Genomic DNA, 115,343 nt, shown 5'->3' on the forward strand with positions numbered 1-115,343 from the left:
AGGAGGCCCGGGAGGTCTTCAGCGAACAACTGCCCCGCAACATCGGGCTGACCGCCAGGGACGCGAAGGCCCAGGTGGCCTTCGACCCCGGTACGGTCGCCGAGTTCCGCCTCGTCGGCTACGACAACCGCCGGGTCGCCGACGAGGACTTCCGCGACGACGACGTCGACGGCGGCGAGGTCGGCCCCGGCCACACCGTCACCGCCCTGTACGCGGTCCGCACCCGGTCCGACGCCCCCGACGGCCACCTCGCCACGGCCACCGTCCGCTGGCTCGACCCCGGCTCCCGCGCCCCGCACGAGGAGAGCGGCGACCTGGAGGCCGGCGATCTCGGCGACTCCGTCTGGACCGGCGAACGCGGCCTCACGGTCACCGCGACCGCCGCCTACTTCGCCGACGCCCTGTGCCTGGACGGCCGCCGCCACCGCGCCCTGCCCGGCGCCCCGCGCCTGGACGAACTCGCGGACCACGCGGCCCGCCTGGCCGGCCGCACCGAGGACAAGGACCTCCACGACCTGGCCGAGGCGATCCGCACCGCCGACCGCCTCCACTGACCGGAGCACAGCTCCTCAGGGCCCGCCCGGTCCGCCCGGGCGGGCCCACCCCGTTGACTCGTCATTGCGCACCGGTAAGTTGACTCTGTTGCTCCATTGCGGAGAGTGACGCCGGCCCGTGGACGGGGCGCAGGGAACGGGCCTCGCGAGGAGGCGGTCCGGCCCCGGCCGGCCCCTCCCGGATGCGGTGCGTGACCCTCCCCCGAATTGAGCAACGGAGTCTAAGTTCACTTCAAAGTAGGTAATCGGGCGGCACCAGCACGACCGCATCAGCCGCGACCGGGAGCCGTCAAGGGTGCACTCAGGGATCTGAAACGGGCGAAACGACGTACCGACCCGACCGCCCGCACCAGAACCGGTACCACCAGGGGCGAGCACGGCGTCGGGCGCGAGGTCCGTACGGAGCCCCTCGCTCCGCCGCCGGCCACCGCCGCCCTGCCCCAACCGCCGCGCACCTGGGAACTCGACGCGGACGCCCTCGCCGGCCTCACCGCCCTCGGCCGGGACGTCCCCGACGAGGAGATCACCGAGCGCCGTACAGCGCTCACCCCCGGCACCACCGGCCGCCCCGAGGGCTGCATCCTCACCCACGCCAACCTGCTCGCCGAGGCCGCCCACACCGTCGAACTCCTCCACCCCGTGTTCAAGGAGGTCAGCGACCAGGCCGCCCCGACCCCGCTCCTCCTGCCGCTCGCGCACTCCTCGGCCGCACCCTGCAGATCGCCTGCCGGATCGGCCGCATCGAGACCGGCCACTGGCCGAGCACCAAACCCGCCGAACTGCGTCCCGCCCTCGAGCAGTTCCGCCCGGCCTTCCTCGTCGGCGTCCCCTACCTCTTCGAGAAGATCCACGACACCGGCCGCGCCACCGCCGAGAAACTCGGCCGCGGCGCCTCCTTCGAACGTGCCCACCGCACCGCCGTCCGCTTCGGCGCGGCCCACCTCGACCGCTTCCCGGGCTGCGGCAAGGGCCCCGGCCCCGGCCTGTACGCCGCCTGGGCGCTGTACGGCCTGCTGGCCCACCGGCGCGTGCGCAAGGAACTCGGCGGCCGGGTGCGCTGCGCCATCAGCGGCGGCTCCCCGCTGGAACGCGACCTCAACCCTTCTTCTACACGGCCGGCATCCACGTCTACGAGGGCTACGGCCTGACCGAGACCACCTCCGCCGCCACCCTCGTCCCGCCGCTCGACCCCCGCCCCGGCACGGTCGGCCCGCCAATCCCCGGTACCGCGGTCCGTATCGCCGACGACGGCGAGGTCCTCGTCCGGGGCGGCATCGTCTTCGGGACCTGCCGGAACAACCCGGCCGCCACCGAGGGGGGTGCTCGACGACGGCTGGTTCGCCACCGGCGACCTCGGCTCCCTCGACGAGGACGGCTCTCCCACCATCACCGGCCGCAAGAAGGACATCCTTGTCACGTCCGGCGGCAAGAACGTCTCCCCGGCCGTTCTGGAGGACCGCCTGCGCAGCCGCCCGCCCGTCGGCCAGGGCCTGGTCGTCGGCGACAACCGCCCCTACGTCGCCGCACTCGTCACCCTCGACCCGGAAACGGTCGCGCACTGGCTGGCGGTACGCGGAATGCCCGCCGGCACCCCCTGGTCCGAGGTGATCGAGGACCCGCGGACGCGCGCCGACGTCCAGAAGGCCGTCGGCCACGCCAACGAGGCCGTCTCCCGTGCCGAGTCGATCCGCGCCTTCCCCCTCGTCGAGGGCGAGTTCACCGAGGAGAACGAGCTGCTGGCCCCGTCCTTCAAGGTCAAACGCCAGGTGGCACAGGCGGCGTACGCACAGGAGATCGAGAAGCTTGTACGTCTGAGGGGCGAGCGGGGCCGGGCCGGTCTGCATAAAGGGCCAACCGGGTGAATCTGCGCAACCGTTTCCCGTGAGTCGGGTTACTGAAGCAGTAGGGCACGCGACGCCACGAGAAAGGAACGCGCTGTGCTGCTCCGTCCGCGGTTGCACGGGCTTGTCCCGCAGGCACTCCCGCCTGTGAGTGGAGGGCCGGACACGGGAGCCGCTGCCGACGCCGGGTCCGCCGCCGTCGGACCTCCGGGTGTTCTTCTCGACGCATAGCACGCTGTGGCGTCCGATGCGCCGGCCTCCCGGCTCCGCCAAGGTCGGCTTCGGACGTCGATCTCCGTGCCCGGGCCGGCTTTCCACCTCTTCAAGCAGGAAGACCACGACATTGCGACAGACCCTGAGCAGGGGAGCGTTCGCGGCGGCCGCCGCCACGGGCATTCTCTCGCTGTACGGTGCCCCCGCCCTCGCTGACACCCACGCGGAGGGAGCCGCCACGAACTCTCCCGGCGTGCTGTCCGGGAACAACGTCCAGGCGCCGGTCCACGCGCCGGTGAACGCGTGCGGCAACACCATCGGTGCGGCCTCCGCACTCAACTCCGCCTACGACAACACGTGCGTCAACGGTTCGCACCAGGACGACAGGTCCGGTGGCCGGGCCTCCGGCACCTCGCGGGACCGTTCCGACGACGGCGCCTCCGCGGAGGGAGCCGCCACGAACTCTCCCGGCGTGCTGTCCGGGAACAACGTCCAGGCGCCGGTCCACGCGCCGGTGAACGCGTGCGGCAACACCATCGGTGCGGCCTCCGCACTCAACTCCGCCTACGACAACACGTGCGTCAACGGTTCGCACCAGGACGACAGGTCCGGTGGCCGGGCCTCCGGCACCTCGCGGGACCGTTCCGACGACGGCGCCTCCGCGGAGGGAGCCGCCACGAACTCTCCCGGCGTGCTGTCCGGGAACAACGTCCAGGCGCCGGTCCACGCGCCGGTGAACGCGTGCGGCAACTCCGTCAACGTGATCGGGGTGCTCAACTCCGCCTACGGCAACGACTGCGGCAACGGACACACACCGGACGAGCCCGGCGACGAGCCCGAGGCCGAGACGCCGCTGTCCCCGCCCGACCGCACGCACACCCCGCCCACGCACACCCCGCCCACGCACGAGACCCACACGCCGCCCCCGGCGACCGGCGAGGAGCCGCCCCACCTGGCCGAGACCGGCAGCGACAGCGTGCTGGCGGCCTCGGCCGCCGGTGCGAGCCTGCTCATGGGCGGGGCACTGCTGTACCGCCGCACGCGCGCCGCCCGCGGCTAGCGGTTCCAGGGGCCGGACCCCGTCCGACTCCGACGGCCCGTCGGCCGCACACGCCCCCGGGACCGATCCGCACCACCTCGAACGGTGGCTCGGACCGGTCCCGGGGGCCGCTCCGTCAGCCGCTCACCGGCGCCGGGGAATCGGCCCGGCTGCCGCCTCCGGGAACGGGGACCGTCGACCCGCGCAGCGGAGTCGCCCCGAGCCGACGGCGTACGCCCTGGACGAGGGCGGGTGCCGTGAACGTCGCGCCGTGGACGAAGCGCATGGCCGGGCCGAACCCGGAGGCGGTCACCAGGCCCGCGAGGAACAGGCCGGGGTGGGACGACTCGAAGCCGCGCCCGGTCGCCGGGGAGCCGTCGGGCAGGACCGCCAGCGCCCCGCGCAGTTCGGCGGAGAGCACGCCGAGCCTCTCGCGCTGCGCCCGGAACCCCGTGGCCGCGATGACGTGCTCGGTCTCCAGGGCACCCGCGGTGCCCGCGCCGTTCATCGTGTCCAGCCGTACACCACCCGACACCGCGCAGGCCGCGGTGACCCTGTGGCCCGGCAGTACCTCCACCGCGTGTTCCACCCGTTCCCGCACCCACCACGCGCCCGCCGGCCCCAGCGCCGTCGCAGCGATGCGGGCCCGGGTCGGCTGCGGCAGCCTCCGGAAGAGGCCGGGACGCTCCGCGTAGAACCAGTTCCGCCAGCCGGGGCCGATACCGCTGTGCGGGGAGCGGACCGACTGCCACCAGGGGCGCTCCAAGGGCGGCGGGACATCGTTCCACACCAGCCGCTCCGCCCGCGCCAGCACCCGTACGCGCGTGCCCTGTTCGGCGAGCAGCGCCGCCGTCTCCAGGGCCGCCTGGCCGCCGCCGATCACCGTGACGTCCTTGCCGCGGAACTGGTCGAGGCCGTTGTGGTGGCTGCTGTGCGTCACCAGCGAGGGGTGCAGTCCGCGCAGGGCGGACGGGACCTCGATGAACGGCATCACCCCGACCGCCAGCGCCACCGTCCGTGCCTGCAGCGCCTCCCCGTCCGCGGTCACCACCGTGAAGCCGTGGGGACCCGACGACACCCGGGTCGCCATGCGCTCGTCCACGTCCGGCACGGCGTGGCGCGCGAACCACAGGCCGTACGACGCGAACTCCGCCACCGGAATCGGCTCGGCGTGACGTGCCGTCAGTCCCCGCTCCTCGCAGTACGCGGCCAGGCCCCAGTGCCCGCCCGGATCCGAAAGGTTGGACGCCCAGGGCTCCGATTTCAGGAACATGCCCCCGGGCATGTGGTCCCGCCAGGACGCCATGGGCCGGCCGAACACACGCAGGCGCAGCCCGGCCGCCGCCGCGTGGGACGCGATCGACAGACCGTACGGACCGGCGCCGACCACCACAAGGTCGTACATCATCAACTGCTCGCTTTCTCGTTGTCGGTCGGGGAGGGGGAGGCCGCCCGGGGAGTCCCGGGGAACGCCGGTGCCGCCGTGCCGGAGCCCGGCCGCTCCCGCAGCCGGCCGGACACATGACGGGCCCACAGGGGCCACATGGCCCGTCCGGGACCGCGGTCGTCCGGGGCGTACCAGGCGAGTTCGCGTCCGCCCGGCGCCGCGCGCAGCACCGCGAGCGGCGCGTAGTTCTCCACCACGAACTCCCTCCCGGGTACCGGAACCCCTTCCGGCAGCGGACGGCCCGTCAGGTCCAGGTGCAGGGCGCGTACGACGTCCAGTCCCGCCCTGTCCTCGAAGAGCCGGAACTGGGCGCCGGGCCGCGGGTTGAAGTCGAGCAGGTGGTAGCGGCCCGTCGCGTGGCAGCGGCGGAAGTCGAGGTCGAAGACGCCGCGGTAGCCCAGCTCGCCGGTGAGACGCTCGGCCAGGGCACGCAGGTGCGGGTTGGGGGCCCAGCTGCCCACCGCGGTCAGTCCCGCGCCGCGCGGCCAGGCCAGCCGCTTGACGCCCGGTCCGCCGGCGCGCACGGCACCCGACCGGTCGACGTAGCCGTGGAAGAACCAGTCCCGGTCCGGGCCCGGCGGCAGATACGCCTGCAACAGGAGCGGGCTGCCCGCCTCCCGGGTACGCAGGTACAGCTCCCGGGCCTGCCGCGCGGAGCGCACCAGCAGCGTGCTGCGCAGCCCGCCGCCGGCCGGCAGCAGCCAGGGCCGGCTCCACTTCGCCACCACCGGCAGCCCGAGCCGCGTCGCGTCGTCGGCGGCCCGCTGGGGGCTGTCGGGGACGAGCGTCGTGGGATGAGGAAGGCCCGCCGACGCGCACACGGCCGCCAGCTCCGCCTTGTCGGCGACGCGTTCGGGCAGCGCGCCCGGCATGTCCGGCAGGAGGCAGGAGGGGGTGAGGGCGTCCCGCAGGCGTCCCGCGGCGATCGCGCTCGCGTCGTCCATCGGGACCAGGACCGCGGGACGCGCGACGTGGTCGGCGACGCGGCGCAGCACGGCGAGGACGTCGCCCGGGGACGCTCCGGGCGGCGGCGGGGGATGCAGCCGGCGGACGTAGCGCGAGCTGCGCACGGGGCTCCGGGACTCGTCGGCGACGACGTGCACCTCCACTCCCGCCCTGCCCAGCGAGCGCACGGCCCCGAGCGTCCCGTGGTGGAAGGGATTCCGGTCGACCCGCAGAAGCACGGCGGGGACACGTGTGTCGAGCAGCGACACGAACTCTCTCTTTCTTTTTGAATTCGCTCACCCGCACGGGCGAGCATGGCACTCGAAAGCCGCAGTGGCAGTGGCGCGGGGGAAATTCCTGTGACTGAATTTCGGATGACTGTTCGTCAAAAAAGAGTCCGGAGAAAGGAAGCCGGAAGGACGGAAGGACCGACGGACAGAAGGCCGAGGCCGGAAGACCGGAGACAAGAGCGAAGACAGGAGCAGGCATGGCCCCACAGCACGGGCGTGTCCGGGGCCGCGGGTTGGTCGTGGGCGTGGTGGCGGCAGCGGTGTCGGCCGCCCTGGTGTCCGGTCCCGCGGCAGGGGCGGCGAGCGTCGGCGATGCCCGCGTTCCGGCGCCGGGGCCGACGGTGGCCGCGGCTGCTTTCCCGGACCCCGCGCAGCGGCCCGTCCCCACGCCGTCGGTCCCCGCCCCGTTGATCCCGGCGCCACCGCTCCCCGCCCCGTCGGGCCCGGTCGTCAGGCCCCCGGCCGCCCAGGTGCCGGGCGTCCAGGGCCCGCCCTTCGGCGCCTTCCTCGGCTCCGACGAGCGGGGCGTGGCCCGGATTCGGGAGTTCAGCCGCTGGCTGGGCGGCGCCGAAATCCGTGTCGGCCACACCTACCTGCCCGGCAACGACTGGAGCGACATCGAGGGCGACGTCCGCTTCCTCGAGTCGTGGGCGCGCTGGCGCAACGAGAGGGCCGACCGGATGCTCGTCCTCAACGTGCCCCTGCAGGAGCGCAACGAGGCGGGTGTCCCGGACCACGAGGTGCGGGAGTTGTTGCGGCGGGGCGCGGCCGGGGAGTTCGACCGCCACTTCCGTGCGCTGGCCGAACGGCTGGTCCGGCTGAAGGTGCCGGACACGGTCCTCGTGCTCGGCTGGGAGATGAACGGCATCACGTACACCCACCGCTGCGGGCCGGACCCGGAGTCCTGGAAGACGTACTGGAACAGGATCGTCACCACCATGCGCGCGGTGCCGGGCCAGGAGTTCAGGTTCGACTTCACGCCGAGCCGCGGCCGGGACGACGTTCCCTGGACGCGGTGTTACCCGGGGGACGACACCGTCGACATCATCGGCATGGACTCCTACGACCAGCCGGCCGGAATGCCTTTCGACGAACAGGTCGAGGAGCCCTACGGACTGCAGGCGCACGTGGATTTCGCGAAAGCCCACGGAAAACCCATCTCCTATGCCGAATGGGGGCTTTTCCGCAACGGCGACAATCCCGAGTACATGCGGCGCATGCTCGCCTGGATGGACAAGCACAAGCCGCTGTACAACACGCTGTCCGACTACTGTCCGCACGGTGTGTGGCGGTGCGACAGGAACCCGGCCTCGTCCCACGTCTACCGGTCCCTCCTCTTCGGCCGCGGCACCGCGGTGCCTCCGGTGCTCGCCCCCGTGCCGCCGGTCCCACCCGCGCCGTCCGTCCCCGCCGCACCGCCGCCCGAGGAGGACTGCACGCCGCTGGATCCGGGCAGCAGGGTGAAGTTCTGGCTCGGCGGGAAGTTCTGCCTCCGCTTCGACCGGTGACCGCGCACCCGCCGACGCGCCCCCGAGCGCACCCGCCCAGGCTGTCGCCGGCCCGGCCGGGATCACCGTCGTCACCGTTGTCCGCGCGCATCGGCGGCGGGAGCGGGGCCGGGCACCGAGGCGGCGGGGGCGGGGGCGTCGTCCCCGCCGTTCCGCCGCGGCCGGGCCAGCAGGGCGAGCCAGCCCAGCAGGCCGCCCGCGCTCGCCCCCACCAGAGCGGTCAACGCCGGCGAGGCGGACGTCGGCCTGCTCGGCTTCACCGCACGCGAGAACTGCACCAGCCGGACCTGAGTGCTGCTCCTGGCGGCGTCCGCGTGCCGGGTCAGCGCGCGGGAGACCGCGTCGGCCATGTCGACGGCGAGGTCGGGGCGTGAGGAGGTGGCCGAGACGGCGACCATCGGCGCGTCCGGCGAGGTCGCCGTGCGCACGCTGTCCTGCAGGGTCCGCACCGGCACGCCCGCCCACACCTGCGCGTCCCCGAGCACCGCCAGCTGTGTGGCCACCCGTCCGTACGCCTGCGCGAACCCGCGGGCGGATTCCGGGGTGGACTGCGCGGTCGGCACGGCGACGACGTAGCTGGTGGCCGTGTACGTCGTGGAGGTGAACAGGCCGTACGCGCCGCCGGACAGGCAGCCGGCAAGGGTGCCGGCCACGATCACGGACCAGGCCGGCAGCCTCCTGGCACGGGCCAGGAACAGACGGAGCCGGAGAGTCGGAGTGTCGGTCATGAGGAGCTTGCTCCCGGAGAGGAAGAGGAGGGGGACGACGACGAACGGGCGACAGCCGCCGCGTACACGTCCATGAGCCGGTCCGCGCTGCGGGTGATGCTGTAGCGGTGTGCGACCTGCGGGGCGGTGCGCGGCAGCGGGCCCGCCGCCCGGACCTCGGCGATCGCCCGCGCGTACGCCTCGGGGCCGCCCCGCACGCGCCGGGCACCGGCCGCGGGCGGCGGCAGGTCCTCGATCGCCGGGCAGGAGGCGTAGGCCACGGGCAGGCCCGACGCCAGCGCCTCCACGACCGCCAGGCCGAAGGCCTCCTCCAGCGACGGGGACGCCAGCACGTCCATCGCCGAGGTGAGCGACGGCAGGTCGGGGCCCGGGGAGCCGTCCGGAACGTAGGGGCGTTCGCCGGCGAACAGGACCCGGTCGGCCACGCCGGCCGCACGGGCCGTGCGGCGCAGGGCGTGCTCCTCGGGGCCGCCGCCCACCAACAGCAGCCAGTGGTCCTCCGGGAGCCGGGCGAGCGCGTGGACGAGGACGTCGAACCGCTTCCCGGGGGCGAGCCGGCCGACGCCGCCCACGACGAAGGCACCCTCCGGCAGGCCGAGACGGCGGCGGGTGTGCGCGCGCCGCTCTGCCTCGAAGCGGAAGCGGTCCAGGTCGATGCCGTTCGGGACGACCTCGATACGGGGAGCGGGCACGCCCCAGCGCTTCAGGCGGTCGGCCACCGCCGGGGACACGGCGACCGTCGCCGAGCCGAGCCGCTCGCTGGAGACGTACAGTGCGCGCACTCCCGCCGTCAGCCTGCGGCCCTCCATCTGGGACTCGCCCAGGGAGTGTTCGGTGGCGACGACCGTGCGGACCCCGGCGATGCGCGCGGCGAGCCGGCCGTAGACGCAGGCCCGGTACAGATGCGTGTGCACCAGGTCGTAGCCGCCCGAGCGGATCAGCCGGACCAGCCGCGAGAGCGCGGTCACGTCACGGCTGCCGCCCATGCCGAGATGCGTGACGCGGACACCGTCGGCGGCGAGGCCCTCGGCGACCGCACCGGGGTTGGTGAGCGTCACGACGTCGCAGTCGACGGGCAGGTGACGCAGCAGCAGGCGCAGCTGCTGCTCGGCCCCGCCGACGCCGAGGCCGGTGATGATGTGCAGAGCCCTCATGTCACAGGCCCTCCACCGGGCGCCGGCGCAGCCGGTGCAGCCGGTACTTCAGACGCAGGCGCCAGGCCGTGTCGTTCTGGCCGATGTGTACGCGCGGCAGGGCGTGCGGGCCGGTCAGCGGGCCGGGGTCGATGGCGCAGGCGTAGGCGTAGCCCGACTCCCGCACAGCCCGTACGGCGCGGGAGTCGACCGCGCCGTACGGGTAGCAGAAGCCGTCGACCCGGGTGCCGGTCAACTCCGCCAGCCGCTCACGGCTTTCGGACACCTCGGTCGTGAGAACGAGGTCGTCCGCCCGGGTGAGATCGATGTGGGTCAGCCCGTGCGAGCCGATCTCCACTCCCTCGGCCGCCGCGTACCGGATGCCGTCCGCGGTCAGCAGCGGCTTGCGGGGGCCGAGCGGGTCCCACGCGTTGTCGCCGCAGAGCCGCCCGGGCAGGACGAAGAGTGTGGCACCACAGTCCCAGCGGCGCAGCAGCGGCAGTGCGTCGGTGACGAAGTCGGCGTACCCGTCGTCGAAGGTCAGCCCGACCAGGTGGCCTCCCCCGCCCCGGGCGCGGGCGGCGAGCAGACCGGCCACGGACACGCCCCGCAGCCCTCGCCGGCGCAGCCAGGCCAGCTGCCCCTCGAGCCGCTCGGGCGTGACCGTGATGCGGTACGGATCGTCCGAGCAGTCACCCACCGAGTGGTACATCGCCACCCACGGGACAGGGGGCGTGGCGGGGCGTCTGCCGGTGTCGAAGGAATCGACGGAGTCGACCGAGTTCGCGGGACCGGCGGAATCAACGGGAGCGGCCATGGGCGAGCCTTCGTGTGACGGTGCGTACGAAGCGCACGGCGGATACGGAGCCCTGGACACCCAGGGCCGGACAGAGCGCGGCGAAGACGCCGGCCACGCTCAGAACGCCGGCCGCGAGCCCCGCCGCCGGGGACGCGAACCGGCTCGCGGCGAACGCCCCGGTGGCAGTGGCGATGACCGCGGCGAGCACGGGCCTGCTCAGCTCGGCCAGGACCGGCCGGACCCGCAGGCGGACACCGCGGGGGCTGCCGCGCCGGGACGTTCGCAGACCTGCCAGCAGCAGGGCGGCCGTGAGGGTGATGCCGAACGCGTTGGCGGCGGCGATCCCCGCCACCTCCCAGGGGCGCACGGCTACGGCGCCGATCACCGACGTGGCGGCGATGCCCGCGCCCATCACCGTGAGGGGATACCAACTGGGCCGGCCCGCCGAGAAGTACGAGCGGACCAGTGTCCCCACCAGGGTCTGCCCCAGCAGCCCGAGGGTGTACACGCGCATGACGTCCGAGGTCGCCACGGTGTCGTCCGCGGTGAACGCGCCGCGCTGGAAAAGCAGTTCGATCATCTGCGGGGCGCAGGCGATCACCGCGCCCATGCCCGTCAGCACCACACAGGAGGACAGCACCAGATCCCGCTCCACACGGTCGCGGGCACGTTCGGTGTCCTCGTCCGCCAGAGCCCGCGCCACCACGGGGAAGGTGACGACGCACACCATCAGCGACAGTGTCATCGGGATCTGGGCGACCTTCTGCGCGTAGTTCAGGTGCGAGATGGCCCCGGAGGGCAGGGAGGAGGCGAGGAAGCGTTCGACCAGGACCTGCGACTGGCGGCACAGCGCGAAGAGGAGTACGGCGGCGATCAGGGCGAGCCGTACCGGCCGCTCCTGCGCCTCACCTGCCACCCCTTTCACGGCGGCCGGCGTGCGGGACACCAGCTGCCGCCACAGCGAGGGCAGTTGCACCAGCACCATCAGACAGCCGCCCACCGCGACCCCGGCCGCCGCGGCGCGCACGCCCCACGTGCGGCCGAGCAGGAACATCGCGGCGATGATGCCGGTGTTGTAGGCGATGTAGATGGCCCCGGGCGCGACGAAGCGGCGGTGTGCGCGCAGGACGGCGCTGCAGTAGCCGGCGATCCCGAAGGCCAGCAGGCTGATCGCCGTGAGCCGGGTGCAGTCGACGGCCAGTCGGGGGTCGGGCAGGCCCGGCGCGAGGACCTGGACCAGGAACGGGGCCACGGCGGCGACCAGGGCGGCCGTTGCGGCGAAGGCCAGGCACAGCCGGGGCAGCGTGGCGGCGACCAGGGCGCGGACCGGGTCGCCCGGTTCGCCCCGGGCACGTCGGGCCAGCGCCATGCTGAACGCCGGGATCAGGGCGATCGCCAGCCCGTCCTCGATCAGCAGCGTGGCGGCGATCTCCGGCACGGTCCACGCGACCAGGAAGGCGTCCGTGTCGCTGCCGGCACCGAAAAGACGCGCCAGCGACCGGTCGCGCACCAGGCCGAGCAGGGAGCCGGCGATGGACAGCGCCGCCGTGACGAGCGCGGCCCGGGCGAGGAAATTCCGGGAGGCCGGTGCCGAGCCCGGATCGGTGCCGTTCCCGGCGTGCGTGGTGGCCCGCGTCGCAGACACGGTCACCGCCCCCTCGGCGTCCGTGTCCGAGCCGGGTACGGGGCTCTGCGAGGGCACCACGGTCATCGTGCCGCGGCCCCCCCGACACGCTCCGGTACCGTGCCCAGCGACACGACGTCCTCCCGCTCGCCGGCGGCCAGAGCCCACCACGCCGCGAGCCCGAGGCCCAGGGCGACCAGCATCGTCGAGGGGCCGCCGATGTCGCCGTACACGAAGTCGGTCAGCAGCCAGAGCAGCAGCCCGCAGGCGACGAGTCCGCAGTCGAGTCCCGGGCCAGGGCCGGGCCACGGCCGACGGCTGCGGACGCGCAGCAGCCTCCGCAGCCCGCACACCAGCAGCGTCAGCCAGCCGACGGCGAGTGCGAGCAGCCCGATCAGTCCCTGCTCGCTCAGCACCAGCAGGTACATGCTGTGCGGCGAGAGCAGCGCCTGCTTTTGGTGCACCGTTCCCGCGCCCCCGATGTCACTGCCCGAGGACAGCGCCAGGGTGGCGTGCCCGTCGCGGTACTCGGGGAAGCCCTTGAGGCCCACGCCCGTCAGCGGCTGCTCGCGCCACATGCGGCCGGCGGCCGCCCACAGCGCGTACCGGTCCACGACGGACTGGTCGGGGGCGTCGCCGACCTGCGCGATGCTGTCGATCCGCTCCTGCAACCGGTCCGTGCCGATGCCGAACCCGCCGGTCAGGACCACGCCGACGGCGGCCACGGCCAGGGCCGCCTTCAGCGCGCGCCGCGGCCCCGCCAGGGCCAGCTGTACGGCGCACGTCAGGGCGGTCGCGATCCAGGCGCCCCTGCTGAAGGAGAGGGCGAGCGGCAGCAGCAGGGCCACCGCGCATCCGGTGGCCGTCACCCGCTGCCACACGGCTGCCCGGCCCAGCGCGATCCCGACCGCGCACACCAGGCCGAGGGAGACCGCCGTCGCCATGCCCATCACGTCGTGGGCGCCGAAGGTGCCGACCGCCCGGACATCTTCGCCCTGGTAGGAGGCGCCGGTCCCGGTGACGTACTGGTGCACGCCGACGGCTCCCTGCCCCAGCGCGAGGCCCACGAACGACCAGACCAGTACCCGGAAGCCGGTGCGGTCACGGACCAGGACCAGCACGGCCGCCGGGACGAGTACGAAGACCTGCAGATAGCGGCCCAGGCCGGTGAAGGCGGCCTCCGGTGAGGACGCCCCCATCGCGGCGAGCGCGAGCCCCACGACCGGCAGGCCCAGCACCACGGCCGCGGCGGGCGACAGCGGGCGCCGCCGCTCGCGCAGCAGGAGGATCACGCAGTACACCACCACCAGGGCGGAGCCCACGTCCGCGGGCCCCGCTCCGTCGTGGGCCAGAGGCAGGGCCAGCAGGGCGGGCAGAGCCGCCAGGGGCAGCACCGGCACCAGCCCGGCGGCCCGGCGCGGGAGTGCTGCGGGGGCGAAACTCACGTCGGTCAGCTCCTCGTCGGACGGACCAGCGTGACCGCGGTGCGCAGCAGGATGCAGATGTCCTGCCACAGCGACCAGTCGTCGATGTAGGCGTTGTCGAACCGGCAGCGGTCCTCGATCGAGGTGTCGCCGCGCAGACCCTGGACCTGGGCGAGGCCGGTGATACCGGTCCGCATCCGGTGGCGGGCCACGTAACCCGGATAGGTCTGGCTGAACTGCGAGACGAAGTAAGGGCGCTCGGGGCGCGGCCCGACCAGGCTCATGTCGCCGCGGAGCACGTTCCACAGCTGGAGCAGTTCGTCGAGCGAGGTGCGCCGCAGCATGCGGCAGAACCGGCCCATCTCGTTGTCGTCGGCCACGCTCCACCGGGTCGCCGACTCGTGTTCGTCGACCGGCCGGTGCGTACGGAACTTCAGCAGCGTGAACGGCTCGCCGTTCCTGCCGATGCGTTCCTGCCGGAACACCACGCCCGGCCCGTCGCTGAGCCGCAGCGTCAGCGCGCACACCAGCAGCAGCGGACCGGCCAGCAGCAGCAGCGTCCCCGACAGGAGGATGTCGAGCACGCGCTTGCCCGCACTGCCGCGGTGCGCCGGTGACAGGTCCAGGCGACGGCACGGGAACCCGGCCAGCCGTTCCCCCGTCGGATACGCGGGGGAGTCGGCGTCGACCTCCCAGACCACGCAGCCCGAGTCGGCCAGCGCGTGCAGCAGCGGTCCCGGCCCGGCGCGTACCGAGGGGTGGACGGCCAGCACGGCCCGCACCCCGTTCTGGATGACCGCCCGCTCGACCTCCTCACCGGGACGCAGTACCGGCAGGCCCTCGGTGCCGTCCGGCTGCTCGGCGACCACCCCCACCGGCCGCACGCCGCACCGCGGGTGCCGCAGTAAAGCGGCGGCCACGCGCTGCGCGGTCGCCGCCGGGCCGACGACGAGTGCCGCGTGCGGGTGGCGCCGCAGCGCTGCGCGCCGTCGCCCGTGCACGGCCGCGCGCAGCACACAGCCGGCCGCCGACTGCAGGACGAGGCCCGTCAGCACGGTGCCGGCGGACAACGCCTGCTCCGGCCGGTACGCCGCCCAGAGTGCCGAGGGCGCCAGCCAGGCCACCGCGGCACGGCCGCACACGGAGGGCAGTTCGTCCAGCAGCCCCGGCCCCGGCCACCGGCCGCCGCGAGGGCGCAGCAGCAGGGACGCGACGATCAGCAGGACGACGAGAGGGGAGTGCCGTTGGGCGCCGGACAGCGCCAGCGTGCCCAACAGGACGGCGGCAAAGTCCGCGAGGAGCAGAGGGACGGGCGAAGCCGGCCGGGCCACGGACCGGGGGGCGGGCAGCCGCGGTCCGTCGGCGGTGCCGCGCGGTGGCATGACGGAAACGGGTGAGGAGCCGTGGTCCCGCGGCGGTACGCCGGGAGAGGACATGGTGCGTTCGACGGTCACGAGCGGATGGACTCCCTGTACTTGGTGGGCTCGACGCGCTGCGTGACCCGGTTCGCCGTTCCGGTGCGGCAGCCAGCGTCGAGCGGCCGCGCCTGCTCGACGGCCCGGGACGGACGTGTCCTCCGGCTGGAGGGCCAGCTGTCGAGCAGGTCTCGGTAGACGTCGGTGACCTGCTCGGCGGTGTGCCGTACGTCGTGGACGGACCGCACGTGCCGACGGCCCAGGACACCGAGCGACTCACGCAGTGGCGGGTCGAGCAGCAGCCCGGACAGGGCCCCGGCCAGCGCCGCCGGGTTCTCCGGCGGTACCAGACAACGGGGGGAGAAGGACGGCGGCAGGCTCTCGCGGGCGCCGTCGACGTCCGTGACCACCACGGGACGCCCGCAGGCCATCGCCTCCAGCGGGGCGAGGGCCATACCCTCCCAACGGGACGGCAGGACCACGAGATCGGCGGCCTGGTACCAGGGAGAGGCGTCGGGGACGGCTCCCGCGAACAGTACGGACCCCGGCGCCCGTGCGCGCAGCCGGTCGTGGTCCGGTCCGTCACCGACCAGGACGAGCCGTGCGGCGGGCACCCGCCGCACGACGGCGTCCCACGCCCGCAGCAGGACGTCCTGTCCCTTCTGCCGGCAGAGCCGCCCCACACAGACCACGAGCGGCGTCGCGGGGTGGAGGGCGGCGAGCTGGGCGAGCCCGGCGCGCACGGTGTCGGTGCCGGCCGGGCAGAAGCGCTCGGGATCGATGCCGTTGGGGATGACGGTCCACCGTCCGGTGATCCCGGCACGCACGCCGGTCGCCCGTTCCGCCTCGCTCACGCACACCACCCGTGCGGCCCAGCGTGCCCCCCATCGCTCCCATGTGAGCGCGAGCGCCGCGGTGGCTCCGCCCACCGCCTCGAACGACCAGGCGTGCGGCTGGAAGACCGTCGGAATCCGTCCGCGCACCGCGAGCCGCCCGGCGAGCCCGGCCTTCGCGCTGTGCGCGTGCACCAGATCGGGGCGCACCTCGTCGATCAGCCGCGCGAGGTGCGTCACCTCCCGCACGAGCGACGGAGCGGGCGACCGTGTCGACCGCCAGTTCCGTACCTGCGCGCCGAGCCCCCGCAGGCGGAGGGCGAGTGGGCTGTCGGGGCAGACCGCGGTGACGTCCAGGCCGTCCGCCACCTGCGTACGGACCAGGTCGGTCAGCACGCGTGCGACTCCGCCGTCCACCGGCTGGGTGATGTGCAGCACCCGTGGCCGGCGGCCGGAGGGGGACGGGTCCATGCGCACGGATTCCTCGCGCGCGACGGCGTCCGGGACGGGCGGTGGCGTGTTCACGGCCGGGCGTCGACGGCGGTGAAGAGCACGCCGGCCCAGGCCGCGTCGGCCCGGGACGAGAGCAGGAAGCTCACCCGGTCGCCGGCGCGCAACAGGTCACTTCCGAGGGTGAACACGTCGGAGTCGTAGCCGAGGGTGTTGGAGTACGCCGGCACCCGCGCCGGGGCAGTCCCGGTGGGCCCGCTGATGGTGGAGTTCAGGACGTCGCCGACCGGGTTGGCGGAGTCGGCGAACGCCGTGGCGGAGGCGGGCGAGCCGCTGGTCACGGTGAGCGAGTCGCCGGTGGTGCCGCGGTCGCCGTTGTACGCCACCAGTCCCACCAGGCCCTTCGTGTCCCCGGCGAGGTCCAGACCGCTGAGCCGGACCTCGGGTCCCGTGCGGGACTTCAGCGGCGCGAAGCCGTCCCAGAGCGAGATGTGCCGCAGTGGCTCCGCCGGGTTCGCGTACGCCACCACCAGGGTCCAGCCGCCCCAGGCGCCGGCCGCCGACCGGCCGGCGGCCACGTTGACCTGCGCCACGGTGTACAGACCCGGCCCGCTGTCGCGCACCAGCCCGGTCACGTCCGCCGAGGCCTGGAAGGCGTCCGCGCCGTCCGCCACGTCGTGTCCGACGACGGTGTCCGCGAGGAGCTCCTTGTACGCCCCGCCGGGTTCGGCGATCAGCACCCGCTCGTTGTCCTGTGCCGGCTTCTGTTCGCCCACGCGCAGGTTGCCGCCCCAGTACAGGCGTGCGTACGTCACCCGGGAGCCGGAGGGCAGGCGGACCTCCGCGCGGGAGGAGTTGTAGGTGTTCGGGTCGCGGTCGACGTCGACGTAGAACATGTCGAAGTCGCCGTTCACCGCCTGCGCCCCCGCCTGCGCGTCCGTGCAGGCGGGGGGCCGGTTCGTGCGGCAGGTGGCGGAGGAGTTGGCCGCGCGCACGATGCCTCCGTGCTGGAGCGCGTGATACCGCTGGTCGAACGGGAGACTGCTCGCCTCCGGCGCGGGCGCCGCGGCAGGGGAGGTGGCCGGCGAGGCGGCCGGGGAGCCCCAGGGCGCCCACATCGCGACAAGTGCGAGGACGCCCACCGTGGCAGGGCGGAGCAACTGGCCCAGGGAATGGCGCATGACCGTCGGAGCCTTTCGGAACGGATGGCGGTGACCGGATGGATGAAGACGACGTCCGCGGCCGGCAGCGCCGCCGGTGCCGGAGCCGTGCCTGAGGACGGCGACGACGAGCAGGACCACCGGGATGAGCAGGCAGCACGACGAGTGCGATGCGTCCGCCTCCGGGGGCGCGTCGGCGCAATTCTAGCCATCAGTCGGACAAATTTGCCGAAACTCAATCAACACCGGCAAGTGTGTTGGAATCGTGAAGTAGGTTCTGTGCGGGGCGATGCACAGGCACTCCCCGCCCGCCCACTCGTCGGGCAGGACAGGGCCACACGGGTGAGAACGCGGCGCCGAAGACCCGCCGCGCCACTCCGGCGGGCCGGGAATCCCGGCGTCCGCGCCCACCATCGCGCCGACGCCGGTGGCGCTGCCTGCCGTTTGATCCCATATGACGACTCGCCAATCCGTGGTCGCCCGGTTTCCGTGCCGACCGGGGACCGTTGGGCGCGACGACACAAAACCCCTTCCGGCGAAGCGCGTTGCCGAAGAAAGGAACACGATGAAGTCCCTGAAGGCTGCTGCCGTCATTGCCGGGTCCCTGATCGCCGCCGGCATGGCCGCGCCCGCGTACGCGCAGGAGATCGACCTGGCGTCCACCGGCCTCGACACCGGCCTGAACACGCGCACCGCGGTCCCCTTCGAGCTCATGTCGCCGCAGGGCGGGTCGAGCGGCGACGAGACCCGGACCTCGGTGTTCGGCACCGCGGAGGAGGCGGCGGACGTGGTGAACCAGACCAAGCCGGTGCACGGCGATCTGGGGCTGCACGCCTGAGGCACCCCGTACGAAGTCGGCCCCCGGTCCGTACCGGGGGCCGACTTCGTACGGGGTGCCCAGCGTGGGCGATTGCCTGGGGGTGGACGGCTTGACCACGGCCGCACTCAGGCCGTGGGTTGCGGTGCACTGGCCCGAGGTCCGGGCTGAACTCGATGCGGGCATCTGCCGGCCGGCGCCGGTCCGTCAGGTGATCATCGGCAAGCCTGGCGGTGGTGAGCGGATGCGGGGGGTGCCGCGGGTGCTGGACCGCTTGATCCAGCAGGCCGTTGCGCAAGTGCTCGTGCCCCTCTTCGACCCGGGCTTCTCCGGGGCGTCCTTCGGGTTCCGTCCCGGCCGGTCCGCCCGTCAGGCGGTCCGGGTCGCGCGGCGGGCCATCGAGGACGGCAACCGGTGGGTCGTGGACCTTGATCCGGACCGGTTCTTCGACCGGGTTCAGCACAATGTCCTGAGGGCACGGGTGGCGCGCAAGGTCAGTGACCGCAGGGTTCTGAAGCTGATCCGGAGGTATCCGGAAGCCGGGATCATGGTGGACGGCGTGAAGATGCCGAGCGCGGAGGGGACCCCGCGGGGGCCGCCTCTGTCGCCCGTCCTGTCGAACATCGTGCTCGACGATCTGGACCGGGAACTGTTCAGGCGCGGTCATCGGTTCGCACGCTATGCCGACGATCTGCGGATCTTCGTGCGGAGCAGGCGGGCCGCTCAGAGAGTGCTCGGCTCGGTCACGGTCGTGGTCGGGCAGCGGTTGAAACTGAAGGTCAACCGGGACAGGTCGACGGTGGTCCCAGCTTCTCGTGCGGAGCAGGCGGGCCGCTCAGAGAGTGCTCGGCTCGGTCACGGTCGTGGTCGGGCAGCGGTTGAAACTGAAGGTCAACCGGGACAGGTCGACGGTGGTCCCAGCTTCTCGTGTGACGATGCTGGGGTTCGGCTTCTACTTCGTCCGGGGCGGGGAGGTCGGGATCCGGGTCGGCCCGAAGGCGCTCGCGCGCTGGAAGGTACGGATCAAGGAACGGACGTCTCGCCGGTGGAGTATCGCGGTGGAGGAACGCATCGCGAGGATCAACCGCTTCGCCACTGGCTGGATGGGCTGCTTCCAGCTCGCGGACACTCCCGGGGTGTTCCAGGGGCTGGACAAGTGGCTCCACCGCAGGATGCGGCAGATCCGCTGGAAGGAATGGAAACGGCACGCGACCAGACGTCGTGACCTGCGGGCGCTCGGGATCGGTGAGCGTTCCGCTCGGGAACGGGCGGTCGGCAGCAAGGGCTACTGGCGGACCGCGGGACCGGTGGTCCTCCAGCGGGCGCTGCCCAACTCTCACGGGGAGGATCCTGGTCTGCGCATGCTCAAGCCGACCTGGCAACGGGTGAGGTCAGCTTGACGAACCGCCGGATGCGTGGCCCGCATGTCCGGTGGTGTGAGAGGAGGGACGGGCGACCGTCCCTCCTACTCGATTGTGCACTCGTTCGCCGCGCGGCGGTGACCACGTGCCAGGTCCGGCGGTTAGAGCGGCGACAACCGTTCGAACAAGGAGTGGATCATGGTCGTCGCCGCTGGCTCGGCATCCGTGGGTGCCGAGGACACGACGCCGGGCCCGGCGCTGCCCGGGCCGGGGGGCAGAACACGGCGGGACGTGGCACGCGGTCTGCGGGCCGGCGTCCTCGCCGGAGCCCTGGCTCCGGTGCTTGCCGCCTTCCGGTCTCCGCGCCCCGGACCCGCGGCATTCGCGGCAACGGACGCGCCGGACCGTGCCGCCTTCGGGCAGACCCATCGCGGCCGTCGCATCCGAGGGGTGTGGGCGCCGGGGCGCACCGCGGCCGAGGACGGGCGGTGGCACGTCACGGTGGACGGTCACCCCCTGCACCTGATGCGCCGCGCCGACGGCGGCTGGCTGAGCACGGTCGACCACTACTGCTCCTACCGGACACCGCTCGAGGCCGCCCGCGCCGCCGTCGACGCGCTCGGTCCCGGCGAGCGGCTGCGTGCTGCGGCGTCGGCACCGGCGGGCGCGGGACACGCGCACGGGGAGGACCGGCATGACGTACGTGCGTAAAGACGCCGGCACGCTCACGGCGGCCGAGAGGCGACGGTTCGTCAAGGCGTTGCTGGAGGTCAAACGGCGGGGCGAGTACGACGAGTTCGTGCGGATGCACCTCGCGTACTACTCCTCCGACGGCGAACGCGGTCTGCGCACCGCCCATATGGCTCCCTCGTTCCTGCCCTGGCACCGCCGGTTCCTGCTCGACCTGGAGGACGCCCTGCGCCGGGTGGACCCGGCGGTGACCCTTCCGTACTGGGACTGGACCCGTGACCGTACGACCACGTCCGCACCGTGGACGGAGGACCTCCTCGGCGGCGACGGACGCCGCTCGGACCAGCAGGTGATGACGGGGCCGTTCGCGTACGGGCAGGGCAACTGGACCATTGAGGTGGGTGTGACCGAAGGGGCGTTCCTGACCCGGAACCTCGGCCGCCGGAGCGACCCGATCGCCCTGCCCACCGCGAGTGACCTGGAGCAGGCACTGACGGACCCTGTCTACGACGTGCGGCCCTGGGACTCGACGGCCACGCGGGGATTCCGCAACAGGCTGGAGGGCTGGAGCACCGGCCGGGGCAGTGGCTCCTGGCGCAACCACAACCGGGTGCACCGCTGGGTCGGCGGGGCCATGCTCGGTTCCGCCTCTGTCAACGACCCTGCCTTCTGGCTGCACCACGCCTTCGTCGACCTGCAGTGGTATCGCTGGCAGCGTCGACACGGGGGAGCCCGCTACCTCCCTGCCACGCCGCCGGGCCAGGGCGACGAGCAGCAGGGCCGGGTCGTGGCACGGCACGAGAAGCTGCCGCCGTGGGACGTGACGCCCGACGAACTGGAGGACGTCGGCCGGATCTACCGGTACGCCTGAAGGCGGTCACCGGTATACGGGAAGAGCCCCGGCGCTCGGGTGTGCCGGGGTTCTCGGGTCGCTGCGACGGACGTCAGCCGGCGTGGCCGCCGTTCAGGCAGGTGTTGCCGAACGCCGGGTTCAGCACGCCGATGACGTTGACGGTGCTGCCGCACACATTGACCGGCACGTGCACCGGAACCTGGACCACGTTGCCGGAGGCGCCCCCGGAGAGTGGGCCGCCACGGCGTCGGCGTCGGCGTCCGCCGCGGCCGTACCGGCCCTGCCGAGCACCACGGTCCCCGTGCCGAGAGCGACAGCGCCGACCTTCGCGATGCGGGACATCACGTTCTCCCCTGCTGATCCAGTGAGCGCGGCAGCATGACGCGTGGCCGCACGCCCCGCTCCACGCGAGGACCTCGCCGCGGTTGCGGTGCTCGTCCCGGGGTCACCCCTTGAAGGTGGCCGAACCGGACAGGCAGCCACCGGTTGAGCCATCCGGTGGACCCACCACAGGTCTCTGACCAGTGTCTTCGCAAGAAAATTACGCGGATGGGCGTTTTGACTGTCCAAAGTCGCAAACGTCACTTACGTTAACCACTGAAAGTGGCGGACCGGTAACGGTTCGTATTCACTCGGGAATCGGAGAAGTAATGCGTAAGCACCAGAAGGCCGCTGTCGTCATGGCCATGCTCGGTAGCGTCGGCTTCCTCGGCGCCGGCGTCAGCCACGCCGGTGACGGCCCGGAGTACGAGCTCAACAACAAGCAGGCCACGACCTGCGCCCAGGACAACTCCGTCCAGGGCCTCGTCAATATCGACGACATCAACGCGGGTGTCGGTGCCCTGGTGGGTCTCGGTGCCGCGGAGAACACCGAGACCAACTCGGTGGCCTGCGCCTCCAGCCTCACCCTCGACGGCTGATCACCGACAGGTGATCCAGGTGGGTCCCGGGGCTCAGGGTCGGTGTCCGAGCCCCGGGGTCGCTCGGCAGCGGGTGCGGTGGCACTCATTTCCGAAGACGCGGCGCGGCGTTTCATCTATCGACTGGCGTAAACGTCGTCTACATTAGCGACTGTAAGTGACTGATTCATCACGGATCGTGTCATTGTGAGAATGGAGCAGTAGTGCGCAAGTACCAGAAGGCCGCTGCCGTCATGGCCATGCTCGGAAGCGCCAGCTTCCTCGGCGCCGGCGTCGGCCACGCCAGCGATGGGGTGGAGGCCGAGCTCAACAACGAGCAGACCACCACTTGCGTCCAGGACAACTCGAAGCAGGGTCTCATCAACATCGACGACATCAACCTCGCGGTCGGCATCCTGGGCCTCGGCAACGCCGAGAACACCGAGACCAACTCGGTGGCCTGCGCCTCCAGCTCCGCCATCGGCGACGAGTGATCACTGCCAGGTGATCAGGGCAGGTCTCGGGGCTCGAACCAGGTGTTCGAGCCCCGGAGTCGTCCGGTCCGGGTGTCCGGAACGGCTCCGCCGCTCAGTAGCGGCAGGTCGACCGGCGAGGAAAAAGGCAGATGCTCAAGTCGAAGAAGACCGCAGCGGTGGCGGGAGTTCTCGGAGGGCTCACGCTGATCGGCGCCGGTGCTGTTCAGGGCTTCGGTGCCGATGCCCTGGGCAAGTGCGTCAAGGGCGAAGAAGGCACTGTTCGCTGCGTGCAGGTGAGTGAGCAGGAAATCATGACCGACCAGTACGGAAAGATCCACTTCGTCAACGAGTCGGAGCAGTCCTGCTCCGGTGAGAGCGCCGAGGTCTCCTGCGTCAACAGAGTTGTCCTCCCGGACGAGAAGTCCTGACGTCTCCCGTCGGCGGAGTACCGTCGTTCACGGCATCCCCCGCGTCGGCATCCCCCGCGTCGGCATCCCCCGCGTCGGACCACCTGTACAGCGGACAGTGGCCGGGACCCGGTACCGGGTCCCGGCCACTCGTCATATGTCCGTCACCGGCCTGCCGTCGTGCAGACGAGACCGGCACCCGGCGACTCCGCGGGGGCGCAGTACGGCAGGCCGTCGGTGGGGAGGCCGGTGCAGAAGCGGCCGACCAGGTCCGACGACTCCTGCCTGCGCTCGACCGTGACCAGATGGTCTGCCTCCTTGACCGTCGTGAACCACGCCGCCGGAATCGTCGCGGCGAGCTCCCGGCCCATCCGGGGGGTGCACGGGGTGTCGTATTCACCGGTGAACACGAGGGCCGGCACATCGGGGACGGGCAGGGGCTCGTAACAGCCGTGCGTCACCAGCCGTGTGTTGTGTTCGACCGCCTTCTCCAGCTCGTCCGGCGTCTGGCTCATGAACTGGTGACGCAGGAGACGTGCGACGGCCGCGTGCCTGCGGACCTGACCGGCGCCCGGGTTCGACATGAACAGCTCCACCAGACCGCCGGCCGCCGCTTCGATCTCACCTTGTTCCAGTGCCCGCGACAGACGCGGTACCGCGTCTGTGCAGACGGCGGGGAGACATATCGCGGCGCCGCAGAAGACGAGGCGACGGACGGAACCGGGATGCAGCCGCGCGAAGCGAAGGCCGACGACTTCACCGAAGCAGCCACCGAAGAGATTCACCGGCGGCACCCCGGTCTCCACCAGCATGTGCTGGACCGAGGCGGCGAGGAAATCGATCCCGTGGCGGGAGGGCGGGAAGTCCGCACTGCCGTATCCGGGAAGATCCACGGTGATCACTGTGCACAACGGTGCCAGCCATTTTTCGTGCGCCTGCCAGGAGTACCGGTCCTGGGGCGATCCGCCGGGCAACAGCAGCGGGGCCGTTCTCGGAGCACTTCGATGGACGATCCGGCACCCGTACGTGAAGCCCTCGAAAACCAGGTTCCGCTCCTCCACCTGCTCCGACGAAGGAGAAGAGGACCCGTGGCGCTGTGGTCAGTGAACCCTGGGCGGTGGTGAGGGCAGTGCGCATGGACAGCTCCGGGACAGGGAAATGATGGCGAACCAGTCCATGATTACCAGCGATGACGCCTTTACCCGTAATCACCCATCTGTGGGCGATCCAGGCAACAAGGCATATGCGACCCGCAAGGCGACAACCATCGGCGGATCCACCGCCGAGCCTGAGTGCCGGGGCTTCAGGGAGGGCGCCAGGAGCGGCGAGGGCCCCGGCGTGCGAGGCGCCGGGGCCCTGGACGTTACTGCTGATGACGCGTACGGGAGGTCAGTTCCCGTACGCGTTCTCGTGGTTCTCGCGGTGCCTGTGGCCCTGGCCGTCCTCGTTCACGCAGGTGTTGCCGAACGCCGGGTTCAGCGCACCGATGGCATTGACGGTGTTCCCGCACACGTTGACCGGCGCGTGGACCGGGGCCTGGACGAGGTTGCCCGACAGGACTCCCGGGGAGTGGGCGGCGACGCCCTGGGCGCCCGCGTCCGCCAGAGCCGTACCGGCCCCGCTCAGGGCCACAGCACCCGTGCCGAGTGCGACGCAGGCAACCTTCGCGATGCGCGACATCACGTTCTCCTTCTGATTCGATGAGCGCGGCCGCAGGGGGCGCGGCCGTGCTCCCCGTTCAACGTGAAGACGCACGACGGGTCACGGGGCCAGCCGCGGATCACCCTGGGCGAGGGTGATTTTTTTCTGGCCCCGGCCCTCGGCCATCGGCCCTTTCCGGGCAGGCGCCGGACCGGCGCGCCGTCGAGGAGGGCACGGATGCCCTCGATCGCCCGGCCGTAGTACGCGGCGTAGCCGGCGCGGGAGACATGGCCGAGGTGCGGGGTGGCCGGCAGACGCGGGGCGGTGCGCATCCGGTGGCCGGCGGGCAGCGGTTCGACGTCGAAGACGTCCCCGCCGGCACCGGCGATACGGCCTTCGCGCGGCGCGGCGAGCAGGGCGTCCTGGCCGACGATCGCCGCGCGGGAGGTGTTGACCAGGTAGGCGGTCGGCGCGCAGGTCGTTGCCCTCCTCGACGATGCCGCGCGCCAGGCCGAGGAGCAGGGCCCAGGTCGGTTCGACGGGCGGGGCGGAGGAACTGGCCGTACCGCACACGGTGACGCCGTGCGCCTCGGCGGCGGCGTAGTCGATGACCGAGTTGCGCATGCCGGAGGCGATGATCAGCCTCAGCCGCGGCAGCCGGGCGATCAGCGACCCGGGGAAGGACACCCGTTCCCGCAGTGTCACCACGGTGTCCGCGTCGGTGAAGTGACCGTCGCACGAGACCACTTCGACGTTCTTCGCGACCGGTCCCCAGCCGGCGGCCCCGGCGGCCCCGGCGGCCGCAGCCTGGCGGTCGTCCAGCACCGCACACCGCACCCGCATGCTCCTCCTCCTCCTCCTTCGCCTCCTCCTCCTCCTCCTTCGCCTCCTCCTCCTCCTCCTTCGCCGGTGGTCCGGGGTGATCAAGTTACTCCTCCTGCGGCCGGCGCCCGGTCCGGGAAGTCCTCCTCCAGGAGTGCTTTTCGGACGTTCCGCCGGGACGTGGTTCGCGAGCGGTGACCTGCCCCTATGCTTCTACATGCGTGTAGATGACGTGCGGGGTGGCCCGGATGTTTCCGGTTGCCCTGCGGGCGGCGGACAAGGGGGCGGGAGGGTGCGCGCCGGTCGGGCGGGAACGGCCCGCCGGTCGCACCCCCGGCGGTACGTCGCCCGGACCATCCAACCGTTTTCCCTGGGAGGGCTGTCGTGGCTTCGATCGACCTGGACAAAATGCTGGACAAGGCGTGGGCGGACAAGAGCCTGCCGGAGATTCTCGCCGCACCGGTCGCCGCGCTGAAGGGGGTCTCGGACCGGGACGGCGAACTCCTGCAGGAGGCGTTCGGAGTCAAGACGGTCGCCGATCTGGCCGAGCTGAAGTACGCGCGCTGGGCGCAGGCCCTGGCCGCACTCGACGCCACCGGGTAACCCTTCCGCCGGGCGGCGGGCTCCACTCCCTTCGGGGTCTGCCGCCCGGCGGAGTCGAGAACCGTACATACACATGATGGAGTGAACGCCACGACGGTGTTCAAGCGTCTGCTCGGCTCGCTCGGCGTGGGTGGGCCCACGGTGGACACGGTCCTCACCCCGGGCGCGGTGCTGCCCGGCGAGGCCCTGGCGGGCAGGTCCACCTGAGGGGCGGTGACGCCGACTGAGGGGCCACGCGTTTTCCGGACAGCTACCGTGAAGATGGCCAGGACAGTGGTGACCAGTCTTGGATGGGGGGTGCCCCTATCTGTTTCGTCAACCCCGGTGGGGTCGGCTTGTAGGGGTTGATCCTGGTTTTCGGGAACGTCCCGCGAAGCGGGATGTTCCCGGCGGATCGGGTGGCTGATAGGCAGCCCGGTGGCCGGCAAGGCCGCAGTGGCCGTGCCGGTGCGCGGGCGTGATGGGGCCTGGAGGGTAGGGGCGGTGGAGTCGTCAGGCTGCGAGGTCGACGTCGCTGGGGGTGCGTGGTTCGTAGAGGGCGCCGGTGCGGATCATCGCGTGGATGACGTTCACGCGTTGGCGGGCGAGGCGGAGGATCGCCTGGGTGTGGGTCTTGCCGCGTGCGCGCTGGCGGTCGTAGTAGGTCCGGGAGGACGGGTCGGCTTTGCAGCCGATCGCGACTCTGCTGCTCAATTCGAGGGATGGTCACGCACCGCATCTGAGAGGGGCCGGACCGCCTCCTCGCGAGGCCCGTTCCACGCGCCCCGTCGACGGGCCGGCGTCACTCTCCGCAATTGAGCAACAGAGTCGATCGCGGCGAACGCGGCCTGGAACAGGGCTCGTTTGAGGAGCCGGTTGCCGCGGTGGGGTGCGTGTTCGCCACGGATCGAGGTGCCCGAGGACTTCGTGGCCGGGGCGAGTCCGGCGTAGGAGGCGAGGTGTCCGGCGGTGGGGGAGCCGGTGCCGTCACCGATCGCGACGATCACGGCGGCCGTGGTCCTGACGCCCAGGCCGGGCAGGGACGTCAGGAGGTGGAAAAGAGGGAGGGCCTCCAGCAGGGCGGCGATCTCCTGCTCGGTGGCCCGGCGCTGGGTGTGGGCGGCGGCGAGCTGGGCGGCCAGGCCGGGCACGATCAGCGCGGATGCCTCGGTGCCGGGAACGACGAGGGTCTGCTCGGCGAGCGCGTCGAAGATCTCGGTGGTGAGGTGGTGTGCCTTGCGCGAGCCGTGCGCCCTGAGCAGGGCCTCGCAGCGGGCCCGGCCCAGTTTCCTCAGTCTCGCCGGGGAGCCGTGCCGTTGGAGGAGGGCCTGGATGTAGGGGTAGGCCAGGCGGGGGCCGAGCACGCGTTCGAGGGAGGGGTGGATCTGGGAGAGCAGACCGCGCAGCCGGTTGGTGGTGCGGTTGACCTCGCCGGCCAGGTCGTTGTCGTAGCCGGTGAGCATGGTCAGCTCGGCCAGTACCTCGTCGTCACGGTCCACCGCGCGCAGGGTGTGCGGCATGGTGCGGGCGGTCTCGGCGATCACGAACGCGTCGCGGGCGTCGGTCTTGGCCTCGCCCGGGTGCAGGTCGGCGGCCCGCCGCATCGACAGCCCGGGCAGGTAGGCCACCCGTGAAGCGGCCCGGCATTGCGCCGGACCAGGCGGTCGTCAGGCCCCTCATCAGCGGTCAAGCGGTGCCCCGAAGCCCGGCGGCAACACCCCCCAGGTCATCGACTTCGACAGGGGGCACACAGCCATACCGGACCCGGGGGCCAGGCGCCCCATTGCGGGGCCACGAAAAAGGTAACGGGGGCGGCCTCGGCGCCCTCGGGGGCGACGAGCAGGGTGGCACCGAAGCAGAGAGGGGCGAGCACCACCCAGAACGAGCAGTCGAAAACCAGTGATCCCCAGTGGACGACGGTGTCGTCGGAGCCGAGAGGGTAGAGCGACTGCCCCCACAAGAAACGATTCTGCACAGCGCTGTGCGGCACCTGCACCGGCTTCGGCCGTCCCGAGGAGCCGGAGGTGTGCAGCACGTACGCGAGGTCCGTCGGTCCCGGACCGGGCGGCGCCGCCCGGTCCGGAACCCGGTCCGCGGACAGTAGGTCGTCGAGGCGCAGTGCGTCGGGGAAGAGCGCCGCCCCCTCGTCGTCGGCGAGGACGGCGGCGGGCGCGAGCCGCGCCACGTTCTCGCGTACGGCCGTGGCAGCCTGGCGCACATCGAAGGGCGCTACGGCGGCTCCGGACGCGAGGACGCCGACCAGGGCCAGCACCTGCTCCACGGAACGGACGGAGCACAGCGCCACGGTGTCTCCCGGCCCGATGCCCGCGCCGCGCAGGACAAGTGCGGCGCGCGTGGCCGCTGCGGTCAGTTCCGCATAGGTGAACCGACGCAGTCCGTCGGTCAGGGCTACCGCATCGGGTCGACCTGCATTCGTCTCACAGATCGTGACTGTTTAGGACGGCTGCTGAGTTGCGGCGATGCCGTTCGGGGTGGCCGTTCCGGTCGGGTGGGTTGATCTTGTGTCCGTCAGCCCGCCGTCGCCGCCTTCCTACGAGGAGTTGGCCACGCTGGTCACGGAGTTGAAGCTCCTGGTGTCCGCGCAGGCGGAGCGGATCGTAAGCATTCAGTAGGAGTGGGCGCGGGCGGTGGCGCTGTGTGGTGCTGCCTGGTCAGGCGGTCTGCTCGATCGGGGGCATCCAGAGGTTGCCGGTGAAGGCGCGGTGGATGGCTTCGAAGGCGCTGATGCCGTGCTTGCGGGCGGAGTCCAGGTAGGAGCGCACGGTGAGCCAGGCCGTCGCGCCGTGTTCGGACTGGTGGCAGCCGGAGATCTTCAACTGGGTCTTCACCGGGCGCAGGGCGCGTTCGCCGCAGTTGTTGGTGAAGGGCACGTGGCGTGGGCCGTCGGCGTACCGGAGCACGTTGTGGGCTTGATCGCGCAGTCGTTCCAGGAGGTTGCGGGCGGTGGACTGTTTTCGCCCCTCGGTCCGCGGATGCTTGGACAGGCCGACCTTGATGCCCTGGTGGAAGGCTTCAAGGTGCGGGAGCAGGGCGTCCGGGGCGATCTCGGTGATCTCTCCGTTGCGGACGCGGACGGCCTGCTTGTTCAACCCGGCCAGGGCCCAGCGGATCTGCTGGTGCCACTTCTGGTCGGGGAAGTCCTCCTCGGCCGTGGTGAGTTCGCGGATCAGGTGGGCCCCGCACAGTTGGTGGGTGCAGGCAGCGTATCCGGCATACGGCGACAGCGAGTCGTGCACCAGCACACCGCGGTAGTGCGGCAGCACCCCGCCCGTATCGGCGTCGGCCCGCGAGCGCGGGGCGAGGTGGAGCAGGGTGGGGAACTCGGTGCAGGCCACGTGCAGCCACCGGCGGGTCGCACCGATCCGGGTGGTGGTCTCATCCGCGTGCAGGATGTGGCCCATGACCAGCAGAGCGCGGATCAGGTTCACGGAGTCGGCGACCGGGCTCTCGGCTTCGGGCAGCAGGGAGGCGACCCAGCCGGTGGACACCGCAGCCCCGGTCACGTCCGCGATCAGCTGCGCGGTCCGCTCGACGGGGATGTGCTGGAAGACCACCAGGTAGACGGCCAACGCCCGCAGGTTCGGGCCGTGGGACGACGGCGAGCCGGCCACCGTCCCGGCCACCGTCCCGGGCATCGGCTCGGCCGTGACCGTCCCGCACGCACAGTGGCAGCGATGCGCCCGGTGCTCGGTCACCACCACCGTGACCAGCGGAATGTCCCGCACCTGGCGCCGCTCGAAGCCGACACTGTCGCGCTCGCCCAGCTCACTCCCGCAGCCACTGCAGGCAGCCGGAAGGTGATCCTCGGTGCGATCCGGATCGGCGACCATACTCAGCCCGCCACCCGGGGCACCGGACTGACGGCCCCGCTTGCGCCCGCCGGACGCGGCGGCCTTCTTCACCGGACGGCCGAAGGTATCGGTCGAGGGCGGCATCGAGGAGTTGCCCGAGTCTCGGCCCAGGCGCCGCTCCAGCTCCGCGACCCAAGCAGTCAACCGCTCGTTGGCCTCGACCAGGCGCTCATTCGCAGCAGCCAGCTCCTCGTTCTGCCGCTGGAGCAGCCCGATCAACGCGAGGAGATCCTCACGCGACGCAGACCCCAACCCCGACGACATGACCACGGATCCTGCCCCACCCAACCCCGACCTGCCACATCGTCAGGACCGGGACGGACGACCGACCTGCTGAATGCTTACCGTTATCAAGCGCTGGCCAGAGTGGCCAGAGCCAGCAGAGAGCCCCGAACACTTGTGGGCAGTGCGAGCGCTCGGGGCTCTCGTCTAGGGGTGGCGCCTACTTGTCGGCGTCGTCGGGCTCGGCGTACGGCGGGATGCGCTGGCCCCTGCTCTCAGCGATGACCAGGAGTTCGGACAGGCTCTCGATGAGCCGCCGTGCGGCCCAACGGAGTTCAGGCACCGTGAGCTTCGCGCCGTCCTCGACCATCGGCTTGGTCAGTTTCAGGGCAATGGCGGCTGTCTCGATCTGCTGCTCTTCCACCCTGTCGGCGAGACGGGGCAGGTACGTCTCCGTACCGTCGGTCGACAGGAGAGCCGTCTTGCCGTCGTCATCGCTCCACGGCAGGAGACGGAGAAGCCTGCTGTCGGGCTCGGGCTGGGTCATGCCGCTACTCCGTGGAAGTCGATGCCGAGGGTTGCGAGGGTGAGCGCGGTTCGCCTGTCCCGCTGTCGTCGTCGCTCCTGCTCTCGCTCGTGGGCGATGAGGTAGGGCCGTACGAGCGGCAACCCGTCGACCTCGATGAATGCGGCGGGACGTCCCACACCCACCGCGTCGCGCGTGATGATCAGCCGCCGGGTAGGTGCCGTGTCATACGTCGAGACCATCGACGTCTGCTCGGCGGGACGGCGTCGCCTGCCGCTGGACGGCAAGAGCCACGAGAGGATCAGGGCCAGTAGAGTTCGCACGTCTGCACTCCTTGCTAGTGCGGGCCATGCCCCCGGACCGTTCGCGCGGTCGCGGGGGTCTTGCGTTGTGCTCGCAGTCACACTGGCGACCTCAGTTTATACCTGTCTATTCCTACCTATGGACCCGCCTGCACATGCCTGCCCGAGTACGCGTACGTAGCGTCCGAGTATGGGAGAGGTGCAGTGGGACCCGAAACGGCCGAGGTGGCAGCAGATTGCCGACGTCATCAGGCAGCGCATCCAGAACGGCACTTACCCGCCTGACACGCTGATCAGCGAATCGCGGATCCAGAGTGAATGGGGCGTAGCCAAGATGACCGCACGGAAAGTGGTGGCTGCTCTCCGCGCGGAAGGACTGCTCGTGACCACGCCAGGCATGGGCTCATTCGTGACGGGCGACGAGTAGAGGGCTGGTGTGGAACGTTCCACACCAGCCCTCGGCTGTGCTCGCCGGCCTGTGCTTAACCGCTGGTCAGTAGCGGTCGCCCATCCGCTTGACGGCGTTCACCGCTCGGGTTGCTGCCATGTCGGCCGCGTACCGCCGGAGCATCGTCGGGTCCTTCCATCCCGCGATGGTCATCACGTCGCCCTCGGAGACGCCAGCGGACAGTAGGTCGTCCACGGTCGTGTGACGGAACTGGTGGGGGTGAACGATGCTCTTGGAGTCGGGGTTGTCAGGGTTGCCGTACCCAGCGTCAGCAGCCCGACGGTTCAGCATCCGATACAGACCCGAGTACGTGAGCCGGTCTCGGTCTCGTGTCCCGAGCCAGAGCCATTCGGTGTAGTCGGGTGAGTTCGGGTTGGCTCGGCGGTGACTCTCTCGCGCCCGCAGGTACCGCGTGATCGCCACGACTGTCCGGGGCCGAAGCGGGATGATGCGGCCCTCACCACTGGCCCTCGCCTCCTTCAGTGGGGTCACTGGGCCGATGAGCCCTTGGTCCAGGTGCAAGTGGTCGAGTCGCAGGGACAGGAGTTCCTCAGCCCGCAGGCCCTCCGTTAGTACCCGGACGATGGCGTGGTCCCTGACCTTCTCGAATGCGAGGACCCGAGGATTGCCCCCGCCTGTGACCTGGAGCAGATCACGGATGAACTCGACGGAGAGCGTCTGTGGGCGTACGTCCTCCGGGTGCGCGTAGCTCTGGAGCCGTGCGTCGTTGTAGGGGTTCTCGTGGTCGTACTCGGCTTCCAGCCACTTAATAAAGAAGGGGCGCAAGTTCCGCTGGAGGGTGTGAGTGCCGCCCTGTCGGTCGCCCTTCCCGCCGTCGTAGTGCGCGCGGAAGAAGAGGTTCAGGGCTGGGGCGTCGCATTCCAGGAAGCTAGTGGGCTGTGCCACACCCGCCCTCTGCGCTGCGCTGATGTCCGCCTGTGCTGCGCTGACCTGCGGAGATGTGCTCAGCCAGCGGTCGAGGGTGCGCGCTGCCTTGGTGTACGCGGTGACTGTCTTCTCGGCGTAGGGCCTACCGCGCTTGTTGTTGCTGGCTCGCAGGTGCGTTGCGTAGTCGCTCAATACGTGTGCGCGCGTGCTAGCAGCGTCCTCACGCTCGTGTGTGCTCCGTACGGACGTGAGACGACGTGCGCTCTTGCTCGTGCTCTGCTGTGTGCGCAGAGGGCTCCGTGTCATGCCTGTGGCTCTCTCGTGAGAGCTGGGCAAAGTCGAGTCGGCGGCTCACCTTGCCCAACTATCGGACGGGTGAGTCACAGCGCTCCGGCTGGGGCGCTTGAGCCACGTTTCCGCAGCTCAGACAGCGTGTGCGCCCCCGGCAGGACTCGAACCTGCGGCCAAGCGCTTAGAAGGCGCCTGCTCTATCCACTGAGCTACGGGGGCCGGGTGTGGTGGCCTCTGTCGTGGTGCCCGGGTGGCCCCGGTCCCTGACGTGCCGGGGACAAGGATAGGGCTCCCACGTCCTTGCCCCTGGCGCCTCTCCTCCGTGGCTCGATGTGGAGGTTCGGTGAAGCGGTCCCGATAATCGCAGACAGGTACGAATCGTGCACCGCTTTTGGCTTCTCGTGCATCGGGTGTTGTGCACTCGTTATGCCTCGACTGCGCGCGCGCCCCCACGCGTCCCTTCCGTCCACTTGTGTTCGATCGGCGCGCAGGCATGGTCATATGCTTCAGAATTCCCATGAAGTTGGGCATTCTTCACATGTGGTGACCTTGGACGTACGGCCTCAGCTGCTCGACGCACTTTCCGCCCTGCGCGACCGTGTCGCCGCCGCGCGCTTCCCACTGCCTGTGGCGGGGGCCTCACGCGCGCGTGCCAACCGCGACGAACTGCTCGCGCAGCTCGACGACTACCTGGTGCCCCGCCTGAGAGAGCCCCAGTCGCCGCTGCTCGCCGTGGTGGGGGGGTCCACCGGGGCCGGCAAGTCCACCCTGGTGAACTCACTCGTGGGGCGGCGTGTCAGTGAGGCGGGCGTGCTGCGGCCGACGACGCGGACACCGGTACTCGTCTGCCACCCCGAGGACCACCACTGGTTCAGCGGCATGCGCGTGCTGCCCGACCTCACGCGTGTGTGGGGGCCCCGACGGGAGACCGACGACCTGCTGCTTCCGGGCGAGAACCCCGCGCGCGTCCTGCGCATCGAGACCGCCGAGACCGTCCCGCCCGGCCTCGCTCTGCTCGATGCCCCCGACATCGACTCCCTCGTCGCCGACAACCGCGTCCTCGCCGCCGAACTCATCTGCGCCGCGGACATCTGGGTCATGGTCACCACTGCCGCCCGCTACGCCGACGCCGTGCCCTGGCACATGCTGCGTGCCGCCAAGGAGTACGACGTCAGTCTGGTGACCGTCCTGGACCGGGTGCCCCACCAGGTCGTGTCCGAGGTGTCCCGGCAGTACGGCGCCCTCCTCACCAAGGCCGGACTCGGCCACGTACCGCGCTTCACCGTGCCCGAACTTCCCGAGTCGGCCTGGGGCGGCGGGCTTCTGCCGGCTTCCGCCGTGGCGTCGTTGCGGACCTGGCTCGTCCACCAGACGCAGGACCCCGCCGCCCGCGCGCACGTCATGGCGCGCACCGCCCACGGCATCCTCGACTCCCTCAACTCCCGCATGCCGGAACTCGCCGGTGCCGCCGCAGCGCAGCACGCCGCCGCACTGCGGCTCACCTCCGCAGTCGAGGGGGCGTACAACAGGGAGCACGCGCGCCTGCGCGGCCGGCTGCAGGCCGGAACCGTGCTCGCCGGTGACGCGCTCAAGCGGTGGCGCGCCTTCCCGCTCGACTGCACGCCCCGGGAGCTCCTCGACACCCTCGTGGAGGGCCTGGGCACCCTGCTGCTGTGCGCCGTCGCCGCCGCCGACGAGCGGGTCGACGCCGCCTGGAGACGCGAACCGGCCGCGAGGGCACCGGAGTTCACCGAACGCGAAGGGGCGGCGGAGGGCGCCGAGCACCGGATCGGGCTGGCCGTACGGCGATGGCGGCGCGAACTGGAGGAGTACGCCGAGGAAGAGGTCCGCGAGCTCGACCGCGGTGCCGCCGCCGATCCCGAGACGGTCGCCGCCCTGGTCGCCACGGCGCTGCTGAGCGGGCGCCGGGCGCGGACCGCGGGGGAGAAGCTCGCCCAACGGGCCGGCGCGCGCGGGGCGGTGCGGCTGCGTGACCGGGGCGGGCGGCTGCTCATCGAGCACGTGGACCGGATCATGCACACCGAACGTGAACGCCGGCTCGCACCGCTCGACGCGCTCGAGGTCCATCCGGAGCCCCAGGCCGAACTCATCGCCGCGTTGTCCGTACTGCAGAAGGAGAGGTGACCGGTGACCTCCGTCACTGACCAGGACCACACCGAGCACCCTGAGCGTCCCCAGTCCTCCTCCGAGAGGCCGGAGAGGCCGGAGAGGTGTGAGCGGCCCGAGAGGTCCGAGAGACCAGAGGGGTCCAAGAGGCCAGAGGGGCCAGAGGGGCCAGAGGGGCCAGAGGGGCCAGACCACCCCGAGGAGGGACGCGCGGAGGACGGGCGGGAGGAGAAGCAGCGCAGGCACGGGCAGCACCCGCACGGGGAGGACAAGTACGGGGACGACGTCTACGAGGACGACACGTACGAGGAGGACGAGGCGGACGAGGAGGACGACGGGGAGCCCGGGGCGGGACCGGCCGCGCAGGCCTCGTGGGCCGACGGGCTGATCGCGCGCCGGGTGAGTGAGACAGCCGGGTCCGGGACGAGGACCCGGATCCGGACCGGGGCAGGTACCGGGGCGGAGGGCAGAGCAGGTACCGGGGCGGAGGGCGGGGCCGGTTTCGGGTTCGGAGCCGAACCGTGCGCCCCCCCGGGGGCCCGCGCGCCCGCGCCACAGAGGGTGACCCCTCTGGTGTACGAGGCGCCCCTGGCGTCCCGGCTGGAGGCGTTGCGTGAGCTGGTGGGGTTGTCCCGGGCCCGGCTCGACAGCCGGACGCTGGCCGGGGCGGGCCGGGTCCTCGACGAGGCCGCCGCGCGGCGCGGGCTCTCCGGGCAGCACACCGTCGTCGCCATCGCGGGCGCGACCGGCAGCGGCAAGTCGCAGCTGTTCAACACGCTCGCCGGAGTCGTCATTTCGGAGACCGGTGTACGACGGCCGACCACCGCCGCGCCCATCGCGTGCAGTTGGAGTGACGGTGCTGCGGGCCTCATCGAACGGCTCGGCATCCCGCCCAGGTTGCGCCGGCGCCCGCTGCAGGCGACGGCGGACGCGGACGAGCGGCTGCGCGGACTCATCCTCGTCGACCTGCCGGACCACGACTCGGCGGCCGTGCAGCACCGCGAACAGGTCGACCGGGTGCTGGCCGTGGTTGACGCCGTCATCTGGGTCGTCGACCCGGAGAAGTACGCCGACGCGATGCTGCATGAGCGTTATCTGCGGCCCATGGCGGCCCACGCGGAGGTCATGTTCGTCGTCCTCAACCAGGTCGACCGGCTGCCCGGGGAGGCCGCCGAACAGGTCCTGGACGATCTGCGCCGCCTGCTCGACGAGGACGGCATCGCCCTGGGCGAGTACGGCGAACCCGGTACGACGGTCCTCGCGCTGTCCGCGCTCACCGGCGACGGGGTCGGCGAACTCCGCGAAGCGCTCGGCCGGTTCGTGGCCGAGCGGGGGGCGGCCGGCCGCCGTATCGCCGCGGACGTGGACATCGCCGCGGCCCGGCTGTGGCCCGTCTACGCCAACCGCCGCTGGGCCGGGCTCAGTGAGGAGGCACGGGAGGAGTTCACGGACCGGCTCGCGGACGCCGTGGGCGCCACCGCGGCGGGTGAGGCGGCGGAACGCGCATGGCTGCGCAACGCCAACCGCGCGTGCGGCACCCCGTGGCTGCGGCTGTGGCGCTGGTACGAGGACCGGGGCGGGCTGCCCACCGGAAAGCTTCCGCAGCGGACGCAGCCCGACGAGGAGACCGCCGCCAGGCAGCGGGTGGAGCAGGCGGTGCGCACGGTGTCCGACCGGGCCTCGGACGGGCTGCCGGAGCCGTGGGCCCTGGCGGTGCGCGAGGCGGCCGTACGGGGCTCCCAGGGGCTGCCGGAGGCACTGGACGCCCTCGCCGCGCGCGCCGCGCTGCCGCCGGGGCGGCCACCGCGGCCCGGATGGTGGCCGGCGGCCGTGCTCGCCCAGGCGTCCATGACGATCATCCAGTTCATCGGCGGGCTGTGGCTGGTGGGCCAGATCATCGGGTTCATGTCGCCGAACCTGGGGGTTCCGGTGCTGCTGATGGCGATCGGCATCGTCGGCGGTCCGATCGTCGAGTGGAGCTGCCGGATGGCGGCCCGCGGGCCGGCCCGGCGGCACGGGCTGGAGGCGGAGAGACGGCTGCGGGAGGCCGCCGCGGGGTGCGGCCGCGCCAGGGTCCTGGACCCGGTGGCCTCGGAGCTGCTGCGGTACCGGGAGGTACGGGAGGAGTACGGACGGGTGGCGGGGGCGGGCATCGGGGTGAGCTGAGGCGTACGGGCGGCCACTTCCGCAGGGCATGAAGAACCTGCTGGGCCACTCGTACGGGTGGCGGAGTTGTCCACAGTCCGGCGGTGGTCCACAGGCTTCGGCGGGCCCGGCCCGACGGCGGCAGTCTGAGGCCCAGCCGTACGGGGCGGGCCCGTACGCGTATCCGTCCGGCGGCCGGTGGCGGTGTCCGGGTGGGGGAGGCAGGCACGATGAACGAGACGATGATCTGCGCGGTGGGCAACGTGGCGACGCAGCCGGTGTTCCGGGAGACGGCGTCCGGACCGGTGGCGAGGTTCCGGCTGGCGGTCACGTCGCGGTACTGGAACCGGGACAAGGCCATGTGGGCGGACGGACACACCAACTTCTTCACGGTGTGGGCCAACCGCCGGCTCGCCACCAACACCACTGCCTCGCTGTCGGTGGGCGAACCCGTGATCGTGCAGGGGCGGCTGAAGGTGCGCACGGAGACACGCGAGGGTCAGCAGGGCCGTACCTCGGCGGACATCGACGCGGTCGCGATCGGCCACGACCTGGCCCGGGGCACGGCGGCCTTCCGCCGCGCGGGCCGCTCGGACCGGCAACAGGCCTCCCCGGACCGGCCGGAGCCCACGTGGGAGACCAGGCCACCGGACGAGCCGGGTGAGGCAGCCGAAGCAGCCGAGGAGGTTGAGGAGGTTGAGGCAGCCGAACGGGCGGAAGCAGCAGGTGTGTCCGACGCGTCCGGGCCGGTCGTCGCCCAGCAGGCTCCGGAACCAGCCATGGTGACGTGATGTCACCGATCGGCCCTCGACATCGGAGCTGGCCGAAGTGCGGCCTATTGGCCCATCCATGCTGAATGATCCCGAGTTGGTTTGTTGACAGATCCTGTTCGTACACGCCTCGGCGATAACGATTCCACGTCGGATCAGGCCTCCGACCTGATCACCGGCAGGCGCGGTTCGTGGCGTACTTAGGATGCCGGGCATGGCTCCCGGGGTTCTCGGGGCCGGTGATTCTGCTGGTGGGACCCGTTCCCCTCACGTCAACGGGTTCCGCTCGGAAGGGAAATCGGTGTTTGCTGCGTCCTCTGGGTTCTCGGCGTTGTCCGCACGCGGGTTCGGGCCGGTGAGACGTCTCACCGCCGGGACGCTGGTGGCCGGATTCGCCGCCGCCGGTGTACTGGCCGGCGCCGGGACGGCGGCCGCCGGCGACGGGACGACGCGGGGTGAGGGCGGGGCTGCCGCGACCGTGGACGGCCTGAAGACGTACGGCGAGGCCGTGATCCGCAGCGCCGCCGGGAACCAGCAGGTGTCGGCGGGGCTGTTCGAGATGTCCGTCGAGGGCGGCGGCATGCTGCAGACGTACTGCGTCGACATCCACACTCCCACGCAGACGGACGCCGAGTACGACGAGACCGCCTGGAGCGGCACCTCGCTGGGCGCCAACGAGGACGCCGGCAGGATCCACTGGATCCTGCGGAACTCCTACCCCCAGGTGAACGACCTCGCGGCGCTCGCCGACCGGGCGGGCGTCCGGGGCGAGCTGACCGAACAGGACGCGGCGGCCGGTACGCAGGTGGCGATCTGGCGCTACTCCGACGACGTGGACGTGGACGCCGTCGACCCGCAGGCGGAGCAGCTCGCGGACTACCTGGAGAAGAACGCGCGGAACCAGCCGGAGCCGAAGGCGTCACTGACCCTGGACCCGCCGGCCGTCTCCGGACGCCCCGGAGGGCTGCTCGGCCCGGTGACGGTACGTACGGACGCGGGCAGCGTGACGGTGTCGCCGCCGGCGGACGCCACCACGAGCGGGATCCGGATCCTGGACGCGGACGGCCTGCCGGTCACCACCGCGGTGGACGGCACCAGGGTGTTCTTCGAGATACCCGAGGACGCGCAGGCGGATACGGTCCAGCTGACCGCGCAGGCCTCGACCACGGTGCCGGTCGGCCGGGCGTTCGCCTCCGGGAGCCGCAGCCAGACGCAGATCCTGGCCGGCTCCAGCACCTCGACGGTCTCCGCGACGGCGAGCGCGACCTGGGCGGAGCAGGGCGCGATACCGGCGATGTCCGCCCGGAAGAACTGCGCCGAGGGCGGCGTCGATGTCATCACCGCCAACCAGGACGACGAGCCCTTCACCTTCGAACTCGCCGGGCGCGAGTACACCGTGGAGCCGGGCGGGACCCGCACGGTGACGGTCCCGGTGGCCGAGGACCGGACGTACGACTTCGCGGTCCAGGGCGCGGACGGCTTCGAGAAGCGGTTCACCGGCATGCTCGACTGCCGGACCAAGGCCGCCGGGACCGGCGGCGACGTCCACACCCTCAACGGCCCCACCCCCACCCCCGTGGTGGTCGGCCCCGGCGACGTCAACCTCGCCGAAACCGGCACCACCGGCGCGGCCCCCTGGATCGTCGGCACCGCCATCACCCTGGTCGTCCTCGGCGGAACAGCGTTGGTCGTCGCCCGCCAGCGCGATACGGGACGTGGCAACTGACGCGCCCGTCGGGCGGCCATCCCTGGATGGCAGGATCCGGACGAGCGGAGGGGAAGACCACGTAAAGGATCGCCGCTGTCGCCCCCGGCAGGGCCGGCGCACCGCCGACCACGTCGCGTGGCCTGCTCGTTCGACCGCGGGCCGATGCCCGGTGCTCGGCACCGGCCCGCACCGGCCCGGCGAGGGCCAGGGGTGACGCGAGGAAGCAGACGACCGTCCAGACCGGGCAACCGTCCGGAGCGGGCAGCAGAACCAGCACGCGACAAACGTCCCGCCGAACGGGACCGCGAGCGCCGGCAGCGATGCGACGGCGACCGGGATGGCTTGCCGGTTCGGCGGGTGCGGTGGTTGACGACGTCGGTGCGGTTGTCGCACAGGCCTGAGGTTCGGGAATCCGGGCGGCTTCCAGTGGCGTTCGGTCAGCAGCCGCTTCTACGGACCCGCCCCGTCCGGGAGACCTCTCGCAGGTCAGAGCCAGAGATCGACGCCCTCGTGTTCGACGGGCTCGGCACGCTCGTCGACGAACCCGCCGGTCTCCGTACCGGTATTCGTGAACTCGCCCCTCGCTCGACGATTCCGGGGTCGAGCAGTTTTTGTCGCTGTGGCAGCAGCACGTCGACCGCGCACAACGCCGCGTTCTCGACGGCGCCCGGCCCTATCTCACCAGCGACGCCCTCGATCTGGAAGCCGCCCGGCTCGTCACCCGCGCCGCCGGTGTCGACGACCCGGCCGCCGCAGCGGCGCTGGCCCTGTCAGTTCGCAGGCTTCCGCCGTGGCCCGACACCGTGACAGGACTCGCCCGGTTTGCCGAACGGTTCCCACTGACCGGACTCCCCCACGCGAGCCGGACGACGCTGCTGGGACTCAACGCCCACGCCGGACTGCGCTGGCACCAGGCCCTGTCCGCCGAGGACGCCCGGACCTACAAGCCGGACCCGGCGGTCTACCAGCTGGCCGTCACCGTCTCCGGACGACCGCCGGAGCGGCTCCTGATGGTCGCCGCCCATGCCTGGGACCTGCGCGGAGCACAGAGCCTCGGTCCGCGCACCGCCTACGTCGCCCGCCCGGTCAGTCACCCGCCCACCTCCTCGGACCGGTTCGACCTGTACGCCGACGATCTTTCCGGCCTGGCCGACCGACTCGACCATGCCTAGGGGGTGCCCGGCGTGTCATCGGCGAAGGCGGAGGCGGACTGTCGCCGCCGAGGCGGTCCGGCCGGGTGCGCGGGTGGCGTCCGCCCCCACCGGCGGGACCCAAAGGGGACGCCGGGCCGGCCCCGGGCCCAGGTCGCAGTGCCCGGCCGCCCTGCCGGAGCGCGGGATTCGGCGGTGACGACCGACCGTGACCGTCGGGCTGCCTCCGCGACCGACGAAGCCCCAGCTCAGAGGCTCCGGGCGGAACGCGTTTCCTCCAAGGGGTGGCGGTGCGGCAAGATGGGGTGTATCTGCCCACTGCCAGTTTCAAGCTGCCGGACGGTTTCTCTTGGCTGAGTTCATTTACACCATGCGCAAGGCGCGCAAAGCGCACGGCGACAAGGTGATCCTCGACGATGTCACCCTGAGCTTCTATCCGGGAGCGAAGATCGGTGTCGTCGGTCCGAACGGTGCCGGTAAGTCGACCGTTCTGAAGATCATGGCGGGGCTGGAGCAGCCGTCCAACGGCGATGCCTTCCTCACCCCCGGTTACACCGTGGGCATCCTGCTCCAGGAGCCTCCGCTGACCGAGGACAAGACCGTCCTGGAGAACGTCCAGGAGGGTGTTGCCGAGGTCAAGGGCAAGCTCGACCGGTTCAACGAGATCGCCGAGCAGATGGCGACCGAGTACACCGACGCGCTCATGGACGAGATGGGCAAGCTGCAGGAACAGCTCGACCACGCCAACGCCTGGGACCTCGACGCCCAGCTCGAGCAGGCCATGGACGCCCTGGGCTGCCCGCCCGGCGACTGGCCCGTCGCCAACCTCTCCGGTGGTGAGAAGCGCCGCGTCGCGCTCTGCAAGCTGCTGCTCGAGGCGCCCGACCTGCTGCTCCTCGACGAGCCCACCAACCACCTCGACGCCGAGTCGGTGAACTGGCTCGAGCAGCACCTCGCCAAGTACGAGGGCACCGTCGTCGCCGTCACCCACGACCGGTACTTCCTGGACAACGTCGCCGGGTGGATCTGCGAGGTCGACCGCGGCCGCCTGCACGGCTACGAGGGCAACTACTCCAAGTACCTCGAGACCAAGGCCGCCCGCCTCAAGGTCGAGGGCGCCAAGGACGTGAAGCGGCAGAAGCGCCTCAAGGACGAGCTCGAGTGGGTCCGCTCCAACGCCAAGGGACGCCAGGCCAAGTCCAAGGCCCGCCTCGCCCGGTACGAGGAGATGGCCGCCGAGGCCGACAAGATGCGGAAGCTGGACTTCGAGGAGATCCAGATCCCGCCGGGTCCGCGACTGGGCAGCATCGTCGTCGAGGTGAGCAACCTCAGCAAGGGCTTCGGCGAGAAGGTCCTCATCGACGACCTCTCCTTCACGCTGCCGCGCAACGGGATCGTCGGGGTCATCGGGCCCAACGGTGCGGGCAAGACCACGCTGTTCAAGATGATCCAGGGGTTCGAGGAGCCCGACTCCGGGTCGATCAAGGTCGGCGACACCGTCAAGATTTCCTACGTCGACCAGAGCCGCGCCAACATCGACCCCAAGAAGACGCTCTGGGCCGTCGTGTCCGACGAGCTCGACTACATCAACGTCGGCCAGGTCGAGATGCCCTCCCGGGCGTACGTCTCCGCCTTCGGCTTCAAGGGCCCGGACCAGCAGAAGCCCGCCGGTGTCCTCTCCGGCGGTGAGCGCAACCGGCTGAACCTCGCGCTCACCCTCAAGCAGGGCGGCAACCTGCTGCTCCTCGACGAGCCCACCAACGACCTCGACGTCGAGACCCTCGGCAGCCTCGAGAACGCGCTGCTCGAGTTCCCCGGGTGCGCCGTGGTCGTCTCCCACGACCGGTGGTTCCTGGACCGGGTCGCCACCCACATCCTCGCCTACGAGGGCGAGTCCAAGTGGTTCTGGTTCGAGGGCAACTTCGAGTCGTACGAGAAGAACAAGATCGAGCGGCTCGGTCCGGACGCAGCGCGCCCGCACCGCGCCACCTACAAGAAGCTGACCCGGGGCTGATCCCTTGCGGCACATCTACCACTGCCCGCTGCGCTGGGCGGACATGGACGCGTACGGCCACGTCAACAACGTGGTCTTCCTCCGGTATCTGGAGGAGGCCCGTATCGACTTCCTGTTCCGCCCGGACAAGGACTTCCAGCAGGGGTCCGTGGTGGCGCGCCACGAGATCGACTACAAGCGGCAGCTCGTCCACCGGCGCGCACCCGTGGACATCGAGCTGTGGGTCACGGAGATGCGGGCCGCGTCCTTCACCCTCACCTACGAGGTGAAGGACGGCGACCAGGTCTACGTCCGCGCGTCCACGGTGATCGTGCCGTTCGACTTCGAGGCGCAGCGTCCGCGCCGCATCACCCAGGAGGAGCGGGAGTTCCTCCAGGAGTACACGGACGACGGCGGCAGCGAGGGCGACGCCGCCGCCGGCACCGAACAGGACGAGGCCGTCGCGGCATGACGGCGCTCCACCTCGCCGACGAGAGGGAGGCGGCGGACCTCGCGGCCTTCCTCTCCCGGCTGCTCCACTACGACCGTGGGGCCGCGGTGCGCCTGCAGGCGTCGGGCACCGCCCTCGCGGTGTTCGGCCGGCCGCCCTCCTTCGAGGTGCTGGCCATCCGCGCGGTACGTCTGGCCAAGCCGTACGAGGACGGTCTCGAGGTCACCCTGGACGTGACCGTGTCCGCCGGTGAGCTGCTGGAATCGGTGGACGAGACCGCTGCCACCGCCGCCGTTCCGGGCGCGGTGACCGGGCCGCCGTGGGCCGGGGTGCTGCCCCCGCGCAAGGGCTGGCAGGCGGCCGAACCGGGGCTGCCCGCACCGGACGCCCTGCGGGCGCTCGTCGCCGCAGCGGTCGCCGAGTTCAGGGCGCGCACGGGAGAGCTGACGCCCGAGTCGCGTACCCGGGCCGAACTCGACCGGATCGGGCGGGAGATCTGGTCCCGCACGGTCGCCCGGACCGACCTCCCGGTGCGGGCCGTGCACGCGGCCCAGTCGCTGGGATTCCTGCGGGCGGCGGCAGCGGGCCCGTTTGCCGGTACGGCCGGCGATTCCGGCGAGCCGGTGCTGCTCGCCTCGGGGTCCTGGCTCCGGCTGCGGACCCCGTACGGGTCCATCGCCCTGCGGCGGGCGGGATCGGGCGGGGCGCTGGGGCTCAGCGTGCGCTGAACCCCGAGGGTGCCCGAGCCCCGGAGGGCGGCTCAGCCCGGGGAGTTGATCATCGAGGCCGCCGCGTACGTCAGGTACTTCCACAGCGTCTCGTCGTGCTCCTCGGACAGGCCCAGTTCGTCGAGGGCGTCGCGCATGTGCTTCAGCCAGGCGTCGTGCGCGGCCCGGTCGACCTTGAACGGCACGTGCCGCATCCGCAGCCGGGGATGACCCCGGTCCTGGCTGTACGTGGTCGGACCGCCCCAGTACTGGATCAGGAACAACGTGAACCGCTCCTCGGCCGGGCCGAGGTCCTCCTCCGGGTACATGGGACGCAGCAACGGGTCCTCGGCCACGCCCTCGTAGAAACGGTGGACGAGCCGACGGAAGGTCTCCTCCCCGCCGACCTGCTCGTAGAACGTCTGCTCCGGAAGCGTGCCGCGCCGAATCTCTGTCACCCCTCCATCGTCTCAGACAGGGCGGCATAGGCCTCAAGGCCTAGGTCCCGCCTTCCGGCCCCCGGCTCTCCCGCCCGCCCCCGGGCCGGTGCTCGTACTGTGGAGGTATGGGCGGGCACGCTGCTCAGCAGGATCCCGACGACCTCGCCGGTGCGGCGCGGGCGGCGCTGGTGCGTGAGATCGGCGCGGGTGGCGCGTTCGACGCCGACCCGGTGTGGCGGGAGGCGTTCGCGGCCGTCCCGCGCCATCTGTTCGTGCCGTCCTACTACGTGGGCGTCGTCGGGGGCTACGAGCGGCGGTGGGGCGGGAGCGCCGACCCCCGGGCGCGCGAGGCCTGGCTGCGTGGCGTGTACGAGGACGTCCCGCTGGCCATCCGGATGCGTGACGGAGAACTGCTCTCCTCCAGCAGTCAGCCGTCCCTCATGGCGGTGATGCTCGTCGAACTGGGCGTCCGCGACGGCGACCGGGTCCTGGAGATCGGCACCGGCAGCGGCTACAACGCCGCCCTGCTCGCGCACCGGCTCGGGGACGACGACCTGGTCACCACCGTCGACCTCGACCCGGAGATCGCCGAGTCGGCCCGCCGGCACCTGGACGCCGCCGGTCACCACCCGGTGGTCGTCACCGGCGACGGCGCCCACGGGGTGCCCGCACGTGCCCCCTACGACCGGATCATCGTGACCTGCGCGCTGCCGTCCGTGCCCGGAACCTGGCTCCCCCAGTGCCGGCCCGGCGCCCGTGTGCTCGCCCCGTTCGCCACCGGCCTGGTCGCCCTCACCGTGCACGGTCCGACGCACGCCGAGGGCCGGTTCCTGCGCACGCCCGCCTACTTCGTGCCGCTGCGCGGCGCGAACCGGTCGCGGGGGGTGCCGGCCGGTGCGAGCGACCTGGCCGACGTGCCGCGCCGGGCCAGGGAGCACGACCGGTTCCGGTTCCTGCTGACCCTGACCGCGGGCAGCGTCGGGGCCCGGGAGGCGTACGACGTGTGGCGGCACGAGGGGAGGCCGCAGCGTGAACGCTACGGACTCACGGTCGGCGAGAAGCACTGCTGGGCATGGCTGGACGACCCAGGAGGGCCGCACCGCTGGGTGCTGCCCTCCTGATACGCGCGTACGTGCCGTCCGCTCAGCCGCGGCGGATGGTGAGGGTCGTCCAGGCGCCCACGTGGACGCGGTCGCCGTCCTGGAGCGGGACCGGGACGAACGGCTGAATCGGTTCCTCCCCGCCGTTGACCGTCGTGCCGTTCGTCGAGTTCTGGTCCACGACCGCCCAACTGCCGTCCGGCTGCTGCACCAGCACCGCGTGCTGGTGCGAGACGCCCGGGTCCTCCGGCGGCGTCGACAGGTCGATGTCGGGGGTGTCACCGGTGGAGTGGCGCCGACGGCCGATCGTGAGCTGGTTACCGGTGAGGGTGCGCTGCTGCTCGGGCGAGTACGCGGGCAGGTGCAGGCCCGTGGCCTCGGGGCCGGAGCGGTGCATCATCGCCATGAAGTAGTCGCGGTCCGGACCGATCGTCGCGGTCCAGGTCACCGGACCCCGGGGCTGCTGCGGGAAGCCGCCGGGACCGGGCGGCGCCTGGGTCGCACCGGGCTGCGGGTAGCCGTAGCCACCGTGCTGTCCCTGCCCGTGCTGTCCCTGCCCGTGCTGTCCCTGCCCGTGCTGACCGGGGCCGCCCTGGCCGCCACCGGGGCCACCGGACGGCGGGGAGATGACCCAGTCGTCGTCACCGCCGAAGGCGGGACCGCCCTGCGGCGGCCGACCGGTCTCCTGCGGGAATCCCGGCGGGGCGGGCGGACCGGACCGGTACGCCTGCGGACCGCCGGGGCCGTTCGGACCACTGGGGCCTCCGGGGCCGTTCGGGCCACCGGGACCCCCATATCCGCCCTGGCCGCCCGGACCGCCCTGTCCACCGTGCGGACCGGGTCCACCGGGACCGTTCGGACCACCGGGTCCACCGGGTCCACCGGGACCTCCGTATCCGCCCGGACCGGGCGGCGGCGGTACCGGACGTGAGGGGGCGCCGCCGAAGCCGGGCGGGCCCTGTGGGATCGGCTCGGCCGGCCGGTTCACCTGGGACGGGCGGGAGCCCTGGTAGTCGTAGGAGTCATCGCCGTTGCCACCGCCGTACGACGGCGGGGGCGGCTGCTGGTACCCGCCGTGACCACCCGGGCCGCCGGGGCCGGGTCCGCCCGGTCCGGGACCGGCGGGGCGCGGGGCGGCCGGGGTGTACGAGGTCGCCGTGTTCGTCAGGAAGTTCCACCGGCACTCTTCGCAGAACGGCGCGGCGCCCTCACGCGGCGTGCGGCACTGCGGGCACGGCTCGGCTCTGCCACCGGGGCCGGGACCGCCGGGTGCCCCGTAGCCGCTCTGGCCGCCGGGAGGAGGGAATCCGTAGCCACCGCCGGGCGGCGGGGGAGGGGGCGGCGGCACGGGCCCCGCCATGCGGTGGCCGCACACCTCGCACCAGTCCTCGGAACCCGACTGGTGTCCGTTCGGGCAGGTCGGCATGTCGGCGCTTCCCCCTCTCCTTGTCCGGTCGCTTCCGACCGAAGTTCTCCGGCCCACAGGCCAGGCTCGTTCAGTTCAGTTTCACTTCTTTACACGAACAGTCTTGGTGGACCGGGTTTCGAGTGTCATCTCGTCGGCCTCCTCGACCCTCGCTTTCAGTCGCACAGTACCGGTCGCGGCGTCGACGACGTCCACCACCTTCGCAAGCAGTTTCGCAGTATCGGCGTTGCCGGAGGCACTCGCGAGCTGAACGGCCCGGCCCAGTTTGGACGTTGCTCCATCGAGATCGCCCGCTTTGCGAAGGTCGAGACCCTGTTGGATGACTTGCGCCAGTTCGGCCTGCCCGGTGTAGTGGGCGACCTGGGGGTTGATCGACGTCGAGGCGGCCGTGTCCTCCGTCCACACGGCGCGCACGAGACCCTGCGCGCCGAACTTCCGGACACCGTCCGCGCCGCTGCCGGCCGAGGCGCCGGCGGGTTGCGGGATGACCAGCGAGAGCCGGGCGGCGAGCATCTCCTGCCCCACGTCGGCGGCCGGGACCTCGACGCAGACGTGGTAGTCACGGGACTCGTCGCCCCAGGAACCCAGCGGGTAGTCGCCCGCGCGGGGGCCGGCCTCGGTACGCCGCCCGGTCATTTCCTCGACCGTCGGCGCGACCTGTTTGACGAACTTCACCGTCGCGCCCAGCGGGGTCCACAGCCGCAGAACGACGTCCGCGACCTCCTTGCCCATCGCCGTCTCCATCATCCGTGTGAAGTCGTCGGCGAGTCCGGCCGGATCGGCGACGATGTCGGCGCTGCCGAGGAGACCGGAAGCGATCGCTGTGACTTCTTTCACTTCCCAGTCGGTGCCCACGCCACGGGCGTCGCAGGTGAAGCGTCCGGCGCACGCCTGAAGGGTCGCCTCCAGATCCTCGGGCGACTCGTGCTCGTTGCGCCCGTCGGTGAGCAGGATGCCGTGCCGGATCGCCACGTCCGCCGACGCGAGCAGCCGGTCGGCCAGCTTCAGCCAGGTGCCGATGGCGGTGCCCCCGCCCGCGCTCAGCGTGCGCAGCGCCCGCTTGGCCTGCTCGCGGGTGGCGGCGTCGGCCGCCGCGAGCAGGCCGGCGCCGGGATAGACCTCCTTCGCCACATGCGTGCCGCCGACCACCGCGAAGTGCACGCCGTCGCGCAGGACGTCGACCGCGGCGGCCGTGGCGTCGCGGGCGTTGCGCATCTTGGCCGGCGGATAGTCCATCGAGCCGGAGCAGTCGACCATGAGCACCACGGCCGCCGACGGCCCCTCCCCGGGTGCGTAGAGGCGAGGGGCCGCCACCGCGCTGCCGATGGTGCCGCCGCCGGTCGCGGTCACCGTGACGATGGCGTTGACCTCGCGGCCGCCCTCCGGCAGGTACTCGTTCTGGTACACGTCCACCGAGAACCGCGGCACGTTCGACTTCGCGAAATTGGCCATGCCTGTTTCTCTCCCCCTGGAGAACCCCGACGAACGGGGCGACGACAGAAGGCGGACCGGTCCCCTCCGGTTCGCCTGTGCTTGTCCGCAGCTCTTCTGCGGTTTCCCTGTACTTTCCCCGTCAAGGGCCTGCCGTACGCGGCCTCAGGCCGATCCTGCCCCCTGCGGCACGGCCGGGAACGGGACGAGGGCCACTGTTACGTTGTCGTGGCCCCCGCCGTCGAGAGCGTGACCGACCAGGACCCGCGCGCCGTGCAGCGGGCGGACGGCCGCGTCGGCGGGGACGGTCCTGGCCATCTCCTCTGCCGACTCCGCGTAGTTCCACAGCCCGTCCGTGCAGACCACGACCACTCCGGGCCGGTCCGGTTTGAACGACGCGGTGTGCGGGTCGAGTTCGTACGCGTCGGCGCCGAGCCAGCCCGTGATCGCGTGGGCGCGCTGGTCGGCGTACGCCTCGGCCTCGCCCATCAGGCCCGCGGCGACCATCTGCGCGGCCCACGAGTCGTCCTCGGTGAGCCGGGCCGGGGGCGCGGAGCGGTCCACCGGGACCCAGTAGACACGGCTGTCGCCGACCCAGCCGACGACCAGCAGACCGTCCGTCACCACGGCGCCGACGAAGGTGCAGGCCGGGGAGTTCTGGTGCGGGGCACGCTCCCGTTCCGTCTCGGGCTCGTCGGCCAGCGCGTTGACCGCCTCCGACGCGGCGATGATCGCCTCGTGCATCGCCTGCTGCGGGTGCGTGCCGCGCGGCAGGGCCGCGAGCAGCGACTCGCTCGACGCCCGGGACGCGGCCAGCGAGGCATCGTCGGGCCGGGTCGCGGAGGAGACGCCGTCGCAGACGATCGCGACGCAGGCGGGGGAGCCGTCGGGCAGTGTGGTGGTGCCGATGCCGAAGGCGTCTTCGTTGCGGTGGTGGCGCAGGCCGCGGTCGCTGACCGCAGCCAGCGGGCCGCATTCCTGTTCCATGTGGTCCCGTTCGCGTGGCTGGGCGTGGCCACAGTTCTCGCAGTAGCCGTCGTCGTCCACCCTGCCCGCACGACAGGCCACGCACACGGTGCCCCCCGGAGCCGCCGAACTCTCTTCGGCACCCTGTTCGGAGGCCACGCGCGGGTCCGGGGCCTGGAGCGGGTACTCCTCGGGCTGCCCGGCCGTCGGCTCGGCGACCGGCTGGGCCGGGCGGTCGAAGCGCACACCGGAGGGGCGGGGAGCCCCGGCGGGGGGTGCCGGGGGTGCGGGCGGGGGCGGAGGAGCGGGGGCGGAGTGCTGGGGGTGGGGGTGAGGACGGGGACCGCCGGTCAGCGGCAGGCCGCTCGAGCCGGTGCCCGCCAGGTCCGCGGGCCGGTGCGTCGGAGCGGACACGCCGGAACCGTCCGGGCCGGCGGTGGGCCAGCCCGGCCCGTCCGGCGCCGGACGGGCCACCGGAGGCGCGGCCGGAGGCCGGGGCACCCCGCGCTCCGCCGGACTCGGCGACGGCACCGAGCCGCTCCCGCCGCTCCCGGCGTTCATGGTGATCGTCGGGTGATCCGTCGGCGGTGCCGGGACGGCTGACAGGTCGTATCCGCACGCACCGCAGAAACGGTCACCCGACTCGAGGGGTTCCTCGCAGCTCGGGCACTTCGACAGGGCGGCCTGCTGGGGCATCTGCGACATCAACTACACCCACGTCCGGGGGCGGTAACGGTTGGCACGTTCCACCAGGTCGATCCTTTCCTCACCGCTCCGCGCCAGCCGGGCCAGCGTGCGGTACGAGCGCTCGAGTCCGAAGCGCAGGTCCCGCTCGTCCAGTCCGTTGCCGAGCAGTGTCCGTCCCCCGGCGGCGGCCCGCTGCCCCCGTCCCGGCTGAGCCGGAAGCGGAAGCGGAACGGAACCCTGGCCCCCGGAGAGTACCCAGTCGAGCGCGCGGCCGAGGACCTCGACCGCCAACTGCTCCCGGCGCGCCGGGTCCAGACCGTACGAGTCCAGGGCCTCGACCTGGTCCGCCGCGGCACTCAGGTCGTCAAGGAACGGTACGTCACCCGTGGTCGTGGCCGGCCCCCGCAGCCGGGCGCGTACGGCTGCCACCCGCGCGGCCGTGTAGTGGATCGAGGACTCCGGCACCGACTCCAGCGTCCGTACGGCGCCCCGCCGGTCGCCTGTGGCGAGGCGTACCCGGGCCAGGCCGAACGCCGCGCTCACATGGCTCGGGTCGGTGGACCACACCAGGCGGTAGTACTCGGCCGCGTTGTCGAGCTGGCCCAGCACCTCGGCGCACAGGCCGAGCGCCAGCTTCGGCGCGATCTCGCCGGGGAAGGCGTCGTAGATCGCGTCGAAGGCGAGCGCGGCGCCCTCGTGGTCGCCGGTGACCAGGGCGGCGACCCCGCGGTACCAGACCACCCGCCAGTCGTCGGGGTCCTGCTCCTCCAGGGTCCGCAGCGCGGCCAGCGCGTGGTCCGGCTCGCCGGTCTCCAGCCAGGCGCGGACCTGCCGCAGCCGGGTCTCGGCAGACGGCGCGGGCGCCGCGGCCAGGGCGTTGACCAGCTCCGCGGGCGCGGAGGCCGGCAGGCCCGCGAGGAAACCGGCGTTGGGGTCGGCCGGGTCGACGTGCGGGACGGGCAGCGCGAGCGCCGCCGCGGCGGTGTCGACGGGTCTGACGAGACCTCCCGGGGCGGTGCCCGAAGAAGCACCCGGGGACACGGAGGCGCCCGGCTGTCCGCCCGCCGCGCCCCCGCCCGGCCCTCCGGGAAACCGCTCGGGTCGCGCGCCCCGCGTCAGCCGCTTCGGCCGGACGCGTCCCGGCCCTCCTCGGGGTACCGCCCGCGCCCCCAGCCGGGACACGTCGCCGTACGGCCGGGGGAACAGCTCGGTGTCCGTCGCCCGCAGTTCCGGGCCGAACAGGGTCGACAGGGCAGGACGGGCGTGGCCCGACTCAACCGAGACGACCTCGCGCAGGACGCCGGTGAGCTGCTCGGCCATCTCCCGCGCGGAGGCGAACCGGCGGGCCGGGTCGGGGTCGGTGGCGCGCACCAGCAGCCGGTAGAACGACTCGTACCTGCGGAAGACGTCGATGTGGTCCGGGTCGGGCAGAGAGTCCGCGTAGACGGTCGTGTAGCCCTGGAAGTCGAACGTGAGGACGGCGAGCGTACGGGCGACCGTGTACAGGTCGGAGGCGACCGAGGGGCCGGCCCCGGCGACCTCCGGGGCCTGGTAGCCGACCGTGCCGTAGATGGCCGACCGGTCGTCGTCCACCCGGCGCACCGCGCCCATGTCGATCAGCTTGAGCTCGTCCTCGGTCTGGATCGCGTTGTCGGCCTTGAAGTCGCAGTACAGCAGGTTGCGGGAGTGCAGATGACCCAGCGCCTCGAGCGCCTCGATGCCGTACGCGCACGCCTGCTCCACCGGCAGCGGGTCCCGCCTGCCGTCCGGTGTGCGGCGGCCGTTGGCGATGTCCTTGAGGGCCTTGCCGCCGACGTACTCCATGACGATGTAGCCGTCCAGCGAACCGGTGCGCTGGTCGAGATGCTCCACGAAGTTGTAGATCCGCACGATGTTGGCGTGCTCGATCTCCGCGAGGAAGCGCCGCTCGGAGATCGCCGCCTCCATCGCGTCCTGGTCGCCCGTGTCCAGCAGGCCCTTGAGGACCACCCAGCGTTCCGAGACCGCCCGGTCCACGGCGAGGTAGATCCAGCCCAGGCCGCCGTGCGCCAGGCAGCCGACCACCTCGTACTGGCCGTGCACCACGTCACCGGCCCGCAGCTTCGGGACGAACGAGTACGGGTGGCCGCACTTGGTGCAGAACCCCTCGGTGCGGCCCGGCCGGCCGGCCCGTGCACGGCCCACCCGGGCCCCGCAGTCCGAACGCGAGCAGAAGCGCTTGCGCTCCGGCACCTCGGGGGTGTCCAGGACCATCGCGCGCGGGTCGGGCCGCGGGATCGGCGGGACCTGGACCAGCCCCGCGCCCAGCCGGCCCCGGCCGGAGGAACCGCCGGCGGACCCGGAGCCGCGCACCGACACCGAGCGCTCGGCCCTCCCGCCCGCAACCGAGCGGGAGAGCCGCCCGGGCACCGAACGCCGTGACTTCGCCGACTGCGACGTCCTGTCCGACGACGTACGCGAACTGCGGCCGCCGGAACGGGAACGGCCGGCCGAGCCGTGTGAACCGCGCGACTCCCGGCCGCCCGCGGTGACGCCGGTCGGGACCGAGCCGACCGTGCCGACCGTGCCTTCCCCAAGCTCTCGGCTGCGCTCGAGCAGGGGGGACCCCAGTGAAGACACGACCGGGGCGAGCCCGCAGGTGTCGCAGTACAGCTCGCCGCCGCCGACGTCCTCGTAGGCGCCCTCGCAGCCGGGACGCTGACAGGCACGGGGCGCCGCAGCGGCGGCCTGCGACGACCGCGCCTGCTGCTCCCCGGTCCCGTTCCGTCCGCCGGTCCCGCTCCGCTCCCCCGAACCACCGTCGGGCCCCTGGGACCGGCCCTGACGGTGTGTCCGGTTCTCCGCCCGGCTCATGCGCCCGCCCTCCCCCTCGTCGCTCATGCGCCGGATCCCCCACGCTCCTCGGACGCGCCCCGGCCCGGCGGGCCGGGCACCCGGGGCTGCGTCGTGCCGAGGAGTTCGACGGCGGCGTGCTGGTAGCGCAGCACCGCCTCCGCGGCGGCCCGCAGGTCGCAGGGCGCGCTCCACAGCATGCGGCGCGCCTTCTCGTACCGCTCGGCCAGCACGGTGTCCTCCGCGCGGCCGTGCCGGGCCACCTTCGCCTTGTACGCGTCGAGCCGGCCGCGCAGCTCGGCGCGGATCGCCAGCGGCGCGGTGACCGCGGTCAACGACTCACGGGCGCGCACCAGTTCGTCCTCCGCCTTCTGCTCCAGGGAATCCAGGAGCGGGGACAGCCGGTGCCACTGGGCGTGCCTGCGGTACCCGGCGGCCGTCGCCAGCTGCTCCTGCAGCACGGTCGGCGGGCCGCTGACGACCGGCACCTCCGTCGCCGCGATCTTCGCGAGCACCTCGACGCGCGCCGTACGTGCCTCGGCGAGCGTGCGGTCGGCGCGCGAGAGGACGTCCCGCAGCCGCACGATCCGCTTCTCGGAGTCCTGGCGGACCGCGAGCACCGCGTCGATCTCGCGGCGCACCTCCTCCAGGGCGCGCGCCTCACGGTCGTACACCGTCGTGTCCGGCCGGCCGCCGCCCGGCGCCGAACTGCCCTCCAGGGGCTTCCAGAAGGCCAGCGGGTCACAGATCACCTGCTCGCGCAGCCGGGTCAGGGTGCGGGTGATCCGCTCCAGGTCGTCGCCCGCCGGGTGCTCTCCGGGGCGGACGCCGACGGGATGGGCGAGCCTGCGGGTGCGCTGGAGCTCGGCGGCCAGTAAGTCGATCCGCGCGGGCAGCGCCGACCACACCGCGTCCGCGGCAACGATCATGTCCAGCGAGGACGCGTACAGCTCGTTCATCAGCTCGACCAGCGTGGCCAGCGCGTAGCGCTCGCCGAGGCGGCCCGCGCGTCCGTGGAGCGCCGGCGCGTTCGCGGGGACGGTGGCCGGGCCCGGGAGCATGACGCACTCGCCGCGCAGCAGTTCCGTCAGCTCCACGAGGTCGTCGTGGCTGGACCAGCGGCGCCGGGCGCGGATCTCGCGGGCGGTGCGCAACGCGCCCGAGTACGCGTCGAAGTACGTCCACAGCAGCGTGATCGACGCCTCGGTGGCCTGCCAGCGCTCCTCGGTACGGCCGGTGAGGCGGGCGCCCTCCAGGAGTCTGCGGCCCGCGTGGTCCTGCAGGGCGAGGAGCGAGGTCTCGACCGCCTCGTGCTCCGCGCCGAGCCGCGCGAGCGCACGGTCCACCTCGTCCCGGTCCATTACCGGCCCGGTGGGATCCGTGTCGCCCATCGATCACCTCTCGCTGCGGGACGGTCGTTGACGTTCGTGAGGAGCTCTGCGTTCTGCGGGGCCCGTGGGCCGAAAAGCGACGGTCGGTCGGTCAGCTCGCGCGCAGGTACTGCGGTGCCGGTGGTTCGGAACTCCCCGGATCCTTGCCCAGAGTCTGGGAGAGCCAACGCTCGTACGAGGTCCGCCATCCGTCCGTGGTGTCCTCGCGGAAGTCCACCAGGATCCGGTTGACCCGGCGGACCAGGTCGTCCGCGTCGGCCTTCATCGCCACGCCGTAGTACTCGGTCGTGAAGGAGCCGCCCTTGAGCTCGACCGTCGGGTCCTGCGCGGCCTGGCTCGCGGCGAGCGCGGCGTCGGTGACGACCGCGTCGACCCTGCCGAGCTGCAGCCGTACCAGGCAGTCGAGCTGGTTGGGGACGGTGGTGCGGATGTCGACGGACTGCGGGAGGGCGCCTCTGGCCTTGTCCTCCTCCAGCGTCGTGAACGCGGTGGAGCCCGCCGCCGTGCAGACCTTCCGGTCCGCGAGCGTGGGGCCGTACCCCTCGACCGGGGACTCCTTCTGGGCCAGCACCTGCTGTCCGGTCCTGAAGTACGGGGCGGAGAACGCCACGTCCTTCAGGCGGTCGCAGGCGATCGTCATGGTGCGGACCACCATGTCGACCCGGCCGCTCTCGATCGCCGGGATGCGCTGGTCGGTGGGGATCGCCTTGAACTGGACCGCGTTCCGGTCGCCGAGTATGTCCTCGGCGATGCGGTGCGCCAGGTCGATGTCGAAGCCCTCGAGTCCGGAGCTCCCCCGGCTGTTGGGGTCGCGGTAGCCCCAGCGGTAGCTGTTCTGGTCCACGCCGACCATCAGCTTGCGCTTCTCGCCCTCGCGGGCCCTGATCCCGTCGATCGTCGGGCCGTCGTCCCCGGAGGGGGTCAGGGTCTGCTTCTCCGGATCGTCGCACTCCTCGGCCGCCTTCGCACCCGCGGCGTCCGTCACGGCCCGGCCGGCGCTCCCCGGCTCCTTGCCGCCGGCCTTGGAAGAGGATCCGGTCCTGGTCAGTACCAGCGCGAAGACCAGCACGAGCGCGCAGAGGGTGGCCATCGCGCCCACCCCGCCCCAGCCCCGCAGCCCGGTCCGCAGACGTCGTACGTTCCTCATCGCGCCCCCTTCCGCTCTCACCGGTACTCCGACAGCCTGCGCCCGACGCCCAGCACCGTGCCCGCCGCACCCAGCACGGCGAGGCCCGCGGAGCCCTGCGGGAGGCCCGTCAGGGCGTCCCGGCCACCGGTGGCCGCCTCCTCGAACTCGTGCCTCTCGTGCGTCAGCGCCGCGGCCAGGTTCTCGTCGACGCCGGCGAAGCACTCGCCGGTCGCGCCCTCGCCGCCGATCACCAGGTCCAGCGCCTGCTGGTAGTTGCCGCTCTCGTCCTGCTCCCGGGCGGCGTCGTGGCGCTTCCTCCATTCCGTCATGTTGCTCACGGCGGCGGCGACGGGCTTCCCGCCGGCGCTGTCGTCCGCGAGTTCACCGGCCCGGGCCAGACCCTTGTCGAGGGCGGCCATGTCACGCCGGAAGTCGTGGTCGTAGGCGTCGTACGTCTCGTCGCCGACCTTCTTCGTCTCGGCGCCGCGGGCCACCAGCGTCAGGTTCTCGTTGCCGCGGGCCTTCAGGGACGCGATCCGGGCGTCGTGCAGCACGCCGAGCGAGCGGACGCCGTGGTCGTAGGAGCCGTTCAGCCCCGAGCGGGCGAGGCTGTGACCGACGACCAGCCAGAGCAGCACGACCGTCGCCGCCGTCGTGGCCGCGACCAGGCCGTGGTTGAACACCCGGCGGGTCCGCAGGTACATACGGCGCTGCACCCGGGCGAGCGCGGCGAGGACGACGACACCGAGCGCGATCGCGGCCCACGGGTAGGGGGTCGCGTCCGCGTAGTCGGCGTCGAGACGCCGGGCCTCCTTCTCGTAGAGATCCTCCGCCGCCGGGAGCATCTCCTCCTGCATCTTCTCGTTCGCGTACCGCAGATAGGCGCCCCCCACGGGGTAGCCCTGCCGGTTGTACGTACGGGCCCGCTCCACCAGGCCCTTGTACTCGGGCAGCAGCCGGTTGAGCTCGGTGATCGTCGCCGCGGACGAGGAACCCGGCTCGGAATGGGCCGCGGCGCCCACGAGTTTGCCGGCGGCGGTGCGGATGCCCTTCTCGTAGCTGTCCCGGGAGGCGGCGGTCTCCTGACCGCCGGCCAGGAACCCGCTGGAGGCCGCGGTGTTGGCGTCCGCGAGGGAGCGGTAGATGTCCGCGGCGTCCGAGGCGAGCGGCTCGCTGCTGGTGAGGACGTCGTCGGCGGCCGTGGCCCGGTCGGACATCTGCCAGGCGGCGACCGCGCCGAAGGCGACGAGGAGGGCCGCCAGGACTGCGCCGATGATCCTGAGGCGGCCGGGTTCGGTGGCGGCGGCCCCGCGCAGACGGACGACACCCTCGGCGAACGCCGTGCGCCGTGGTGCCTCCGGCTGCCGCCGGGACGCGAGGGGCCGAGAGCCGCCGCCGGTTACCTGCCGCGGGGCCGGGGCACCGCCCGGCCCGGACTGCGGCGGTACGGCGGGCAGGGCGCCGGTCGAGGGCACGGCCGCACCCGGCGGCGCCGCGCCACCTCTCGGCGTGTGGGTCACTTGACCTCCCCCAGGGTCATTCGTCCCCGCAAGTATCGCCGCAGGAACCGACATATGCACCGACCTTGGCACGATCTTGATCCAAGGGGCCGGAGAGAACTGGCGATTCGGGCACACGCGAGCGATCCGGACCGCCCCCTCACACCACCCCCTGCCCACGGACACGCCGGGGGAACCCGGCTGGTTCCGGGCGGAGTCCGCGGGCGTTCGGAGAGCGGGGCGGGTCGGCGGGTCGCCGCAGGGTCTGTCCGGTGGGTCCGGCCCGTCCGGCGGAGCGTCGGAGCCGACCGGCCGCCTGGCCCGCTTCCCGGGGCCCGTCCGGTGGACGGGGCGCGGACAGCCGTCCGTGCCTGCCCCGTACGGGGTGGGGGACGGGGAACTGGAGCTACCGGCCCCGGTTCGGCGTGCCCCCTCCGGCACGTTTTCCCTGCCCCCGCTCGTAATGGGCCCGCAGCCGCCCCTGGGCGCCCGGTGGGGCCGTCAGGTGGTCCAGGCCCAGGAGGGCCGCACCCAGGACCGGGGCCGCGGTGACGACCCGGGGGACGGCCCGGGGGGCCTGCTCGGCGAGCAGGGCGCGGATCCGGTCGTCGAGCCGGGGGTGCCGGGCGGCCAGGACGCTGCCGCCCAGCAGGACGGGTGTCTCCTCGGCGAGCAACTCCAGGCGGGTCAGCGCCACGACGGCCATCGCCACCACCTCGTCGGCCTGCCGGTCGACGATCGCACCCGCGACCGGGTCGCCGCCCGCCGCCGTGGTGAAGAGCACCGGCGACAGCTCGTGGCGGCGCTCCGGCGCGAGGTGCCCCAGGTGCAGGGCCTCGACGAGGGCCGGCATGCCGGGGAGGCCGAAGTGCGCCGGGAGGGTGCCGGCCAGGGCGGTGGCGGCGCCGCGGCCGTCCTGGGCGCGTGCCGCGTGCCACAGGGCCTCCTCCGCCAGCGCCCAGCCGCCGCCCCAGTCGCCGGAGACGCGGCCGAGCGCCGGGAAGCGCGCGGTGCGGCCGTCCGGGCGCATGCCGACGCAGTTGATGCCCGCCCCGCACACGACGGCCACCCCGCGCGGCTCGGTGACCCCGGCGCGCAGGACGGCGAAGGTGTCGTTGCGGACCTCCACGGTGGCGCCCCAGCCCCGTGCCGCCAGAGCTGCCGCCAGCCGCTCCTCCTCGACGGGGAGGTCCGCGTTGGCCAGGCAGGCCGAGACGTGGGCGACGCCACCGGCACCGGCGGCGGCGAGCGCGGCGGCGACGGTCTCCGCCAGGGCGTCCACGGCCGCCTCCACGCCGACGGAGGGCGGCCGGAACCCCCCGCCCCGCGCGGTGGCCAGGACCTCGCCGTCGTGGGCGACCACGGCGACGTCCGTCTTGCTGTTGCCGGCGTCGACGGCGAGGACGCCCGCGGTCAGGCCCATGCGAGGTGCTCCCGGTTGTGTGCGACGAGCCGGTCGGTGAGCTTCTCGGCGTACGCGTACTGGCCGACCAGGGGGTGGGCGAGCAGGGCGCGGAACACCCGCTCGCGGCCGCCGCGCAGGGCCGCGTCGAGCGCCAGCTCCTCGTAGGCGGTGACGGTCGCCATCAGTCCCGAGAAGAGGGGGTCCACGTGCGGGACGGGCAGCGGGCTGGCGCCCTTCGGTCCCACGGCCGCCTGCACCTCGATCACGGCGCCCTCGGAGAGGAACGGCAGCGTGGAGCCGTTGCGTGTGTTCACCACCTGGTACGGGCTGCCGGCGCCGGCCAGCAGGGCCGCCGCCAGGTCCACGGCCGCCTCGGAGTAGTAGGCGCCGCCGCGCTCGGCCAGCAGCGCCGGTTTCCCGTCGAGGTCGGGGTCGGCGTAGAGGGCGAGCAGCCGGCGCTCCATGCCGGCCACCTCGGCGGCCCGGGACGGCTTGGTGCGCAGCTCCCGTACGACCTCGTCGTGCGCGTAGTAGTACCGCAGGTAGGACGAGGGGACCACGCCCAGCCGGTCCAGGACGGCCCGGGGCAGCCGGAGGTCGGCGGCGATCGCGTCGCCGTGCTCGTGCAGCAGCGCGGGCAGGACGTCCTCGCCCCCGGGGCCGCCCCGGCGCACCGCGGTCTCCCAGGTGAGATGGTTCAGGCCCACGTGGTCGAGGTGCAGGTCGGCGGGGCCGACGCCCAGACGCGCGGCGAACTTCCGCTGGAGTCCGATGGCGACGTTGCACAGCCCCACCGCCCGGTGCCCGGCCTCCAGCAGCGCCCGGGTGACGATGCCGACGGGGTTGGTGAAGTCGATGATCCAGGCGTCCGGGCTGGCGCGCCGGACCCGCTCGGCGATGTCCAGCACCACCGGGACGGTGCGCAGCGCCTTGGCGAGGCCGCCGGCCCCGGTGGTCTCCTGGCCGACGCAGCCGCACTCCAGCGGCCAGGTCTCGTCCTGCTGCCTGGCCGCCTGCCCGCCCACCCGCAGCTGGAGCAGTACCGCGTCGGCGCCGTCCACGGCCGCGTCCAGGTCCGACGTGGTGACGATCCGTCCGCCGTGCCCCTGGCGCGCGAAGATCCGGCGGGCCAGACCGCCCACCAGCTCCAGCCGGTCCGTGGCCGGATCGACCAGCACCAGCTCCTGGACCGGCAGGGTGTCCCGCAACCGGGCGAACCCGTCGACGAGTTCGGGCGTGTAGGTCGAACCGCCGCCGACCACGGTGAGTTTCATGCCGTCAGACCTCTCAGCCCTCTGTTCCGGTGAGCGCGGCACCCCGGACGGGCGCCTTCGGGGCCAAGAGGACCACGGGACGGGCGGTGCGCGGGAGGGCGGCGCCCGGAAGTTCCGGACGCCGCCCTCCGGGCCGGTCTCTCCCCGGGCCGCCGCCGGCTACTTCGTGATGTTCGGCGGGGTGATCGGCGACGCCGCGATGGACTGCGGCGAGATGCTGCTCGCGTAGGCGGACGGGGGCGCGACGGCCGCCGCCGGGTCGGGGCCCTCCATCTCCACCGGGGCCGTGGCGCCGCCGACGATGCGGATGCCGGCCGCGTCGAAGGCGCGCTTGATGCGCCAGCGCAACTCGCGCTCCACGGTCAGGGACTTGCCGGGCATCGTCTTCGCCGAGACGCGGACCACCATCGAGTCCAGCAGGACGGAGTCGAGGCCGAGGATCTCGATGGAGCTCCAGAGCAGCTCGTTCCAGGGCTCCTCCTTGGTCATCTTCTCGGCGACGGCGACGAGCGTGGACCTCACGTGGTCCAGGTCCTCGTCCGAGCGGACCGTGACGTCGACGTTGGCGGTCGCCCAGCCCTGGGAGAGGTTCCCGATGCGCTTGACCTCGCCGTTGCGGACGTACCAGATCTCGCCGTCGGCGCCGCGCAGCTTGGTCACCCGCAGGCCGACCTCGATGACCTCGCCGGTGGCGACACCCGCGTCGACGGTGTCACCCACGCCGTACTGGTCCTCGAGGATCATGAACACGCCGGAGAGGAAGTCCGTCACCAGGTTGCGGGCGCCGAAACCGATCGCGACACCGGCGACACCGGCCGAGGCCAGCAGCGGGGCCAGGTTGATCTGGAAGGTGCCCAGGACCATCAGCGCGGCCGTGCCCACGATCATGAAGGACGCGACCGAGCGCAGCACCGAACCGATCGCCTGCGAGCGCTGGCGCCGCCGCTCGGCGTTGACCAGCAGTCCGCCGAGCCCGGGGCCGTCCACGGCGTCGCCGGTCCGCGACATCCGGTCGATGAGCTTGGTGATCGCCCGCCGCACGACCACTCTCAGGACGGTCGCGATCACCACGATGAGCAGGACCCTGAGCCCGATCGCGAGCCAGGTGGACCAGTTCTCCTCCACCCAGCCGGCGGCGTTGGTGGCGCTCTCGTGGGCGTCCTCGAGTGTGGGCACCATCGGGGTCCCGGAATCCGAGGGGGGCGGGGACGGCTCCTCGGCCGGGAGGACGGCGGACAGGGACACGGCGGGTACCTCCAGGTGGCACGGTCTGCCCCCGGTGCGGCGGTCGGGGTGCCACGAACTTCGGGGCCTGCATGATTTCAAGGCCTGTTGGATTACGAAAAGGTCACCGGCCGGGCAGAATCACCACACTAACGGGGCATTGTGGGGGGGCCTGCCCGATGCGTGGGGAAGAGACGGCCCTCACGCGCGACCGGCCGTGATCCCGCGGGCCGGGGGGGCGGGGCGCCCGCGGGCCGGAGGGCTGTGTGGTCGAAAACACCTCCAGCCCGTTACCGGGACATGGTGGCGCTACGACCAGGGCTGAGGAGAGACTGACTTACGGATCGTCCCGGCGCGAGCCACGCGCCGCCGGCGTACAAGGAGGCATCCGTGCCGCACGTCCTGGTTCTCAACGCGTCGTACGAGCCGCTCGGCGTCGTACCGCTCCGCCGCGCGCTCGTCCTCGTCCTCGAGAACAAGGCCGTGTGCCTCGAGGAGTCCGGCGCCTACCTGCACAGCGCGACCGTCACAGTCCCCGCACCCAGCGTGGTCCGGCTCAAGCGATTCGTACGGGTCCCCTACCGGGGGCCCGTTCCCCTCACCCGCCGGGCGCTCTTCGCCCGCGACGGGGGCCGGTGCATGTACTGCGGTGGCGTCGCGACCAGTGTCGACCACGTCATCCCGCGCAGCCGCGGGGGCAAGCACGTCTGGGACAACGTGGTGGCGTCCTGCCGCCGCTGCAACCACGTGAAGGCCGACCGACACCTGTTCGAGCTGGGCTGGCGCCTGCGTCACAAACCGGCCCCGCCCACCGGCCTGGCCTGGCGCATCATCGGCACCGGCCACCGCGACCCGCGCTGGCTCCCGTACCTCCAGCCGTACGGCGCGGCCGACGCGATGGCCCGCATCGACGGTCTGTCCCGCGTGGACGGGATATCCGCCTGAGGGGCCGGGCCGGGCCGGGCTTCCGCGGGCGCGGTACGGGGGTACGGGGGTACAGGGGTACGGGGGTCGGTCCCGGTCCCGGTCCCGGTACTGCGGGCGGCCCGGGCCTGGCCGGGCTGCGACGTCCTGGGTGGCCGGTGTCCGGCGGGCGGGCCCGGGCGGGCCCGGGCGGGCGGAGCTGCTGGAGGACGGAGGCACGACGGGCGCTGTCGGCCTGGACCGGGGAGTGGCCGTCGCATTCGACTACGCGGACATGCGCCACGTGGTGGACTGGCTCACGCAGCCGTGCGGGGCGGATGCGCGCTGACCCGCGTTGACGGCCTGTTCCGCGTGGAGGGCTCCTTTCCCCGGCCGGCCGCAGCGGGCCTTTGCCTGCGTGGTGCCGGCACCAGAGGTGAGGGCGGCCGTGGTCAGGCTGTCGGCTGTTCGCCTGGAACGTTCCACCGGAGCGCCATGGAACCGCTTTCTCACCGAAACGCGATCAAGCTTCGCAGCGCACCCGTCAAACGTAATGATCATCACGTGTGCTAAGCGGAACTTGTCCTGCCATTGCCCGTTTACTGCCCCTTGACGTGACGCTCCGTAAGGCGATTGGTTACGTCAGGCAACTGTGTAAGCGCTGTGGGCGGGGTGTGTGACGAATATGTGGAGCCGAAGTCGGTTAGCTGCCAGGGCCGTTGGGGTCCTGCTGGGGGTGACGCTGGCCGTCGGGTCGGTTCCTGCGACGGCCACCGCGGCGGTGGCGGGCGTGCCGGCATCGCCGACGAGCGCGGACGGGCGGGCCGACCGTACCGAGGGGACGACGGAAGCGGAAGCGGAAGCGCTTGCCAAGGCCGAGCGGTCCGGTGAGCCGGTGGAGATCGCCTCGCTGCGCGGGGAGAGCAGCGAGGTCTTCGTGACTCCGGAGGGGGACCTGCAGGCACGGGAGTATCTGCGCCCGGTCTGGTCGCGGGTCGGGGGAGGGTGGAAGCGTGTCGACACCGATCTGGCGGCCACCGGTGAGGGAACCGTCGCTCCGAAGGTGTCGACGCTGGGCGTGGAGTTCTCCGGCGGCGGTGACAGCCCGCTGGTGAGCATGTGGCGTGCCGGACGGGAACTGAGCCTGTCGTGGCCCACGCCGCTGCCCGTGCCCGAACTGGCGGGCCCGGTCGCCACCTACCCGTCCGTCCTGCCGGACGTCGACCTGCGGATGACGGCTTCGGCGGACGGGTTCACGCAGTTGCTGGTGGTGAAGACGGCCGAGGCGGCGGCCGGTCCGGAACTGGCCGAGCTGCGGCTGGGGCTGGACGCGCGGGGCCTCTCGGTCCAGGAGACGGACGAGGGCGGTCTGGAGGCGCTCGACGAGGGTGCCGCGGGGACCGTGTTCGAGGTGCCGAAGCCGATGATGTGGGACTCCGGCACCGGCGGGCCCCCGGAGGGTGCCGCGGAGGCCCGGACGGCAGCGGTCGCCCCGAAGGCGGCATCTGCCGACGCCGATGCCGACGAGGAGCCGGGCGCGGGGGAGTCGGGCAAGCTCGCCCCGGTCGGGGTGGAGGTGTCCGCCGGGCAGGACGAACTGGTCCTGACCCCGGACGCCGACGTCCTCAAGGGCGAGGACACCACCTACCCGGTCTTCATCGACCCGCAGTGGTACACGCCGCGGGCGGCCGCGTGGACGATGGTCTCCAAGTACTGGGCGAACTCGCCGCAGTGGAAGTTCAACGGCGAGTCCGACGCCGGCATGGGCTACTGCAACTGGTCCTACTGCAAACCGCACGACACCAAGCGTCTCCTCTACCGCATTCCTATCTCCAGGTTCGCGGGCAAGTCCGTCCTGTCGGCGGAGTTCGTGGTGCGCAACACTTGGTCGGCGTCCTGTTCGGCCCGCACGGTGGCCCTGTACCAGACCAAGAACATCTCCTCGTCGACGACGTGGAGCGATCAGTACGACAACGGTTTCTGGACCAAGCAGCTGGCGTCGGATTCGTTCGCGTACGGCCACTCGGGCTGCGCCGCCAAGGACGCGGAGTTCAACGTGAAGTCGGCGGTGCAGGCGGCCGCCGACGACAAGGACCCGACGATGACGTTCGGCCTGAAGGCGGCGAGCGAATCGGACGCGTACGGGTGGAAGCGGTTCGCGGACAAGGCGTACCTGCGGGTGAGGTACAACCGCCCGCCGGCGCAGATCAAGATGTCGCAGCTCACCATGGAGTACGGCGGCGCCTGCAAGAAGCCGTCCGCCGCGGCCCGGGTGCGCACTCTGGGCAAGGTCTACGCCAACAACGTCACCGACCCCGACGGCGACAGCGTCGCGGTGCAGTTCCAGGCCAAGTGGGACGCCGGCGACGGCAAGGGGGTGATCGCCCGCTGGACGCCTGCACGGACCTCCCTCAAGAAGTCCGGCTCCGACTTCTCGGTCAGCCTTCCCTCCTCGGTGACGGAGAACAAGCAGGTCTACTGGTACGCCCGCAGTTACGACGGCGCGCAGTACTCACCGTGGTCGTCCGCCGGAGACCCGACGGCCTGCTACTTCGTCTACGACACCAAGGTGCCCAAGGCGCCCGCCCTCGCGTCCGACGAGTACCCGGCCTCGAACCCGGAGGACCCGGACGACCCCTGGTTCGACGGAGTGGGCAAGTACGGCTCGTTCGACCTCAAGGCCGCCGAGTCCGACGTGACCAGGTACTGGTTCGGCATCAACGGCGACCCCACCTCCAAGAACACGGTCACCACCTCGGCCGGGGCGGCGAGGACGATGAGGATGCTTCCCGCGAAGGCCGGGCTGAACTTCGTCACGGCCCAGGCGTTCGACCAGGCGGGCAACGGCAGTGAGATCCGCACCTACCAGTTCCGCGTCAAGGCCGGACAGCCCGAGCGGGCCATGTGGCAGCTCGACGACGCCGCCACCGCCACCTCCGCGAAGGGCACCGCGCCACAGCGCACCGCCGATCTCATAGGCGGTCCGACCTCCGGAGCGACCGGCGCCAAGGGCACCGCGGTCCGGTTCGACGGCGTCGACGACTACGCGGTCACCGACATCCCCACCGTCGACACCTCCACCGGTTTCTCCGTCTCGGCCTGGGCCAACCTGGCCGAGACGCCCGGCCATGCCGCCATCGTCGCCTCCCAGCCCGGCAACCACGCCCCCGGCTTCGAGCTGTACTACTCCCACGCCTACGACCGATGGGCGTTCAACCAGTACACCGCCGACACCGAGAACGCCGGCATCGCCCGCGCCATGCAGGCGTCCCCGGGCGGCGCGCAGGCGGGGCAGTGGACCCACCTGGTGGGCACCTACAGTGCCTCCTACGACGAACTGAAGCTGTACGTGAACGGGCAACTGGCCGGCACGACCACCTACGACTCGCCCTGGGACGCACGCCGGGGCCTGCAGATCGGCGCCGGCCGCTACGACGGCAAGCCGGGCTCCTTCTTCCCCGGCGCCATCGACGAACTGCAGATCTTCGACAAGCCGCTCTCGGCCGGCGAGGTCACCCGGCTCAACAGCAAGCAGTCCGTCATCTCCGGACGCGCCGCACGCGCCGTCTTCCCCCTGGACGAACCCGCCACCAGGCAGGACGGCACGCCCACCACGCAGATCACCGCCACCGCCGAGGTCCCGGCCGCGACCCTCCACGGAGGCGCCACCCCGGGGACGAGCGGGATCGCCGGCACCGCCCTCACCCTGGACGGCACCGACGACTACGCCACCACCGGCCGGCCCCTGCTGAACAACCAGCGCAGCTTCGCCGTCTCCGCCTGGGCGAAACTGCCGAAGACCAAACCCGGCCACGCGGCGATCGTCCTCACCCAGACCGGCGAGCACAGGCCGGGACTGGAGCTGTACTACTCCGCCGCCTACGACCGCTGGGCGGTCAACCAGTACTCCGCCGACGACCCCGACGCCACCCCGATCCGCGCCATGCAGGCCGAGGGCACCACCGCCCACGGTGACACCTGGACCCACCTGGCCGGCGTGCACGACACCGTCGCCAACAAACTCACCCTCTACGTCAACGGCATTGAGGCCGGATCCACCACCCTGCAGGCCGACTGGTACGCCGGCGGCGCCGTCCAGATAGGCGCCGGCTCCTACGACGGAAACCTCGGCTCGTTCTTCGACGGCCAGATCGACGACGTCCGCATGTTCGACCGGCCGGTCTCCGCCGAAGAGGTGCAGCAGCTCTTCAAGCAGCGGCCCCTGGTCAAGGGCCGCTGGACCTTCGAGACGGCATCCGGTTCCCCGCTGGTGACACCGGACGCGTCCGCGGCAGGCAACGCCATGACGCTCAACGGCGGCGCGACACTCGGCTCCGGCTGGGTCGACGGTGGCGTGCAACTGGACGGCGTCAACGACTACGGCGTCACGTCATCCGTACCGGTGGACACCAGTGCCAGCTTCACCGTCACGGCATGGGCGCAGGCAGCGGGTACCCCCGAACGGCGTGCGGCTCTGCTCAGCGTGCCCGGCACCACCGCCCAGAGCGCATTCACAGTGCGCTATGAGCCCAGCGCCACGCCAGGGGCAGGCCCTGGCCGCTGGCGGATCGCGATGACCTCGGCCGACACTGCTGACGCAGCCGTCACTCAGGTCGACAACGGATGGTTCTTCAGCCCCACGGACTGGACCCACCTGGCCCTCGTCTACGACGGCTTCGCCAAACACCTCTCCCTGTACGTGAACGGCGAACTGGAAGAGGTCGCCTGCACGGACGCGGACGGTGACGGTGAGGCGGACGACACCGCCTGCACGGACAGGCTCTCCTGGGCGGACGACGTGCTCGTCTTCAAGTCGGCACAGCCCCTGCACCTCGGCCGGGCCAAGACCGGAGCCGGAATGTGGGGCGACTACTGGCCCGGTGCCGTGTCCGACGTGTGGGCCTTCCAGGGCGCGCTGACGGGCGACCAGGTCAGGGCACTGTCAGTCGGTATGCCTGGCCTTCCGACCGACGTCCCTGGCAGCGGCTCCTGACAGAGGCGGGGCCGACCCCGCCTCACGGTAGGTCCGGCCCCGCCCTCCCCGCTCGACAGGCAACTTCCACCCCACCCCCGTGTCCGCCGGGCAGGCCGGCCCCCAGCGAAGTGAAGGACGAAGACAGGATGAACGGCAGATCCAGCAAGCGGATCCGTGCCCTGCGACGGCGTATCGCACTCACCTCGGCCGCGATCATGGTCGGCTCGCTCTTGCAGGCAGTGACACAGCCCGCCCTCGCCGCGGACCACGACGTGCAGGTCGCTCCGCCCGTATTCGAGAAGCCAGTCCCCACCACGACGGGCAAAGTCAAGCCGCGCACCGTGATGAAGGGTCCGCGTACACCCGCCACTCCACCCGAGAACACGTGGCCGAAGGCGGCGACCACGGTGGTGGACCTGCCTGATGCCAAGGCCGGTGCCGAAAAGTCCGCCCGCGTCCCAGGCCTGTCCCTGACCCTGGGTGCCGGCGTGAAGTCCGGAACGAAGACCGCCCGCGGCGGTGTCGAGACGCGCGTCCTGAGCCGCAAGGCAGCCCAGCAGGCCGGTGTCGAGGGGGTGCTGTTCACCCTGCGCGGCAGGGACAGCAAGAACGGCAGGACCAAGGCCCAGCCGGGACAGGTCCGCAGCACACTGGACTACTCCTCCTTCGCCGGGGCCTACGGCGGCGGTTACGCCTCCCGGCTGACCCTGGTCGAACTACCGGCCTGCGCGCTCACCACGCCCAGCAAGGAGGCGTGTCGCACGGCCGAGCCGGTCAAGGCGGTCAACGACCCCGAAGAGCAGACACTTACGGCGCAGAGCGTGGCGCTGAGCGCCGACGCTCCCACGGTGCTCGCCGCGGTGGCGGACACCGAAAGCGCGAACGGTGACTACAAGGCGACCTCCCTCTCTCCTTCCGCCACGTGGACCACCAATCTCAACACCGGTGACTTCGGCTGGTCGTACGCCATGCCCGTGCCCGATGTGCCCGGCGGGCTGACCCCCAATGTGGGGCTCTCGTACACATCCGGTGCCGTCGACGGCCGTACCGGCAACACCAACAACCAGGCGTCCTGGGCGGGTGACGGCTTCGACCTGTGGCCCGGCTACATCGAACGCCGGTACAAGGCGTGTGCCGACGACGGTGTGGAGAACTCGGACGGCAACAAGCCGGGTGACCTGTGCTGGGCCTACGACAACGCGTTCATCTCCTTCAACGGCAAGGCCGGGGAACTGGTGCCCGACGGCACCAACTCCTGGAAGCTGAAGAACGACGACGGCACGAAGATCGACCACCTGACCTCCAGCAACCGGGGCAACGGCGACAACAACGGTGAGTACTGGAGAGTGACCGCCCCGGACGGCACCCGCTACTACTTCGGCTACAACCGGCTGCCCGGCTGGGCGGACGGCAAGGAGACCACCGACTCCACCTGGACCGTCCCCGTCTACGGCGACGACTCGGGCGAACCGTGCCACGCCGACACGTTCGCGGGGTCATGGTGCCAGCAGGGCTGGCGCTGGAACCTCGACTACGTCGTCGACACCCACAGTAACGCGGTCACGTACTTCTACGACAAGGAGGACAACCACTACGGCCGCAACCTGGAGGCCGAGGACGGCACCCCCTACGTCCGCGGCGGCACCCTCGACCGCATCCAGTACGGTCTGAAGTCCTCCTCGCTCTACGGCACCAAGCCGCAGGCCAAGGTCACCTTCACCAACAGGGAGCGCTGCATCCGTGACTCCCACACGACCTGTTCCGACATCGACGCTGATGCCCCCTACTGGTACGACACCCCCTGGGACCTGAACTGCGACAGCGCGGAGGAGTGCGACCAGGGACGCCTGTCCCCGGCGTTCTTCACCCGCAAGCGGCTCACGCAGGTGACGACCCAGGTCTACGACGGCAGCGCCTACCAGGACGTCGACTCCTGGAAACTCGCTCACCGCTGGGGCATGGCCGACACCGACTACCAGCTGCTGCTCGACTCCGTCCAGCACACCGGCCACAGCGCCGAGCCGGCCGTCACGCTCCCGAAGACCACCTTCGCCTACACCCAGCTCGCCAACCGCCTTGACAAGACCGGCGACGGCTACGCGCCGTTCATCAAGAGCCGCCTGTCCGCCGTCGCCGACGAGTCCGGTGGCCAGATCGACGTCAACTATTCTGCCGAGTCCTGTTCCTGGGACGACCTGCCGACCCCGCACAGCAACACCACGCGCTGCTTCCCGCAGTACATCGGCGGCAGCGCCGACGACGACCCCGAACGCCAGTGGTTCAACAAGTACGTCGTCAACTCCGTGACCGCGACCGACCGCACCGGCGGAGCCCCCGACCAGGTGACCAGCTACGACTACCTGGACGGCGCCGCCTGGCACTACGACGATGACGACGGCCTGACCAAGGAGAAGTTCAAGACCTGGTCCCAGTGGCGTGGCTACGGCCACGTCCGTGTCCGGACCGGCGGCCAGGGCGGTGCCTCGGCCATGAAGTCCCAGCAGGACACCTATTTCCTGCGCGGTATGGACGGCGACCGCAAGGACACGTCCGGCGGGACCAGGACCGTTGCTGTCACCCTCGGTGAGGGCGAAGGCGACCCGATCACCGACCACGAAGCCGCCACCGGCTTCGCCTACAAGACCGTCAGCTACTCCGGGCCCGGCGGCAAGGTGCTCGGTAAGACGGTCAGCCGGCCGTGGCACCACCAGACGGCGAAAGAAGTCCGCGACTGGGGCACGGTGACCGCCAACTTCACCGGCACCGGCCGCGTACGCACCTGGACCTCCCTCGACGACGGCGCCGGTTCCAGCTGGCGGATCACCATGGTGGACACCGACTACGACACGATCGCTGGACGGGTCACCCAGGTCCACGACCGTGGCGACGTCGGTAAGTCCTCCGACAACACCTGCACCCGCACCACCTACGGCACCGTTGCCGTCGACAAGATCCTCACTCTGCCCTCACGCGTCGAGACCGTCGCCAAGGCCTGTGACGCCACACCCGGCCGCCCCGCCGACGTCATCTCCGACGTGCGTTCCGCCTACGACGGCGAGACCTACGGCAGCGCTCCCGTCAAGGGCGACGCCACGGCCACGGCCGTGCTGAAGAAGTACGACGGCACGACGGCCGTCTATCTGGAGTCGGGTTCCACCTACGACGCCTATGGCCGTGTCCTGACCAGCACCGACCTGACAGCCGACGTCAAGGTCACCACAGCCGGGGGCCTCACCCGTACCGCGCGAAGCGACGGACGCGCCACGACCACCGTCCGAACGCCCGCCACCGGCTTCCCCACCACGGTCGAGACCATCACGCCCCCGGCCACCGCGGGGGAGGCGGGCACGGCGCAGACCTCGACCACGACGCACGAACTCCTCCGCGGCCTGCCGCTGACCCAGACCGACACCAACGGCAAGGTCACCAACTTCGCTTACGACGCGCTGGGCCGCTCGACCAAGGTGTGGCTGCCCGACCGGCTCACCGGCCATACCCCCACCTACGAGTTCACCTACACCGTCGCCGAAGACGAACCGGTCGCGGTCGGCGCCAGGACCATCGGCAACAACGGGACGCAAAGCACCTCCTACGCCCTCTACGACGGCTTCCTGCGCCCGCGCCAGACCCAGGAACCGGGCCCGGACAACGGACGTCTCCTCGCCGACACCTTCTACGACGAACGCGGACTGATCAGTTCGGAGTTCGCCCCCTACTACACGGAGGGAGCACCTTCCGCCGACCTGCGCACGCCCGAAGAAGCCCTCAGCGTCGAAACACAGAACCGCTACACACACGACGGGCTGGGTCGTCAGACCGAGTCCAGGCAGATCGCAGGCAACGGCGACGGAGGCACCGTCCTCGGCGCGACGCAGACCATCTACGGCGGCGATCGCACCACGGTCGTCCCGCCCGTCGGCGGCACCGCCACCACCACCCTCAGCGACGCCCGGGGCCGGACCACCGAACTGCGCCAGCACCGGACCCGGAGCGCCACGGCCCCTTACGACACCACCCGTTACGACTACACCCCGCGCGGGGAACTGGCGGAAGTCACCGACCCGGCCGGCAATTCCTGGACCTACGAATACGATCTTCTCGGCCGCCAGACCAAGTCCGTCGACCCCGACAAGGGGACCAGCCTCAGCGCATACGACGACCGAGGCCAGCTCACGACCACCGACGACGCCCGGCCGGACACCCCCGCCCTGTGGCACGGTTACGACAACCTCGGCCGGCAGACGCAGCTGCGCGAAGGCTCCTCCAGCGGCACGCTGCGTGCCAAGTGGGTGTACGACACCCTCAGCGGTGCCAAGGGCCACCTCGCCGAAACCATCCGCTACGACGACGGCAACGCGTACAGCTCCAAGGTCGTCGCATACGACCGCCTCTACCGCCCGCTGCGTACCTCCGTCACCATCCCGTCGTCCGAGGGAGACCTTCGGGGCACCTACCTCAGCGCGACCACGTACAACGCCTCGGGCACGGTGCAGGGCATCGGCTATCCGAAGGCCGGCGCCCTGCCGGCTGCGACCGTGACCTACGGGTACGAAGACAAGACGCTGCGCCCCATCACAATGAGCAGCAGCCAGGGCCTCGTTGCCAAGACCGGTTACAGCCTCACGGGCAAGCCGTCGTACTACGAACTGTCCAAGAGCGGCAGCAAAACGATCAAGGCAACCAACACCTATGAGTGGGGCACCCAGCGCCTGGCCACGTCCCGGGTGGACCGCCAGGACATCGCCGGTGTCGACCAGCACAACACCTACCGCTACGACCAGGCGGGCAACGTGCTGTCCGTGTCGGACATGTCCCGCTCCGGCACCGACACCCAGTGCTTCACCTACGACGGCTTCCGCCGCCTGACCGAAGCATGGACCCAGAGCACGACCGCCTGCGCCACCGACCCCAGCGGCAGCGTCCTGGGCGGCCCGGCCCCCTACTGGCACTCGTACACCTACGACAAGGCCGGCAACCGCCAGACCGAGACACTCCACGACATCACCGGGAACACCGCCGACGACACCGAGCGGACCTACGACTACCCCGGCGCGGGAAACCCCCAGCCGCACACCCTGACCTCGGTCACCACGGCGGGGCCGACCGGGGAGGCGAGGGACACCTACACCTACGACGAATCCGGCAACACGCTCACGCGTCGGCTGGGTGGTGACACCCAGGAACTCACCTGGGACGCCGAGGGCCACCTCGCCAAGGTCACGGAACCGGTCGAGGGCGGCAGCGACAAGGTCACGGAGTACCTCTACGACACCGAGGGCAACCGCCTCATCGGCCGTACCCCCACCGAGACCACCCTCTACCTCGGCAGCACCGAGATCACTCTGGCCAAGGGCTCCAGCACCCCCGAGGCCACGCGCTACTACACACTCGGCGGCGGCCACCAGGCGGTCCAGGAGAACGACGGCAGCTTCTCCGTCACGCTCGCCGACCACCACGGCACCGCCCAGCTCGCCATCGACACGGCCACCGACAAACTCACCCAGCGCCGCACCCTCCCCTTCGGCGGCACCCGCGGCACCGAACCCACCGACTGGCCGGGCACCAAGGGCTTCGTAGGCGGCACCGACGACACCAGGACCACCGGCCTCACCCACCTCGGCGCCCGCGAATACGATCCGTCAACCGGCCGCTTCATCAGCGTCGACCCCCTCCTGGAAATCGACAAACCCCAAACCCTCAACGGATACACCTACGCAGCCCAAAACCCCCTGGCCTTCTCCGATCCCACCGGCCTGGGGCTCGCCTGCGGCGGAGCCGGCGGAGCACAAGAAGGCTGCGGAACAGGAGTGGTTACCCGCGCCGACGGCTCGCTGTCCCAAAACGGGCGACCCACGGGCGGTGGCACTATCTACAAGCGCCCGACTGGTCCCACCTTGGCAGGCGCGGAGACCTACGGACCGGTGACCGTCAAACCCTATGGCGCGTCGATCACCATCCAAGGTGTCTATATCCCCACGCAGGAAGAACTCGCCGTAACCTTCTCCAATTATCACGAGAACAGCAGCTACCAGCACAATCTGGAGAACTGGGGAAGAAGTCGGTGTACAGGGTCAGGAAGCGATTTCTGTCATACGATCGGTAAACTCGGATGGTTCGGTGGCGACCCTGAAATTGACGTTCTTGAAGTCATTGGCGTTCGCTCCTACATCAAATGTTATAAAGGTGAAGGCTGTAGCGAAGCTGCCGCAGATGTCGTAATATCTGCTGTCTCCGCTGGAGTCGGCAAGGGGATCAAGGCCCTGGCCAAAGTTATCAAGCAAGGCATGAAGCGCGGAGACAGTATCCCCGCCAGTTGCCTGGTCGGGGCCGCCCACAGCTTCACTGCCGGCACCGAAGTCCTCATGGCTGACGGCACCACCAAACCCATAGAGGACGTAAGGATCGGTGACAAGGTCACTGTCACCGATCCTGTAACAGGCGAAACCGCAGTCCGGGAAGTAACCGCGACCATCGTCACCGAGGACGACAAGCACTTCGTCGACCTCGCCATCGCCACAGAGACCGGTACCGCAACGCTCAAGAGCACCACCACGCATCCCTTCTGGTCCGACTCCGAAAAACGCTGGATGCGGGCCGGTCAACTTGAGCTAGGCATGACAATCCGCACCGCCGACGGAAGAGCTGTACCGGTCACGGGGGCTCACGCCACAATCGAACGCCAGCGCACATACGACCTCACGATTCACGACATCCACACGTACTATGTGCTGGCGGGGGCCACGCCGGTTCTGGTTCACAATTCGAATGGGTTGTGCGGAACTGCGGCGCTGGACAATGGAGACTGGCAGCACATCGTGGATCGACACCGCCCTGGCGGTGTGAAGGTCGATGATAAGGCTGGAATCTTTTCAGGCGAAGCCAAGCATGTTCGCGGGCGAATAGCGGAGACCATCAACCGAGGGACGCCAAGGGCGAACACTCCGGACCCTGAAACCGGTAGGCCGCGCGCCGGGCAGATATATGAGTGGGATTTCGGCGTCCCCGTGGGAAGGGCGGGTCCGGCGAATGGTGGGGGAGACTTGACTGGCATCCGTGTCGTCGTAAATGACGGCAAAGTCGTGACGGCATTCCCGTTCTAGGTGAGAAACGACGATCTGAGGAATTCGTGATTCACTTCTCTTTCGAGGTGCCGAAAGCCGGGTCGGCCTGGCGTGATACCTGGGACAGGGCTTTCCAGGTCAAGCCAGCGACCATCAGCGAGATGGACCTCTGCTACAAGTACTTCGGGGTAAGCGTCGAACTTGTGGTTGACGAGGTTGAGATCATCTCCAGCGAGGGGCATGTGACCCTCGTCGATCTAGCCCTGTCTCTTTGCCATGCGGTGAGCCGTCTCTCGGCAGGAGAAGATACGGCGATCGGCTTCACGGAGGATGACGAAGTCATCCGCTTGCGACGTGAGGAAGATCTAGTTGTAATGACGTCATCGAAGCATCAATGGCAGGTCTCCATGGAGCAGGAAGAGCTCGTAGGTGCTTTCGTTGACTTCCTGCGAGAGGCGCATGCTCGTCTGGCTGCGAACATCCCCGGACTGGCAGATAACCCAGTAATTCAGCGGTTCTCACCGGAGCGGCTGGACTCGACGCCAGGCGAATAGAGGTAGCTATTGAACCCTTCTCGGTAACGTCTCGTGACGGTTTGTGATCTTCGTTCAGGTGGTGCGGCCGTGTTCCATCTGGAGCAGGACGAGGGCGGCTCGGGCGATCCGGGTGATGCTGCCAGGGTCGAGGCTGACCCGGCGCAGAGCCTTGAACGTGACTTTGAGCAGGGCATTGACCTCGATTCTTCACTTGCGGTGTGACGTCGGCCGGTTCGGCGGTTTGCCCGTAATGTCCCCTGCCGTTCGAGGACGGGCCGTCGCGTGACGCTGCGGGGCGTCGGGTTCCACGGGCCCGAGGGTGCTGCGGGTCCTCTCCTCTCCGCTGTCGTCGGGGCGGGGCCGACCGTCAGGTGTGGGCCGGAAGCTGGGTGGCCCGCTGCCAGGCGGTGGCGAACGCCGGCGCCCAGGGCCAGGTGCGGTCGAGGTGGAGGGTGCGTCTGCGTGCGTGGGCGGTGAGCCGGGCGGGCAGGTGGTAGAGCCTCCTGCGGATCGTCTCCGGTTCGGCGGCGGCGAGTTCGGGCTCGTCATGCAGGAGAAGGAGCCTGGTCCATGCGTCGAGGTCCGCGGCGATAGTGGCAGCCAGCACCCAGGCGGCGTTCAGCTGCCAGGACTTCGAGGGCAGCAGCCCGAGGCCGATCCGCTTGATCGCCTTGACACGATCCTCGACCTCGGCATGATCACGGTAGAGAGCATCGACGAACCACACCTGCCCGGAGCCGGACACCCCGGAAAGCCCCTGGTGGGCGGGGATGTTCGTGGCGACGATCTGGTAACGCCAGCCGGTGCGCTGCTCGAACGCGGTCAGCTTCTTCAGATCGCGGCGCGAGGGCTTGACCCGGCGCACGATCAGCCGCATCCCCTCGGGCCAGCCGCTCAGGTCGCGCACCCCGGTCAGCTCGGCGACCTGGTAGGTGACCTTCTGTCCGTCCGGGCCCTTGATCTCGTGGACCTCGCCGTCCTGCCGCAGCGCGTCGTTCCACACGTCCGCGGGCAGCAGTGCGATCGCGGCCTCGTCGGCGGTATTGATGGCCCAGCCGGTCACCCAGCGCACTCGGCGGCGGCTGGTGGTCAGCGCCTGCAGATGCTCAAGGAGGCCGTGGCTGAAGGCCGCGCCGTCGATCCTCACCAGCAGCTTCGACCACAGCGGCAGCGGAGTTGCCGCAGCGCGGCGGCCAGCACCGTCTTGTGGTCGGCGACGTCGTTGGACGCCGCGTTGCCCGGCCGTAGCAGCATGGTCACGCACTCGCGGGTATTGGCCAGCCAGGCGCCCAGCGGGTGATGTCCGTAGCCGCCCTTGAACGTGCCGGCCGCGCCGTCCTTCTTGCTGGTGCAGGTCACCAAGGTGGCATCGAGATCCAGGACGTACCAGTTGGTGAGCGTGCGCCCGCATACCGAGATCCACGGGAACCCACCGGGCCGCAGGGCGAGCAGCGTCCACACCCCACGCCGTATCACGGCGCGCACGCGCTCCACCCGGGCTCCGACAGGGCCGTCGATGGCTTCCAGCGTGCGCCACAGGGTGCTGTCCGAGACCGGACGGGGAAGAACGGCCTCCAGTGCTGCTGCAGTTGCTCGGCCTGCAGGACATTCCTCGCGCCGAGGACGATCGCGCAGGCCAGCTGGACCAGGGCCATCCCGCGATCCCGCCACCCCGGCCCGACGCCGCGGGGCAGCGCGGCGGCCAGGGCGCGGGTCAGCCCGACCCGGTCCGCGATCCGGTGCAGCAGCACCACGCCCGCATGCCCGACCAGGTTCTTGCCGTCGGCCCGCACAACGAGCCGACGATCCCATTCGGTAGCCTGCACCTGTTGGGTGCCCCCACTCTGCGACGTTCTTGATCTAGGAAATTCAGATCATCGCAGGTCAGGGGCACCCTTCCGCTATCAGGGCGTCACATCACTGACGGACGGCCCTCGTAGCTGAATACACGAGGTTGACTCTGCTGCTCAATTCGAGGGATGGTCACGCACCGCATCCGAGAGGGGCCGGACCGCCTCCTCGCGAGGCCCGTTCCACGCGCCCCGTCGACGGGCCGGCGTCACTCTCCGCAATTGAGCAACAGAATCGGCATTCGCGCGCTCGGCGACGCCGTGGATGCCACGGATCACCTTGTTGAACGTCTGCTGTTCGAGGTCGAGTTCGCCGCCCTGCGGCTTCTTGGCCGGGTGGCGGAAGCCGTCGCCGGCGTTCTCGTAGCCGAGATCGGTCAGAGTCGGGATGTCCAGAGTGGCGGCGAGCCGGTTCAGCGCGCCGATCAGGCCGTGGGTGCGCGCGCAGGTGGTGTCGTGCTCGCGGCCGGGGCGGACCGGGGACACCCAGAGCGGCCAGCCGTCCGGGGCGGAGATGACCTGCACATTCCCGCCATGATGCTTGTGCTTCCCGGACCACCAGAGATCTGCCCCGTTGGGACCGGGGGCGGCGACGCGGTCGGTGCGGATGACAGTGCCGTCCAGGTTGAGGTGGGTGTACCCGGCGGCCGCCGCCCGCTCCAGTGCGGTGGCCAGGTCCGGGGCGTGGTCGGCGAGCACGGTCAGCCCCTCGTGGAGATAGCGGTAGGCGGTCGGCACCGAGATCCGGCTGTCCCGGGCGAGTTGGGCCAGCCGGGTTCCGTCGACGAACCACCGCAGGACGAGGATCCCCTGCTTGAAGACGCCCAGGGCGCGGGTGTTCTTGCGGGTGCCGAGCCGGTCGCGGTGCTCGCGCAGGAGCCGGGCCAGGGTCTCGGCGGTCTCCCTGCCGACATCGAGCACGGCGGTGTAGGTGATACTGGTCAACGTGTGAAGCCTCTGGCCGTACGGAACTTGATTTTCGCAGACCTGTTCCTACCAGGGGCTTCACCCATATCTGACAGCGGGGCACTCGACGCGGTCCGGCTCACCCCGCACGCGGTCACGCACCGCAACCGTCACGTTGCCGAGAAGACCTCAGTGACAGTGGCTCGTGTTCCGACGGAACCGAGCGATCCAAGCCTCGGCGGCACTGTCTGACGGCAACGTTGACGGCAACGCCAGCGGACGACGGAGCCCGGACTGTGGTGCCTCGGTCCGGGCTCCGGTTGCTCAATCCTGCGGAGTCAGCAGGAGGGTGGAATGTCGCCCGAGTCGCGGTCAAGGAGGGCGTCGCTGAGACGGCTGATGGCTTGGTGTTGGAGGCGGAGTCGGACATGAGCGTAGACGCCGGCGGTGACGCCGATGTGGGCGTGCCCGAGAAGTTCTTTGATGACGACGAGGTCGACGCCTTGCTCCAGGAGCAGGGTGGCCGTCGAGTGTCGTAGGTCATGGAAGCGGATGCGGCGGAGCCCGGCCCGATTGAGCAGTCGGCCGAAGCGCCGGGTCATGTTGGCCGGGTCGATCGGTCCGCCGGTCGGCGTAACGAATACGAGACCGCTGTCCTTCCAGCCCACCTCGGCCACCTTGCGTTCTGCTTCCTGGGGGCTTCACCCCGGATCGTAGACACCTTGGACACTGGACCTTGAGGGTCCAGAGGAAGAGATGTCACTGATGGTGATGAAGGTGTACTCGGCGGAGTTCAAGACGGATGCTGTCGCGCTGTACCTGTCGGACCCGAAGAACACGTTCGAGAGCGTGAGCAAGGACCTGGGCGTCAGCCGGGAGACGCTGCGGAATTGGGTGCGGGTCGAGCGCACCCGGCAGGGCCGTGCGGCGGCCGCGAGTCGCTCGCCGCGGGCGGTACAGGCCGTTGATGTACCCTCCGACGATGTGCTGAAAGAGGAGAACAAGCAGCTCAGGGCTCGGATCAGGGAGCTGGAGACCGAGCGGGAGATCCTGCGGAGGGCCGCGAAGTATTTCGCCGGCGAGACCAACTGGTGAGCCGTTTCCAGTTCGTTGATGATCATCGCGGCGCGTTCGGCGTCAAGCGGCTGTGCCGGGTCCTGGAGGTCTCCAGGTCCGGGTTCTACCGGTGGCTGAAGGCCGCCCCGGCCCGCCTGGCGCGAGCCCGGGACGATGCCCGCCTCGCGCGGCGGATCCGGGAGATCCACAAGGAGTCCGACGGCACCTACGGCATCCCGCGCATCACCGCCGAGCTGAAGGCCGCCGGGAGCGACGTCAACCACAAGCGCGTCGAGCGGGTGATGCGCCGCATCGGCCTCCAGGGCGTGCACCTGCGCAAGAAGGTCCGCACCACGATCCCCGAGCCGGAAGCGGCCCCGGTGCCGGACCTGCTGCGGCGCGACTTCACCGCCGACGAACCGAACACCAAGTACGTCGGCGACATCACGTATCTGCCCATCGGCGATGGTCAATTCCTCTATCTCGCAACGGTGTTGGACCTGCATTCCAGGCGGCTCGCGGGCTGGTCGATCGCCGACCACATGCGCACCGAGCTGGTCACCGACGCGCTCGAAGCCGCCGCCCGCACCCGGGGCGGCAGCCTCGACGGGGCGGTCTTCCACAGCGACAACGGCGCGCAATACGCATCGAAGGAGTTCGCGAAGGTGTGCCGCCGGCTCGGTGTGACCCGCTCGCGCGGCGCGGTCGGCACCAGCGCGGACAACGCCGCCGCGGAGAGCTTCAACGCAACCCTGAAAAGAGAGACCCTGCAAGGGAAGAGGCACTGGTCAGGAGCACGCGAGGCCCGCCTCGCGGTGTTCCGGTGGGTCACCCGCTACAACACGCGACGCAGGCACTCGGGGCTTGGCTACATCAGCCCGATCGCCTTCGAACAGCGATCAGCTACGCTGGCCTCTGCCGCATAGCAAACGGTGTCCACGCTTCAGGGGAAGCCCCCGAGGCCGACGACGGCCAAGGGCGCGAGCCCGAGAGAGGTCCCGGGCATCAGGCGCCCGCCTTGGCGGTAACGGCGTCGCCGCGCACGGAGATGCCGTGCCGGTCCTTGCCGTTGATCTCGTTCTCCCAGGCCGAGGCGACCAGGCCGGTGAAGGCGACGGGCATGCCGACCTTGAGGCCCTTGCCGAGGCCGGGCTCGGGCACGTTCACGGTGATCACTTCGGCGCGGCCGTTGAACGCGAACATCACGTCCACCTGGTGCAGGTGGGCGCCGGTCGTGCGGTCGATCGCGGGCTCCCGGCCGTCACGGTCCTTGAAACGCGGCCGGGGCTCGGAGGCCAGGATCACCAAGGCCTGGGACTGGTCGATGGGCATGGTCTTCACGGCAAACCTCCAGGTAGAAGGGTGCGAATCACCCACGCGGGTGATCGCTCAACCCGACCCTACCTGACTCAATCCAACTCTATCCATCCCTATTCGTTGTTGTTCTGCTCCCGCCCTGTCCATGGGGTCGCTAATCTGGCCGGTGCAGCGCGCTGTGCTGCGGGAACGGCGGCCGGCCCGTCCTTCCACCACCGACATACGCCGATCCGAGGGAAGACGATGGCTCCTGCTGACGAGGCACGCCTGGCGTTCGAGCGCATCGCGGACGATCTCAAGCAGCAGATCCGTGGTGAGAAGCTCCAGCCGGGGCAGTTGCTGCCGTCGCACAGCCAGCTGATGGAGGCGTACGGCGCATCGAGCCTGACCGTGCAGAAGGCGGTGCGGCTCCTGCGCAGCGAGGGCTGGGTCATGACCCGCCAGGGCAAGGGCACCTTCGTGAGCAGGTCTGCGGACTTCGAGCACGCCTTCGAGAAAGTCGTCAAGGATCTGGAACGCCGGATCCGCTCCGGCAGCCTCACGCCAGGGATCAAGCTGCCGGGCAGTGAAGCGCTCGCCGACCACTACGCGGTACCGGTCCGTGTCATCGACACGGCGGTCAGCCTGCTCGTACGCAACGAATGGCTCCGCTACGAGGACGAAGAGCACAGCCACGACGCCTACGTACGCGACGCGGACGATCCCGCCCTCGGGCGGCACCTCGCCCAGGCAGCCCTTGTGCAGAAGATCCGCAATGGCTCGTTGCCCAAGGGCACCCGGCTGACCGCAGTGGAGGCCGCCGAGGCCATCGGCCACAGCGAAGAGAACACCGAGCAGGCCCTGGCCACGCTGGCCCTGGAAGGACATGCCCGCAAGGTCTACAAGAACCCGCGCAAGGAAATCCCCTCCCGCACCCGCCCGAGCGAGCCGCAGCCGGAAGAACTGGCGTACGTCATCGGCGAAAGCCTCTTCTGGGAAGAACCGCCAGACGCGGGCGGCACTGACGACGGTTCCGCACAGTTGCCGCAGTCCGCGCCGCCCGGATCCTGGGACGTCGGCCTGGCGGGCAAGCTGGACCTGATCCTGGAGCAGATGGCCGACATGCGCGAGCGTCTTGAGCGCCTGGAGCAGGCAAGCCAGGGCCGAGGAGCCAAGCGCCCCAAGGGCGCCTGACTGCATGCAGTGAAAATCCCCGGAGAGCCATGGCTCTCCGGGGATTTCCGCTGCGGCCCTATCCGACCGGGTGCGACGGGCGCCGGCCGGAACAGGAGATCGTGATGGGCAGTCAGTCGAGCGGGACGGGGCGGCGGCTGTCCCGCTCCTCGTCTTCGGTCTCCAGGTCGTCCAGGGTGCCGAGGTCGTCGTAGGCGGGGGCGGGCAGACGTGCTCCCCGGCTCACCGCGATCCGGTGGACGTTCGTCAATGCCTCGGTCAACTGGACTGCCAGCAGGTGCAGTTCGCCAGGCGTCCACTGGCGTCCGTCCAGAGCGTGTTGTGCCTCCTGAACGAGTTCACCGGCCAGGCCGAGTTGGGCCGACTCCATGTTGTCAGCGAGGCGTGACAGGTATCCGGTCCCGTCGCCTGCGAGGTAGCAGGGTTTTCCTTCCGGCCCGGCCCAGGGGAGCAGGCGGACCTGATTCGTGAGGCTCATCAGGCCCCCACCTCCATGCTGCGGGTCAGCAGGGGACCGATGTCGACTCCGTGCACGGCCAGCCACAGTGCGCGCCGCGGTGCCCGTCGGCGCTGCTGCTCCCGCTGTTCGTGCGCGAGCAGGTACGGGCGGACCAGTCCGGTGTCCTCACCTTGCAGCACCGGGGCAGCGAGTGCGTGAGGCGGACATTCAGTGGATGCCTCCACAACGGGGAGGGTGGGGCGGGAATCCGGTGCGCGGTGGCGGCCTGGCGCGGGCCGTAGCAGCCGTAGCAGTGGTTCGAAGATGTGGGCGATACAGTGCGGCACGTCGGCGCTCCTTGTCAGCGTTGGCCACGCCCCCGGACCGTTCGCCCGGTCGCGGGGGTCCTGACTGAGCGTCAGCCTGCCGACTGGCGATGCACACCGGTTGCACCGAGCGGTGCAACTCCTCTCGCCGGGAACCTGCTATATCCCGACCCAGTCCGCGTACTGCGCCAGCAAGCTGTTGCGCGTCCGTTCCTGCCGTTTGAGGGCCAGCACGGTGTCCCTCACGGTCGGGTGGTAGCGGGTCTGCTGTGGCGCGATGCGCCGGGCCTGGTGCAGGCAGTCCAGCGCTTCCTCCGGGTGGCCGGCCCAGGCATGGGAGCGGCCGAGGTCCATCCAGTGGTGTCCGGCCCGGGAACGGGTCCAGCCTCGCGGGATGTGTACATCCTGGGCGAGCTCGATCGCGCGACCGAAGTCGTCCATCTCCGAGGCGATGGCCACCGCATGCACACCGACGTTCACCGGCCCCCAGGTAACGCCGAAATCGGGCAACTCGCCCGTGACCCGGGCCAGAGAACGGGCCTCGGCAAGGCGGGCATCCGCCTCATCCCGGTCCTGCATCCGCCCCGCGATCACCGCAGCCCGCAGATGCATCACACCCTGCATGGCCTCAACGCCTGCCGGGCGGCGCGCATCCAGGCCGTCGAGATCCCGCAGAGCCCGGTCAATCACCCGCAGACCCACGTCGTATCGGCCGGACGACATCGTGGTCTGTGCGCGAAGGTAGGCATACATGGCGGCCAGCCCCGGCTCGTCGGCGCGCGGCGCGATCCACGCCAGCCGGTCCAGCGCAACGGTGGCCAGGTCGATATAGCCGAAGTTCCACGCCACGGTGAACACACACCGGAACGTCCCCGCCAGACACTCGTAAGCCAGCCGCTGCTCTTCCCCGGTGCTGGTGTGCACCGCCTGCACCGACTCGTCGATCAACCCGGGCAGGTCGCGCACCATGTCCGTGTACTGCGCCTGCCGGCGTTGCACGAGGGCCCGTTGGACATCAGCTCGGATCAACGCGGCCGGGCGCGGAGCCGTCTCCCAGTCGAGCGCGACATCCCAGTTCTCCAGTCCCTCACGGATCGGCTGGATCAAGGCGTCCATGCGGTCCCGGCGCAACTCCTCGGCGTACGGCTGCCCCAGCAGATCGGACGTGGAGACGCCCAGCGAGCGGGCACAGGCAGCAACAAGAGCCGGGGAGGCAGCCTTCTGCCCACACTCCACCTTCGACAACAGCGACTTCGACACGTGAGCGCGCATCGCCAGCCCCTGCTGCGTCAGGCCGCGCTGCTTCCGGATGCGGGCGATCCGAGCGCCGGTGTGCTCCTCGATGCTCTGCGACACGGCGAACTCCGTTCTGCGGCAACACTCAGACGGTACCCCCGCAACACGGCCCCGGACCGGCCGAACAACGATCACCCCGGCTGTCCGCAGGAGCACACCCACCAGTCCGATGCTTCGGACCGCACTCCAGCCGAACGACCAGCCGACGGCCACGGCGTAGCACCAAGGCGGGATGCGTCCAAACTTTCTCTACGTCTTCAAGGCGACCCGCTGACGCGGGTCGCGCGCGGCACGGCCGCCGACCCGGCCCGCTCTCGGCTCCGCCACCGCGGGCCGGTCAGCGACCAGGCCGCGCAGAAGCGCGTAGCGGACGACCGGAAGCGAGCGAAGACCAGACGCTCCCGAACGGCGAGCGCCAGGCCGGCGGCGAGGCAGCGGCAGGGAGTTGGCCGGCGCGCAGGCCCGGCGGTGGGGTCGGTCGGCTCCATGGGCTTTACCCACCTCCCCGAGTCGGGGCCCGCGTCGGGCAAGGCCAGGGGGCCACTCGTTCACATTCCGGGCAGGGGCACAGCCTGCCCGAGTTGCCGGGCCAGCGTACGGCCCCCTGACCATGCCCGACCCCAACCCGGGCAGAACACCGGCCAAAGCCCACTCCACCGCCCTCACGCGCGTAGCCGTCTGACGGCAACGCCGACGGCAACACGGGCGCACAGCACGGCACTTCCACGCACCCCCACGGACCGGCGGGAATTCGCTGACCAGCGAATATGCAGGTGACGACCGAATGGCGAGCACACGTACTATGTACTCGCTGGTCAGACGCCAGTGCTCGTTCACAACAGCAACTGCCGGACCGCATCGAAATACGAGGACACCACAGAACCCAAGGCCCGCATGAAGAATGTGCGGACGGATGTCGGTCCCACGGAGTTCGGAGAGAACCTTGAGGCTAACGGATGGACTCGCCTCGAAAGGGGGCCGAACATTGAATATCAGAAGGATGGGGCACGGTACTTCCTGCGAAGCAAGGCCAAGACTGTCGAAGGTTGGACAGCGGACTACTACAGGCCGGGATCAAAGAAGGCCGACATCAAGATCAGACTGGGAGATGACTGATGCTGGGCGAGGGTTCGATCATGTCGGACCGTGATGGGTATCGCGCCATCAGCTCCCGTAGCGCGGTGACCTTCGATCTTGATGTTAGGTTCCCTGACCAGGTTTTCAGGGAGAGCGCGCGAGACTCGTTGTTCTGTGAGTTCGACGTGGTTCTCGCTCCGGAAATCTGGCCAGCGCTCTGCACGATGGCCCGTTGGCATGGAGACGACCATATCGAACTGCTAGTTCTCGAGCCTGACTGTGACGATTTCTATGTCCCCGAAGGGCTGGGATACCCAGCGGTGTCTCTGCCCGTCGAGGCTAGTGAGGACGATTATTGGGCTGCGATCGGCTTCGAGCCGGATGGCGACGCCCTGGGGTCGATCTCGATCTCGGCGAATGTCGTCGCGCTGACCGGAGCATCCGCAAAGTGGGGGTGCTGGGGTGAAAGGGATCCCGAGGTGGCGGTATTCCAGGGGTTCCCCGACGCAGCCGCGCGCAGTGAATGGTGCTCTCGGTTTGGGCCCTTCCTGGACGTGTCAGGTGCGCTGGAGTCGTATCTTCCGATGGCTTTCGGCGGGCGGCCTGTTCCGGACGCGTACGCCGCAGCCTTGACCGCCAACTATGGACCTCCGAGCGGTAGACGGCCGTAACGTTACGGAGCGGCCGCCGGAGTCGATCCGGCCCAGGCGCTGAGCCCCGTACGGCAGTACGCTTGCACAAATCTGAAGCCCCGTCAGGTGTGTCCTGGCGGGGTTTCTACGATGGGTGACGGCAGTAGTTGACGGCAACGTCAGCGGACGAGGGCGGCGCAGGGCGGCGGTTCGTCGCCGTCGGCACTGACCGTCTTGGCGACTGTCGGCCCGTCGAGCGCGCTGCTGAGGGTGTCGATGGCGTCGCGCTGGAGGCGGAGTCGGACGTGGGCGTAGACGGTGGCGGTGACGCCGATGTGGGCGTGGCCGAGGAGTTCCTTGATCACGACGAGTTCGACGCCCTGCTCCAGGAGGAGGGTGGCCGTCGAATGGCGGAGGTCGTGGAAGCGGATGCGGCGGAGGCCGGCCTTGCGGAGGAGCGTGTTGAAGGCGCGGGTGAGGTTGGTCGGGTCGATCGATCCGCCCTGCGCAGTGGTGAACACGTGCCCGCTGTGCTGCCACTCGGTACCTGCCGCGTCACGGTCGCGGTGCTGCTGCTCACGGTGGACCTTCAGCGACTGGAGGCAGCGGGCGGGGAGGGCGATGCGGCGCTCGGAGGCCCGGGTCTTGGTGGGCAAAGTGGTGAGTCCGCCGGTGCTGGTGCGCTGCAAGGTGCGGCGGACGGCAGCGGTGCCCCGATCGAGGTCGAGGTCTTCCCAGCGCAGGCCGAGGAGTTCGCCCTTGCGGAGTCCGGTGTGGAGAGCGAGTTCGAACAGCGCGTGCAGCCGATGACTCCGGGGCGTGGTGAGGAGTCGTCGGGCTTCGTCGTTGGTGAGGGGTTCGAAGCGTCGGGGCCGGGGCGAACCAGTGCGGACGTTGCGGGCGACGTTGCGCGGGATCTCTTCCTCACGTACGGCGTGCTCCAGGGCGGACTTGAGCACCGAGTGGATGTAGGTGAGCGTCAGCGGGGAGAGCAGCTTGTGGCAGCACTGGCCAGCGGCGCAGCAGCGGGGCTCATCACGCCGGGCATCGATGCCGCGCGTGCAGCACTGGCAGGTGGTGCGCAGGTGGTTGAGCCAGGTGCGGACGTCCTTGGCGGTGAGCTTGGTGAGCTTCCTTTTGCCGAGGCCGGGGATGAGGTAGCGGTTGACGCAGGTGGTGTAGCGGGTGTGGGTGTTCTCGCGCAGGTGGTGGATGGCGACGTTCTCCAGCCAGTACGTCAGGTATGCGGCCAGGCTGCCCTGCGCGGAGGGGATGGGGAGGCCGCGGTTGCTGGCGGCGATCTTCTCGGTGAGCTTGGCCAGGGCTTCCTTGCGGGTGGTGCCGTAGACGCGGACGCGCTTGTGGGTGTTGCCGGGGGCGAGGACGTATCCGGCGGCTTCCCAGCGGCCGTCTTTGCGCTGGTAGATGGTGCCGTCGCCGTTGGCTCGGGTACGGCGGGAGACGGGGTTGTCGCGGGGCGTGGTCATCAGGCGGCTTCCTGTTCGAGGCGGGTGCGGATGAAGTCGGTCAGCGCGTGGGCGGGGATGCGGCGGGCGCGGCCGAGGGTGATCGAGGCGAGCTGGCGGGTGCGGAGCAGGTCGTAGACGGCGGAGCGGCCGAGTTGGAGGCGGGCCATGACCTGGGGCACCGTCAGCAGGTCCAGTGCTGGCTCTGTCTCCGGGTGGAGGACAGTGGGCGGGGGCGAGGTCATCAGCAGCCCCCTTCGGCGATGAACCGGCGTTCCAGCTCCCTGCGATGCCAGACGGCGGCAGCCAGGAGCGCGGCGCCGGGGCTATAGCCCGAGCCGAGGTAGGCCCAGTGGCCGACGACGAGGGTGGTGTCCGGATCGGGCTCGGGCAGGCCGGCGTGGACGCGGGCCTGTTCGGTGCGCCAGGCGCGGCGGGCGGCGCGCAGCGCGCCCAGGGTGGTGGAGTAGCGGCGGGACTTGGTGGAGAAGTGGCCCCGGAAGCCGAGCATGTGTGCCCACTTCCAGAGCTTGAGGGCGGCGAACTCTGGCAGCTTGCCCAGCTCCCAGCAGGTGCGGATCATCTGCCGCACGTGCCGGGCGACTGCGAGCCGTGGCAGTGGGCGGGCCTGTCCGGTGCCGTCGCAGGCGGTGCACGGGAGCGGGGTTCCGTGGGGCAGAAGAGTGGCGCCGCGTCCCTGGCAGGGGCGGCAGAAGAGAGAGCGGTCGAGGGCGCCGGAGGCGTCGGCGGATTTGGTGGCGTACTTCGCCACGTAGGCGGCCACGGCCTGGTCGGTGAACTCGGCGTCAGCACCGAAGGCGGCGATCTCGCGTACGTCGAGCTGTTCGCCCCAGGCGAGTTCGCGTTCCCCGACCGCATCTGACTCGATTGCGACGCGGACCCGTGCGGCAGCGGCACGGACGGCGTCGGTGAGCACTGCGACGGTGGCGTACGGCGGTGGGGGCTGGCTGGTGCCGTCCGGGCCGTCGAGCCGGATGACGGCGTGGAAGTGGACCAGGCCGCGCTGCTGGTACTCGGCGACCTTGGCGAAGGAGACCCGCAGGACCGTGCGGGCGGTCTTCTGGGTCATGCCGAGTCGGGCGGCGATCTCGCGGCGCAGGTAGATCGCGAAGCGGGCCCACAGGGCGGAGGCGTGGGCGTTGAAGAGGACCGCGCCCGCGTAGTCGTACGTCGCCGGATTGAGAGGCGTACCGAGCAGGACGTCCGTGGGTTCGTGGAGCTTGCGGCAGCGGCAGGGGCGGATGTTGCCGCCGGGGGTGGTGGGGCGGTTGTGGACGGGGCCGTAGGACGGCGGGGTGAGGGTGACGAAGACGCGGGGGTGGGTGCGGACGGTTTCGGGGACGGTCTTGCCGCCGGACAGGCCGGCGCGGATGAGGTGGTAGGTGTCGGCGGCGTAGAGGCGGGAGCAGGCCGGGCAGCGAGAGGCGCGGCGGTTGCCGCACGCGGCGAGCAGACTGCCCGCAGGTTCGTCGGAGGAGGTGCAGGAGCGCAGTACCTCGCCGGTCGTGGTGTCGACGGTGGCGGTGTGGCCGGTCAGGCGGACGGGTTCGGTGCAGCCGCCGAGGCGTTCGATCTGCTGCTGTGCGCGGTCGAAGTCGGGGTGGTTGACGAGGTGGAGCAGGTCCCGCACGGCGGGGCTTGCCACGTGGCGCAGGTCCAGGGTGACCATTCGGGGCGTGTCCCTTCTGTTCGGGTGGGTGGCCCCGAGCAGCAACCAGCCAGGCAGGAAGGCGTGTCGGTGCTGCTCGGGGCATGACGAACCAGGCCCATGGCGGGCGTGGGGTCAGCGAGGGATGCGGCTGGTGAGGGCCGGTGCGGCTCAGAGCTGAGCGAGCGCGGCCGTGGCCACTGGCAGGGCGACACCCATGCGCGTTCCCAGATGGGCAGCGGTGATCGGGGTTCCGTGCTCGGCACGGTGGGTGTCCGCGATGCGCCGGGCCGCGTCCAGCAGGGCGGCAGGCAGGGCCGGGCCAGAGGAGGGCTGGGCCGTTTTGGCGACAGCGACGGGCGGAGTGGCGGCCGGGGCCGGAGTCGCAGCGGGCTGCGATTCCTCGGCCGGGGAGTCGACGACGACCGGGACGGGCGTCGCAGGTTTCGATTCCGGGGCGGGCGCTTCGGCGGGCACCGACACGGAGATGAGGGTGGGTGCGGCCTCCAGGTGCGGGATAGAGCGGGTGTGGGTGTGGAACTGGGCGAGGAAGGCGGGGCCGACGTGGCCCCAGCCAAGCAGCAGGAGCGGGGCGACGGTGTCCAGGCAGGCCCGGCCGTAGCGTCCGGTCAGCAGGGGTTCGGCGGTGTTCAGGGCGAGGGTGAGCAGGCCGCACAGGTGCAGTAGCCGGGTGCCGGCCTTCAGCTCCGCCTTGGGGACGCCGCGCAGGGCCAGGAACCGCAGCGCGACCAGGAGCCCGACGACGGACAGGTCCACCATGGGGGCGATCAACGGCGCGATCGGGGGCGGGACGCCGAGGCGCAGAGCGAGCGCCCAGACGTTGCCGAAGGACAAGATGAAGGCCAGGGCCGCGATGACCGCCATGACCACGGTCACGGTGCGCCGGGTGAACCGTTCCTCCGCCATGTACTCAACCTCCTTCCGGGTCCGGGGTGTTCGGGGCTACTTGGTGAGAGGAGCAGGGGTGTTCTCCGACTCGCCGGTGTCGGGCGTCGTCCGGCCGCCGGTGGTGTCAAGGAGGGCGTCCAGGAGGAGGTCGGGATCGGCGGTCAGGTGCGAGGTGTCCTCGGCGACGCGGGCCGCGTCGGCGTCCGAGACATAGGGGGTGCGGATGCGGGTGTAGCCGGGGCGGCCCTGCATCGCCATCACCGCGACGCCGACGTAGGCGGGGTCCTGCAAGGTGACCGGGCTGGCGTCGGGCCAGTTGCGGATGTCCTCGCCGAGTGCGGCCACCGCGGCTTCCACGGTCTTCTGTGCGAAGGACAGCCCGATCGGGCACACGTCGCGGATGAAGGTCGGAATCGCGTCGCCGGTGGTCTTCTGGCTGATCAGGATCACCAGGATGCCGACGCTGCGACCCTTCTTGACCAGGTCCTCCACCAGGCGGGCGTTCTCCGCCGTCAGCGCGGCCAAACGTTTCGTCTCGGCGTCGCTGCCCTTGTACTCACGGAAGAACGTGTGCGCCTCGTCGATGATCAGGACCGTGAGAGGCCACTGTGGCGAGGGGCCGACGTGCCACATGTTCTTCACGCCGAGCACGTCACGGATGGTCGACGAACGCCGCTTGCGCAGCTCCACCAGGCGCTTGAACAAGGCGTTCGCTTCGTTCAGGTCGTCACCGCAGAACGCGAACATCCGCTTGACGAGGTCGGCGTAATCGCCCTCCGAGGCCCGCGACACCTTCCCGTCCGCCGTCGCGATCTGCACGGCCGCCGACGGCGCGAAGTCGCACACGAACTTGTTGACCCCCGAGGTCTTGCCCGCGCCTGGGACGCCGGCCATGGTCACGCCGGGCACGTTGGCCAGGGACACGCACACCCGGGCGGCGTACTCGTCCACGCCCAGCTCCCAGCGCGTCAGATCCGTGGGCGGGCGGCCGCTGGGGCGGTGCTCGGTAGGTGTGGTCAGCGGGTCGGAGCGCACGCCCCGGATCACCACCTTGCCGGGGCCGTCCGGCAGAACGGAGACCCGCGTGCACCGCCAGGCGTCGGCCAGGAACCGCGCCGCCTTCTGGTACTCCTCCAGCCCGACCCGTGGCAGGGTGCGGGCTCGGACGATCACGCCGAACCGGTCCGGCGTGACCTTGATCTTCGGAGTCAGCACTCGCGGCGCGGGGGCGGGGCCGTCCTTCTGTGCGGTGATCTGCGCCAGCAGGCCCGGGGTCTTGTCGGTGACCGTCAGCCCGGCCATCCGCGCGAGCCGCACCCAGCCCCAGCGGACCCGGACGGCCTGCCGCATGCTGACCCGCGTGCCCCGGTCGGCCCGCACGTAGCGCACCACCGTCCACAGCAGCCACACGCTGACCAGCACGGCCGCGACCAGCAGCACCTGCAGCGCGTGACCGGTCAGGCTCCCCGCGTCGAGACCGGTCACTGGGCCGACTCCGCCGTGACCAGCTCCAGGCGGCTGGCACGGTAGGCGACGCCGTCGGAGAGCTGACCGTTGAAGATCCGCGCCCACGGGGTCGCAAACAGCTCCACCGGCTGCACCATCACGCCCGGCTTCAGCCCGGCCGCCAGGCCCGAGTCCGGAACCGTGATCTTCAGGACCTCGGCCCGGCCATCCTCCATGAGCATCACGGTCACCGTGTACAGCGACTCGCCGGTCTCCCGGTCGGTGGCGACCTCCCCGGTCTGCTGGTCCTTGATCTTCAGCACCGGCTCGGTGCCCGCGATGCACACCGCCGACGGCAGCAGGGCAACCCGGATTCGAGACATGGCCATGCCATCACATCCCTTGATCGATGGAGCCGCTTGATCGGCTCGCAAGGAGCATAAGGAGATGATCGCTCATCTTGCAAGGTCGATTAGATTGTGAACTCGATCAGGTCGGTAGGCGGTCAGGTGGGAAACGCGCGGATGTGCCTTTAGCGCTAAGGCTTGCCGGCGATACCGTGGGGCCATGACTCTGCCCTTGGACGAGGACTCCCGGCCGCCGTACCTCCAGGCCGCCGAGGCGCTGCGAGACGCGATCCTGAACGGCGAGTTTCGCCCCGGCGAGCGCCTGCCCTCGGCCAACGTGCTGCGGGAGCGGTTCGGCGTCTCCAGCTCCACCGTCCAGAACGCCCTGCGGGTGCTCAAGCAAGAAGGGCTCGTCTACTCCCAGCTCGGCCGAGGCAGCTACGTCAGCGCCTCCGTCGGCCAGAGCACCGGCCCAGATGACGACGACCACGGCGACGCCGAGTCCGAGGGCCCGGACTGGCCGCTCGACGTCATCCGCAACGAAGACGGTCGCCCTCCATACGCCCAGGTAGCGGACATCCTCCGCCGTGAGATCACGGAAGGGACCTACCCTCCGGGCTCCCAGCTCCCCCCGGCCCGTGAGATCCAGGAGCGTTTCAAGGTCGCCAACTCCACCGCCCAGAACGCCTACCGGCATCTCAAGCAGGCCGGACTCGTGTACGCGGTCAAGGGGCGCGGTGTCTTCGTGCGCCAGGCCCCGGAACCAGGCAAGCACCACGGGCCGATCACGAACTACCTGCTGCGAGACGAAATCGCCCGCGAGGCCCGCGCGGCTGCCGCCGAGTTCGCCGACCTCACCGATGACGAACTGCTGGAACGGGAAGCGGACCTGGACCGACGATGGGTCACGATCCGCGAGGAACACCAGCGAGTCTTCAACGAGCGCCGGAAGGTCAAACGCGAGAAGAGCCGACGCGGCCTGTTCCTGCCACCCCTTCACGACGACGACACCGAATCAGACGTGTCGCCGAGCCAGAAGCTGGAGACTGCACTGGCCGAGTCGAGGAAGCGCCGACAGCAGCGCCCCTGATCCAGAGTCTGACGGATCGACCAGTGGTGAGCTGTTCAGAGTTTCCTTACTTGATCAAGAAGGGCGTCCCGCTGGCGCGGGCCGCCGCGCGCCGGCGGCCGGTGACCGCCGCCCGCTCCTGTCTGCCGCCCCGCTGGCGACGCCCACCGGCCACTCGGCGCGCAGTGGCGCAAGCGAGCCCACCCCGGTGCCGGAAGCAACAGCATCGGCCCGTAGCTGCGCCGCCAGGCCGACTCTGCCGAACGCCGCACAGCACCACGTCAGGCCGCGGCAGCCGAAAGCCGCGATCGTCGTCGGCGTGCGGTCACAGGCGAGGCCACAGATCGAGCAGCCCAGCCCGCTGCCACAGGGCCACGCAGGAGCAGGGCGGATGCCGTAACGGAACGAAGAAGCGTGGTTGAGGCCGGTGCGGGGTTGCTGGAAGCACACGTGGCGGGTGATCTCTCGGCGCACCCGCCGTCGTGGCTGACTTTCTGTGACTGAGGTTGAAGGTGCGACGGGGATCAGGCGACCAGCGACGGCGGTGCGATCGTCCGTGCTCGGTCGTACAGGTCGAGCGCCGTCGCGTTCTTCAGATGAGGGCGCAGGAGACCGAACATCGCCTTCACGCGCTCGTCGGCGCGGCCGGACTGCACCTTGGGGTAGTCGTCGAGGGCCTGGTGCCAGGTGACGCAGGCCGCTTCCAGGTGGCCGAGTTCCAACTGCCGCTCTGCCAACAGGCCACGACGGTGTACTCGTGTGCGCTGGTACACGCTGGGGCGGAGCCGGTCCGCTTGCTGCATGGCTTCGACGGCTCCGGCCTTGTCACCGAGTTCGTAACGCACCTGGCTGACGTGGTAGTTGAGCGAAGAAGGGTCGTAGGAGCCGAACGCCTTGCCGCGTGACTCGGCGCGGTCCATGGCTGCCTCGGCCTCCCGGATGTAGCGCAGCGCGCCCGTACGGTCGCCGGTCTGCGCGGCGGCGTGTGCCTGCTGGCCGACGAGGAAGGCCAGCATCCGGGGCCCGGCTTTCGGGGAGGCGGCGGCAGCGGCGTCGGCCAGCTCCATGGCCTTCGCCCCGTGGCGGAGGTCGACTGCCTGGACGCTCATGCCCCGCAGGGTAGTGCAGTACGTCAGGTGGTCCTCGGCAGCGCCTGCCAGTTCCAGGGCTTTGACGTAGTAGCGCTGTGCGAGACCGTGCAGACCTTCGTCCACGGCCATGTAGCCGGTCAAGTAGAGCAGGTCCGAGGCGGCGGACAGCATCGCCTTGCGTACGTCCTCGGGTGCGTCTGCGCGCAGGTAGGAGGCCACGGTGTTGACCATGAACGAGGCCGCCATGGGGCGTGCGTGACGACCGCCGAACTCGTCGTCCAGATCCGAAACACGCTCGGTCATGGCGATGACCATGTCCACTTCGTTCATACCGATGCGACTCGTGCGGCCGGACTGGACGGCGTCGGCACGCCCGACCACATCAGGCCAGCCGGGAATGGTGACGGCCACGGAGAACAGGCCGGCACCCAGGACACTGCGGCGGGACGGGTCCATATCCAGCCTCCCCAGGTCGATCACCCCTTCCACGGTATCCGCAGCCGCGGAGGAGCGATCGCGTGGAACGGGCAGCCCGGCCTCGGCATGGGTGACGGGGCGGCCGAGGTGGCGGGAGAGGGCTTCGAGGATGCATGCGCGCACCGCACCGCGCGGGACGGTGCCGCCGAGCCAGTGGCTCACCGCCGACTCGTCGTAACGCAGAGGGATTCCGGTCTCCGTACCGACGCGGTTCACCGCCCGCGCGAACTGACGGTGAGTCCAACGGCTCTCGGCGAGCAGGCGTCCGAGCGCCACGTTCGGTTCACGCTTGGCCATGCCCTCAACTCCCCGTGACCTTGCGAACTTTCAAGGCTTTCAAGTCCTGACGCTGCGGCAACGGTACCGCTGAGCGTGGTCGTGCGGTTGCGTAGAGGCAGCAGGGAACGGCGAGACCTCGCCGCAGCCGTCGTCTGAAGGGCTGAGGGATGAGAAGCGAAGCACGGGCCCGTCTGGCCCGGATGACCGAGGAGCGGGGCATGGACGGGGTGTTGAGGATCGACACCTACGAGGGCGCGGACCTGCCGCCGGGTTCGAACCGGCTCTCGCCGTGTCTCTGCTCGCAGCATCGCAGTGCCACGCCCGAGTACGGCGCGGAGAAGCTGAGCGCCGCAGTACGCGAGGCCAACCAGCGCAGCCGCGGAGAGCGGCTGTGAACCGGCTGGCCGCAGCCGTCGGCCGCTACGCCGGACCACTCCTGATCATCACCATCTCGGGATCGGTCGGCTTCGTCCTGGGCGTCGCCGCCGCATCCACCCCCACCTGACTCCTCCCCGTCACGCATCCAGGCTCCCCACCTGTGACGAGGGAGGGCCCGCCGCCGGAAGCGGTGGGCACCCCGCCCGACTGCCTTCTTCGCAAGGGTCCGGCAGCCGGACGGGTCCAACTCCGCAGCATCCGCCGCGGAGTCCACTGAAAACCGTAAGGGAGAAAACGATGAACGTGGACGAACTGTTCACCGGCGACCTGATCACCGGCGTCCCGGCCGTCGAGGCCGCGCTGCTCGACAAGATGCCGGGCGGCGGCGACAACAACGGCGACCACTGCAGCAAGTGATCCAGGGCTGACGCCAGGCGGGGCGGGGCCGTTCGCGGCCCCGCCCCGCTGCACGACATCGGAAGGGGACTACATGCTGTCGATGCGTCTGCGCCTGGCCGATCTCCAGGAGCCCAAGTGGAGATCACAGGGCTGTCGTTGGATCAACGGCGAGAGCTGGATCGAGCCCGCGAACGTGTCCACTCTGGTCATGGAGGTCAACGACGACCAAGCGCCGCGCGTACGGGTCCGTGTGAAGGAGTGCAAGCGGGACGAGGCCGACTTCGTCGCACTCACCATGGAGCCCGGACAAGCCCGCCTGACGGCGGGTGTCTTCGGTACAGCCCCGCTCTATCTGACAGAGAAGGCCGGCGAACTGCACGCTTCGTGGGACCTGACACTGCTGCGACCGCATCTCCGAGCCGACCGTCTGGTGGCGCGCGTCGTCGCCCGCATGCTGACGAGGCAGCACCGCTACACGTTTGAGACGCTCTTCCAAGGCGTCTACCGCCTCACCGAACGGGCAGCGGCCACGTTCACCCCTTCGGGACTCAGCATCCACTACCCCGACCCCGCCGAACACGTACTTGAGCCACGTACGCTGCGTCCCGGCGTTGATCCACTCGCCGCTCTGGACGAGTTGCTGACCGACGTAATCCGCCAGACGCCGACGGCAACCGGATGCGCGGGCGTCGAACTGTCGGGCGGCGCGGACTCCGGGAACGTCGCTCTGGCCATCAAGGCGGCCCGCTTCCCCGAGGTGTACAGCTTCGGCCTGCTGGTGGGAGGAAGCACCGGCAGGCAACAGAGCGAGCGGCGTCAGGCCCTTGTGGAGCACTGCGGCTTCCGGGACACGGCCACCCCCGCCATGCAGCACCCACCCTTCTGCCCCGGAGGCGTGCGCGATTTGTGCAAGCCGCACGATCCGGCGGGAGCCTTCTACCAGGAGGCGTTCGACGTCGTGCGCGAGCAGGCAGCCGCCCGGCGGTGCGAGGTGATGTTCACGGGCAGCGGCGGCGACGAGATCAACACCCACCACTCCAGGACACAGGCCGAACTGCCGACACCCGAACCCGTACCGTGGCTCGGAATCAAGGCAGCCCGAGCACTCGCCGAGGTGAACGAGCATCTGGCGCCCATCCCGGCACTGCCCGTACCGACCCTGATGGCGTTCGGGATGCACAACCCCGGATTCCTCCGGGCCGGAATCTGGCCAGTGAGCCCGCTCGTGCACCCACGGATCGTGCGGTTTATGGAGCAACTACCGCGCGAGCACAAGCGCGGCAAGGCGCTGTTCCGCGACCGGATCAGAGGGGCCGGGGTACCCGAGTGGGTGGCCGCGCCGGCCGAACCGGAGAACTTCCTGGCCGTTCTGGAAAGGGGCCTGCGTTCCTACGGTTTGCCCGTACTGGATGACATGCTGAAAGAGTCCATCCTGGTGGACCTCGGCTACGTTGATGGGAAGGCTCTCGCCAAGGCGCGGAGGGACGCCGACGCTGCGCCGGTCGTCCCCAACCTGCTGTGCGATGTGCTCGCCCTGGAGGTCGGACTGCGAAGCCTCATGTGACCAGCCCCGACACGGAAGCCGAGCAAGTGGAAGCCACCAACCTCCTGTACCGCGATCCGGCACTCTACGACGTGGTCCAGTCCGACAGCACGAGCGTCGAAATGTGCCAGACCCTGATCGAGCTGCACAGGCCGGACGCCCGGACCCTGGTCGACTTCGGATGCGGTACCGGCCGCGACCTGGAGATCCTCGCCAAGCGCTTCAAGTGCATCGGCGTGGACCTCCAGCCCGGCATGGTCGACTACGCCCACCAAGCCCGGCCCGAGCTGGACATCCGCACCGGCGACATGCGCACCGCACGACTCGGCAGCCGCATGGACGTGGTGACCTGCATGGGCAACAGCCTCGCCTACGTGCACGACAACGAGGCGATCAGCCAGGTCTTCGCCACCTTCGCCGCCCACGCCCGGCCAGGAGCGCTGCTCGTGCTGTGTTCCCCCGTCGCCCCGATCACCCAGACCGAGCCGACCACCGCCACGGTCGACACCCCGACGGGATCCGCGACCGTCACCATCCGCCACACGTGGGACTTGCGGACCCAGATCAACACCATGCACCGGCACTGGATGCTCCCCTCGGGCGACGAGGCCCGAGACGAGATCCGCAGACGTGTCCTGTTCCCCCAGGAACTCGAACGCTATGCGGAGGCCGCCGGCTTCGAGGTCCTGGACATGCTCGACGGCACAGGGACAGGGCTTACTGGCCCCACCGCATACACGGTGGCCCGACCAACTCCGCGGTGACCGGCGGAGCGAGAAATGGCACCAGCACCGCCGCCCGACTCCTGACGGCAGTAGCGACGGCAACACCGACGGATCTCCCCGCACAACCACGGACACCAGCGGAACACAAAACCTGCGCTGACCTGCGAAGAAGCAGGTAGAGGGGTGCCGCGTAGCACACGTACTGAACCCTTCTCGGTAACGTCTCGTGACGGTTTGTGATCTTCGTTCAGGTGGTGCGGCCGTGTTCCATCTGGAGCAGGACGAGGGCGGCTCGGGCGATCCGGGTGATGCTGCCAGGGTCGAGGCTGACCCGGCGCAGAGCCTTGAACGTGACTTTGAGCAGGGCATTCGCGCGCTCGGCGACGCCGTGGATGCCACGGATCACCTTGTTGAACGTCTGCTGTTCGAGGTCGAGTTCGCCGCCCTGCGGCTTCTTGGCCGGGTGGCGGAAGCCGTCGCCGGCGTTCTCGTAGCCGAGATCGGTCAGAGTCGGGATGTCCAGAGTGGCGGCGAGCCGGTTCAGCGCGCCGATCAGGCCGTGGGTGCGCGCGCAGGTGGTGTCGTGCTCGCGGCCGGGGCGGACCGGGGACACCCAGAGCGGCCAGCCGTCCGGGGCGGAGATGACCTGCACATTCCCGCCATGATGCTTGTGCTTCCCGGACCACCAGAGATCTGCCCCGTTGGGACCGGGGGCGGCGACGCGGTCGGTGCGGATGGCAGTGCCGTCCAGGTTGAGGTGGGTGTACCCGGCGGCCGCCGCCCGCTCCAGTGCGGTGGCCAGGTCCGGGGCGTGGTCGGCGAGCACGGTCAGCCCCTCGTGGAGATAGCGGTAGGCGGTCGGCACCGAGATCCGGCTGTCCCGGGCGAGTTGGGCCAGCCGGGTTCCGTCGACGAACCACCGCAGGACGAGGATCCCCTGCTTGAAGACGCTCAGGGCGCGGGTGTTCTTGCGGGTGCCGAGCCGGTCGCGGTGCTCGCGCTGGAGCCGGGCCAGGGTCTCGGCGGTCTCCCTGCCGACATCGAGCACGGCGGTGTAGGTGATACTGGTCAACGTGTGAAGCCTCTGGCCGTACGGAACTTGATTTTCGCAGACCTGTTCCTACCAGGGGCTTCACCCATATCTGACAGCGGGGCACTCGACGCGGTCCGGCTCACCCCGCACGCGGTCACGCACCGCAACCGTCACGTTGCCGAGAAGACCTCACTATGTGCTGGCGGGTAAGACTCCGGTACTGGTCCACAATGCAAACTGCATTGTAGGAACCCGCCAGTTTGACCACGCTTGGGACCAGCATTCACCTGGAGGGGCCTACCATAAGGCCGGAAAGGTGGAGAATGTATTTGCCGATGGCATCGACAAGACCCGATTCCGAGGGATGGTGGATGAGGCGATCAAGAACGGGACGCAAGTTCCTAGGTCTAAGTCCGACCCTCGCGGCGGATATTACATCGACTACGATTTCGGCGATGTGGAAGTCGGTGCGATGGGCCAGAACGGCATGAGAATAGCCGTTGATGGTGCAGGGAACTTCGTCACCGCGATGCCGAAGTTTATGTACTAGGGGACGAAGTGATCTCGTTTACATTCCTACCTCGCACCGAAGATCCATCCTGGGATGCCGACGGCCTGTCGGGACTCTCAGCTCGCACGCTAACGGCCGATGACCTGACTTTTCACTACTTCAGTTCCGACGTAGTGATCGGCGATGGGTGCAACGAGGTTCAATTGAGGACGCCTGGCCTCCCTGTCGTGGACTTTGTCCTGATGCTTGTTCAGCTGTGCCGCGAAGTCGTATCTTCCGGTGCGTCAGTTGTGGAATCCTCGCAAACTCAGGATTCAATTACAGCTGTGATGGCAGGAGGCGCGGTGGAGCTCTCCTATAGCTTTTCCGATGTGGTTTCAACTGTCTCTCTGTGCGATTTGAAGGAAGCCCCGAATATGGCTCTTCAGTCGGCCTTTGAGGTGCTTTTTTCCGCTCATGGCGACTTGAGGTTTAACGAGTATCTAATCGAACTTGCTGACCTCGTCCGATCGAACTGATCGGATTTCTCGCCTTTCAGGAGAGCTGTAAACGGGAGCCCCACCGAGCACAGCTCGGTGGGGCTCCCGTGTCGTTTGACGGCAACGGTGACGGCAACGTCAGCGGACGACGGCCACGGCAGATGGATCGTCGTTGCCGTCGTCGGCTCGGCTGAGGGCGGTGCCGAGGGTGTCGATGGCTTGGCGTTGGAGTCGGAGGCGTACGTGGGCGTAGACGCCGGCGGTGACGCCGATGTGGGCGTGGCCCAACAGCTCCTTGATCACGACGAGGTCGACCCCCTGTTCCAGGAGCAGCGTCGCGGTCGAGTGGCGGAGGTCGTGGAACCGGATGCGGCGGAGCCTGGCCCGGCGGAGCAGGGTGTTGAAGTGCCGGGTGAGGGTGGATCCTTCGATCGGGGCGCCGTCGGGACGGGTGAAAACATAGCCGCTGTCCTTCCAGCCCGTACCCGCCGCCTCGCGTTCCTGGAGTTGCCGGTTGCGGTGCTGTTCGAGGGAGCGCAGGCATGGCGTAGGCAGGGCGATGCGCCGTTCGGAGCTCTTGGTCTTGGTCGGGAGGGCGGTCAGGCCAATGGAGTTGGTGCGTTGGAGGGTGCGGCGGATGCTGGCGGTTCCGCCGGCCAGGTCGAGGTCTTCCCAGCGCAGGCCGAGGAGTTCGCCCTTGCGGAGCCCGGTATGCAGAGCGAGTTGGGTGCGGATCCTTCTGGGGGAAGGTCGTTGATCAGGCTCCGAGTTGGTAATCCCGCTGTTCGGGGTAGGTGCGTTGGTGCTCGCGGGTGTGGTGGTAGGCGAGGTAGTCGTCGAGGTCTCCGTTGGCGTGGACGGCGCGGAGTTTGAGTACGGCTTCGGCGCTGTCGAGGCCCCAGCGGGCGCCGGTGATGTCGAGGCGGTCACCGATGAGGTGGCGGCAGGCTCCCTCGACGGAACCGGTCGCGATCGGCCACCCGTTCTTCAGCGCGATGTCGTAGCGGAGTCGGGCGAGGTGCCCGGTCAGGTAGCGGACACAGGTGCCGACGGCCTCGCGCTTGGAGCCGGTGAGCTGGTCTTTCTCGGCCTGCGTGGTCATCTCGCGGGTGACGCGGGCGGCGTGTCCGTGCAGGATCGCGGTGAGTTTCTCCGCGGCGAAGGTCTCCGCGGCCTCGCTGCCGGCCGGGTGGAAGGCGTGGGCGGCCGTCCAGAGGTATTCCGCGACATGCACGAAGTCGATCAGGACGTGGATCGTCGCCTTGCGCCGCCGTGCCTCGGCCTCGACCAGATCGAGTTGGTGGTGGGCGCCGTCGACGAGGACGAGCCAGGGCCGCAGGTGGCCCCGGTCGCGGTCGGCGGCCTGGGTGAACGCCTCGGCGATCACGTCGGCCGGGTCGTGGATGAGCGAGGCGGTGCACCACCGGTTGACCGCCTTCGGGCCGGGACTGGGCGTGCGCAGGCCGCTGCGGCCGCCCGGCGGGTGGACGATGTCGTGCGGACGACGCACGGCGGGGACGGTGTCGTGGACGCAGGCGATCGTCGCCATCCGTTTCCTGTCCGGTTTCTCACCCGGCGCGAGCCGGGCCTGTCGGCCGCGGCGCTTCTTGGCCTCGGCGGCCCGCCGGGTGGCCTCGCGCAATGCTTCGGGCCGCATCACCACACCCTTGCCGTCGACCTGGATGACCAGGGGCATGTCGGCCGTGCACGCGGGGGCGATCTTGTGGTGGTAGAAGGCGTCGATGTCGACGGCGGCCTCAACGACCAGGGATTCGGCCCGTCGCTTGCCCAGGACCTTCCCGCACCGGTCGGTGATCGCCGAGACGGCCTGGTCGTAGGAGGAGCGGACCGCTTCGCGGACAGCGAGGCGTTTGATGCCGTGACTGTGCCGGCCGTGCGGCAGCGACAACCGCGCGTCCGCCGGGTGCGCATTGGCCCGCCCCGGCTCCGCCAGGCGCACCGGGTCACGGTCACCTTTCCGAACAGACAGGTCAGCTGCCGTTCGTGTCCCCGCTCGCGGTACGGTCGCCTCTCTCCGTCCGCACCGAGGACCGGCTCCGGCGGCGGGTGCTGTTCTTCGCGGACCGCGCGCAGATCGAGGTGGTCCTGGAAGAAGCGGCGCAGGATCTCCCTGCCGTCGACCTCGATCAGACGCTCCACCGCGGCGTGGTCCAGCTCGGCGGTCTCACGCGCCGACAGCCGTGCTGCCAGCGACTTCACCGCCTCCATCGAGCAGGCAAACGGGTCGGGGACATCGCTGGTGCCGTAGCGTTCCATCCGGGCTCTTCTTCCTGATGTTCGTTTCGGTTCGCACCTACGAATGTAGGGAGAAGAGCTCCTTGAACACCGGGAGTTGACCTACCTCACCGAGCCGGCTGCCGCCCGGTGGGCCGAGATGGTGAACTGCCCCGGCGCCTGTTCGGCCAGCCAGCCCCGCTCAACCAGCCTCTTCAGCTTCGACCGTGTCGCCTCGATCTTCGAGGTCTGGGCGGGCAGCCCGATCCTGGGCACGATCTGCTTCGCCTGCACCGCCCCCGGCGCGTCGTCGATCACGTCCACGATGTCGCGGTAGACCGGCGGGAGATCCACGCTGGTCATCCCCTCCCGCCAGAAGGTCACGGTCTGCACCCCCACCACCCGGCCCCCGCCCACCGGCAAGGTCTCCGCCGGCGGCCGGGCCACTTCGAGGGCCACTCCCTCGGCCGCGAGTTCCTCCAGAGTCTCCCGCGTCACCGTCAGCCGATCCAGCCGGCCCCGCTCGGCCTCCAGCCGAACGGTCAACGCGGCCACCTCCCGCTCGAGTTCCTCCACCCGCAACCGCACCGCCGCCTGGCGTTCCTCCAGCTCACCGATCAACGAGCCCATCCGGCACCGCCTCCTCTACCGCCACGGTAGACAAGCCGCCACCCCACCCACACCCGGATCAGCGAAACCCCAGCTCAACCATCCCTGGAAAGGATCCGCACCCGGCCGACATCGCATACGCCGCTGTGCGCGGCGCCATCATGGATGCCCGTCAGGCCGGGGACCTGCTTGCGGCGGGCTCCGGTGTCGGCTGCATGTGCTGGCTGCTGGTGAGGCAGGGACGGTTGGACGAGGCGGAACAGGTCGCCGCCCGGAGCATGGACGCGGTGGAGCCGAAGATCACCGGGGCCGAGCCGGACCACTACGCGGTGTGGGGCGGGCTGGCGATGGAGGCCGCCGCCGCAGCCGCGAGGAACAACCGTCCCGATGAGGCGAAGGAGTACCGTCAAGCCGCCCGGGTCGCGGCAACCGCCATTGGGACGGCGCATCGCAACGTCTCCCGGCACTGGTCCGTCTTCGGGCCGGTCACCGTCGCGGTCAAGGCGCTCGAAGACTCCCTGGTCATCGGCGACGCCCGCGCGGTAGTGCGCAAAGCAGGCGAGCAGGAGGAGCTGTCGCCCAAGGCGTGGAAGCGCCTGGGCAGGCCCAGCACCAACGACGGGAACCGCTTCACCCTCGATGTGGCGCGCGCCCACACTCGAACGGGAGACCTGTCCGCCGCCATGGACGAGTTGACCCGTGCCAAGGAAGCCGCCCCGCAGTGGCTGCGGCACCAGAACAGTGCCGCCGAGACCATGCAGGAGATCCTGGGCAAGCGCAAGCGCACCCTTACGACGGAGATGCACGAAATGGCCGACTACCTGGGCGTTATTGGGTAGCTGCCACGCAGCGTGGCAGTTCGTGAACCGATAGTCGCGAACTGTCATGGCTCCCAACTGGGGTGACGATCAGTCAGTACCTACGGTCGGTGCGTCCACTATCAGTGACCCAGGCCGGGGGTGCCCAGTGAGCCAGCCCAGGAGCGATGCCGACCGCATGCGTCGCAGAGAGCTGTACGACGCCGCGTCGGGCGGGGGAGGTCCCCGCTTACTGCCGTGGACCAGCCCGGAGGGGAAGCCCTGCTACCTGAGCACCGATGGTCGGGGCTACCTCTCCACCCTCGCCGACAGCATCGAGACGGTGCAGCTCGGCATGGGCCAGGAACTGCTGGAGTACGCCCGAGAGGCCACGGCTCCCGGAGCGTCAAGTTCGTCGGCCACCGAATACCGGTGGCTGGCCTGCCGGTTGACCGAGGCCCTGGCGGACGCGCTCCGAGTAGCCGACTCGCGCGGGCAGCGCCTCCCGGACCCGGAAGAGGAAGAGGTGGACGAGGGTGCCTGACTCTGCGCACACCGACGCACCGGTCCGCGACTTCGCACGGGGGCGCTACCGATTTCGCGAGTACCACGTGACCACCGTCCCCGATCCTCTGGCTCTGCCGGCCTTCACGGCGCTATGCGTCACCGGAGAGGAACACAACTGCGGTGCCACATCCGGCACCCTGCACACCCAGGACGAACTGACCCGCTGGATCGCCGAACACTGCGCCCGGACCGGCCACGAGCACTACGAGCAGACCGTCCGCGCCATACTCCGTGCCGAGCCCGGAACGTGGCAGTAAAGTCCCCCTGCGCCGATACCGAGCCAGCGGCAGCACCATCGTGCGCCCCACGCTCCTGACGGCAGTAGCGACGGCAACACCCACGGATTCCCCCGCACAACCACGGACACCAGCGGAACCCGAAACCGTCGCTGATCTGCGAATACGCAGATAGAGAGGGGTCGCATAGCACACGTACTATGTGCTGGCGGGCGAGACTCCGGTACTCGTTCATAATTCTGGCGGCTGCCCTCCCGAAACCCTGATTCATTACACCGATGAAGCGGGCATGAACGGGATCGTGGGGAGTAAGAAGTTGAATGCCTCTACCAAGGAGGCGAGTCCGAAGGATGTGCGCTATGGCGATGGGCAATATCTCTCCGACGTTGCTCCTGGCGCCAAGACGTGTGCGCAGCTGTCGCGATGCTTCCTCGGGCACCCATTCTCTGGGCGACGATTCACTAATTACGTCGAGATTGACGTCAGAGGGCTGAATGTCGTCAAGGGGAGAGATAATGAACCCTTCTCGGTAACGTCTCGTGACGGTTTGTGATCTTCGTTCAGGTGGTGCGGCCGTGTTCCATCTGGAGCAGGACGAGGGCGGCTCGGGCGATCCGGGTGATGCTGCCAGGGTCGAGGCTGACCCGGCGCAGAGCCTTGAACGTGACTTTGAGCAGGGCATTCGCGCGCTCGGCGACGCCGTGGATGCCACGGATCACCTTGTTGAACGTCTGCTGTTCGAGGTCGAGTTCGCCGCCCTGCGGCTTCTTGGCCGGGTGGCGGAAGCCGTCGCCGGCGTTCTCGTAGCCGAGATCGGTCAGAGTCGGGATGTCCAGAGTGGCGGCGAGCCGGTTCAGCGCGCCGATCAGGCCGTGGGTGCGCGCGCAGGTGGTGTCGTGCTCGCGGCCGGGGCGGACCGGGGACACCCAGAGCGGCCAGCCGTCCGGGGCGGAGATGACCTGCACATTCCCGCCATGATGCTTGTGCTTCCCGGACCACCAGAGATCTGCCCCGTTGGGACCGGGGGCGGCGACGCGGTCGGTGCGGATGACAGTGCCGTCCAGGTTGAGGTGGGTGTACCCGGCGGCCGCCGCCCGCTCCAGTGCGGTGGCCAGGTCCGGGGCGTGGTCGGCGAGCACGGTCAGCCCCTCGTGGAGATAGCGGTAGGCGGTCGGCACCGAGATCCGGCTGTCCCGGGCGAGTTGGGCCAGCCGGGTTCCGTCGACGAACCACCGCAGGACGAGGATCCCCTGCTTGAAGACGCCCAGGGCGCGGGTGTTCTTGCGGGTGCCGAGCCGGTCGCGGTGCTCGCGCAGGAGCCGGGCCAGGGTCTCGGCGGTCTCCCTGCCGACATCGAGCACGGCGGTGTAGGTGATACTGGTCAACGTGTGAAGCCTCTGGCCGTACGGAACTTGATTTTCGCAGACCTGTTCCTACCAGGGGCTTCACCCATATCTGACAGCGGGGCACTCGACGCGGTCCGGCTCACCCCGCACGCGGTCACGCACCGCAACCGTCACGTTGCCGAGAAGACCTCAGTGCCGCCGAGGCTTGGATCGCTCGGTTCCGTCGGAACACGAGCCACTGTCACTAGGCCCGAAAAGGAGTGTTCCATTATCAGCCTGTCCTGTGACGAGTAGATCCAGAATTCCGGTATCGAATCAACGATTTCCGCCACATGCGACACCATCGCTTCCTGCGATACATCCACGCTGGGAATCGCCAGACTCCCCCACTGAATCACAAGCCCCGAACACCCCCTCGCGAAGTCCCGGATAGCATTTTCTAGGTCGATGGAATCTTCTTCCTTCGACCAAACCACAAGGCTGTCATCCGCGTCCCTCCAGACAATTGAGCCATCAGAATCACGCGGGAAGCGCCCCAGGCTTTGGCGCTCGAACAGGAGATGTTCACTCAGATCCAGAAGGCGAACGCCCTCACACCCCACCCAGACTGTCCGCCGCGAACCCTGCTGGCCTGCTCGAATAAGACGGATCATAGATCGAGGCAGGAGATCTGGCTTCGATCCATAAACTTCCTCAAGTGTCATGAATTGCCACCTAGAATCTTCATGAAGTCACCCTCAGTGAGCCTTTCCCAGTAATGGATCATGACGTTGTGTGATCGTTCAGATGGTGCGGTCGTATTCGAGTTGGAGCAGGACGAGGGCTGCGGCGGCGATCTTCGTGATACGGCTGGGGTCGAGGCTGACCCTGCGCAGGGCCTTGAAGGTGGTCTTGAGCAGGGAGTTGGCGCGCTCGCAGACGCCGTGGATGCCGCGGATGACCTTGTTGTACGTCTGTTGCTCCTCGGTCAGCTCGCCTCCGGCGGGCTTCTTGAAGGGATGGCGGAAGCCGTCGCCGGCGTTCTCGTAGCCGAGGTCGACCAGGGTCGGCATGTCCAGTTCGGCCGCGATGCGGTTGAGTGCCTCGACCAGCCCGTGGTGGCGGGCGCAGGTGGTGTCGTGTTCCCGGCCCGGCCGTACGGGTGAGACCCAGATCGGCCAGCCGTCCGGGGTGGCGATGACCTGCACGTTCCCTCCATGGTGCTTGTGTTTTCCGGACCACCAGAGGTCTGCGCCGTTGGGGCCCGGGGCGGCGACGCGGTCCGTGCGGATGACCGTACCGTCGAGGTTCAGATGCGTCAGCCCGGCTGCCTTCGCACGCTCCAGCGCGGTGGACAGGTCCGGTGCGCCGGCGGCCAGGACGGCCAGTCCTTCGTGGAGGTAGCGGTAGGAGGTGGAGACCGACAGGCCGTTGTCGCGGGCGAGTTGGGCCAGTCGGGTGCCGTCGAGGAACCAACGCAGCACGAGCACGGCCTGCTTGAAGCAGCCCAGCGCGCGTCGCCCCTTGCGGGTCCTGGCCACGATTCGGTGGTCGCGCAGGAGACCGGCCAGGTGCTCGGCGGTGGACCGCCTCACATCGAGCACGGCGGTGTATGTGACACTGGTCGGCACGTGAGGCCCCTCGGTCGGATCTTTCTGTCGCAAGATGTTCCTACCAGGGGCCTTACGCCTGCCCGGACTTGGGGGATACCGCGGACCGCGCGACGCGCCTCCCGCTCACGGACGGTGGCCGACGGTTACTGGGAACAGCTCATTGTGCGAGGCAGAGCATGAAGCCGCCGCCGAGCACGACCTCTACAGCCGCAACCTCAAGGAGAACCGATGAACCACAGCGAATGGAGGACCCGTCGCCACCGCCAGTTGCTGGGCGAGCACCTGGACGCTGACCCCGAGTACGACCGGGTCTACGAAGAGGCCGGCCTGGCCATGACGTTGGGCAAGGCCGTCTACGACCGGCGTAAGCAGCTGGGCCTGAGCGAGGCCGATCTCGCCGAGCGCATGCACGTCGACGTCGATGACATCGAAGGCATCGAGACGGCCACCGAGCTGCCGCCCATCGCGGTCATCATGCGCCTGTCCCGCGCACTGGACCTCACAGTGGACGTGCACCTCGCCGGCGGAGACGAGCCCACCGTCACCATCGTCGCCCCAGCGGCCTGAGGCGGGGAGGAATCATGCAGGACCCGCCTTCCGCGCTCGGACGTGAGCTCGGGCAACTCGTCCACGACCGGCGCATCCAGCTCGGGCTGTCCCAGGCCGAGCTGGCCGAGCGGTGCGGGATGAAGCAGCCGCAGATCTCCCGCTTCGAAGGCGGTGGGACCGTGCCCACGCTTCCCCTCCTGCGCCGCCTGGCTCAGGCTCTCGGCGCCGACCTGACCATCAGCCTCACCCCGCACGACAAAGCCGCTTGACACGCATTCGGAATTCCTGGAATTCCCCAGGCGGTGTAGACCGCTCACGGCAGTAGTGACGGCAACACCAGCAGAATCCAGCGCACGAGCACGAATATCCGGCGACTGTCAAATCTCCCGCTGACCCGCAAACTTGCAGGTAGGAGCGGCCTGGCCTGAATACGTACTGAGCCCTTCCCAGTAATGGATCATGACGTTGCGTGATCGTTCAGATGGTGCGGTCGTATTCGAGTTGGAGCAGGACGAGGGCTGCTGCGGCGATCTTCGTGATACGGCTGGGGTCGAGGCTGACCCTGCGCAGGGCCTTGAAGGTCGTCTTGAGCAGGGAGTTGGCGCGCTCGCAGACGCCGTGGATGCCGCGGATGACCTTGTTGTACGTCTGTTGCTCCTCGGTCAGCTCGCCTCCGGCGGGCTTCTTGAAGGGATGGCGGAAGCCGTCGCCGGCGTTCTCGTAGCCGAGGTCGACCAGGGTCGGCATGTCCAGTTCGGCCGCGATGCGGTTGAGTGCCTCGACCAGCCCGTGGTGGCGGGCGCAGGTGGTGTCGTGTTCCCGGCCCGGCCGTACGGGCGAGACCCAGATCGGCCAGCCGTCCGGGGTGGCGATGACCTGCACGTTCCCGCCATGGTGCTTGTGTTTTCCGGACCACCAGAGGTCTGCGCCGTTGGGGCCCGGGGCGGCGACGCGGTCCGTGCGGATGACCGTACCGTCGAGGTTCAGATGCGTCAGCCCGGCTGCCTTCGCACGCTCCAGCGCGGTGGACAGGTCCGGTGCGCCGGCGGCCAGGACGGCCAGTCCTTCGTGGAGGTAGCGGTAGGAGGTGGAGACCGACACGCCGTTGTCGCGGGCGAGTTGGGCCAGTCGGGTGCCGTCGAGGAACCAACGCAGCACGAGCACGGCCTGCTTGAAGCAGCCCAGCGCGCGTCGCCCCTTGCGGGTCCTGGCCACGATTCGGTGGTCGCGCAGGAGACCGGCCAGGTGCTCGGCGGTGGACCGCCTCACATCGAGCACGGCGGTGTATGTGACACTGGTCGGCACGTGAGGCCCCTCGGTCGGATCTTTCTGTCGCAAGATGTTCCTACCAGGGGCCTTACGCCTGCCCGGACTTGGGGGATACCGCGGACCGCGCGACGCGCCTCCCGCTCACGGACGGTGGCCGACGGTTACTGGGAACAGCTCACTATGTACTCGCTGGTCAGACGCCGGTGCTCGTTCACAACAGCAACTGTGATCTTCCTGAGGGGTACACCTCTTCCCCGGCGCTCAAGGGCGATCCGTATCATCCGGACTCGGTAGCCGCGCGAAGTGCGCAGAACCGGGAGTTGTACGCCGGAACCGTAGGGGACAGAGCGGGGGCCCTTGGGTACAGGACGAGAATTCCTGCGCAAAAGGCTCCGTTTAATTCACACGGCCAGGTGGTCTTCTCGAATGGGAAGAACTACATCACGCCGGATGTTGACGGGCATAATGTGTCGGACGGATGGAAGATGTTCAACCGCAAGGGCCAACGGATCGGTACTTATGACCCAGACCTCAACTATCTCAAGGAATAACCGATTCGCGATCGAAGTGATCGGTGATCCCGCCTCGGAGGGTGGCGTCTCGTCGCCTTCCGAGGCCGCCGGTAGGGTCACAGTCGGGGATTTCTCAGAATCATTCCCGATGGACCTGAGCTTCTGGACGGTGGGTGACTACTCTCGAAGTTGGGAGAGAGCCCTGAGGGAGCTTGAGGTGAGCAAGAATTCGACCTCATGCCTCATCTCTTCGATCACGGACCCGGAGACCGCTAACTTCATCTTCTGCTGGCCTACTTACCGGGAAGGGGAAGATGTCTACGTGCAAAACTCGATCATCTTCCTGGATGGCCTCGAAGAAAAGTTCAATCCGCAAGAGCCTTGGCGATATGTGGAGGCTCGGAGTTTGGTTGACGAGGACGGGAACCAAATTTCTGAGTGGTCGACGACCATCTCTCAGGTGCGGCGGTTCCGCGAGTCCATCGGGAGCCAGTAGCTCACGTACGCACGCAAATCTGAAGCCCCGTCAGGACACACCTGGCGGGGCTTCGATTTACTTGCGCGAACCTTCAATGACTATTTGAATAGCTCCACCTCAAGGCGATATTCGCGCCTCAAGTCCTCCACTAGGCACCTACGCGCAAATTTCACCACGCCGCGCGCCCACCAGGATTCCTCAGGAATCCTTGGAAACGCATCCGGAATTAGGAGTGCACGGAATCTTGAGTCTACCGCTTCCACTTCTGCGCGAAGTGGCACAATCTCGGGAAAGCTTTGCAGTTCCGCAGAATCCATGGCCCTCGCCAGAGAATCCCTCGATGTTAGATCATTGAAGTAGTCTTCGGTGTCACCCCGATAGCCCTGTTCGCACTCTTCGATGAACGTCCTCCAGCGAGACAGGAGCGCCTCCGGTTCGACGTCACGCCACCGACCAGACTCTCTGACAAAGCTAGAGAACGCGTTGCGGAAGTTCTCAGTACCGGGAGTCATCGGGCCGCCTCCCGCTGGAAGTACGCGAGCGGATCATCTGGCCGAAAATAGGTAGTGATGGTATTTCCGTTCCTCATTCCTATTCTTCCCTGGGAATCCATTCGAATGACGACGCCATCACTTCTAACAGCTTCACGAGCGGCGGCAGGGCAACTACCAGGACACGTCAGCGCCTGCGCGTCCGCGACGTACCTTTCAAACCCATCATCCGTGTCATATTCCGGCATATCAGGCCTACGGGTGGGGTTTCCGGAATCATCGAGGGGTCTATCATGATTTAGGTGTTTTTAGGCCCTTTGGCCTAGTGGTTTTTTGTTGGGCTGTTCGGCCTGTACCCGTCCGGCGGTAAGGCGGGTCTTCGAATTTAGTCGGGGAGGGCCGCCCGTGACCTGTACCGCCGGTTGCCGAGAGTGACCGTCGTGGGTGCGTGAGGGGTGAACGCAGACCGCCCGCGCTGCTTGTGGATCATGACTGGTGTCTAGACAGCCGATCTTCAAACAGACACGGGCGGCATGGGCCACGATACCGGCGCGACGGCGCTGTTCGATCTGGAGGGGGTCGCGGTGGCCGAGGTCGTCCGCGACGAGGACGGGATACGTACGGTGCGTCTGGTGACCACGGACCCGGCGGCGCGGGCCTGCCCGGCGTGCGGGACCTTCGCCACCCGGGTCAAGGAACGGGCCGTGACGCGGCCTCGTGACCTCGCCCATGGCGGTGGCGCGGTACGGATCCGCTGGCACAAACGGCGCTGGCAGTGTCGTGAAGATGCCTGTGAGCGGGGCTCGTTCACCGAACAGATTCCCCAGATACCCGCACGGATGCGGCTCACCGAGCGGCTGCGGACCGCGTGCGGGCAGGCCGTGGCCGACGGCGGACGCACCGTGGTGCAGACCGGCCGCGACCTGGGGCCGTCCTGGCCGGTCGTCATGCGCGCCACCCGCACCTACGCCGAGCGCCACCTGCCCGCCGCACTGCCGACGACCGAGGCGATCGGGATCGACGAGACGAGGCGGGGCAAGCCGGTATGGAAGCAGAACCCGGACACGGAGAAGTGGGAGCTGGTCGCGGATGCCTGGCACATCGGCTTCGTCGACGCGATCGGCGGACGCGGCCTGTTCGGCCAGGTCGAGGGCCGCAACGCGGACTCGGTCGCCGACTGGCTCAGCGCCCAGCCCGCCGCCTGGCGCGAACACGTGCGCTACGTCGCCATCGACCTGTGCGCCACCTTCCGCGCCGCAATCCACCGCGCCCTGCCCCACGCCACCGTCGTCATCGACTGCTTCCACATCGTGCAACTCGCCCAGCGCCACCTCGCCGACCTGCGCCGACGCCTCACCTGGAAACAGCACGGCCGCCGGGCCCGCAAGGGAGACAGCGTCTACACCGTCCGCAAACTCCTGCGCCGCAACAAGGAAGACCTCACCGGAGAACAACTCGCCCTGCTCAAGGTCGAGTTGGAGTACATGGGCACCTACGGCCGTCAGATCTACGCGGCCTGGCAGGCCAAGGAACTCCTGCGTGACCTCCTCGGCCTGGCCGTCCACCGCACCCACGTCACCCCCGACCGCTCCGCGATCTCCGCAGCCCGCCACCGCTTCAACGCCCACGTCGCCGACCACGCCCACCTGCCCGAACTCGTCACCCTCGCCGAAACCGTCGATCAGTGGTGGAACGGCATCGAGGCATACGTCCTGACCGGGATCACGAACGCCGCCAGCGAGGGCAACAACCGCGTCATCAAGCTCGACGCGCGATGCGCCTTCGGCTATCGCAACCGCGCCAACCAACGCCTACGGTCACTCTGCGCGACCACGAGACGAGCCCGCCGCGCCTCACCAATTCACCGTGCCTGCCGGTGCTGGTGACGGAGTGTGAGATCAGCGAAGAAGGATGCCTCGACCTGCGATGATTCAGCTTCTCTAGGACTGGATCACGTTGGGGAGGAGGCACCCTCCGGGTGTCGAAGCTTACCGAGTGGGCGGATGGCCTGTCACTGTCGACGGGCGGCAGGAAACTGGTGGGCAAGGCGGGGATCGTGCCCGTGCGCCGGTTGGCGGACAAGGTCGGGCTGACAGACTTCCTCGGCGGGGCGCTGGTGCGCCGGGACTTCCATCCGGTCCACGACCGGGGGCAGGTGCTGATATCCGCGGCGTGCGCGGTGCTGCTGGGGTCACGCTCGATGAGCGGGATCGCGGTGATGCGGCAGGCCGCCCTGGTCCTGGGCAACCCGGCGTCCGCGTCGACGCTGTACCGGACTCTGGACGCGATCGGCCCGGTCGAACTCGTGAAGATCGCCTCGGCCCGCGCGAAGGCCCGCTCCGCGGTGCATGACCTCATCGACCTTCGGCCCGGCGGCTTCCCCTGGATCCGGGTGGACGGCCGGCCGCTGACCGGGTGGACGGTGCTGGACATCGACGCCTCGCTGGTGCCAGCGCACTCGGACAAGGAGGGCGCCGAGCCCAACCGTAAGGGCTTCGGACTGCATCCGATCCTGATGTTCCTGGACAATACGGACGAGCATCTGGTGTGCAGGCTGCGGCCGGGAAGCGCCGGAGCCAACACCGCGAGCGACCACATCGAGGTCTCCACCGAGGCGATCCGCCAGCTGCCCACCCGCCGACGGCGCAAGGTCCTCTTCCGCGCCGACGGCGCCGGGGCCACCCACGAGTACCTGCGGTGGATCACCGACGGCGGCGGCAACAAGGCCAACACCTGGCAGTACTCGGTCGGCTGGACCCGCGACGAGGATTTCTGGACGAACCTGGCCAAGGTCCCCAAGGACACCTGGACCGCCGCCCTGGACGCGAAGGGCGCCCCGCGCGAGGACGCCGCCCTGGTCGAGATCACCGGCATGCTCGACCTGACCGGCTGGCCGCCCGGCCTGCGGATCATCGTGCGCCGTGAACCGGTGCACCCCAAGTACGCGAAGGATCTCAAACCGTACGAGCTGGCCACCGGCTTCCGCTACCAGGCCATCGCGACCAACACCCCGGGGCGCCAACTGCAGTGGCTGGACGCCTGCCACCGTGTTCATGCTCATGTCGAGTCCGGGATCCGCCGCTCGAAGGCCCTCACCCTGACCAGACTGCCGTCCTCGAAGTTCGCCCTCAACCAGGCCTGGTGCACCCTGCTCGCACTCGCGATGGACCTCCTCGCCTGGCTCCAGCTCCTCGCCCTGGACGGCAGACTCGCCAGAGCCGAACCCGCCACCATCCGCACCCAACTCTTCGACGTCCCCGCCAAACTGACCAACCACGCCCGACACCGCGAGCTGAAGTTCGACCCGGCGTGGCCGGCCGGCCACGCCGCCGTCAAAGCATGGGACCGCGTCCAGGCCCTGCCCAACCCCGGCTGACCTCACCACCACCGCCCCGACACCCCGGAAGGAGGAGACCCGCAACACCACGGCAAGTGGAGGCCGACGCCCGCCCGAGCGATACCGGGATCAACCACCCTGCCCACGCCCCGAACCATCGAAGCTCAAACCAGCTTTAAGCGGACACCCCACCGAACCCCATCAGGCCGGCGCGCGCACGTGAATGATCGAGGCGCGAGGGGGTCCCCGACTAACTTCGAAGACCCGCCAATGTACGTCGAACCTAATCTACCGAATCACAAGCCTCACCAATTCACCGTGCCTGCCGGTGCTGGTGACGGAGTGTGAGATCAGCGAAGAAGGATGCCTCGACCTGCGATGATTCAGCTTCTCTAGGACTGGATCACGTTGGGGAGGAGGCACCCTCCGGGTGTCGAAGCTTACCGAGTGGGCGGATGGCCTGTCACTGTCGACGGGCGGCAGGAAACTGGTGGGCAAGGCGGGGATCGTGCCCGTGCGCCGGTTGGCGGACAAGGTCGGGCTGACAGACTTCCTCGGCGGGGCGCTGGTGCGCCGGGACTTCCATCCGGTCCACGACCGGGGGCAGGTGCTGATATCCGCGGCGTGCGCGGTGCTGCTGGGGTCACGCTCGATGAGCGGGATCGCGGTGATGCGGCAGGCCGCCCTGGTCCTGGGCAACCCGGCGTCCGCGTCGACGCTGTACCGGACTCTGGACGCGATCGGCCCGGTCGAACTCGTGAAGATCGCCTCGGCCCGCGCGAAGGCCCGCTCCGCGGTGCATGACCTCATCGACCTTCGGCCCGGCGGCTTCCCTGGATCCGGGTGGACGGCCGGCCGCTGACCGGGTGGACGGTGCTGGACATCGACGCCTCGCTGGTGCCAGCGCACTCGGACAAGGAGGGCGCCGAGCCCAACCGTAAGGGCTTCGGACTGCATCCGATCCTGATGTTCCTGGACAATACGGACGAGCATCTGGTGTGCAGGCTGCGGCCGGGAAGCGCCGGAGCCAACACCGCGAGCGACCACATCGAGGTCTCCACCGAGGCGATCCGCCAGCTGCCCACCCGCCGACGGCGCAAGGTCCTCTTCCGCGCCGACGGCGCCGGGGCCACCCACGAGTACCTGCGGTGGATCACCGACGGCGGCGGCAACAAGGCCAACACCTGGCAGTACTCGGTCGGCTGGACCCGCGACGAGGATTTCTGGACGAACCTGGCCAAGGTCCCCAAGGACACCTGGACCGCCGCCCTGGACGCGAAGGGCGCCCCGCGCGAGGACGCCGCCCTGGTCGAGATCACCGGCATGCTCGACCTGACCGGCTGGCCGCCCGGCCTGCGGATCATCGTGCGCCGTGAACCGGTGCACCCCAAGTACGCGAAGGATCTCAAACCGTACGAGCTGGCCACCGGCTTCCGCTACCAGGCCATCGCGACCAACACCCCGGGGCGCCAACTGCAGTGGCTGGACGCCTGCCACCGTGTTCATGCTCATGTCGAGTCCGGGATCCGCCGCTCGAAGGCCCTCACCCTGACCAGACTGCCGTCCTCGAAGTTCGCCCTCAACCAGGCCTGGTGCACCCTGCTCGCACTCGCGATGGACCTCCTCGCCTGGCTCCAGCTCCTCGCCCTGGACGGCAGACTCGCCAGAGCCGAACCCGCCACCATCCGCACCCAACTCTTCGACGTCCCCGCCAAACTGACCAACCACGCCCGACACCGCGAGCTGAAGTTCGACCCGGCGTGGCCGGCCGGCCACGCCGCCGTCAAAGCATGGGACCGCGTCCAGGCCCTGCCCAACCCCGGCTGACCTCACCACCACCGCCCCGACACCCCGGAAGGAGGAGACCCGCAACACCACGGCAAGTGGAGGCCGACGCCCGCCCGAGCGATACCGGGATCAACCACCCTGCCCACGCCCCGAACCATCGAAGCTCAAACCAGCTTTAAGCGGACACCCCACCGAACCCCATCAGGCCGGCGCGCGCACGTGAATGATCGAGGCAAGGAACTAGTCGCGCGAGGAACTCGTCAAACGAAAGCGCTACCCGCCGAGGGATGCGATCTTCATCGATGTACGCGATGGAAGGTTCCCCCTCCGAGCCACACTCGGAATAGTCGAGCATTACCGTGTCATGACCACCAGAAGGCGTATCACAAATCACTACGCCGATTTCCGGATAATCCCACTCGGAGATCAGGTATGAGCTTCCACGACCGGACGTGGAGTCGATTCCCCAGGATCCACCGATTCCTCGAATCCCGCTGATCTCGAAATGATCGTCAGCCCATGAAGTCGGAAACGACGTGGGATAGCAACGACGCCGCGGGGTACCTCCGTTCCGGAGGAGTAGCACCTCGACGTAGCTGCGAGGCAGGCGCACCCCGAGGTCCTCCTCAGCTCGAAGGATCATGTCTCTGTCGAGCTGAGGCCCGGTGTAGTAGTCGCTGTCCTCGAATAGCTCCGTCATCTGAAACCTCCGGTGTGCCCGGTGTCGGCATGAATCCGCCTATCGATGAGCTGCATAAGACCGCGATCTTGGTGATGATGCCACGTGTAGCCTGCCGGGGTCGAAGGTAGCCCGGCTGCCTCGTTGGCTAGCCTGAAGTCCTTCGACCGGCTACCAGTGAGCTGAATTCGAACGTCGGGCACCTGAGGGTGACGCCATGCAGAGAAATCAGGGAATCCGTTGGCATCGAACGGAACACCCGTATTCGGATGAATACCTCCAGCAAGCTTTCCGTTGCGCACCTTCGGCGTGGCGCCATTAGCGCAATCGCATGTTGTGGGGTGACCCTGAACAGCGCCACCGCAATTGTGAACGAGCACCGGCGTCTTGCCCGCCAGCACATAGTACGTGTGCTCGCCGGGCGGCCGTCACCTGCATTTTCGCTGGTCAGCGAAATTCCGGCAGCTCCGTAGGTGTGCGTGGAAGTGCCGTGCTGTGCGCCCCTGTTGCCGTCGGCGTTGCCGTCAGACGGCTGCGCGCTTGAGGGCGGTGGAGTGGGCTTTGGCCGGTGTCCTGACCGGGTTGGGGTCGGGCATGGTCAGGGGGCCGTACGCTGGCCCGGCAACTCGGGCAGGTCGTGATCCTGCCCGGAATTTGAACGAGTGGCCCCCTGGCCTTGCCCGACGCGGGCCCCGGCCCGGGGAGGTGGGTAAAGCCCACGGAGCCGACCGACCCCACATCCGGGCCTCCGCCCCGGCCAACTCCCCTCCGCCGCTTCGCCGCCGGCCTGGCGCTCGCCGTGTGGGCGCGTCCGGCTTCCCTTCGCTTCCGGCGCAACGCTGTGCTGTTTCTGCGCAGCCTGGTCGCTGGCCGGCCCGCGGTGGCGGAGCCGAGAGCGGGCCGGGTGGGCGGCCGTGCCGCGCGCGACCCGCGTCGGCGGGTCGCCTTGAAGACGTAGAGAAAGTTTGGACGCATGCCGCTTCGGCGGTAGGCCGTGGCCGTTGGCCGAGCGTCCGGCTGGGCTGCTGGCCTTGTGCGATGGTCTGCGGGTTGAGGGTCCTGTTCCGGCTGGCGGTGGTGGCTCTACTCGGCTCGGGTGACCTTGGCGTGGTCGGTGACGACGCGTCTGAAGAG

The 115,343-nt window shown here is 70.0% G+C and carries 98 protein-coding genes, 1 tRNA gene and 12 pseudogenes (2 of these 111 cut by a window edge); 51 read left to right on the forward strand and 60 right to left on the reverse strand.

Annotated features, from left to right (window positions below; translation table 11 throughout):
* The 3 genes and pseudogenes from HUV60_RS21945 to HUV60_RS21955 all read left to right on the forward strand — a co-directional run.
* A protein-coding gene (locus HUV60_RS21945) for a vWA domain-containing protein (RefSeq protein ID WP_257848943.1) crosses the window boundary here: on the forward strand, positions 1 to 554 show its end. Its footprint begins 1,108 nt before the window's first position; only the last 554 of its 1,662 coding nucleotides appear in the window; its start codon lies off the left edge, out of view; its stop codon occupies positions 552 to 554.
* A 426-nt stretch (positions 555 to 980) separates the two neighbouring features.
* Positions 981 to 2,416, forward strand: a pseudogene (locus tag HUV60_RS21950) (AMP-dependent synthetase/ligase); the annotation flags it as partial.
* A 322-nt stretch (positions 2,417 to 2,738) separates the two neighbouring features.
* Positions 2,739 to 3,668 (forward strand): chaplin, encoded by a 930-nt coding sequence (locus HUV60_RS21955; RefSeq protein ID WP_269441220.1) that lies wholly within the window; start codon positions 2,739 to 2,741, stop codon positions 3,666 to 3,668.
* A gap of 115 nt (positions 3,669 to 3,783) precedes the next feature.
* Here HUV60_RS21955 and HUV60_RS21960 read toward each other — a convergent pair whose 3' ends face one another.
* Together HUV60_RS21960 and HUV60_RS21965 are read right to left on the reverse strand one after the other, a co-directional pair.
* Positions 3,784 to 5,052 (reverse strand): lysine N(6)-hydroxylase/L-ornithine N(5)-oxygenase family protein, encoded by a 1,269-nt coding sequence (locus tag HUV60_RS21960; RefSeq protein ID WP_257850202.1) that lies wholly within the window; start codon positions 5,050 to 5,052, stop codon positions 3,784 to 3,786.
* Positions 5,053 to 5,054: 2 nt separating this feature from the next.
* The gene (locus HUV60_RS21965) at positions 5,055 to 6,308 is read right to left on the reverse strand and encodes a carboxylate--amine ligase (protein ID WP_257848944.1); all 1,254 of its coding nucleotides are present in this window, start codon (positions 6,306 to 6,308) and stop codon (positions 5,055 to 5,057) included.
* Between the two features lie 218 nt (positions 6,309 to 6,526).
* On the opposite strand from HUV60_RS21965, the gene HUV60_RS21970 reads away from it, so the two are divergent.
* Positions 6,527 to 7,837, forward strand: a complete 1,311-nt coding sequence (locus tag HUV60_RS21970; RefSeq protein ID WP_257848945.1) for a glycoside hydrolase family 26 protein — start codon at positions 6,527 to 6,529, stop codon at positions 7,835 to 7,837.
* Positions 7,838 to 7,908: 71 nt separating this feature from the next.
* On the opposite strand, the gene HUV60_RS21975 is transcribed toward HUV60_RS21970, so the two are convergent.
* The 8 genes from HUV60_RS21975 to HUV60_RS22010 are packed head-to-tail and all read right to left on the reverse strand — an operon-like array spanning position 7,909 to position 17,424.
* Positions 7,909 to 8,565, reverse strand: coding sequence for a lipopolysaccharide biosynthesis protein (locus HUV60_RS21975; protein WP_257848947.1), 657 nt, complete (start codon positions 8,563 to 8,565; stop codon positions 7,909 to 7,911).
* Entirely contained in the window at positions 8,562 to 9,719 is a 1,158-nt protein-coding gene (locus tag HUV60_RS21980) for a glycosyltransferase (protein WP_257848948.1), read from the reverse strand. The genes HUV60_RS21975 and HUV60_RS21980 overlap by 4 nt, the downstream gene beginning before the upstream one ends.
* A 1-nt stretch (position 9,720) precedes the next feature.
* Entirely contained in the window at positions 9,721 to 10,515 is a 795-nt protein-coding gene (locus HUV60_RS21985) for a polysaccharide deacetylase family protein (RefSeq protein ID WP_443047375.1), read from the reverse strand.
* Positions 10,499 to 12,208 carry a murein biosynthesis integral membrane protein MurJ gene (murJ, locus tag HUV60_RS21990; RefSeq protein WP_257848949.1) on the reverse strand — a complete coding sequence of 570 codons (1,710 nt, stop codon included), beginning with the start codon at positions 12,206 to 12,208 and terminating at the stop codon, positions 10,499 to 10,501. Before murJ ends, HUV60_RS21985 begins: the two co-directional genes overlap by 17 nt.
* Positions 12,205 to 13,566 carry an O-antigen ligase family protein gene (locus HUV60_RS21995; protein ID WP_257848950.1) on the reverse strand — a complete coding sequence of 454 codons (1,362 nt, stop codon included), beginning with the start codon at positions 13,564 to 13,566 and terminating at the stop codon, positions 12,205 to 12,207. The genes murJ and HUV60_RS21995 overlap by 4 nt, the downstream gene beginning before the upstream one ends.
* 5 nt (positions 13,567 to 13,571) lie before the next feature.
* Positions 13,572 to 14,999: an exopolysaccharide biosynthesis polyprenyl glycosylphosphotransferase gene (locus HUV60_RS22000; protein WP_257848951.1), complete on the reverse strand. Its 1,428-nt coding sequence runs from the start codon at positions 14,997 to 14,999 to the stop codon at positions 13,572 to 13,574.
* Positions 14,996 to 16,264, reverse strand: coding sequence for a glycosyltransferase (locus HUV60_RS22005; RefSeq protein WP_257848952.1), 1,269 nt, complete (start codon positions 16,262 to 16,264; stop codon positions 14,996 to 14,998). The genes HUV60_RS22000 and HUV60_RS22005 overlap by 4 nt, the downstream gene beginning before the upstream one ends.
* A 50-nt stretch (positions 16,265 to 16,314) precedes the next feature.
* On the reverse strand, positions 16,315 to 17,424 hold the full coding sequence (locus tag HUV60_RS22010) for a DUF3344 domain-containing protein (RefSeq protein ID WP_257848953.1): 1,110 nt from the start codon (positions 17,422 to 17,424) through the stop codon (positions 16,315 to 16,317).
* 544 nt (positions 17,425 to 17,968) lie between these two features.
* Between HUV60_RS22010 and HUV60_RS22015 the strand changes: the two genes are divergently transcribed.
* The 5 genes and pseudogenes from HUV60_RS22015 to HUV60_RS22030 all read left to right on the forward strand — a co-directional run bounded on the left by HUV60_RS22015 (position 17,969) and on the right by HUV60_RS22030 (position 21,142).
* The gene (locus HUV60_RS22015) at positions 17,969 to 18,241 is read left to right on the forward strand and encodes a hypothetical protein (RefSeq protein WP_257848954.1); all 273 of its coding nucleotides are present in this window, start codon (positions 17,969 to 17,971) and stop codon (positions 18,239 to 18,241) included.
* 190 nt (positions 18,242 to 18,431) lie between these two features.
* A pseudogene (locus HUV60_RS34020) lies at positions 18,432 to 19,013 on the forward strand (reverse transcriptase domain-containing protein); the annotation flags it as partial.
* 49 nt (positions 19,014 to 19,062) lie between these two features.
* Positions 19,063 to 19,620: a group II intron maturase-specific domain-containing protein gene (locus tag HUV60_RS22020; RefSeq protein WP_257848955.1), complete on the forward strand. Its 558-nt coding sequence runs from the start codon at positions 19,063 to 19,065 to the stop codon at positions 19,618 to 19,620.
* A 159-nt stretch (positions 19,621 to 19,779) separates the two neighbouring features.
* Complete coding sequence (locus HUV60_RS22025) at positions 19,780 to 20,292, forward strand: tyrosinase cofactor (protein ID WP_257848956.1); 513 nt, start codon at positions 19,780 to 19,782, stop codon at positions 20,290 to 20,292.
* On the forward strand, positions 20,276 to 21,142 hold the full coding sequence (locus tag HUV60_RS22030) for a tyrosinase family protein (RefSeq protein ID WP_257848957.1): 867 nt from the start codon (positions 20,276 to 20,278) through the stop codon (positions 21,140 to 21,142). Before HUV60_RS22025 ends, HUV60_RS22030 begins: the two co-directional genes overlap by 17 nt.
* A gap of 73 nt (positions 21,143 to 21,215) precedes the next feature.
* Here HUV60_RS22030 and HUV60_RS22035 read toward each other — a convergent pair.
* Positions 21,216 to 21,466: pseudogene (locus HUV60_RS22035) on the reverse strand (chaplin family protein).
* 308 nt (positions 21,467 to 21,774) lie between these two features.
* Between HUV60_RS22035 and HUV60_RS22040 the strand changes: the two are divergent.
* From HUV60_RS22040 to HUV60_RS22050, 3 genes are all read left to right on the forward strand, one after another.
* Entirely contained in the window at positions 21,775 to 22,044 is a 270-nt protein-coding gene (locus HUV60_RS22040) for a hypothetical protein (RefSeq protein ID WP_257848958.1), read from the forward strand.
* Positions 22,045 to 22,247: 203 nt separating this feature from the next.
* Positions 22,248 to 22,517 (forward strand): hypothetical protein, encoded by a 270-nt coding sequence (locus HUV60_RS22045; RefSeq protein ID WP_257848959.1) that lies wholly within the window; start codon positions 22,248 to 22,250, stop codon positions 22,515 to 22,517.
* 131 nt (positions 22,518 to 22,648) lie between these two features.
* The gene (locus HUV60_RS22050) at positions 22,649 to 22,927 is read left to right on the forward strand and encodes a hypothetical protein (protein ID WP_257848960.1); all 279 of its coding nucleotides are present in this window, start codon (positions 22,649 to 22,651) and stop codon (positions 22,925 to 22,927) included.
* A 143-nt stretch (positions 22,928 to 23,070) separates the two neighbouring features.
* Here HUV60_RS22050 and HUV60_RS22055 read toward each other — a convergent pair whose 3' ends face one another.
* From HUV60_RS22055 to HUV60_RS22065, 3 genes and pseudogenes are all read right to left on the reverse strand, one after another.
* Positions 23,071 to 23,967 (reverse strand): alpha/beta fold hydrolase, encoded by an 897-nt coding sequence (locus HUV60_RS22055; protein WP_257848961.1) that lies wholly within the window; start codon positions 23,965 to 23,967, stop codon positions 23,071 to 23,073.
* Between the two features lie 328 nt (positions 23,968 to 24,295).
* A complete protein-coding gene (locus HUV60_RS22060; RefSeq protein WP_257848962.1) occupies positions 24,296 to 24,586 on the reverse strand; it encodes a chaplin in 291 nt (96 codons plus the stop codon).
* A 158-nt stretch (positions 24,587 to 24,744) separates the two neighbouring features.
* A pseudogene (locus tag HUV60_RS22065) lies at positions 24,745 to 25,390 on the reverse strand (NAD(P)-dependent oxidoreductase); the annotation flags it as partial.
* A gap of 363 nt (positions 25,391 to 25,753) precedes the next feature.
* Here HUV60_RS22065 and HUV60_RS22070 point away from each other — a divergent pair.
* Entirely contained in the window at positions 25,754 to 25,972 is a 219-nt protein-coding gene (locus tag HUV60_RS22070; RefSeq protein ID WP_257848963.1) for a hypothetical protein, read from the forward strand.
* Positions 25,973 to 26,053: 81 nt separating this feature from the next.
* Positions 26,054 to 26,196: pseudogene (locus HUV60_RS22075) on the forward strand (sporulation protein); the annotation flags it as partial.
* Positions 26,197 to 26,464: 268 nt separating this feature from the next.
* Here HUV60_RS22075 and HUV60_RS22080 read toward each other — a convergent pair.
* The 5 genes and pseudogenes from HUV60_RS22080 to HUV60_RS22100 form a co-directional block, all read right to left on the reverse strand.
* Positions 26,465 to 27,582, reverse strand: a pseudogene (locus HUV60_RS22080) (IS110 family transposase); the annotation flags it as partial.
* A gap of 95 nt (positions 27,583 to 27,677) precedes the next feature.
* Entirely contained in the window at positions 27,678 to 28,397 is a 720-nt protein-coding gene (locus tag HUV60_RS22085) for an AMP-binding protein (protein ID WP_257850204.1), read from the reverse strand.
* 226 nt (positions 28,398 to 28,623) lie between these two features.
* Positions 28,624 to 30,087, reverse strand: coding sequence for an IS66 family transposase (gene tnpC, locus HUV60_RS22090; RefSeq protein ID WP_257848964.1), 1,464 nt, complete (start codon positions 30,085 to 30,087; stop codon positions 28,624 to 28,626).
* A gap of 178 nt (positions 30,088 to 30,265) precedes the next feature.
* Positions 30,266 to 30,592, reverse strand: coding sequence for a hypothetical protein (locus HUV60_RS22095; protein WP_257848965.1), 327 nt, complete (start codon positions 30,590 to 30,592; stop codon positions 30,266 to 30,268).
* Positions 30,589 to 30,894 carry a hypothetical protein gene (locus tag HUV60_RS22100; RefSeq protein ID WP_257848966.1) on the reverse strand — a complete coding sequence of 102 codons (306 nt, stop codon included), beginning with the start codon at positions 30,892 to 30,894 and terminating at the stop codon, positions 30,589 to 30,591. Before HUV60_RS22100 ends, HUV60_RS22095 begins: the two co-directional genes overlap by 4 nt.
* A gap of 169 nt (positions 30,895 to 31,063) precedes the next feature.
* On the opposite strand from HUV60_RS22100, the gene HUV60_RS22105 reads away from it, so the two are divergent.
* Positions 31,064 to 31,300 (forward strand): GntR family transcriptional regulator, encoded by a 237-nt coding sequence (locus tag HUV60_RS22105; protein ID WP_257848967.1) that lies wholly within the window; start codon positions 31,064 to 31,066, stop codon positions 31,298 to 31,300.
* A 66-nt stretch (positions 31,301 to 31,366) separates the two neighbouring features.
* Here HUV60_RS22105 and HUV60_RS22110 read toward each other — a convergent pair whose 3' ends face one another.
* Complete coding sequence (locus tag HUV60_RS22110; RefSeq protein WP_257848968.1) at positions 31,367 to 32,401, reverse strand: tyrosine-type recombinase/integrase; 1,035 nt, start codon at positions 32,399 to 32,401, stop codon at positions 31,367 to 31,369.
* 245 nt (positions 32,402 to 32,646) lie between these two features.
* Positions 32,647 to 32,719: transfer RNA gene (locus HUV60_RS22115), tRNA-Arg, on the reverse strand.
* Positions 32,720 to 33,040: 321 nt separating this feature from the next.
* On the opposite strand from HUV60_RS22115, the gene HUV60_RS22120 reads away from it, so the two are divergent.
* The 8 genes and pseudogenes from HUV60_RS22120 (at position 33,041) to HUV60_RS22155 (ending at position 43,573) form a co-directional block, all read left to right on the forward strand.
* Entirely contained in the window at positions 33,041 to 34,645 is a 1,605-nt protein-coding gene (locus tag HUV60_RS22120) for a dynamin family protein (protein ID WP_257848969.1), read from the forward strand.
* Between the two features lie 381 nt (positions 34,646 to 35,026).
* Positions 35,027 to 36,793, forward strand: a complete 1,767-nt coding sequence (locus HUV60_RS22125) for a YfjP family GTPase (RefSeq protein WP_443047539.1) — start codon at positions 35,027 to 35,029, stop codon at positions 36,791 to 36,793.
* Positions 36,794 to 37,002: 209 nt separating this feature from the next.
* Complete coding sequence (locus HUV60_RS22130) at positions 37,003 to 37,563, forward strand: single-stranded DNA-binding protein (RefSeq protein ID WP_257848971.1); 561 nt, start codon at positions 37,003 to 37,005, stop codon at positions 37,561 to 37,563.
* 334 nt (positions 37,564 to 37,897) lie between these two features.
* Entirely contained in the window at positions 37,898 to 39,268 is a 1,371-nt protein-coding gene (locus HUV60_RS22135; RefSeq protein ID WP_257848972.1) for a Cys-Gln thioester bond-forming surface protein, read from the forward strand.
* 408 nt (positions 39,269 to 39,676) lie between these two features.
* Positions 39,677 to 40,422: pseudogene (locus HUV60_RS22140) on the forward strand (haloacid dehalogenase type II).
* A gap of 328 nt (positions 40,423 to 40,750) precedes the next feature.
* Positions 40,751 to 42,415: an energy-dependent translational throttle protein EttA gene (gene ettA / locus HUV60_RS22145; protein WP_257848973.1), complete on the forward strand. Its 1,665-nt coding sequence runs from the start codon at positions 40,751 to 40,753 to the stop codon at positions 42,413 to 42,415.
* A gap of 4 nt (positions 42,416 to 42,419) precedes the next feature.
* A complete protein-coding gene (locus HUV60_RS22150) occupies positions 42,420 to 42,866 on the forward strand; it encodes an acyl-CoA thioesterase (protein ID WP_257848974.1) in 447 nt (148 codons plus the stop codon).
* Positions 42,863 to 43,573: a hypothetical protein gene (locus HUV60_RS22155; RefSeq protein ID WP_257848975.1), complete on the forward strand. Its 711-nt coding sequence runs from the start codon at positions 42,863 to 42,865 to the stop codon at positions 43,571 to 43,573. The genes HUV60_RS22150 and HUV60_RS22155 overlap by 4 nt, the downstream gene beginning before the upstream one ends.
* A gap of 32 nt (positions 43,574 to 43,605) precedes the next feature.
* Here the strand turns inward: HUV60_RS22155 and HUV60_RS22160 are convergent, their stop codons facing one another.
* Positions 43,606 to 44,010 carry a globin gene (locus tag HUV60_RS22160; RefSeq protein WP_257848977.1) on the reverse strand — a complete coding sequence of 135 codons (405 nt, stop codon included), beginning with the start codon at positions 44,008 to 44,010 and terminating at the stop codon, positions 43,606 to 43,608.
* Positions 44,011 to 44,117: 107 nt separating this feature from the next.
* Between HUV60_RS22160 and HUV60_RS22165 the strand changes: the two genes are divergently transcribed.
* Positions 44,118 to 45,113, forward strand: coding sequence for a methyltransferase domain-containing protein (locus HUV60_RS22165; protein ID WP_257848978.1), 996 nt, complete (start codon positions 44,118 to 44,120; stop codon positions 45,111 to 45,113).
* 22 nt (positions 45,114 to 45,135) lie between these two features.
* Here HUV60_RS22165 and HUV60_RS22170 read toward each other — a convergent pair whose 3' ends face one another.
* The 10 genes from HUV60_RS22170 to HUV60_RS22220 all read right to left on the reverse strand — a co-directional run bounded on the left by HUV60_RS22170 (position 45,136) and on the right by HUV60_RS22220 (position 60,377).
* Positions 45,136 to 46,518: an FHA domain-containing protein gene (locus HUV60_RS22170; RefSeq protein WP_257848979.1), complete on the reverse strand. Its 1,383-nt coding sequence runs from the start codon at positions 46,516 to 46,518 to the stop codon at positions 45,136 to 45,138.
* A gap of 81 nt (positions 46,519 to 46,599) precedes the next feature.
* Complete coding sequence (locus tag HUV60_RS22175; protein WP_257848980.1) at positions 46,600 to 47,970, reverse strand: vWA domain-containing protein; 1,371 nt, start codon at positions 47,968 to 47,970, stop codon at positions 46,600 to 46,602.
* 144 nt (positions 47,971 to 48,114) lie between these two features.
* Positions 48,115 to 49,620 (reverse strand): PP2C family serine/threonine-protein phosphatase, encoded by a 1,506-nt coding sequence (locus tag HUV60_RS22180; RefSeq protein WP_443047377.1) that lies wholly within the window; start codon positions 49,618 to 49,620, stop codon positions 48,115 to 48,117.
* A 3-nt stretch (positions 49,621 to 49,623) separates the two neighbouring features.
* Positions 49,624 to 52,482 carry a serine/threonine-protein kinase gene (locus tag HUV60_RS22190; protein ID WP_257848984.1) on the reverse strand — a complete coding sequence of 953 codons (2,859 nt, stop codon included), beginning with the start codon at positions 52,480 to 52,482 and terminating at the stop codon, positions 49,624 to 49,626.
* Entirely contained in the window at positions 52,479 to 53,825 is a 1,347-nt protein-coding gene (locus HUV60_RS22195; RefSeq protein ID WP_257848985.1) for a hypothetical protein, read from the reverse strand. The genes HUV60_RS22190 and HUV60_RS22195 overlap by 4 nt, the downstream gene beginning before the upstream one ends.
* A 91-nt stretch (positions 53,826 to 53,916) precedes the next feature.
* Positions 53,917 to 54,972: a glutamate ABC transporter substrate-binding protein gene (locus HUV60_RS22200; RefSeq protein WP_257848986.1), complete on the reverse strand. Its 1,056-nt coding sequence runs from the start codon at positions 54,970 to 54,972 to the stop codon at positions 53,917 to 53,919.
* A gap of 17 nt (positions 54,973 to 54,989) precedes the next feature.
* Positions 54,990 to 56,474 (reverse strand): hypothetical protein, encoded by a 1,485-nt coding sequence (locus tag HUV60_RS22205; RefSeq protein ID WP_257848988.1) that lies wholly within the window; start codon positions 56,472 to 56,474, stop codon positions 54,990 to 54,992.
* 385 nt (positions 56,475 to 56,859) lie between these two features.
* A complete protein-coding gene (locus HUV60_RS22210) occupies positions 56,860 to 57,876 on the reverse strand; it encodes an N-acetylglucosamine kinase (protein WP_257848990.1) in 1,017 nt (338 codons plus the stop codon).
* Positions 57,867 to 59,132 (reverse strand): 6-phospho-beta-glucosidase, encoded by a 1,266-nt coding sequence (locus tag HUV60_RS22215; RefSeq protein ID WP_257848991.1) that lies wholly within the window; start codon positions 59,130 to 59,132, stop codon positions 57,867 to 57,869. Before HUV60_RS22215 ends, HUV60_RS22210 begins: the two co-directional genes overlap by 10 nt.
* Positions 59,133 to 59,291: 159 nt before the next feature.
* A complete protein-coding gene (locus HUV60_RS22220; protein WP_257848992.1) occupies positions 59,292 to 60,377 on the reverse strand; it encodes a mechanosensitive ion channel family protein in 1,086 nt (361 codons plus the stop codon).
* Between the two features lie 369 nt (positions 60,378 to 60,746).
* Here HUV60_RS22220 and HUV60_RS22225 point away from each other — a divergent pair, with 369 nt between their 5' ends.
* From HUV60_RS22225 to HUV60_RS22245, 5 genes are all read left to right on the forward strand, one after another.
* A complete protein-coding gene (locus tag HUV60_RS22225) occupies positions 60,747 to 61,301 on the forward strand; it encodes an HNH endonuclease (RefSeq protein ID WP_042175459.1) in 555 nt (184 codons plus the stop codon).
* Between the two features lie 130 nt (positions 61,302 to 61,431).
* Positions 61,432 to 61,608, forward strand: coding sequence for a hypothetical protein (locus tag HUV60_RS22230; protein WP_257848994.1), 177 nt, complete (start codon positions 61,432 to 61,434; stop codon positions 61,606 to 61,608).
* Positions 61,609 to 61,944: 336 nt separating this feature from the next.
* Positions 61,945 to 66,252, forward strand: a complete 4,308-nt coding sequence (locus tag HUV60_RS22235; RefSeq protein WP_257850205.1) for a LamG-like jellyroll fold domain-containing protein — start codon at positions 61,945 to 61,947, stop codon at positions 66,250 to 66,252.
* A gap of 128 nt (positions 66,253 to 66,380) precedes the next feature.
* Positions 66,381 to 73,334, forward strand: a complete 6,954-nt coding sequence (locus HUV60_RS22240) for a polymorphic toxin-type HINT domain-containing protein (RefSeq protein WP_257848996.1) — start codon at positions 66,381 to 66,383, stop codon at positions 73,332 to 73,334.
* A gap of 26 nt (positions 73,335 to 73,360) precedes the next feature.
* A complete protein-coding gene (locus tag HUV60_RS22245; protein WP_257848998.1) occupies positions 73,361 to 73,849 on the forward strand; it encodes a hypothetical protein in 489 nt (162 codons plus the stop codon).
* Between the two features lie 54 nt (positions 73,850 to 73,903).
* On the opposite strand, the pseudogene HUV60_RS22250 reads toward HUV60_RS22245, so the two are convergent.
* From HUV60_RS22250 to HUV60_RS22275, 6 genes and pseudogenes are all read right to left on the reverse strand, one after another.
* Positions 73,904 to 74,026: pseudogene (locus tag HUV60_RS22250) on the reverse strand (IS5/IS1182 family transposase); the annotation flags it as partial.
* Between the two features lie 172 nt (positions 74,027 to 74,198).
* Positions 74,199 to 74,978, reverse strand: coding sequence for a transposase (locus HUV60_RS22255; RefSeq protein WP_257853091.1), 780 nt, complete (start codon positions 74,976 to 74,978; stop codon positions 74,199 to 74,201).
* Positions 74,975 to 75,316 carry a transposase gene (locus HUV60_RS22260; RefSeq protein ID WP_257853090.1) on the reverse strand — a complete coding sequence of 114 codons (342 nt, stop codon included), beginning with the start codon at positions 75,314 to 75,316 and terminating at the stop codon, positions 74,975 to 74,977. The genes HUV60_RS22255 and HUV60_RS22260 overlap by 4 nt, the downstream gene beginning before the upstream one ends.
* Positions 75,304 to 75,657, reverse strand: a complete 354-nt coding sequence (locus HUV60_RS22265; protein WP_257853088.1) for a hypothetical protein — start codon at positions 75,655 to 75,657, stop codon at positions 75,304 to 75,306. The genes HUV60_RS22260 and HUV60_RS22265 overlap by 13 nt, the downstream gene beginning before the upstream one ends.
* 141 nt (positions 75,658 to 75,798) lie before the next feature.
* On the reverse strand, positions 75,799 to 76,626 hold the full coding sequence (locus HUV60_RS22270; protein ID WP_443047378.1) for an HARBI1 family protein: 828 nt from the start codon (positions 76,624 to 76,626) through the stop codon (positions 75,799 to 75,801).
* A 299-nt stretch (positions 76,627 to 76,925) separates the two neighbouring features.
* A pseudogene (locus HUV60_RS22275) lies at positions 76,926 to 77,282 on the reverse strand (tyrosine-type recombinase/integrase); the annotation flags it as partial.
* A gap of 70 nt (positions 77,283 to 77,352) precedes the next feature.
* Between HUV60_RS22275 and HUV60_RS22280 the strand changes: the two are divergent.
* Positions 77,353 to 78,569 (forward strand): IS3 family transposase gene (locus HUV60_RS22280; RefSeq protein ID WP_257850207.1). Its coding sequence is split into 2 segments (ribosomal slippage): positions 77,353 to 77,668 and positions 77,668 to 78,569, totalling 1,218 coding nucleotides; the frame shifts between segments, so codons are not numbered across the junction.
* A 79-nt stretch (positions 78,570 to 78,648) separates the two neighbouring features.
* Here the strand turns inward: HUV60_RS22280 and HUV60_RS22285 are convergent.
* On the reverse strand, positions 78,649 to 78,975 hold the full coding sequence (locus HUV60_RS22285) for an SCO3933 family regulatory protein (RefSeq protein ID WP_257850208.1): 327 nt from the start codon (positions 78,973 to 78,975) through the stop codon (positions 78,649 to 78,651).
* A 228-nt stretch (positions 78,976 to 79,203) separates the two neighbouring features.
* On the opposite strand from HUV60_RS22285, the gene HUV60_RS22290 reads away from it, so the two are divergent.
* Positions 79,204 to 80,133, forward strand: coding sequence for a GntR family transcriptional regulator (locus HUV60_RS22290; RefSeq protein WP_257849000.1), 930 nt, complete (start codon positions 79,204 to 79,206; stop codon positions 80,131 to 80,133).
* 112 nt (positions 80,134 to 80,245) lie between these two features.
* Here HUV60_RS22290 and HUV60_RS22295 read toward each other — a convergent pair whose 3' ends face one another.
* From HUV60_RS22295 to HUV60_RS22305, 3 genes are all read right to left on the reverse strand, one after another.
* Entirely contained in the window at positions 80,246 to 80,611 is a 366-nt protein-coding gene (locus HUV60_RS22295; RefSeq protein WP_257849002.1) for a hypothetical protein, read from the reverse strand.
* Entirely contained in the window at positions 80,611 to 80,772 is a 162-nt protein-coding gene (locus HUV60_RS33625) for a hypothetical protein (RefSeq protein WP_331462012.1), read from the reverse strand. Before HUV60_RS33625 ends, HUV60_RS22295 begins: the two co-directional genes overlap by 1 nt.
* A 285-nt stretch (positions 80,773 to 81,057) precedes the next feature.
* Positions 81,058 to 82,254: a helix-turn-helix domain-containing protein gene (locus tag HUV60_RS22305; RefSeq protein WP_257849004.1), complete on the reverse strand. Its 1,197-nt coding sequence runs from the start codon at positions 82,252 to 82,254 to the stop codon at positions 81,058 to 81,060.
* A 765-nt stretch (positions 82,255 to 83,019) separates the two neighbouring features.
* Between HUV60_RS22305 and HUV60_RS22310 the strand changes: the two genes are divergently transcribed.
* Together HUV60_RS22310 and HUV60_RS22315 are read left to right on the forward strand one after the other, a co-directional pair.
* Complete coding sequence (locus HUV60_RS22310) at positions 83,020 to 83,310, forward strand: hypothetical protein (RefSeq protein WP_257849005.1); 291 nt, start codon at positions 83,020 to 83,022, stop codon at positions 83,308 to 83,310.
* A 65-nt stretch (positions 83,311 to 83,375) separates the two neighbouring features.
* Positions 83,376 to 83,942: a hypothetical protein gene (locus HUV60_RS22315; protein ID WP_257849006.1), complete on the forward strand. Its 567-nt coding sequence runs from the start codon at positions 83,376 to 83,378 to the stop codon at positions 83,940 to 83,942.
* A gap of 140 nt (positions 83,943 to 84,082) precedes the next feature.
* Here HUV60_RS22315 and HUV60_RS22320 read toward each other — a convergent pair whose 3' ends face one another.
* The 6 genes from HUV60_RS22320 to HUV60_RS22345 all read right to left on the reverse strand — a co-directional run bounded on the left by HUV60_RS22320 (position 84,083) and on the right by HUV60_RS22345 (position 89,782).
* Positions 84,083 to 85,390 carry a tyrosine-type recombinase/integrase gene (locus HUV60_RS22320; protein ID WP_257849007.1) on the reverse strand — a complete coding sequence of 436 codons (1,308 nt, stop codon included), beginning with the start codon at positions 85,388 to 85,390 and terminating at the stop codon, positions 84,083 to 84,085.
* The gene (locus HUV60_RS22325; RefSeq protein WP_257849008.1) at positions 85,390 to 85,614 is read right to left on the reverse strand and encodes a helix-turn-helix domain-containing protein; all 225 of its coding nucleotides are present in this window, start codon (positions 85,612 to 85,614) and stop codon (positions 85,390 to 85,392) included. The genes HUV60_RS22320 and HUV60_RS22325 overlap by 1 nt, the downstream gene beginning before the upstream one ends.
* Positions 85,614 to 87,059 carry a zinc finger-like domain-containing protein gene (locus HUV60_RS22330; RefSeq protein WP_257849009.1) on the reverse strand — a complete coding sequence of 482 codons (1,446 nt, stop codon included), beginning with the start codon at positions 87,057 to 87,059 and terminating at the stop codon, positions 85,614 to 85,616. The genes HUV60_RS22325 and HUV60_RS22330 overlap by 1 nt, the downstream gene beginning before the upstream one ends.
* 150 nt (positions 87,060 to 87,209) lie before the next feature.
* Complete coding sequence (locus HUV60_RS22335; protein WP_257849010.1) at positions 87,210 to 87,965, reverse strand: DUF2637 domain-containing protein; 756 nt, start codon at positions 87,963 to 87,965, stop codon at positions 87,210 to 87,212.
* Between the two features lie 36 nt (positions 87,966 to 88,001).
* Entirely contained in the window at positions 88,002 to 89,432 is a 1,431-nt protein-coding gene (locus HUV60_RS22340) for a cell division protein FtsK (RefSeq protein WP_257849011.1), read from the reverse strand.
* Positions 89,429 to 89,782, reverse strand: coding sequence for an SCO3933 family regulatory protein (locus HUV60_RS22345; RefSeq protein WP_257849012.1), 354 nt, complete (start codon positions 89,780 to 89,782; stop codon positions 89,429 to 89,431). Before HUV60_RS22345 ends, HUV60_RS22340 begins: the two co-directional genes overlap by 4 nt.
* Before the next feature lie 178 nt (positions 89,783 to 89,960).
* Here HUV60_RS22345 and HUV60_RS22350 point away from each other — a divergent pair, with 178 nt between their 5' ends.
* Positions 89,961 to 90,830: a winged helix-turn-helix domain-containing protein gene (locus HUV60_RS22350; protein ID WP_257849013.1), complete on the forward strand. Its 870-nt coding sequence runs from the start codon at positions 89,961 to 89,963 to the stop codon at positions 90,828 to 90,830.
* A 503-nt stretch (positions 90,831 to 91,333) separates the two neighbouring features.
* Here the strand turns inward: HUV60_RS22350 and HUV60_RS22355 are convergent.
* On the reverse strand, positions 91,334 to 92,674 hold the full coding sequence (locus HUV60_RS22355; RefSeq protein WP_257849014.1) for a tetratricopeptide repeat protein: 1,341 nt from the start codon (positions 92,672 to 92,674) through the stop codon (positions 91,334 to 91,336).
* Between the two features lie 149 nt (positions 92,675 to 92,823).
* On the opposite strand from HUV60_RS22355, the gene HUV60_RS22360 reads away from it, so the two are divergent.
* From HUV60_RS22360 to HUV60_RS22370, 3 genes are all read left to right on the forward strand, one after another.
* Positions 92,824 to 93,051 carry a hypothetical protein gene (locus HUV60_RS22360; RefSeq protein WP_257849016.1) on the forward strand — a complete coding sequence of 76 codons (228 nt, stop codon included), beginning with the start codon at positions 92,824 to 92,826 and terminating at the stop codon, positions 93,049 to 93,051.
* Positions 93,052 to 93,524: 473 nt separating this feature from the next.
* Positions 93,525 to 94,997: an asparagine synthase-related protein gene (locus HUV60_RS22365; protein ID WP_257849018.1), complete on the forward strand. Its 1,473-nt coding sequence runs from the start codon at positions 93,525 to 93,527 to the stop codon at positions 94,995 to 94,997.
* Positions 94,994 to 95,740 carry a class I SAM-dependent methyltransferase gene (locus HUV60_RS22370; protein WP_257849019.1) on the forward strand — a complete coding sequence of 249 codons (747 nt, stop codon included), beginning with the start codon at positions 94,994 to 94,996 and terminating at the stop codon, positions 95,738 to 95,740. Before HUV60_RS22365 ends, HUV60_RS22370 begins: the two co-directional genes overlap by 4 nt.
* A gap of 208 nt (positions 95,741 to 95,948) precedes the next feature.
* Here the strand turns inward: HUV60_RS22370 and HUV60_RS22375 are convergent, their stop codons facing one another.
* On the reverse strand, positions 95,949 to 96,749 hold the full coding sequence (locus HUV60_RS22375; RefSeq protein ID WP_443047540.1) for an HARBI1 family protein: 801 nt from the start codon (positions 96,747 to 96,749) through the stop codon (positions 95,949 to 95,951).
* Positions 96,750 to 96,930: 181 nt separating this feature from the next.
* Between HUV60_RS22375 and HUV60_RS22380 the strand changes: the two genes are divergently transcribed.
* Positions 96,931 to 97,284 carry a hypothetical protein gene (locus HUV60_RS22380; protein ID WP_257849023.1) on the forward strand — a complete coding sequence of 118 codons (354 nt, stop codon included), beginning with the start codon at positions 96,931 to 96,933 and terminating at the stop codon, positions 97,282 to 97,284.
* A 188-nt stretch (positions 97,285 to 97,472) separates the two neighbouring features.
* Positions 97,473 to 97,763 (forward strand): hypothetical protein, encoded by a 291-nt coding sequence (locus HUV60_RS22385; protein WP_257849024.1) that lies wholly within the window; start codon positions 97,473 to 97,475, stop codon positions 97,761 to 97,763.
* Positions 97,764 to 97,862: 99 nt separating this feature from the next.
* Here HUV60_RS22385 and HUV60_RS22390 read toward each other — a convergent pair.
* From HUV60_RS22390 to HUV60_RS22400, 3 genes and pseudogenes are all read right to left on the reverse strand, one after another.
* A pseudogene (locus tag HUV60_RS22390) lies at positions 97,863 to 98,450 on the reverse strand (site-specific integrase); the annotation flags it as partial.
* Positions 98,451 to 98,481: 31 nt separating this feature from the next.
* A pseudogene (locus HUV60_RS22395) lies at positions 98,482 to 100,001 on the reverse strand (ISKra4 family transposase).
* 81 nt (positions 100,002 to 100,082) lie between these two features.
* The gene (locus HUV60_RS22400) at positions 100,083 to 100,589 is read right to left on the reverse strand and encodes a hypothetical protein (RefSeq protein ID WP_257848178.1); all 507 of its coding nucleotides are present in this window, start codon (positions 100,587 to 100,589) and stop codon (positions 100,083 to 100,085) included.
* 125 nt (positions 100,590 to 100,714) lie between these two features.
* Between HUV60_RS22400 and HUV60_RS22405 the strand changes: the two genes are divergently transcribed.
* From HUV60_RS22405 to HUV60_RS34025, 4 genes are all read left to right on the forward strand, one after another.
* On the forward strand, positions 100,715 to 101,407 hold the full coding sequence (locus HUV60_RS22405) for a hypothetical protein (protein ID WP_269441222.1): 693 nt from the start codon (positions 100,715 to 100,717) through the stop codon (positions 101,405 to 101,407).
* Positions 101,408 to 101,564: 157 nt separating this feature from the next.
* The gene (locus HUV60_RS22410) at positions 101,565 to 101,909 is read left to right on the forward strand and encodes a hypothetical protein (RefSeq protein ID WP_257849026.1); all 345 of its coding nucleotides are present in this window, start codon (positions 101,565 to 101,567) and stop codon (positions 101,907 to 101,909) included.
* Entirely contained in the window at positions 101,902 to 102,189 is a 288-nt protein-coding gene (locus HUV60_RS22415; protein WP_257849027.1) for a DUF7848 domain-containing protein, read from the forward strand. The genes HUV60_RS22410 and HUV60_RS22415 overlap by 8 nt, the downstream gene beginning before the upstream one ends.
* Positions 102,190 to 102,457: 268 nt before the next feature.
* Complete coding sequence (locus tag HUV60_RS34025) at positions 102,458 to 102,721, forward strand: HYD1 signature containing ADP-ribosyltransferase family protein (RefSeq protein WP_443047541.1); 264 nt, start codon at positions 102,458 to 102,460, stop codon at positions 102,719 to 102,721.
* Between the two features lie 7 nt (positions 102,722 to 102,728).
* Here the strand turns inward: HUV60_RS34025 and HUV60_RS22420 are convergent, their stop codons facing one another.
* From HUV60_RS22420 to HUV60_RS22430, 3 genes are all read right to left on the reverse strand, one after another.
* On the reverse strand, positions 102,729 to 103,529 hold the full coding sequence (locus HUV60_RS22420) for an HARBI1 family protein (RefSeq protein WP_443047502.1): 801 nt from the start codon (positions 103,527 to 103,529) through the stop codon (positions 102,729 to 102,731).
* 155 nt (positions 103,530 to 103,684) lie between these two features.
* Positions 103,685 to 104,218 (reverse strand): hypothetical protein, encoded by a 534-nt coding sequence (locus HUV60_RS22425; protein ID WP_257849028.1) that lies wholly within the window; start codon positions 104,216 to 104,218, stop codon positions 103,685 to 103,687.
* 78 nt (positions 104,219 to 104,296) lie between these two features.
* On the reverse strand, positions 104,297 to 105,124 hold the full coding sequence (locus HUV60_RS22430; RefSeq protein ID WP_257849029.1) for an IS5-like element IS470 family transposase: 828 nt from the start codon (positions 105,122 to 105,124) through the stop codon (positions 104,297 to 104,299).
* Between the two features lie 210 nt (positions 105,125 to 105,334).
* Between HUV60_RS22430 and HUV60_RS22435 the strand changes: the two genes are divergently transcribed.
* Entirely contained in the window at positions 105,335 to 105,673 is a 339-nt protein-coding gene (locus HUV60_RS22435) for a helix-turn-helix domain-containing protein (RefSeq protein ID WP_257849030.1), read from the forward strand.
* 35 nt (positions 105,674 to 105,708) lie between these two features.
* Positions 105,709 to 105,924: pseudogene (locus HUV60_RS22440) on the forward strand (helix-turn-helix domain-containing protein); the annotation flags it as partial.
* A gap of 208 nt (positions 105,925 to 106,132) precedes the next feature.
* On the opposite strand, the gene HUV60_RS22445 reads toward HUV60_RS22440, so the two are convergent.
* Positions 106,133 to 106,960: an HARBI1 family protein gene (locus HUV60_RS22445; protein WP_269441127.1), complete on the reverse strand. Its 828-nt coding sequence runs from the start codon at positions 106,958 to 106,960 to the stop codon at positions 106,133 to 106,135.
* A gap of 167 nt (positions 106,961 to 107,127) precedes the next feature.
* Here HUV60_RS22445 and HUV60_RS22450 point away from each other — a divergent pair, with 167 nt between their 5' ends.
* The 6 genes from HUV60_RS22450 to HUV60_RS22475 all read left to right on the forward strand — a co-directional run bounded on the left by HUV60_RS22450 (position 107,128) and on the right by HUV60_RS22475 (position 113,569).
* Positions 107,128 to 107,475, forward strand: coding sequence for a toxin C-terminal domain-containing protein (locus HUV60_RS22450; RefSeq protein ID WP_257849031.1), 348 nt, complete (start codon positions 107,128 to 107,130; stop codon positions 107,473 to 107,475).
* On the forward strand, positions 107,444 to 107,932 hold the full coding sequence (locus HUV60_RS22455) for a hypothetical protein (protein WP_257849032.1): 489 nt from the start codon (positions 107,444 to 107,446) through the stop codon (positions 107,930 to 107,932). The genes HUV60_RS22450 and HUV60_RS22455 overlap by 32 nt, the downstream gene beginning before the upstream one ends.
* Before the next feature lie 1,006 nt (positions 107,933 to 108,938).
* Positions 108,939 to 110,291 (forward strand): ISL3 family transposase, encoded by a 1,353-nt coding sequence (locus HUV60_RS22460; RefSeq protein WP_257849033.1) that lies wholly within the window; start codon positions 108,939 to 108,941, stop codon positions 110,289 to 110,291.
* 92 nt (positions 110,292 to 110,383) lie between these two features.
* Positions 110,384 to 111,781 carry an IS1380 family transposase gene (locus HUV60_RS22465; protein WP_257849034.1) on the forward strand — a complete coding sequence of 466 codons (1,398 nt, stop codon included), beginning with the start codon at positions 110,384 to 110,386 and terminating at the stop codon, positions 111,779 to 111,781.
* 391 nt (positions 111,782 to 112,172) lie between these two features.
* Positions 112,173 to 112,604: a hypothetical protein gene (locus HUV60_RS22470; RefSeq protein WP_269441223.1), complete on the forward strand. Its 432-nt coding sequence runs from the start codon at positions 112,173 to 112,175 to the stop codon at positions 112,602 to 112,604.
* A complete protein-coding gene (locus tag HUV60_RS22475; protein ID WP_269441224.1) occupies positions 112,586 to 113,569 on the forward strand; it encodes an IS1380 family transposase in 984 nt (327 codons plus the stop codon). The genes HUV60_RS22470 and HUV60_RS22475 overlap by 19 nt, the downstream gene beginning before the upstream one ends.
* A 136-nt stretch (positions 113,570 to 113,705) precedes the next feature.
* On the opposite strand, the gene HUV60_RS22480 is transcribed toward HUV60_RS22475, so the two are convergent.
* The 3 genes from HUV60_RS22480 to HUV60_RS22490 all read right to left on the reverse strand — a co-directional run.
* A complete protein-coding gene (locus HUV60_RS22480) occupies positions 113,706 to 114,230 on the reverse strand; it encodes an SMI1/KNR4 family protein (protein WP_331462013.1) in 525 nt (174 codons plus the stop codon).
* Entirely contained in the window at positions 114,227 to 114,610 is a 384-nt protein-coding gene (locus HUV60_RS22485; protein WP_331462014.1) for an HNH endonuclease, read from the reverse strand. Before HUV60_RS22485 ends, HUV60_RS22480 begins: the two co-directional genes overlap by 4 nt.
* A gap of 682 nt (positions 114,611 to 115,292) precedes the next feature.
* Positions 115,293 to 115,343, reverse strand: partial view of a DUF7848 domain-containing protein gene (locus HUV60_RS22490; RefSeq protein ID WP_257849035.1) — the 3' end only. It continues 180 nt past the right edge of the window; 51 of the gene's 231 nt are visible here — the last part of the coding sequence; the start codon falls outside the window, past its right edge; its stop codon occupies positions 115,293 to 115,295.

The organism is Streptomyces sp. KMM 9044 (genome assembly GCF_024701375.2).
GTDB lineage: Bacteria > Actinomycetota > Actinomycetes > Streptomycetales > Streptomycetaceae > Streptomyces.

Excerpts from the sequence above, each read along its gene's own strand:
- HUV60_RS21960 (WP_257850202.1), bottom strand. The coding sequence starts at position 5,052 with ATGTACGACCTTGTGGTGGTCGGCGCCGGTCCGTACGGTCTGTCGATC.
- HUV60_RS21970 (WP_257848945.1), top strand. The coding sequence starts at position 6,527 with ATGGCCCCACAGCACGGGCGTGTCCGGGGCCGCGGGTTGGTCGTGGGC.
- HUV60_RS21975 (WP_257848947.1), bottom strand. The coding sequence starts at position 8,565 with ATGACCGACACTCCGACTCTCCGGCTCCGTCTGTTCCTGGCCCGTGCC.
- HUV60_RS21980 (WP_257848948.1), bottom strand. The coding sequence starts at position 9,719 with ATGAGGGCTCTGCACATCATCACCGGCCTCGGCGTCGGCGGGGCCGAG.
- HUV60_RS21985 (WP_443047375.1), bottom strand. The coding sequence starts at position 10,515 with ATGGCCGCTCCCGTTGATTCCGCCGGTCCCGCGAACTCGGTCGACTCC.
- murJ (WP_257848949.1), bottom strand. The coding sequence starts at position 12,208 with ATGACCGTGGTGCCCTCGCAGAGCCCCGTACCCGGCTCGGACACGGAC.
- HUV60_RS22005 (WP_257848952.1), bottom strand. The coding sequence starts at position 16,264 with ATGGACCCGTCCCCCTCCGGCCGCCGGCCACGGGTGCTGCACATCACC.
- HUV60_RS22010 (WP_257848953.1), bottom strand. The coding sequence starts at position 17,424 with ATGCGCCATTCCCTGGGCCAGTTGCTCCGCCCTGCCACGGTGGGCGTC.
- HUV60_RS22015 (WP_257848954.1), top strand. The coding sequence starts at position 17,969 with ATGAAGTCCCTGAAGGCTGCTGCCGTCATTGCCGGGTCCCTGATCGCC.
- HUV60_RS22025 (WP_257848956.1), top strand. The coding sequence starts at position 19,780 with ATGGTCGTCGCCGCTGGCTCGGCATCCGTGGGTGCCGAGGACACGACG.
- HUV60_RS22030 (WP_257848957.1), top strand. The coding sequence starts at position 20,276 with ATGACGTACGTGCGTAAAGACGCCGGCACGCTCACGGCGGCCGAGAGG.
- HUV60_RS22040 (WP_257848958.1), top strand. The coding sequence starts at position 21,775 with ATGCGTAAGCACCAGAAGGCCGCTGTCGTCATGGCCATGCTCGGTAGC.
- HUV60_RS22050 (WP_257848960.1), top strand. The coding sequence starts at position 22,649 with ATGCTCAAGTCGAAGAAGACCGCAGCGGTGGCGGGAGTTCTCGGAGGG.
- HUV60_RS22060 (WP_257848962.1), bottom strand. The coding sequence starts at position 24,586 with ATGTCGCGCATCGCGAAGGTTGCCTGCGTCGCACTCGGCACGGGTGCT.
- tnpC (WP_257848964.1), bottom strand. The coding sequence starts at position 30,087 with ATGTCGTCGGGGTTGGGGTCTGCGTCGCGTGAGGATCTCCTCGCGTTG.
- HUV60_RS22095 (WP_257848965.1), bottom strand. The coding sequence starts at position 30,592 with ATGACCCAGCCCGAGCCCGACAGCAGGCTTCTCCGTCTCCTGCCGTGG.
- HUV60_RS22105 (WP_257848967.1), top strand. The coding sequence starts at position 31,064 with ATGGGAGAGGTGCAGTGGGACCCGAAACGGCCGAGGTGGCAGCAGATT.
- HUV60_RS22130 (WP_257848971.1), top strand. The coding sequence starts at position 37,003 with ATGAACGAGACGATGATCTGCGCGGTGGGCAACGTGGCGACGCAGCCG.
- HUV60_RS22155 (WP_257848975.1), top strand. The coding sequence starts at position 42,863 with ATGACGGCGCTCCACCTCGCCGACGAGAGGGAGGCGGCGGACCTCGCG.
- HUV60_RS22165 (WP_257848978.1), top strand. The coding sequence starts at position 44,118 with ATGGGCGGGCACGCTGCTCAGCAGGATCCCGACGACCTCGCCGGTGCG.
- HUV60_RS22170 (WP_257848979.1), bottom strand. The coding sequence starts at position 46,518 with ATGCCGACCTGCCCGAACGGACACCAGTCGGGTTCCGAGGACTGGTGC.
- HUV60_RS22175 (WP_257848980.1), bottom strand. The coding sequence starts at position 47,970 with ATGGCCAATTTCGCGAAGTCGAACGTGCCGCGGTTCTCGGTGGACGTG.
- HUV60_RS22180 (WP_443047377.1), bottom strand. The coding sequence starts at position 49,620 with ATGTCGCAGATGCCCCAGCAGGCCGCCCTGTCGAAGTGCCCGAGCTGC.
- HUV60_RS22190 (WP_257848984.1), bottom strand. The coding sequence starts at position 52,482 with ATGAGCGACGAGGGGGAGGGCGGGCGCATGAGCCGGGCGGAGAACCGG.
- HUV60_RS22195 (WP_257848985.1), bottom strand. The coding sequence starts at position 53,825 with ATGGGCGACACGGATCCCACCGGGCCGGTAATGGACCGGGACGAGGTG.
- HUV60_RS22200 (WP_257848986.1), bottom strand. The coding sequence starts at position 54,972 with ATGAGGAACGTACGACGTCTGCGGACCGGGCTGCGGGGCTGGGGCGGG.
- HUV60_RS22210 (WP_257848990.1), bottom strand. The coding sequence starts at position 57,876 with ATGGGCCTGACCGCGGGCGTCCTCGCCGTCGACGCCGGCAACAGCAAG.
- HUV60_RS22215 (WP_257848991.1), bottom strand. The coding sequence starts at position 59,132 with ATGAAACTCACCGTGGTCGGCGGCGGTTCGACCTACACGCCCGAACTC.
- HUV60_RS22235 (WP_257850205.1), top strand. The coding sequence starts at position 61,945 with ATGTGGAGCCGAAGTCGGTTAGCTGCCAGGGCCGTTGGGGTCCTGCTG.
- HUV60_RS22240 (WP_257848996.1), top strand. The coding sequence starts at position 66,381 with ATGAACGGCAGATCCAGCAAGCGGATCCGTGCCCTGCGACGGCGTATC.
- HUV60_RS22285 (WP_257850208.1), bottom strand. The coding sequence starts at position 78,975 with ATGCCCATCGACCAGTCCCAGGCCTTGGTGATCCTGGCCTCCGAGCCC.
- HUV60_RS22290 (WP_257849000.1), top strand. The coding sequence starts at position 79,204 with ATGGCTCCTGCTGACGAGGCACGCCTGGCGTTCGAGCGCATCGCGGAC.
- HUV60_RS22295 (WP_257849002.1), bottom strand. The coding sequence starts at position 80,611 with ATGAGCCTCACGAATCAGGTCCGCCTGCTCCCCTGGGCCGGGCCGGAA.
- HUV60_RS22320 (WP_257849007.1), bottom strand. The coding sequence starts at position 85,390 with ATGACCACGCCCCGCGACAACCCCGTCTCCCGCCGTACCCGAGCCAAC.
- HUV60_RS22325 (WP_257849008.1), bottom strand. The coding sequence starts at position 85,614 with ATGACCTCGCCCCCGCCCACTGTCCTCCACCCGGAGACAGAGCCAGCA.
- HUV60_RS22330 (WP_257849009.1), bottom strand. The coding sequence starts at position 87,059 with ATGGTCACCCTGGACCTGCGCCACGTGGCAAGCCCCGCCGTGCGGGAC.
- HUV60_RS22335 (WP_257849010.1), bottom strand. The coding sequence starts at position 87,965 with ATGGCGGAGGAACGGTTCACCCGGCGCACCGTGACCGTGGTCATGGCG.
- HUV60_RS22345 (WP_257849012.1), bottom strand. The coding sequence starts at position 89,782 with ATGGCCATGTCTCGAATCCGGGTTGCCCTGCTGCCGTCGGCGGTGTGC.
- HUV60_RS22350 (WP_257849013.1), top strand. The coding sequence starts at position 89,961 with ATGACTCTGCCCTTGGACGAGGACTCCCGGCCGCCGTACCTCCAGGCC.
- HUV60_RS22355 (WP_257849014.1), bottom strand. The coding sequence starts at position 92,674 with ATGGCCAAGCGTGAACCGAACGTGGCGCTCGGACGCCTGCTCGCCGAG.
- HUV60_RS22360 (WP_257849016.1), top strand. The coding sequence starts at position 92,824 with ATGAGAAGCGAAGCACGGGCCCGTCTGGCCCGGATGACCGAGGAGCGG.
- HUV60_RS22365 (WP_257849018.1), top strand. The coding sequence starts at position 93,525 with ATGCTGTCGATGCGTCTGCGCCTGGCCGATCTCCAGGAGCCCAAGTGG.
- HUV60_RS22400 (WP_257848178.1), bottom strand. The coding sequence starts at position 100,589 with ATGGGCTCGTTGATCGGTGAGCTGGAGGAACGCCAGGCGGCGGTGCGG.
- HUV60_RS22410 (WP_257849026.1), top strand. The coding sequence starts at position 101,565 with ATGCGTCGCAGAGAGCTGTACGACGCCGCGTCGGGCGGGGGAGGTCCC.
- HUV60_RS34025 (WP_443047541.1), top strand. The coding sequence starts at position 102,458 with ATGAACGGGATCGTGGGGAGTAAGAAGTTGAATGCCTCTACCAAGGAG.
- HUV60_RS22425 (WP_257849028.1), bottom strand. The coding sequence starts at position 104,218 with ATGACACTTGAGGAAGTTTATGGATCGAAGCCAGATCTCCTGCCTCGA.
- HUV60_RS22435 (WP_257849030.1), top strand. The coding sequence starts at position 105,335 with ATGAACCACAGCGAATGGAGGACCCGTCGCCACCGCCAGTTGCTGGGC.
- HUV60_RS22455 (WP_257849032.1), top strand. The coding sequence starts at position 107,444 with ATGACCCAGACCTCAACTATCTCAAGGAATAACCGATTCGCGATCGAA.
- HUV60_RS22460 (WP_257849033.1), top strand. The coding sequence starts at position 108,939 with ATGGGCCACGATACCGGCGCGACGGCGCTGTTCGATCTGGAGGGGGTC.
- HUV60_RS22480 (WP_331462013.1), bottom strand. The coding sequence starts at position 114,230 with ATGACGGAGCTATTCGAGGACAGCGACTACTACACCGGGCCTCAGCTC.